104 protein-coding genes (2 of these 104 cut by a window edge) are annotated in these 115,343 nt (G+C 40.6%); 50 read left to right on the top strand and 54 right to left on the bottom strand.

The window, feature by feature from the left end:
* The 4 genes from ACOB80_RS02280 to ACOB80_RS02265 all read left to right on the top strand — a co-directional run.
* Positions 1–1,668 carry the 3' portion of a TonB-dependent receptor gene (locus ACOB80_RS02280; protein ID WP_473164180.1) on the top strand. The gene continues 942 nt to the left of window position 1, outside the view, so 1,668 of the gene's 2,610 nt are visible here — the last part of the coding sequence; its start codon lies beyond the left edge, outside the window; it ends in the stop codon at positions 1,666–1,668.
* Positions 1,669–1,915: 247 nt separating this feature from the next.
* Complete coding sequence (locus ACOB80_RS02275) at positions 1,916–4,108, top strand: carbohydrate-binding protein (protein WP_473164179.1); 2,193 nt, start codon at positions 1,916–1,918, stop codon at positions 4,106–4,108.
* 229 nt (positions 4,109–4,337) lie between these two features.
* Positions 4,338–5,534, top strand: coding sequence for an EAL domain-containing response regulator (locus ACOB80_RS02270; protein ID WP_473164178.1), 1,197 nt, complete (start codon positions 4,338–4,340; stop codon positions 5,532–5,534).
* 66 nt (positions 5,535–5,600) lie between these two features.
* A complete protein-coding gene (locus ACOB80_RS02265) occupies positions 5,601–6,347 on the top strand; it encodes a substrate-binding periplasmic protein (protein ID WP_473164177.1) in 747 nt (248 codons plus the stop codon).
* Between the two features lie 25 nt (positions 6,348–6,372).
* On the opposite strand, the gene ACOB80_RS02260 is transcribed toward ACOB80_RS02265, so the two are convergent.
* The 5 genes from ACOB80_RS02260 to ACOB80_RS02240 form a co-directional block, all read right to left on the bottom strand.
* On the bottom strand, positions 6,373–6,798 hold the full coding sequence (locus ACOB80_RS02260; RefSeq protein WP_473164176.1) for a DUF3010 family protein: 426 nt from the start codon (positions 6,796–6,798) through the stop codon (positions 6,373–6,375).
* Positions 6,799–6,913: 115 nt separating this feature from the next.
* Positions 6,914–8,017 carry an OmpA family protein gene (locus tag ACOB80_RS02255; RefSeq protein ID WP_473164175.1) on the bottom strand — a complete coding sequence of 368 codons (1,104 nt, stop codon included), beginning with the start codon at positions 8,015–8,017 and terminating at the stop codon, positions 6,914–6,916.
* Positions 8,018–8,138: 121 nt separating this feature from the next.
* Positions 8,139–8,375: a hypothetical protein gene (locus ACOB80_RS02250; protein ID WP_473164174.1), complete on the bottom strand. Its 237-nt coding sequence runs from the start codon at positions 8,373–8,375 to the stop codon at positions 8,139–8,141.
* A 101-nt stretch (positions 8,376–8,476) separates the two neighbouring features.
* On the bottom strand, positions 8,477–9,151 hold the full coding sequence (locus ACOB80_RS02245; RefSeq protein WP_473164173.1) for a response regulator: 675 nt from the start codon (positions 9,149–9,151) through the stop codon (positions 8,477–8,479).
* A 10-nt stretch (positions 9,152–9,161) separates the two neighbouring features.
* The gene (locus ACOB80_RS02240; protein WP_473164172.1) at positions 9,162–10,646 is read right to left on the bottom strand and encodes an ATP-binding protein; all 1,485 of its coding nucleotides are present in this window, start codon (positions 10,644–10,646) and stop codon (positions 9,162–9,164) included.
* 230 nt (positions 10,647–10,876) lie between these two features.
* Between ACOB80_RS02240 and ACOB80_RS02235 the strand changes: the two genes are divergently transcribed.
* On the top strand, positions 10,877–12,514 hold the full coding sequence (locus ACOB80_RS02235) for a cytochrome-c peroxidase (protein WP_473164171.1): 1,638 nt from the start codon (positions 10,877–10,879) through the stop codon (positions 12,512–12,514).
* A gap of 77 nt (positions 12,515–12,591) precedes the next feature.
* On the opposite strand, the gene ACOB80_RS02230 is transcribed toward ACOB80_RS02235, so the two are convergent.
* Positions 12,592–13,077: a GNAT family N-acetyltransferase gene (locus ACOB80_RS02230; protein WP_473164779.1), complete on the bottom strand. Its 486-nt coding sequence runs from the start codon at positions 13,075–13,077 to the stop codon at positions 12,592–12,594.
* A gap of 169 nt (positions 13,078–13,246) precedes the next feature.
* On the opposite strand from ACOB80_RS02230, the gene ACOB80_RS02225 reads away from it, so the two are divergent.
* A complete protein-coding gene (locus tag ACOB80_RS02225; protein ID WP_473164778.1) occupies positions 13,247–14,743 on the top strand; it encodes a dipeptidase in 1,497 nt (498 codons plus the stop codon).
* 67 nt (positions 14,744–14,810) lie between these two features.
* Here ACOB80_RS02225 and ACOB80_RS02220 read toward each other — a convergent pair whose 3' ends face one another.
* A complete protein-coding gene (locus ACOB80_RS02220) occupies positions 14,811–16,832 on the bottom strand; it encodes a beta-propeller domain-containing protein (protein WP_473164170.1) in 2,022 nt (673 codons plus the stop codon).
* 204 nt (positions 16,833–17,036) lie between these two features.
* Here ACOB80_RS02220 and ACOB80_RS02215 point away from each other — a divergent pair, with 204 nt between their 5' ends.
* The 4 genes from ACOB80_RS02215 to ACOB80_RS02200 are packed head-to-tail and all read left to right on the top strand — an operon-like array spanning position 17,037 to position 20,240.
* Complete coding sequence (locus ACOB80_RS02215; protein ID WP_473164169.1) at positions 17,037–17,864, top strand: MipA/OmpV family protein; 828 nt, start codon at positions 17,037–17,039, stop codon at positions 17,862–17,864.
* Entirely contained in the window at positions 17,854–18,270 is a 417-nt protein-coding gene (locus ACOB80_RS02210; RefSeq protein WP_473164168.1) for a DUF3019 domain-containing protein, read from the top strand. The genes ACOB80_RS02215 and ACOB80_RS02210 overlap by 11 nt, the downstream gene beginning before the upstream one ends.
* Entirely contained in the window at positions 18,271–18,987 is a 717-nt protein-coding gene (locus ACOB80_RS02205; RefSeq protein ID WP_473164167.1) for a response regulator, read from the top strand. It abuts the gene before it with no gap.
* The gene (locus ACOB80_RS02200; protein WP_473164166.1) at positions 18,987–20,240 is read left to right on the top strand and encodes an ATP-binding protein; all 1,254 of its coding nucleotides are present in this window, start codon (positions 18,987–18,989) and stop codon (positions 20,238–20,240) included. Before ACOB80_RS02205 ends, ACOB80_RS02200 begins: the two co-directional genes overlap by 1 nt.
* 2 nt (positions 20,241–20,242) lie before the next feature.
* On the opposite strand, the gene ACOB80_RS02195 is transcribed toward ACOB80_RS02200, so the two are convergent.
* Positions 20,243–20,548: a hypothetical protein gene (locus tag ACOB80_RS02195; RefSeq protein ID WP_473164165.1), complete on the bottom strand. Its 306-nt coding sequence runs from the start codon at positions 20,546–20,548 to the stop codon at positions 20,243–20,245.
* A 286-nt stretch (positions 20,549–20,834) separates the two neighbouring features.
* On the opposite strand from ACOB80_RS02195, the gene ACOB80_RS02190 reads away from it, so the two are divergent.
* The 3 genes from ACOB80_RS02190 to ACOB80_RS02180 are packed head-to-tail and all read left to right on the top strand — an operon-like array spanning position 20,835 to position 23,014.
* The gene (locus ACOB80_RS02190; RefSeq protein ID WP_473164164.1) at positions 20,835–21,602 is read left to right on the top strand and encodes an SDR family NAD(P)-dependent oxidoreductase; all 768 of its coding nucleotides are present in this window, start codon (positions 20,835–20,837) and stop codon (positions 21,600–21,602) included.
* 19 nt (positions 21,603–21,621) lie between these two features.
* Complete coding sequence (locus ACOB80_RS02185) at positions 21,622–22,494, top strand: amidohydrolase family protein (protein ID WP_473164163.1); 873 nt, start codon at positions 21,622–21,624, stop codon at positions 22,492–22,494.
* Positions 22,495–22,552: 58 nt separating this feature from the next.
* Entirely contained in the window at positions 22,553–23,014 is a 462-nt protein-coding gene (locus ACOB80_RS02180) for an Lrp/AsnC family transcriptional regulator (protein ID WP_473164162.1), read from the top strand.
* Between the two features lie 328 nt (positions 23,015–23,342).
* Here the strand turns inward: ACOB80_RS02180 and ACOB80_RS02175 are convergent, their stop codons facing one another.
* The 3 genes from ACOB80_RS02175 to ACOB80_RS02165 form a co-directional block, all read right to left on the bottom strand.
* Positions 23,343–24,527, bottom strand: a complete 1,185-nt coding sequence (locus ACOB80_RS02175) for a mandelate racemase/muconate lactonizing enzyme family protein (protein WP_473164161.1) — start codon at positions 24,525–24,527, stop codon at positions 23,343–23,345.
* Positions 24,528–24,546: 19 nt separating this feature from the next.
* The gene (locus tag ACOB80_RS02170) at positions 24,547–25,317 is read right to left on the bottom strand and encodes a class II aldolase/adducin family protein (RefSeq protein WP_473164160.1); all 771 of its coding nucleotides are present in this window, start codon (positions 25,315–25,317) and stop codon (positions 24,547–24,549) included.
* Between the two features lie 100 nt (positions 25,318–25,417).
* Positions 25,418–25,594: a hypothetical protein gene (locus tag ACOB80_RS02165; RefSeq protein WP_473164159.1), complete on the bottom strand. Its 177-nt coding sequence runs from the start codon at positions 25,592–25,594 to the stop codon at positions 25,418–25,420.
* 82 nt (positions 25,595–25,676) lie between these two features.
* On the opposite strand from ACOB80_RS02165, the gene ACOB80_RS02160 reads away from it, so the two are divergent.
* The 3 genes from ACOB80_RS02160 to ACOB80_RS02150 all read left to right on the top strand — a co-directional run bounded on the left by ACOB80_RS02160 (position 25,677) and on the right by ACOB80_RS02150 (position 28,207).
* Entirely contained in the window at positions 25,677–26,906 is a 1,230-nt protein-coding gene (locus ACOB80_RS02160; protein WP_473164158.1) for a threonine/serine exporter family protein, read from the top strand.
* A 9-nt stretch (positions 26,907–26,915) separates the two neighbouring features.
* Positions 26,916–27,509 carry a TetR/AcrR family transcriptional regulator gene (locus ACOB80_RS02155; RefSeq protein WP_473164157.1) on the top strand — a complete coding sequence of 198 codons (594 nt, stop codon included), beginning with the start codon at positions 26,916–26,918 and terminating at the stop codon, positions 27,507–27,509.
* An 80-nt stretch (positions 27,510–27,589) separates the two neighbouring features.
* Positions 27,590–28,207 (top strand): PilZ domain-containing protein, encoded by a 618-nt coding sequence (locus tag ACOB80_RS02150; protein WP_473164156.1) that lies wholly within the window; start codon positions 27,590–27,592, stop codon positions 28,205–28,207.
* Between the two features lie 13 nt (positions 28,208–28,220).
* On the opposite strand, the gene ACOB80_RS02145 is transcribed toward ACOB80_RS02150, so the two are convergent.
* Entirely contained in the window at positions 28,221–29,387 is a 1,167-nt protein-coding gene (locus ACOB80_RS02145) for a methyl-accepting chemotaxis protein (RefSeq protein WP_473164155.1), read from the bottom strand.
* Between the two features lie 227 nt (positions 29,388–29,614).
* Between ACOB80_RS02145 and ACOB80_RS02140 the strand changes: the two genes are divergently transcribed.
* Complete coding sequence (locus tag ACOB80_RS02140; RefSeq protein ID WP_473164154.1) at positions 29,615–29,773, top strand: DUF2897 family protein; 159 nt, start codon at positions 29,615–29,617, stop codon at positions 29,771–29,773.
* A 64-nt stretch (positions 29,774–29,837) separates the two neighbouring features.
* Here the strand turns inward: ACOB80_RS02140 and ACOB80_RS02135 are convergent, their stop codons facing one another.
* Together ACOB80_RS02135 and ppiC are read right to left on the bottom strand one after the other, a co-directional pair.
* Positions 29,838–30,128 carry an Rdx family protein gene (locus ACOB80_RS02135; protein WP_473164153.1) on the bottom strand — a complete coding sequence of 97 codons (291 nt, stop codon included), beginning with the start codon at positions 30,126–30,128 and terminating at the stop codon, positions 29,838–29,840.
* Positions 30,129–30,180: 52 nt separating this feature from the next.
* Complete coding sequence (gene ppiC, locus ACOB80_RS02130; RefSeq protein WP_473164152.1) at positions 30,181–30,459, bottom strand: peptidylprolyl isomerase PpiC; 279 nt, start codon at positions 30,457–30,459, stop codon at positions 30,181–30,183.
* 139 nt (positions 30,460–30,598) lie between these two features.
* Here ppiC and can point away from each other — a divergent pair, with 139 nt between their 5' ends.
* Positions 30,599–31,204: a carbonate dehydratase gene (can, locus tag ACOB80_RS02125; RefSeq protein ID WP_473164151.1), complete on the top strand. Its 606-nt coding sequence runs from the start codon at positions 30,599–30,601 to the stop codon at positions 31,202–31,204.
* Between the two features lie 89 nt (positions 31,205–31,293).
* On the opposite strand, the gene hppD is transcribed toward can, so the two are convergent.
* The 18 genes from hppD to ACOB80_RS02035 form a co-directional block, all read right to left on the bottom strand.
* On the bottom strand, positions 31,294–32,337 hold the full coding sequence (gene hppD / locus ACOB80_RS02120; RefSeq protein WP_473164150.1) for a 4-hydroxyphenylpyruvate dioxygenase: 1,044 nt from the start codon (positions 32,335–32,337) through the stop codon (positions 31,294–31,296).
* A 327-nt stretch (positions 32,338–32,664) separates the two neighbouring features.
* Entirely contained in the window at positions 32,665–34,422 is a 1,758-nt protein-coding gene (locus tag ACOB80_RS02115) for a DEAD/DEAH box helicase (protein ID WP_473164149.1), read from the bottom strand.
* A 329-nt stretch (positions 34,423–34,751) separates the two neighbouring features.
* Positions 34,752–35,534: a DUF4097 family beta strand repeat-containing protein gene (locus ACOB80_RS02110; protein WP_473164148.1), complete on the bottom strand. Its 783-nt coding sequence runs from the start codon at positions 35,532–35,534 to the stop codon at positions 34,752–34,754.
* A 286-nt stretch (positions 35,535–35,820) separates the two neighbouring features.
* Positions 35,821–37,263: an NADH-quinone oxidoreductase subunit N gene (locus ACOB80_RS02105; protein WP_473164147.1), complete on the bottom strand. Its 1,443-nt coding sequence runs from the start codon at positions 37,261–37,263 to the stop codon at positions 35,821–35,823.
* Entirely contained in the window at positions 37,256–38,728 is a 1,473-nt protein-coding gene (locus tag ACOB80_RS02100; protein ID WP_473164146.1) for a complex I subunit 4 family protein, read from the bottom strand. The genes ACOB80_RS02105 and ACOB80_RS02100 overlap by 8 nt, the downstream gene beginning before the upstream one ends.
* Positions 38,725–40,587, bottom strand: a complete 1,863-nt coding sequence (gene nuoL, locus ACOB80_RS02095) for an NADH-quinone oxidoreductase subunit L (protein WP_473164145.1) — start codon at positions 40,585–40,587, stop codon at positions 38,725–38,727. Before nuoL ends, ACOB80_RS02100 begins: the two co-directional genes overlap by 4 nt.
* Positions 40,588–40,590: 3 nt before the next feature.
* Positions 40,591–40,899 carry an NADH-quinone oxidoreductase subunit NuoK gene (gene nuoK / locus ACOB80_RS02090; protein ID WP_473164144.1) on the bottom strand — a complete coding sequence of 103 codons (309 nt, stop codon included), beginning with the start codon at positions 40,897–40,899 and terminating at the stop codon, positions 40,591–40,593.
* Position 40,900: 1 nt separating this feature from the next.
* On the bottom strand, positions 40,901–41,425 hold the full coding sequence (gene nuoJ / locus ACOB80_RS02085; protein WP_473164143.1) for an NADH-quinone oxidoreductase subunit J: 525 nt from the start codon (positions 41,423–41,425) through the stop codon (positions 40,901–40,903).
* Complete coding sequence (gene nuoI / locus ACOB80_RS02080) at positions 41,422–41,937, bottom strand: NADH-quinone oxidoreductase subunit NuoI (RefSeq protein WP_473164142.1); 516 nt, start codon at positions 41,935–41,937, stop codon at positions 41,422–41,424. Before nuoI ends, nuoJ begins: the two co-directional genes overlap by 4 nt.
* A complete protein-coding gene (gene nuoH / locus ACOB80_RS02075) occupies positions 41,937–42,908 on the bottom strand; it encodes an NADH-quinone oxidoreductase subunit NuoH (protein ID WP_473164141.1) in 972 nt (323 codons plus the stop codon). Before nuoH ends, nuoI begins: the two co-directional genes overlap by 1 nt.
* The gene (nuoG, locus tag ACOB80_RS02070; protein WP_473164140.1) at positions 42,901–45,849 is read right to left on the bottom strand and encodes an NADH-quinone oxidoreductase subunit NuoG; all 2,949 of its coding nucleotides are present in this window, start codon (positions 45,847–45,849) and stop codon (positions 42,901–42,903) included. Before nuoG ends, nuoH begins: the two co-directional genes overlap by 8 nt.
* Positions 45,794–47,095, bottom strand: a complete 1,302-nt coding sequence (gene nuoF / locus ACOB80_RS02065) for an NADH-quinone oxidoreductase subunit NuoF (protein WP_473164139.1) — start codon at positions 47,093–47,095, stop codon at positions 45,794–45,796. Before nuoF ends, nuoG begins: the two co-directional genes overlap by 56 nt.
* The gene (gene nuoE, locus ACOB80_RS02060; protein ID WP_473164138.1) at positions 47,092–47,652 is read right to left on the bottom strand and encodes an NADH-quinone oxidoreductase subunit NuoE; all 561 of its coding nucleotides are present in this window, start codon (positions 47,650–47,652) and stop codon (positions 47,092–47,094) included. Before nuoE ends, nuoF begins: the two co-directional genes overlap by 4 nt.
* Positions 47,653–47,656: 4 nt before the next feature.
* Positions 47,657–49,456, bottom strand: coding sequence for an NADH-quinone oxidoreductase subunit C/D (gene nuoC / locus ACOB80_RS02055; RefSeq protein ID WP_473164137.1), 1,800 nt, complete (start codon positions 49,454–49,456; stop codon positions 47,657–47,659).
* Positions 49,453–50,091 (bottom strand): NuoB/complex I 20 kDa subunit family protein, encoded by a 639-nt coding sequence (locus tag ACOB80_RS02050; protein WP_473164136.1) that lies wholly within the window; start codon positions 50,089–50,091, stop codon positions 49,453–49,455. The genes nuoC and ACOB80_RS02050 overlap by 4 nt, the downstream gene beginning before the upstream one ends.
* Entirely contained in the window at positions 50,091–50,519 is a 429-nt protein-coding gene (gene ndhC / locus ACOB80_RS02045) for an NADH-quinone oxidoreductase subunit A (RefSeq protein WP_473164135.1), read from the bottom strand. The genes ACOB80_RS02050 and ndhC overlap by 1 nt, the downstream gene beginning before the upstream one ends.
* A 565-nt stretch (positions 50,520–51,084) precedes the next feature.
* The gene (locus ACOB80_RS02040; RefSeq protein WP_473164134.1) at positions 51,085–53,478 is read right to left on the bottom strand and encodes an AAA family ATPase; all 2,394 of its coding nucleotides are present in this window, start codon (positions 53,476–53,478) and stop codon (positions 51,085–51,087) included.
* 135 nt (positions 53,479–53,613) lie between these two features.
* Positions 53,614–54,093, bottom strand: coding sequence for a zinc ribbon-containing protein (locus ACOB80_RS02035; protein ID WP_473164133.1), 480 nt, complete (start codon positions 54,091–54,093; stop codon positions 53,614–53,616).
* A gap of 201 nt (positions 54,094–54,294) precedes the next feature.
* Here ACOB80_RS02035 and leuS point away from each other — a divergent pair, with 201 nt between their 5' ends.
* The 10 genes from leuS to ACOB80_RS01985 all read left to right on the top strand — a co-directional run bounded on the left by leuS (position 54,295) and on the right by ACOB80_RS01985 (position 65,264).
* Entirely contained in the window at positions 54,295–56,874 is a 2,580-nt protein-coding gene (leuS, locus tag ACOB80_RS02030) for a leucine--tRNA ligase (protein ID WP_473164132.1), read from the top strand.
* An 18-nt stretch (positions 56,875–56,892) separates the two neighbouring features.
* Positions 56,893–57,384: an LPS-assembly lipoprotein LptE gene (locus ACOB80_RS02025; protein ID WP_473164131.1), complete on the top strand. Its 492-nt coding sequence runs from the start codon at positions 56,893–56,895 to the stop codon at positions 57,382–57,384.
* 31 nt (positions 57,385–57,415) lie between these two features.
* On the top strand, positions 57,416–58,462 hold the full coding sequence (gene holA, locus ACOB80_RS02020) for a DNA polymerase III subunit delta (RefSeq protein ID WP_473164130.1): 1,047 nt from the start codon (positions 57,416–57,418) through the stop codon (positions 58,460–58,462).
* A complete protein-coding gene (gene nadD / locus ACOB80_RS02015; protein WP_473164129.1) occupies positions 58,449–59,132 on the top strand; it encodes a nicotinate-nucleotide adenylyltransferase in 684 nt (227 codons plus the stop codon). The genes holA and nadD overlap by 14 nt, the downstream gene beginning before the upstream one ends.
* 94 nt (positions 59,133–59,226) lie before the next feature.
* Positions 59,227–59,547, top strand: a complete 321-nt coding sequence (gene rsfS, locus ACOB80_RS02010; protein WP_473164128.1) for a ribosome silencing factor — start codon at positions 59,227–59,229, stop codon at positions 59,545–59,547.
* A 6-nt stretch (positions 59,548–59,553) separates the two neighbouring features.
* Positions 59,554–60,024 carry a 23S rRNA (pseudouridine(1915)-N(3))-methyltransferase RlmH gene (gene rlmH / locus ACOB80_RS02005; protein WP_473164127.1) on the top strand — a complete coding sequence of 157 codons (471 nt, stop codon included), beginning with the start codon at positions 59,554–59,556 and terminating at the stop codon, positions 60,022–60,024.
* An 11-nt stretch (positions 60,025–60,035) separates the two neighbouring features.
* A complete protein-coding gene (gene mrdA, locus ACOB80_RS02000; protein ID WP_473164126.1) occupies positions 60,036–62,021 on the top strand; it encodes a penicillin-binding protein 2 in 1,986 nt (661 codons plus the stop codon).
* A gap of 2 nt (positions 62,022–62,023) precedes the next feature.
* On the top strand, positions 62,024–63,139 hold the full coding sequence (gene rodA, locus ACOB80_RS01995) for a rod shape-determining protein RodA (RefSeq protein WP_473164125.1): 1,116 nt from the start codon (positions 62,024–62,026) through the stop codon (positions 63,137–63,139).
* Between the two features lies 1 nt (position 63,140).
* Entirely contained in the window at positions 63,141–63,914 is a 774-nt protein-coding gene (locus ACOB80_RS01990) for a septal ring lytic transglycosylase RlpA family protein (RefSeq protein ID WP_473164124.1), read from the top strand.
* A 153-nt stretch (positions 63,915–64,067) separates the two neighbouring features.
* On the top strand, positions 64,068–65,264 hold the full coding sequence (locus ACOB80_RS01985; RefSeq protein ID WP_473164123.1) for a serine hydrolase: 1,197 nt from the start codon (positions 64,068–64,070) through the stop codon (positions 65,262–65,264).
* A 20-nt stretch (positions 65,265–65,284) separates the two neighbouring features.
* Here the strand turns inward: ACOB80_RS01985 and ACOB80_RS01980 are convergent, their stop codons facing one another.
* Complete coding sequence (locus ACOB80_RS01980; protein WP_473164122.1) at positions 65,285–65,944, bottom strand: hypothetical protein; 660 nt, start codon at positions 65,942–65,944, stop codon at positions 65,285–65,287.
* A gap of 376 nt (positions 65,945–66,320) precedes the next feature.
* Here ACOB80_RS01980 and ybeD point away from each other — a divergent pair, with 376 nt between their 5' ends.
* The 4 genes from ybeD to ACOB80_RS01960 all read left to right on the top strand — a co-directional run bounded on the left by ybeD (position 66,321) and on the right by ACOB80_RS01960 (position 69,011).
* Positions 66,321–66,584, top strand: coding sequence for a DUF493 family protein YbeD (gene ybeD / locus ACOB80_RS01975; RefSeq protein ID WP_473164121.1), 264 nt, complete (start codon positions 66,321–66,323; stop codon positions 66,582–66,584).
* A 25-nt stretch (positions 66,585–66,609) separates the two neighbouring features.
* Complete coding sequence (gene lipB / locus ACOB80_RS01970; protein ID WP_473164120.1) at positions 66,610–67,275, top strand: lipoyl(octanoyl) transferase LipB; 666 nt, start codon at positions 66,610–66,612, stop codon at positions 67,273–67,275.
* Positions 67,265–68,233, top strand: a complete 969-nt coding sequence (gene lipA, locus ACOB80_RS01965) for a lipoyl synthase (protein WP_473164119.1) — start codon at positions 67,265–67,267, stop codon at positions 68,231–68,233. Before lipB ends, lipA begins: the two co-directional genes overlap by 11 nt.
* A gap of 238 nt (positions 68,234–68,471) precedes the next feature.
* A complete protein-coding gene (locus ACOB80_RS01960) occupies positions 68,472–69,011 on the top strand; it encodes a type II secretion system protein (protein WP_473164118.1) in 540 nt (179 codons plus the stop codon).
* Positions 69,012–69,031: 20 nt separating this feature from the next.
* Here the strand turns inward: ACOB80_RS01960 and ACOB80_RS01955 are convergent, their stop codons facing one another.
* The 4 genes from ACOB80_RS01955 to prmB all read right to left on the bottom strand — a co-directional run bounded on the left by ACOB80_RS01955 (position 69,032) and on the right by prmB (position 73,163).
* The gene (locus ACOB80_RS01955; RefSeq protein ID WP_473164117.1) at positions 69,032–69,775 is read right to left on the bottom strand and encodes a transporter substrate-binding domain-containing protein; all 744 of its coding nucleotides are present in this window, start codon (positions 69,773–69,775) and stop codon (positions 69,032–69,034) included.
* Between the two features lie 131 nt (positions 69,776–69,906).
* On the bottom strand, positions 69,907–71,070 hold the full coding sequence (locus ACOB80_RS01950; RefSeq protein ID WP_473164116.1) for an MFS transporter: 1,164 nt from the start codon (positions 71,068–71,070) through the stop codon (positions 69,907–69,909).
* A gap of 36 nt (positions 71,071–71,106) precedes the next feature.
* The gene (aroC, locus tag ACOB80_RS01945) at positions 71,107–72,198 is read right to left on the bottom strand and encodes a chorismate synthase (protein ID WP_473164115.1); all 1,092 of its coding nucleotides are present in this window, start codon (positions 72,196–72,198) and stop codon (positions 71,107–71,109) included.
* Positions 72,199–72,200: 2 nt separating this feature from the next.
* On the bottom strand, positions 72,201–73,163 hold the full coding sequence (prmB, locus tag ACOB80_RS01940) for a 50S ribosomal protein L3 N(5)-glutamine methyltransferase (RefSeq protein WP_473164114.1): 963 nt from the start codon (positions 73,161–73,163) through the stop codon (positions 72,201–72,203).
* Between the two features lie 110 nt (positions 73,164–73,273).
* Here prmB and smrB point away from each other — a divergent pair, with 110 nt between their 5' ends.
* On the top strand, positions 73,274–73,801 hold the full coding sequence (gene smrB / locus ACOB80_RS01935; protein WP_473164113.1) for an endonuclease SmrB: 528 nt from the start codon (positions 73,274–73,276) through the stop codon (positions 73,799–73,801).
* A 23-nt stretch (positions 73,802–73,824) separates the two neighbouring features.
* On the opposite strand, the gene sixA is transcribed toward smrB, so the two are convergent.
* The gene (gene sixA, locus ACOB80_RS01930) at positions 73,825–74,301 is read right to left on the bottom strand and encodes a phosphohistidine phosphatase SixA (RefSeq protein WP_473164112.1); all 477 of its coding nucleotides are present in this window, start codon (positions 74,299–74,301) and stop codon (positions 73,825–73,827) included.
* Between the two features lie 187 nt (positions 74,302–74,488).
* Between sixA and ACOB80_RS01925 the strand changes: the two genes are divergently transcribed.
* From ACOB80_RS01925 to ACOB80_RS01915, 3 genes are all read left to right on the top strand, one after another.
* Complete coding sequence (locus tag ACOB80_RS01925; RefSeq protein ID WP_473164111.1) at positions 74,489–77,236, top strand: insulinase family protein; 2,748 nt, start codon at positions 74,489–74,491, stop codon at positions 77,234–77,236.
* A 155-nt stretch (positions 77,237–77,391) separates the two neighbouring features.
* A complete protein-coding gene (locus ACOB80_RS01920) occupies positions 77,392–81,981 on the top strand; it encodes an EAL domain-containing protein (RefSeq protein WP_473164110.1) in 4,590 nt (1,529 codons plus the stop codon).
* Between the two features lie 167 nt (positions 81,982–82,148).
* Positions 82,149–82,484 carry a hypothetical protein gene (locus ACOB80_RS01915; protein WP_473164109.1) on the top strand — a complete coding sequence of 112 codons (336 nt, stop codon included), beginning with the start codon at positions 82,149–82,151 and terminating at the stop codon, positions 82,482–82,484.
* A 242-nt stretch (positions 82,485–82,726) separates the two neighbouring features.
* On the opposite strand, the gene ACOB80_RS01910 is transcribed toward ACOB80_RS01915, so the two are convergent.
* The 3 genes from ACOB80_RS01910 to fadI all read right to left on the bottom strand — a co-directional run bounded on the left by ACOB80_RS01910 (position 82,727) and on the right by fadI (position 86,607).
* A complete protein-coding gene (locus ACOB80_RS01910; protein ID WP_473164108.1) occupies positions 82,727–82,927 on the bottom strand; it encodes a hypothetical protein in 201 nt (66 codons plus the stop codon).
* Positions 82,928–83,158: 231 nt separating this feature from the next.
* A complete protein-coding gene (gene fadJ / locus ACOB80_RS01905) occupies positions 83,159–85,303 on the bottom strand; it encodes a fatty acid oxidation complex subunit alpha FadJ (RefSeq protein WP_473164107.1) in 2,145 nt (714 codons plus the stop codon).
* A complete protein-coding gene (gene fadI / locus ACOB80_RS01900; protein WP_473164106.1) occupies positions 85,303–86,607 on the bottom strand; it encodes an acetyl-CoA C-acyltransferase FadI in 1,305 nt (434 codons plus the stop codon). Before fadI ends, fadJ begins: the two co-directional genes overlap by 1 nt.
* 262 nt (positions 86,608–86,869) lie before the next feature.
* Here fadI and ACOB80_RS01895 point away from each other — a divergent pair, with 262 nt between their 5' ends.
* The 8 genes from ACOB80_RS01895 (at position 86,870) to ACOB80_RS01860 (ending at position 95,155) form a co-directional block, all read left to right on the top strand.
* A complete protein-coding gene (locus ACOB80_RS01895) occupies positions 86,870–87,826 on the top strand; it encodes an AAA family ATPase (protein ID WP_473164105.1) in 957 nt (318 codons plus the stop codon).
* Between the two features lie 10 nt (positions 87,827–87,836).
* A complete protein-coding gene (locus tag ACOB80_RS01890; RefSeq protein WP_473164104.1) occupies positions 87,837–88,844 on the top strand; it encodes a DUF58 domain-containing protein in 1,008 nt (335 codons plus the stop codon).
* A complete protein-coding gene (locus ACOB80_RS01885; protein WP_473164103.1) occupies positions 88,832–89,323 on the top strand; it encodes a DUF4381 domain-containing protein in 492 nt (163 codons plus the stop codon). Before ACOB80_RS01890 ends, ACOB80_RS01885 begins: the two co-directional genes overlap by 13 nt.
* Positions 89,320–90,333 (top strand): vWA domain-containing protein, encoded by a 1,014-nt coding sequence (locus tag ACOB80_RS01880; RefSeq protein WP_473164102.1) that lies wholly within the window; start codon positions 89,320–89,322, stop codon positions 90,331–90,333. Before ACOB80_RS01885 ends, ACOB80_RS01880 begins: the two co-directional genes overlap by 4 nt.
* A gap of 1 nt (position 90,334) precedes the next feature.
* Positions 90,335–92,164 (top strand): vWA domain-containing protein, encoded by a 1,830-nt coding sequence (locus ACOB80_RS01875; protein ID WP_473164101.1) that lies wholly within the window; start codon positions 90,335–90,337, stop codon positions 92,162–92,164.
* Complete coding sequence (locus ACOB80_RS01870; RefSeq protein WP_473164100.1) at positions 92,158–93,816, top strand: BatD family protein; 1,659 nt, start codon at positions 92,158–92,160, stop codon at positions 93,814–93,816. The genes ACOB80_RS01875 and ACOB80_RS01870 overlap by 7 nt, the downstream gene beginning before the upstream one ends.
* 117 nt (positions 93,817–93,933) lie before the next feature.
* The gene (locus ACOB80_RS01865) at positions 93,934–94,449 is read left to right on the top strand and encodes a sigma-70 family RNA polymerase sigma factor (protein WP_473164099.1); all 516 of its coding nucleotides are present in this window, start codon (positions 93,934–93,936) and stop codon (positions 94,447–94,449) included.
* Positions 94,442–95,155: a DUF3379 family protein gene (locus tag ACOB80_RS01860; RefSeq protein WP_473164098.1), complete on the top strand. Its 714-nt coding sequence runs from the start codon at positions 94,442–94,444 to the stop codon at positions 95,153–95,155. The genes ACOB80_RS01865 and ACOB80_RS01860 overlap by 8 nt, the downstream gene beginning before the upstream one ends.
* Positions 95,156–95,224: 69 nt before the next feature.
* Here ACOB80_RS01860 and putP read toward each other — a convergent pair whose 3' ends face one another.
* Entirely contained in the window at positions 95,225–96,703 is a 1,479-nt protein-coding gene (gene putP / locus ACOB80_RS01855; protein ID WP_473164097.1) for a sodium/proline symporter PutP, read from the bottom strand.
* 343 nt (positions 96,704–97,046) lie between these two features.
* Between putP and ACOB80_RS01850 the strand changes: the two genes are divergently transcribed.
* Positions 97,047–98,264: an EAL and HDOD domain-containing protein gene (locus tag ACOB80_RS01850; protein WP_473164096.1), complete on the top strand. Its 1,218-nt coding sequence runs from the start codon at positions 97,047–97,049 to the stop codon at positions 98,262–98,264.
* A gap of 88 nt (positions 98,265–98,352) precedes the next feature.
* Here the strand turns inward: ACOB80_RS01850 and galE are convergent, their stop codons facing one another.
* The 7 genes from galE to galU all read right to left on the bottom strand — a co-directional run bounded on the left by galE (position 98,353) and on the right by galU (position 106,213).
* A complete protein-coding gene (gene galE, locus ACOB80_RS01845) occupies positions 98,353–99,363 on the bottom strand; it encodes a UDP-glucose 4-epimerase GalE (protein ID WP_473164095.1) in 1,011 nt (336 codons plus the stop codon).
* 21 nt (positions 99,364–99,384) lie between these two features.
* Positions 99,385–100,341 carry a DHHA1 domain-containing protein gene (locus ACOB80_RS01840; protein WP_473164094.1) on the bottom strand — a complete coding sequence of 319 codons (957 nt, stop codon included), beginning with the start codon at positions 100,339–100,341 and terminating at the stop codon, positions 99,385–99,387.
* Positions 100,342–100,352: 11 nt separating this feature from the next.
* A complete protein-coding gene (gene cysC / locus ACOB80_RS01835; RefSeq protein ID WP_473164093.1) occupies positions 100,353–100,952 on the bottom strand; it encodes an adenylyl-sulfate kinase in 600 nt (199 codons plus the stop codon).
* A 23-nt stretch (positions 100,953–100,975) separates the two neighbouring features.
* Positions 100,976–102,703 carry an SLC13 family permease gene (locus ACOB80_RS01830; protein ID WP_473164092.1) on the bottom strand — a complete coding sequence of 576 codons (1,728 nt, stop codon included), beginning with the start codon at positions 102,701–102,703 and terminating at the stop codon, positions 100,976–100,978.
* 95 nt (positions 102,704–102,798) lie between these two features.
* Entirely contained in the window at positions 102,799–104,211 is a 1,413-nt protein-coding gene (cysN, locus tag ACOB80_RS01825) for a sulfate adenylyltransferase subunit CysN (protein ID WP_473164091.1), read from the bottom strand.
* A gap of 45 nt (positions 104,212–104,256) precedes the next feature.
* Entirely contained in the window at positions 104,257–105,156 is a 900-nt protein-coding gene (gene cysD / locus ACOB80_RS01820; protein ID WP_473164777.1) for a sulfate adenylyltransferase subunit CysD, read from the bottom strand.
* Between the two features lie 154 nt (positions 105,157–105,310).
* On the bottom strand, positions 105,311–106,213 hold the full coding sequence (gene galU / locus ACOB80_RS01815) for a UTP--glucose-1-phosphate uridylyltransferase GalU (RefSeq protein WP_473164090.1): 903 nt from the start codon (positions 106,211–106,213) through the stop codon (positions 105,311–105,313).
* A gap of 325 nt (positions 106,214–106,538) precedes the next feature.
* Here galU and ACOB80_RS01810 point away from each other — a divergent pair, with 325 nt between their 5' ends.
* The 4 genes from ACOB80_RS01810 to serA all read left to right on the top strand — a co-directional run bounded on the left by ACOB80_RS01810 (position 106,539) and on the right by serA (position 110,986).
* A complete protein-coding gene (locus tag ACOB80_RS01810; RefSeq protein ID WP_473164089.1) occupies positions 106,539–108,068 on the top strand; it encodes a peptide MFS transporter in 1,530 nt (509 codons plus the stop codon).
* Positions 108,022–108,696, top strand: coding sequence for a 5-formyltetrahydrofolate cyclo-ligase (locus ACOB80_RS01805; RefSeq protein WP_473164088.1), 675 nt, complete (start codon positions 108,022–108,024; stop codon positions 108,694–108,696). Before ACOB80_RS01810 ends, ACOB80_RS01805 begins: the two co-directional genes overlap by 47 nt.
* Positions 108,697–108,821: 125 nt before the next feature.
* Entirely contained in the window at positions 108,822–109,478 is a 657-nt protein-coding gene (rpiA, locus tag ACOB80_RS01800; protein ID WP_473164087.1) for a ribose-5-phosphate isomerase RpiA, read from the top strand.
* Positions 109,479–109,756: 278 nt separating this feature from the next.
* Positions 109,757–110,986, top strand: coding sequence for a phosphoglycerate dehydrogenase (gene serA / locus ACOB80_RS01795; RefSeq protein WP_473164086.1), 1,230 nt, complete (start codon positions 109,757–109,759; stop codon positions 110,984–110,986).
* Positions 110,987–111,058: 72 nt separating this feature from the next.
* On the opposite strand, the gene ACOB80_RS01790 is transcribed toward serA, so the two are convergent.
* From ACOB80_RS01790 to ribH, 4 genes are all read right to left on the bottom strand, one after another.
* A complete protein-coding gene (locus tag ACOB80_RS01790; RefSeq protein ID WP_473164085.1) occupies positions 111,059–111,514 on the bottom strand; it encodes a phosphatidylglycerophosphatase A family protein in 456 nt (151 codons plus the stop codon).
* A gap of 11 nt (positions 111,515–111,525) precedes the next feature.
* On the bottom strand, positions 111,526–112,497 hold the full coding sequence (thiL, locus tag ACOB80_RS01785) for a thiamine-phosphate kinase (RefSeq protein WP_473164084.1): 972 nt from the start codon (positions 112,495–112,497) through the stop codon (positions 111,526–111,528).
* A 109-nt stretch (positions 112,498–112,606) separates the two neighbouring features.
* Positions 112,607–113,023, bottom strand: coding sequence for a transcription antitermination factor NusB (gene nusB, locus ACOB80_RS01780; protein WP_473164083.1), 417 nt, complete (start codon positions 113,021–113,023; stop codon positions 112,607–112,609).
* 13 nt (positions 113,024–113,036) lie between these two features.
* On the bottom strand, positions 113,037–113,501 hold the full coding sequence (gene ribH / locus ACOB80_RS01775) for a 6,7-dimethyl-8-ribityllumazine synthase (RefSeq protein ID WP_473164082.1): 465 nt from the start codon (positions 113,499–113,501) through the stop codon (positions 113,037–113,039).
* 163 nt (positions 113,502–113,664) lie between these two features.
* Between ribH and ACOB80_RS01770 the strand changes: the two genes are divergently transcribed.
* Positions 113,665–113,940, top strand: coding sequence for a DUF6170 family protein (locus ACOB80_RS01770; protein ID WP_473164081.1), 276 nt, complete (start codon positions 113,665–113,667; stop codon positions 113,938–113,940).
* 36 nt (positions 113,941–113,976) lie between these two features.
* Here ACOB80_RS01770 and ACOB80_RS01765 read toward each other — a convergent pair whose 3' ends face one another.
* On the bottom strand, positions 113,977–115,343 hold the 3' portion of the coding sequence (locus tag ACOB80_RS01765; protein ID WP_473164080.1) for an acyltransferase family protein. 565 nt of this gene lie beyond the right edge of the window; 1,367 of the gene's 1,932 nt are visible here — the last part of the coding sequence; its start codon lies off the right edge, out of view; its stop codon occupies positions 113,977–113,979.

The following is a 115,343-nucleotide window of genomic DNA, read 5'->3' as shown; positions in this document are numbered from 1 at the left end:
CACACCAATTCTGCGCTATTTTCAGTACCTTCAATGAATGGCGTATTGGACTCTCAAACCGTAAAAGTTAACAGCAAAGGTGCTGTCACATACGGTACCGTGGTACCGGTTAGCCAGGACAGTGACGTGGTCCCTGTATTTAACAACTCTGTTCTTAGAACGCCGAAAATGGAAACAGATGTGCTTAATTTAACCTTAGATTATCAAGGAGATAATTGGACAGGTCATTTCGTTGTCGGTAAATCGGACGCCAAGTCAAGAGCTCTGCAAACAAGTACCTGGTGGGGCAATTTAGACGACAAAAGCAAAACAGGGTTTACCTTTGATTTAACAGGTCCACACGAAATGATCATGACTCACCCGGATTACGTGTTAGATCATTCACAAATGCAGTTATATCGCGAGTTTACTTATGTAAACAACAAACGTGACCACGAAATAGATTATTACCAAGCCGATTTTTCTGTCGACCTAGATTACGGTGTAGTTAATTCCGTAGAGTTTGGCGTCAAATACCAAGATCAAAACTTCTCTGCGTCTGTTGACGATACCAGCTTAGATATTAATGCCGCAATGGCTGATGGCCTAACGTTAGCCGATTACAATGGTGGATTCGCAGAAGGCTTACACGATGCTGAAGGCCGAGCGGGTACGCTAAGAAGATTTGCCATCATCAACGAAGACATCTGGGAATATGGCCGAAACCATCAAGGGCCACTAACAGTAACAGGTGCCTTCTCTATTGAAGAAGAAATTACGTCTGCTTATGCAAAAGCAAACTTCTCTGGCGACGGTTTTCGCGGTAACTTCGGTATTCGTTTAGTTGATACTGAAGTACTTTCAAAAGGAACAGTAGACGGCAGCCCAGCTCAAGATACAAAAGAATACACCAAGTTCCTTCCAAGCATTAATATCGTTGCCGACTTAGCGCCTGATTTACTCATGCGTTTTGCCGCCGGATCTACTATTGCTCGCCCTGACTATGACCAAATGAAAATGGCCGTGTCAATTCAACAACAATTAGGCGCAGCCACCATTGGTAGTCCAGACATAGACCCTTATAAAGCGGATCAATACGATATCGGCATTGAATGGTATTTCGATCCTTCGTCTTTGATGAGTGCTACTTTTTTCCAGAAAAATATCAGTGACTACATTGAAACGACAACGGCCGTTGAATCATTAGCAGGCTGTTCTGAAACTTGTTTTGTTACTCGTTCACGCAATGTTGGTACTGCTGATGTAACAGGGCTTGAACTTCAGTATCAGCAAGATTTCGGTAACGGCTTTGGTTTACAACTTAACTATACCTATACCGACTCATCCGTCACAGACTCAACAGGTAATGAAGTGAGTGTCCAAGGGGTATCAGACAATTCATACAACCTTGCAGCATATTATGAAAATGAAACCATCAGTGCACGAATTGCCTATAACGGCCGCGACGAGTGGACAAGTGTCGGCAGTAATACCACGGTAGTAAATGAGCCCTACGATCAAGTTGATGCCTCTATTGTGTGGCACTTCTCAGAAAACATCGATTTTTCACTTGAAGGCGTAAATTTATTTAACGAAGCCATCGTTTCAACACTGCCGCAATGGGATGTTATTCACAGTGTAGATGAGTTTGGCGCTCGTTATTACGTTAGTGCGAGTGTTAAGTTCTAGACGACTTATCGTGGAGGTTTACACGTACACCCTCCACATAAGCATCGCTGCTAATGTTGCACCCGGTAGCGATGAAGAAAGGAATCTCACCTTTCATTGCGCCAGGTTGTTTCCCAGCCTGGCCTTTTTTAAACCTAATTGCTCGTTAAAACCATTTCATAGGGGAATGATTTGTAGTTTTCAAGCGTAACTCTTGTCAATTAAGAAGTTTGACACCTATTTAAACTTTTAGATACAAGGAATAAACATGAAAAAGCTCTCCCTCTTGGCCGTGTTAACAGCAACATTATGCCAACAATCAGCCTCAGCCAACGGTAGCATTCAAGACTTTTTAGACGCTGTTCGCAACTTTGAATCAGGTATCAACCCAGCACTAGCTGACTACTACTCACAAAACTTAGACACTCCGGTGTTAACCTACGCTAAAGTTACTCAGCCGGGGCGACTAGTGAGAGACTGCAATACCGGCTCTATGGTGTCTGAACCGACAACAGTGCGTGAGTTTTTTAATAAATTGGGACTTGGCAATATTTATAACCCAGCCACACCAAACGATGCAGCAATGTTTAAGCAAATGCAGTATAACTCCATGAATGCATGGGGATTTGTCGGCTACCAATTGGGTGAAGCAGTACTTATCGACGCTGGCTACTATAGCCCTACAGTGGTTAATGTTAACGGCACAGACTATGACAGTTTCTATATGTTTGTTGACGACAGCACGTGGATCGGTTGTAAAACAGAAGCGTTAGCGGAAATTCCAGGATCAGGTGGTAATCAGGTTTACGTTACCGATGTAAACAAGTGGGAAGGTAATTTTACAGGTAGAAATGGTGTTAACACATTTAACGATTTATTAAACCCTGACAAGCAAGAATTGGTAATGCGCGATGCAATGCGCTTTAACTACAATGTCATATCTGGCTTATTAGATAACGCCAATATGACATGGGCACAAGCCCTTGCTAAATCTTGGCCTGATACTGATGACAACGGTAACCCTGTTACTGTACAAGCCACTATGTCTGGAATTCTTGCCGCAGCTCATTTGCGCGGCGCTTGGGGTGTAGGCGACCTGTTAACAAAAGATCAAATTACTTGTGACGAACTTGGCACTTGTATCACAAAGTACGTATATAAATTTGGTGGTTACAATACAATATTCGATACACCAGCCAACGATACCATAGAAGGTTCAAGTTACAATGAAACGATTTCTGCTGGCTGGGGTAACGATACAGTAATCACAGGTGGTGGTTCAGATTCAATTGAGCTAAACGAATCGAGTGGCAGTCAAACCTTGGTCACTGACTTCACGGCTGGCGACGATAGAATTATCTTACGTGATTGGACTAATTCTGCTCCGTTATCCGGTTTAAGTGTAACCGATAGCCCTAGTGGTGCCGTTTTATCTTTTGCAGGTCAAACTGTTACGCTTCAAAACGTAACGGCAACCCAAGTGTTGGCTGATACCAATGCGGTCATCGCCAACTCAAAAGTATATTCGATTGCATGGCAGGGTACGCAAACTGTCAGTGGATTTGATCCCGCTATCGATCAAATTCGCGGCACTGCTGGTATTGGCTTTAAACATTTAAAAGCTTATGAATCTGACACAGGTGTAGTTATTGGCGTTCAAGCCGCAGACGGTGGAATCTACAGTTCAATAACGCTAACAGGCTTAGGGCTCGATGATTTACACGCCGATATGTTTACTAACGTAACCGGGACATTTGATCGCCTAGGCTACATAGTGCTACTTGGTTATCAAAACTGGGGGTGGAATAAAGAGATCACTATCAACAGTTTTTCTGTTGAAAAAACAGTGATAAGTATGGGCGCGTTCAACTACAGCTACAATGTGTTAGAGTTAACGCAAGAAGGCAACGACGCAGTATTAAGCTTACTAGATAGTGTATCAGGCGGCGACAATAAAAAGCTGACACTGAAGAACACCCAAGCAAACTCATTAACAGCAGATAACTTCGAGTTTGTTAACGGTAACTTCTCAGACTTGACCATAGACAACCCTGTATTTCACACCATTACAGCGACAGTATCTGGTACAGGAGGCAGTATTTCGCCAGTGCCTAATGCTAACAATCAATTATCTGCAAAAGGTGGCGCTGATTATACTGTCACTTTCGTTCCCGACTCAGGTTACCGTGTTGCTTCCATTACAGTTGATGGTCAAGCGGTTGCGACTGCCTCTAGCTACACATTTGCTAATGTAAGTGGTGCTCACTCTATTGTTGTAGCTTTCGAACAAGGTACTAGCTGCCCTGCTCCTTGGGATGCTGCGCAAGTTTATGTTGCCGATGACAAAGTCACGTATACCGACGCAAATGGCGTGACAAAAACTTTCCGTGCTAAATGGTGGTCACAAAATAACGTGCCGACTGCTGGCGATCCGTGGGAAGAAGTCGCTAGCTGTAACTAACAAGCTACTCTTTAGATAAAAATTGACAGAAATACACTAGCTACCTTAGAAAATAGGTAGCTAGTATTTTCAATTTTATCAACTTAATTCATTAGTATTCTTTGGAATAAATGAATTGCCTCTTATTAAAAATTCTTTGTAACATGCTTATTTTTAAATAATTTTATCGCTTTCAATATAAATTCAGCTATATTTATGCCAAAGGATAATATGACGTTAGCTGATAGAGATGCCTGAAAATTTTAGTTTGTTCATCTTGGACGATGATCCACAATATGCAGAATTACTCGCTGAAATAGCACAAGATCAAGGCTGGCAAGTTAGTTACTCTACTGACCCTTTAGAGTTTCTTGAACAAGAAATTACCGATAACACTATTTTAGTATTAGACCTTATCTTACCTAATATTGATGGTATTGAGGTTATTCGAGCCTTAGCAGAGAGAGAAATATACTGCCCTCTTATTCTGATCAGTGGCTTCGATGAGAAAGTGCTTCATTCAGCACAGCAATTAGCCGAAGCACACAAAATGCCAGTCATTGATACGCTAACTAAGCCGTTTGAAATCAAGCTATTTGTTTCTATTCTAGAAAACATGCAAATAAACTTGCATCGAGAAACCTCTCAGTACCAATACAATATTAATTTTAGTAAAGAAGAACTCATTCGAGGATTAGAATCGTCAGAGTTTATATTACATTATCAACCTCAGATCAGTTTAACTGACAACCAAGTATTTGGAATAGAGGCCTTAGTTAGATGGCAGCATCCACATATTGGGTTGGTTTACCCAGATAAGTTCATACACTTAATTGAAGAGTATGAGTTAATTAATCAACTCACCAGTAATGTATTGAACTTAGCCTGCAGTGACTTACGACAATTAAAACAAATACACCCGCAACTATTGTTATCAATAAACGTCACGGCAGATAATATTGTATCCCTTGTTTTTCCCGAGTTATTAAAAAACATTACCGATAAAAACAGCATTTTTCCTGACAGCATTACCCTTGAACTCACCGAAAGTGCGGTTATGGGACACTTAACTTCTTCGTTAGATGTACTAAATAGATTACGTATGAAAGGCTTTCATTTATCGATTGATGATTTTGGCACTGGCTACTCTTCGTTAAGGCAACTTTATCAGGCACCATTTAACGAACTTAAAATTGACCGAACATTTACATCCAAGATGCTAGAAGATCAGGAGGCTATGGCTATAGTTAAAATATGTATAATGCTTGGGAAAATGTTGAACATGAAAACGTTAGCAGAAGGTGTAGAAAACGCAGAGATTTTAGCGACATTAAAAACGTTAGAATGTGACTGTGCTCAAGGGTATTTTATTAGCAAACCTAAGTCATACCTAGAGCTATCTCAATGGTTAACAGACAACCAAGGCCGTTTTACGCCTAAACTATAATTACAAACATGAATGATTATCCCCTTTAATCGGAATGCGAAATAACTCAATGGGCTGCTGTTATATATGAAATTCTTTTTACTTTGTATTTTCCTTGTCTCCTTTCAATTAAAAGCAGCTTCAGAAATAACCGCGGTTACTGAACACTTGCCCCCTTACCAAGCTATTGACGACACAGGAAAAATATCCGGCTTTTCAGTGGAAGTTGTTAAAGCGTTAGGGAGAGCGGTTAACGACAATATCGATATTGAAGTACTGCCATGGGAGAGAGCCTACCGCAAAGCATTAAGCGATGAAAACGTGATGATTTTTTCTATTTACCGAATCCCTGCGAGAGAGCCTTTATTTAACTGGGTGGGCAAGGTTGACGAAAACATTCACTATTTTTACTCGCTGAGAGAATCTACTAGCAATCATGTTTCTTCTCTGTCCGATGCGCGAAAGCGTATTGTCGCAGTAACGCAAAATGCATTCGAAGACAAACAGCTAACAAAGCGTGGCTTTAACAATTTAATGAAAGTATCTAGCCCAAATCAAATGGTTAATATGCTGTTTACTAAACGCGTTGATTTACTCTTTGGTAGTGAAATTGCGATCACTAACTTAGCCAGACAAGCAAATAAATCACCTGATGAAATGATTCGACTGTTTACGATTGAAAATTGGGGACAAGGCTTATGGATAGCTTTTAGCAAGAAAACAAAGCCCGACGTTGTAGCAAAGTATCGCCGAGCTTTTAACCAATTACAACAAACGGGCGAGCTAGAAAAAATTAAAGAAAAGCATTTAAACCTAAACTTTATCCGCCCTTAACTCATAGACTAAAGCCAAGATCTAATTAGTCATTAATTAATACGGAGAAAGCAGTCTGAAATGCGCCTTCTTGGAATTTTTTCAAACCTGTATCACGAAAATCAATCGACATAGGCGCTTTCGCTAATGTTGATTTAATATGACTTGACCCCAAAATCTCGCAATTTACATTATCGATAAGCTGAATAGCAGCTTCTAACTTAAAGCCTACAGGACCACCAGCAAACTTACCTTTTAACGCACGACCTTTGATCGCGACACGATCTATTTGATAATCTTCTAGTAGCTTTTTAAAAGTAAATTGAAATTTCTGCATTTGCTCACTGTCGCCAGCATCTTTAATAGAAATTTTCGGCACTCGAATATGACTAATATCAATGAGCCCCATGCTCTTTGACATTACACATAAAATTGCGTCATTACCCTTTAGCTCTACACCACAAACTTTCATTATCTATCTCTAAAAATTTTTTTGTCATTATAAAGGATTTATACAACATTTAGGTAATAAAAAAGCCGAGCTTATGCTCGGCTTTATCTATTTCTTTAAACTCAATTAAATAGCACTACTTTTTAACAGCTTGTTTAACTTTAACCGACACTTTCGCTTCAATTCTTCTATTTGCTGCATGAGCTGCTTCAGAATTACCTGACTCTAGTAATTGATTCTCACCGTGACCGTATGCACTTAAACGGTTTGAAGAAATACCAAATTTGTTTGTTAGCATATCAACAACCGCTTGTGCTCTCTTTTCAGATAATTGCTGATTATAAGTAGCATCACCACGAGATGATGTATGACCATTTATCGTTACGTTTACATGGCTATACTTGTTCATAAACTCAGCAAGTTCAGCAACTTCACTTTCATACTTAGGCTTGATGATGTCTTTGTCGTTGTCGAAGTTGATCGAAAGAGATTTAGTTAACTCAACCGACTCAAATTGAGTACATCCTTGGCTATCTACGCGATCTGACACGGGTGTATTAGGACATTGGTCTTTGCTATCAAACACACCGTCGTTATCGCTATCTTTTTCTTGAACAGTTTTTACTGCAACCGCAGCAGGCGCTACCGCTTTAGGCTTTTCAGACTTACGTGATACAGGCTTATTGTTGTCACCAAAATAATAAACAAACCCCAATTTCGCCAAACCATGTTCGTAACTTTGGTCAAGCTCATATACAGCTTGCGCTTCAAAATAAACAGATGCACGATCACTTAGGTGATAGCGGTATCCTCCACCTAAACCCAAGGCATACTGAGAGCCTTCGATATCAAGAACATTCAAACCAGCTAATACATAAAAACTCTCTTGATACGGGAAATACAATAGGTCAAAAGCCGCATTGTCGCCGCTAGGAACGTTATAGCCTTCTTTCTCGGTATCTATATTTAAATGTGAAAAACTTAGACGAAGTTCCGACCAAGCTGTGGCACGATAACCTAATTCAAAACCTGCACCAGAGGCATAATCAAGTGTAGATTGATACTGGTCTGGCTTAAATCGACGATCATCGTCAATATTGATAAAAATCCCGTGACCACCAACATAAACGTTACCAACTTGTTTCTCACCAGTCGTTTGCGAATCTGCAACAGCACTCGTTGCAAACGCAACCGAAGATACTAATGCTAACGCGAGTTTTTCAAAAGACTTTAAGCGCATGAGAGCTTCCCTATCATTGTATTATTGTAAATTAATTTAACTTTCTGTTAATTAGAGAAGAATTTTATATTAAATCTGAGCAGATGCCAGTTTTATCGTATGAAAACCCAATAATTTGCGTTTATGCTTTTTCTTTTTTTAATTTGATAATTAAATCGATATGAGGAATAAGCTCTTCTATCTCACGAATATGGTCACGTAACGATTGCCATTGGTGGAGTTCAAGCTTACCCGAGTCTAAAATTGCTTGCTTTAATTCATGTACTAAAGAGTTTTCGTCTTCCTGTCCAATAAATTCATTAATTCGCAAGAGTTCATCAAGGTCTTGCTGGCTAATAATGTTAATTTCTTTACTCACGTTCGCCTTCCTAAAAGTAAAAATAGAAACAACTTCCACAAGTATAGAACAATTATAAAATTTATCTGTTATAGAGGTTTGCACACAATCATGCGCTATGTTTATTGCTCGAATCGATAACCAGCACCGTAAACTGAATGAATACATTCATGCTCTGGAGCAATTGTTTGCAGTTTTTTTCTTAGCTTTTTCACATGGCTATCTATCGTGCGATCACTAACTATGCGACTGTCTTGGTACATGCTATCCATTAATTGTTGTCGAGAAAAAATACGCCCTGGCTCCCTAGACAATACATCGATTAAATGAAACTCCACAGCTGTCAGTTGTAATACGCTTCCTTGGTATGCCACCTGCATTTTGTCACGATCAATTGTTATACCGTCAGTACTTTCTAGCTCTTGCGGTGTCGAAGACACTCTTCTAAGTACAGTTTTAACTCTCGCAACTACCTCCCTTGGACTAAAGGGCTTACAAATATAATCATCTGCGCCTAATTCTAATCCGAGTAATCTATCAACCTCTTCCACGCGTGCCGTCACCATTAAAATAGGTACTTCGCTGAAAGAGCGTATTTCTCGACAGAGTTGTAAACCATCTTTTATAGGCAACATCACATCTAGAATAATAGCGTCCACAGGTTTACTTTTTACCCAGTCGATGACGTTGCCACCGTCGTAGAGGCAATCAGCTTGATAATGTGCAGCTCGAAAATAGTCAGCCAGTAAATCGGCAATCTTTCGCTCATCTTCAACAATTAATATTTTCTCAGACATATACTTCTCTCTAACACGGTAGGGTAATAACAATAGCTAAGCCGCCTGCTAAGCTCTGCTTGGCCACTACACTACCATTGTGACCTTGTACAATATGGGAACAAATAGCTAAACCTAACCCAGAACCATCTAGCCGCCCTTGGCGGGCACCATCACCACGAAACAAGTGTTCAAATAACAAGGGCAGCTGAGATTCTTCTACACCGCAGCCATCATCTTCAACAACTAGCTCAAGCTGATTGTTATGTTTCACAAGGTCCGCTCTAATAGTTAACTTACTCCCGCCTTCAGCATACTTAACGCTGTTGCTCACAAGGTTTTCTAAAAGCTGGCAAATTCGCGTGCTATCAAAATTCAACACCACCGGCTCTTTCGGTAATTTTAACTCTAATTCCCACCCTTCATTAGCCAAATAGCATTGAATGCGTTGGCTTTCATGATGTAAAAACTCGATCAGATCGCCTGATTCTTTGCGAAAACTCATTCCACCAATATCAGCACTAGTCAGTGTATGTAAATCTTCTATCAAACGCTGTAAGTGACTTACCTCTTGGTGGCAAGAACTTACTTGTTGCTTTGATAAAGGGCGAATGCCATCTATCATCGCTTCTAACTCCCCTTTAATAATAGCGACAGGGGTTCTAAGTTCGTGAGAGATATTGGCAAGCCACCTTTTCCGCGCAGCTTCAGTTGAATCTAGTGTTGTTGCCAGTTGATTAAAATCACGCGATAACTGCGAGAATTCATCTTTACGCTTAAAGTTAAGTCGTTGCTGAAAGTCTCCCTTAGTCAGCTTTGACATGCCATTAGCTAGCGCTCGAATAGGGTTCAAAAAATGCGTTGCTAACGGCAAAGTAATGGATAACGTCACGACTAACACGCCAATGGCAAACCACCATAAATGCTGGCGTTGCTGCTCGATAAAATCCAACTCATATCCTGCAATTACATGCTTTCGTTTGGAGACTGCCAAGTAGCCCACCAATTCTTGGTTATGATTTAGCTCAACAAAATTAAATCTTTTATGCGCCGGATAGTCCCCTGCTATACGCTGTTTGTTTACATCTAAAAGGGCAAAACTAATCATGGGTCTTTTCTTTGGTAATTCACTTGGGCGCTCTCTTGGCGGTAAATTGCTCCCCACCCTATTAGGCGCAACAGATTGTCCTCGTTCATGTGGCCTTGGTGGCTTTCGTCTTTTATCTTTATGAGGCGGCCTAGGTGGCGGTGGGGAAATAACATCATTACCTTGCAATGACTGGCGAATTATTCGATCAAATCGCCTTGGATAATCAGCAAGCACCTTCCAACTGCCTACTTGAGTGAAGTGTTCTTGCAAAGAATCCTTCACAGGTGATAACGCTTCAACCTCTTTCTGATTAACATAATCCACCATGCCACTATTGATAGACCATTGCATAGCGAACACAAGCACTAACACTAGTCCAACAGTAAAAAAGGTAAAAATGCTAAAAAGTTTTTGCTGTATTTTCATCGTGAATAAAAAACTGTCATGGCGTTAATAACGCTCTGAAAAACAAATAGGCTAAGGTGCCTGAATGCAGCCATTTACTCTACGCTGGCTGTATTTAAACCTTACTATGTCGACGCCAATTTCCCTAGCAAATCGAACACTATTGTCAAAATTTGACTATTGTTTGCACATTTGCTGCACATTTGCCTTTTAAAGTGTAACTAAGACGTATCAACAAAAAGAGTATCAAGATGAGTAAGCCAGTATCTACTTTCGTTACCTTTGTTTTAGTATTACTGTCATTTAGCAGCACATTAGTGCCTGCACTTGCGCAAGAAGCACGACCTAACCCGCCACCTAGAACACAACCTAGACCTCAGCCGCCAGCGCCTGCGCCAATTATAGAAGAAGACCTTGACCAAGAGCTTGCAGAAATAATATTGCAACAAGGATTACAAGCAATTGACACCTCAAGCCTTTCGGTACTGCCAGTTACCGATCCTAAAGTTCAGCTAGGCAAAAAACTGTTTTTCAGTAAAAATTTGGGTGGCGAACAAAGTGTGGCTTGTGTGAGCTGCCACCACCCGTTGCTTGGTGGTGCAGATGACCTTTCTTTACCGGTTGGTGTTGCAGCTGTTGATATGAACAACAATAGCGCCCATAACTTGTTAGGTTTAGGCCGCTTCAATGGCTTAAACAATATTCCTGTTGTACCTCGAAACTCGCCAAGCATTTTCAACCTCACTTTGTACGATCGTGGTTTATTTTGGGATAGTCGTATCGAACGATTACGTAACGGTAGAATTGCAACTCCAGACTCGATTATTGATGATAACAATCGACGTCGTCCAGATGAAAACATCCCGCAAAATGCCAGCCTAGTTGATGCTCAAGCAAGATTCCCCGTAACATCTGTTGAAGAAATGCGCGGTACTTTCATGGTGGACTCTGAAAATAGTGAATTGCGTCAAGCACTAGTATCCCGTCTTAATGACGATATAGCATCAATTGCTTCTAGTTGGCCAGCAGAATTCAGCTCCGTTTATCAGCAAAGTACCATAGATCAAAATCAAGTTTTTGATGCGATAGCAGCCTACGAAAATTCACTGGTATTTGTTAACTCGCCATGGCAACGCTACTTGCAAGGTGAGCAAGATGCATTAACCGTGAATCAAAAAGCTGGAGCGGCTTTGTTTTTTACGCCTACTCAGCAAGGTGGTGCAGGCTGTATTGCTTGCCATAACGGTGATAACTTTTCCAATGAACGCCATCATTTAGTTGGGTTCCCTCAGTTTGGGACTGGTAAAGGAAACACAGGTGTAAATGGCAGCGACCAAGACTTTGGCCGTGCAAATATCACCAATAATGACGCCGACAAGTACCACTTTAGAACACCTGGATTACTTAACATCGAAATGTCGGCACCTTATGGACATACGGGTGCTTATCAAACATTAGAAGAAGTCGTTGCTCATTATGTTAATCCACGAGAGTCAGTATTAAGATTGTTTGGTGCTAATGACGTACAACCGCAAATTGCTGAAGACTCACCTTATTGTCGCCTACCGCAAATAACACGATTAACGCAGAAACATCAAACAAGTTGCGAGCAACTATTCCCTAATGCATTGGCAAACTCCCTTGAAGTTGTTGATTTTCTCGAAGCAGGTCGAAGAAATGATATTGAAACAAGAGCAGCTTTTCGTGCGAGAGTTAGACTATCACAAGAGCAAATAGTGCAAGTAGCTGACTTTTTAAGAGCCCTTACCGATCCTTGCGTGAAAAACAAAGAGTGCATGTCGCCTTGGCTTCTTAGTGTAGAAGATATCGCTAACTTTCCAGATGACCAAGCGTTAGAAGCAGTCAATGAACAAGGTGACTTGTTATAAATTATAACTTTTCAAAGTCACTGCTAAACTTGAGCGCAAATTTCTAGCTTTGCGCTCTTTTCACCTAATTTATTGCCTTAGCTTTTTGCAAAGTTGACCAGCGTATCACCCGACATGCGATAACCTATCCACTCACTTTGAGGCTCTGCGCCAAGTGCTTCGTAAAATTCTCTAGACGGTGTGTTCCAATCTAAACAACTCCATTCAAACCGACCACAGTTATTTTCTAGCGCTATATTTGCTAATTTCTTCAGTAAAGCTATGCCTGCACCTTGACCTCTATACTCTGGCGAGACATATAAATCCTCTAAATATAACCCTGGTTTAGCCAACCAAGTTGAGTAATTGTAGAAATACACGGCAAAGCCAATTGGTTGGTCATCAGCTAAACAAATCAGACCATGGACACCAGATTGTTCCCCGAACATCGACGCTTTAATCGAATCTACCGTTGCTAAGACTTCATGCTCAGCTTTTTCGTAAATAGCAAGCTCGCGTATAAAATGTAAAATTAGCTCTGCATCTGATTCAACTGCAGTACGGATTTTAATAATAGTCATAATTCACCCAATCACCAAAAAACAGAAACACAGTTAATTACTTACGTAACAACTGTGTAGGTTAGCGTAGCTATTAAGTGTATCTGTTTTATGGAACCATTAACCAGTATAGTGTTCATAAAACTCACTCTTAGTTTAAGTTTAAGGAGAACTTGTGAATTTTCGCTTCCCCATGACGGCAATATCTTCAATCGCATTAAGTTTAACCCTCAGTATGTCTGCGCATGCGGCACAATTGACTAAAACCGCAACCGACACTGCAACTTATGCTGTTAACCAATATTCAGACGCTATGGTGTCTAGTTTAGCTGAACTAGTTAAATACAATACCGTGGCGGTAGAGGGAATTCCTTCGCCGAAGAATCCTGAACATATCGCCTTTAAAAACGCGCTAAAAAAGCAAGCCAATGATCTCGGCTTAGATTATCAAGACAAAGGCTATCTCGTTATTATTGGATTAGGTGAAAGTAACGAGCGAGTAGGCATAATCACCCATGGCGATATTCAGCCCGCTAATCCAGCAAAATGGGCGAAATCCCCATTTGAATTAGATCGAGAAAGTGAGCCGGGAAAATTAATTGCTCGAGGAACCGAAGATGATAAAGGTCCTATTTCTACAGCGCTTTATGCAATGAAAGCAATAAAAGATAAAGGCATAGTGTTAAAAAAACGTCTTGAGTTATATGTTTATATGGCTGAAGAATCTGATTGGGCGCCTTTACAAGAATACGTGAAAAACAATGAGTTGCCGCAAACCAACATTACTATTGATGCAGAATACCCAGTAGTAACTGCAGAAAAAGGCTATGGCACATTAAAATTCGCTTTTGAAAAAGTCAAAACCATTTCCATTGACCCTTATGTTAGTCACTTTGAAGGCGGCTATTTTGGTTCACAAATTCCTGAAGATGCAAAAGTTATCATTGAAAACGCTTCCGTTAAATACCTGCAGCAGTTAATGGCAAAAGCGCAAACGATCAAAGAGATTAACTATGACTTTAATCTTGAAGGCACGCGTCTCACGATTTCTGCTTTAGGTAAGTCGGCTCATTCTTCAAAACCTCAAGAAGGTGTTAATGCCATTCCTTATTTAGCCCATTTACTCTCAGATAAAAGATGGCCAAATAATGGTGCGGGCACCTTAGTTAACTTTCTTAACGATAATATTGGCTTAGGGTTAGAAGGCAAGAAATTTGGCAACATTGCCTATCGCGATGACTTTATGGGACCAATGACAGTATCACCAACCGTTATAAAACAACATGACAATAATGTTGAATTAAACATTAACATTCGTCGGCCTAAAGGCAAATCTGGTGTCGTTTTACACCAAGAAGTCACCGATGCTGTCGCTAAATGGAAATTGAAGAACTTAGCGAAAGTAAAAGAGCTTAATCATTATATTGGCGACCCATTCGTGCAAAAAGAGTCTGCCCATATCGATACGTTACTGGCTGTTTTTTCTCACTACACAGGTATTAAAGATGCAAAACCAATTTCGATTGGTGGCGGCACAAATTCCCGACTCTTTCCAGGTGCTGTTGCCTTCGGTCCATCAATGCCAGGAAAGAAGTATACTGGGCATTCTGAGCACGAATTTATTACCGAAGAACAGTTTGTGCTTAACTTAAAAATGTACACAGCAGCTTTTGTCGAGCTTGCACAATAAGTTATCAACCATTAAAAAGGCGCTTGGTTAAACATAAGCGCCTTTTTTAATTAAACGCTCAAGTATGTTAATAAGGACCGCTACCACTATCAGATTGCCCCCAGGTGCCTTGCCATACTCTTCCTTGATGAATGTAATAAATAGAATCACTTACTATCAGGCTTCTATCATACCAACTGCCACCAGACCAATTATTCGGCTCATCTTTCTCCGCTAAAATCAAGCCTTTGTCTAGCAAATTAGGCGAAGTTCCATTTAGATTGACTTCAAACATTGCCAAAGAGTTCTCTGAGAACCAACGAGTATATTCTTCATTTTCGTCTTGCACACTTTCACTTAGCCAACGCTCAATAGGCATAGCAAATCGCGTTGCACCATCTGTGGTTTTTAACACCGATAACGCTCTATAGTCGTACTCGGCAGGCGTATACGCATCTGCAAATACTAGCGTGTTTAATTCACGAGGAAATTCGCTATCTGAAATATCAAACAACGACACCTTAGCGCCCTGAATAGTAGGGTTCGCATTACCTCCTACCTGACCAGCATTTACTTGTTGCCCTATTCCCAGCAGCAGATTTTCATTAATTGGGTGCAAATAAGCCGAATAACCCGGAACATCTAAAGCGCCCGTTATATTAGGAGTAAATGGATCTGATAGGTCTATTACATACAAAGGATCTATTCTTAAGAAGGTGACAATAAAAGCACGCTCACCAAAATAGCGAACTGCTTCAATATCTTCTTGCACCAAACCATTTTCATCAACTTTTCCGATTAAAGTAGGGAAAGTATCGTTAGGCAATTGACTGATCACTTTAAGCTCATCGCTATCTTGCCTAAGCGTATATAGCTTATGATTAAATCCTGGTCCTCTGTGACCAGACGTAGTGACTACGCGAAGATCATTGTTGTATTCACTAAACCTTAAATTTGACATGTGCCAATTAAATCGTCCATCAACCAACCCTGACGCCTGATAACTGGGTAAGCTGTCATTTAGGCTAAACTTGTGAATGATTGATTGCTCAGTTTCTTGTTCATCAGTAAATTCATATCGCGTGCTATATAGATACAGCGCATTTTTCGCACTATAAATACCTTGTATATCTGAGTTAATACAAATGCTATCTACTTGAGTAGGGTTCTCAATATCTAGCACGGTAATATTAACCATGCCGTCAAAACCATCGTTAATTTGCGTAGAAACAGGTAACAAACAATTATTATTATTTACCATAGCTTGCTCTTGGCCGGTGTCGTCGCGATATTTAGGCATGATGTCAACTAAATCCGTTTGCATGATCCGGTTATATTTATTGACTTGTTCTTGCTGTTTTTCTTCATAAGTAATGTCGTCTAATTGTGGAGTGTAACGACTTACTAAGTAAATTTTGTTGCCTATCCTACGACTATCAATTAGCTGGCCATCAAACTCCCAAGCAACCTTTTCAGTGCTATCCGAGCCATTATTCACATCAAACAAAGTCACAGAGAAATTTTGCTCTTGTGGCCAAAAGCAATCAGCCGCAAAACATTCTAAAATACCAATACTGGCTTCACTTGCCAGCACAGCTAGCGTATTGTTGTTCAAATAAAGTTCATTGATTTTCTGCTGCTCAAAAGGTACTTCTATGCGGCCTACTTCCTTCATATCGCCATTATTCGCCCTGTGCATTACACGAACATCAGAATAAGTGTGCACCAAGACATCAGCAGCAACCATAGAAGGCACTTCCTCATTGACGATAAATAAATGCTCACCATCAAACTTCACTCTGTCGCTTTCATCAACGCCGTTTTCTTGTACATTGGTTGTTGAGAACTCGGAACTAGAATCAACAGCTTCTGGCTGCCCTAAATAAATGTTTTGATATTCATTTTGACTCCGCAAATAAATCCCCTGCTTAACATGACGTTCGAATTGCCATTGAGTCGCAGTTTTTAATTTTTCAGTTTTCACTGATGAACTATTCAGTTCAGGTACTTGACTAACGGGTATAAAGGTTTCACTGCTCGTTGCGCTATCTGAGCCGCATCCAACTATACTAAGTGCTAACACAGCTAACCCCAAATGACTTGACTTCATTTTTCACTCTCCTTGAATCGTTGTAAATTTAATCACAATCTAGACTAGCGAAACGGGTCATTTTTACCGTTGCCAAATGCTATCAAATGTAATTTTGTGTAATCAGCTCTAGTAACAATTGTCATCAATGGTAGAGTATCCATCAGAACATAGAATGAAGTCGTTTTCCCTTTGAATAGATCTGTTTTAATTTTTGTAACTTTTTTGATCACAATACTTGCAAGCACTCCTAGCTATGGCCAATGCGCTGAAGCAAGTGAAGACTGCGCGGCTATAGGCGAATGGGAGATATCCGTTGGTTTAGGTGCTGGAACACTAACAAACCCACTAGTAGGTGGCAGTAACTTTCCTTTAGTTGTTCTGCCTTATATTCATTACTACCAAGAACGCTTTTATATTGAGAATAACCAAATTGGTTATTCTTTTTTTCAGCACCCTAATATCGTTGTGAGTGCAGTTACGCAACTGAATCGCGAAAGTGCTTTTTTTTCTGACTGGAGCCCTACTCACCTCTTACTACCCAGCGTATTCGAAACAGTAACGGATCAAGCTATTCCGCTATCGATCGACATTCAAGATGTAAGTAATAGAAAATGGGCACTTGACGCAGGGCTGCAGCTAAATTGGTTTATTGGCGAAAAATCAGAAGTAAAACTACAAATACTGCATGATGTAAACTCTGCCTACAATGGTTTTAATGGTCAACTCAGTTACTATTACAACTGGACACCCTCTTTCATTGCTCATAGCCAATTTCGCTTTGGTGCTGGTGTGCACTGGCAAAGCAAGGAATTAATTAATTACTATTACGGTATTGGCGCAAGTGACAATGTGGACCCTAGTTTCTATTATCAAACTGAAAGCGGATTAAACCCTTTTATATCAATTAACTTTGCGAATCATTTGTCGACTAACTGGAAACTTCACAGCTATATTCGCTATGAAAAGCTTTCTAGCGAGGTACGAAATAGCCCTCTGGTCAACGACTCAAATATCACCTCAGCATTTTTAGGTGCCGTCTATGTTTTCTAAAGTCAAGGGATTTTGGCTTATTCTACTTTCTAGCGCATTGCCTTTTAACGCTATAGCGTCAGCTGCTAATTCGAAGAGTACAAATGACGCAAGAGTGCAGTTAACCATTCAACCGCTCACCTGTGTGGTTAGAAATCAAGGCGACAATTGTCAAATGACGATCAACGCAAAATGGCAGAGCGAGCAAGCGATCGATGTTTGCTTCTTTCAAGATGATCAGCTGTTATTATGTTGGCAACGAAAGAACTATGCTGACCAACAATTTGATGTTAGCTTAAATTCAGACATGATTTTTTCGCTAAAATTAGCAAATGGCGAATTAGTTGCACAACAAAAAGTACAAGTGAATTCAAGTTCTTCAACGCAATATCGTCGCAGATTACGGGCGCAATGGAGTTTTTTTTAAATGAAGCATATTGTCTTAGTTGAAGATGACTTAAAGCTTGCAGCTTTAATCGAGAAGTTCTTGAGTCAAAATGGCTTTAAAGTGACAGTGCTCAACACTGGATATCAGGCACCAGAGAAAATATTAGCACTGTGTCCTGAACTCGTGATTTTAGATATTATGCTGCCTAAAATGGACGGATTTACTATATGTAAAAACCTTCGCCGTTATTATAACAACCCCATTATATTCTTAACGGCGAAAGACAGTGACTTTGATCATGTTTTAGGGCTGGAAATTGGGGCAGACGACTATATTATTAAGCCCGTTGTCCCTCATGTATTGTTAGCGCATATCAATGTTGTGTTAAGACGAATCAGTGCTGAAAAGCCCGTTGAAGCTGATTCAATTTCGTATGGTGAACTTACCGTTGAAAGAACAGCACGTAAAGTCTATTACCGCCAACAATTACTCGAGCTTACTACCCATGAATTTGACCTTCTTTGGCTGTTAGCAAATAACGCGGGAGAGCCATTAAGCAGAGACTACATTCACAAAAAAATGATTGGTCGTGAATATGATGGTTTAGATAGAAGTGTTGACGTTAGAGTATCAAGATTAAGAAAAAAACTAGACGACGACACCGCTAACCCATACAAAATTATTACTGTCTGGGGCAAAGGCTATCAATTTAGTACTACGGCTTGGGGCAACGAAAGTGAAATAGAACCTACCTGATGCTCAGACTATTCTTAAGCTTATACCTAGTCATTATTTTAGGGATTTTGTTAATAAACTGGACAGCAGAGCAAGTATGGCAAAGCATTCAGCAAGAGTCCAACAGTGAACTCGCGAACAGTAAGTTAATGATTCAACGCGTTATCATCCCGTTAATTAATCAGCAAGCACAGAGCATTGACGATAATTTAGGGACAATAACGATGAAGTCACCACAAGATTTTGTCTGGTTACCTGAACAACAAAAACAGTTAGACAACGGAGAAGTTGTCGTTAACTTTGATTCTAGTGGTAACGCCTTATTCTATTTTTACCATTCTCGTCTAGATAAACTCATCGAAATAGGTCCATTTGAACAATTAAGCCCTTCAGAAGGTAACGTGTGGTTACTTAAACTACTATCTTATGGATTATTAGCGATTGTAATTGCTCTGTGGACACGCCCTGTTTGGCGAGACTTAAATCAACTAACCACGATATCGCAACGCATTGATAATAATGATTTTAGCCCGCAACCGCTAGCTAAACATCATTCTCCTATTTACCCTATAGTACGAACAGTAAACAAAATGGCCAACAGGATCAGCCAGTTATTAAGCGAGCAAAAGTATTTGGTTAACGCTGTTTCTCATGAACTTAGAACACCGCTATCACGCCTTAGGTTCTCACTAGCATTATTAACAAATATCGAAAAAGAGCAGCTAGAAGACATTGAAAACGATGTCGAAGAAATTGAGCATTTAGTGCAAGAAATGCTTGATTACGCTCGATTGGAACATGTTGCTGCACAACAAGCATTTGCTGAAGTTAATATCGTCCAATTACTTGAGCAACAAGGTCTAAAACACGCTAGAAGCAGTAACGTTAAAATAGACATTGCAACTTCTCAACAAAGTATTTTTTGGGTGTGTAACGCACAGCTAGTAGAACGAGCCTGTCAAAATTTAATTACCAATGCTTTACGTTACGCTAAATCTATAGTCAAAGTGTCTGTGATAGAAGAGAACCATTATTTAACCATTGTCGTAGAAGACGATGGGTCTGGGATTGACCAAGATGAGTGGCCTCATGTTTTTGCCCCCTTCTCCCGCGTAGACAAAAGTAGAAACAAACAACAAGGCGGCTACGGTTTGGGGTTAGCAATAGTAAAAAAATCGAGTTTGTGGCACGACGGTGATTGTGAGGTAGGAAGTTCTAATTTAGGAGGTGCTAAATTTACGATTCGTTTGTCTGATAAAAAGGGAAACTTTTGACGTTAATAGTCGACCTTTTTAGAACTCAAAAACTCGCGAACAAATGGCACTTCACTTTTCGTTAAAAACCCTTCCAAAATAAACGCACCAACAATAAACATAATAGTCGCGAAAATTAAATTAAAATTAATAAATATGATAATGGCTGGTAGCAACGCTGCAGCAAGTACAAGTAGCTCACGCCCCAAAAAATCGACTTGTTTATCTTGTTTGAAAAGGCGAACAGCAGCGGAAATCGCATCAAACTTCTGTGACGGAGTCAGCGATTCAAGTTCTTTTGCATTCCATAAAAAGAGGTAATGAAGCATAAACTGTCCTTAGCTTATTGAAAATATTGATTAAATCTGATTAGTTCACCTACTAACGGAACAACACTAACAGTATTAAGTGTATGACGCAACTAAAATAAAACAAGAATTCGTACACTTTATTTTAAGAAAAAATTGTTTATTTTTAATCTGGTCAATCACTTTCAAAGCTTTTTGCTATTTGCTCAAAATCAAGTCAGCAATGTTCGAGTATTTATTAGCTGAACATTAAAGGAGCTAACATTACCTGAGCTAGTTGAACAGGCATGCGAATAGAATCATTTCAATGTATGATGACAAAAAAAACGACGAGTACTCAGAAATGACAAAAAAGGTGTGCATAATTACCGGTGCAAGTTCTGGCATTGGAGAAAGCATCGCATATAAACTCGAGCAAGATGGGTTTAACATTTTCAACCTAGACATAAATCCTGGCAAATACGGTTCATTTAAGCAGTGTGACGTGACTAATCACCAGCAAGTTACAGATACTGTTAATTCGATTGTACAAGAATATGGTGGTATTGACGCCTTAGTATGTAATGCTGGCATTCATTTTTCCGCAAATATTGAAAACACCTCGGAACAAGATCTATTAAACGTATTTAATATCAACGTTAAGGGTGCTTTTTCTGCGATACAGGCAAGTGTTCCTTACATGAAAGCTAAAAACAAAGGCTCTATCGTTATTGTTTCTTCTGATCAGGCCTTAATTGCTAAAGGAAACTCTTGTGCTTACAACATGAGCAAAGCCGCTTTGGCATCACTTGCTAAAACTACCGCCATCGATTATGCGCCGTATTCGATTCGAGCAAACGCGGTTTGCCCAGGGACAATTGAAACGCCCCTGTATCACAAAGCGATTAACAATTATTGCCAACGTTCGGGAGCAGACAAGCAGCAAGTGCACCAAGAGGAAGCAGCGCTTCAACCGCTAAACCGACTAGGTAAACCAGAAGAAGTCGCAGAACTAGTCGCCTTTCTAGCCTCAGATAAGTCGCAATTTATCACAGGTAGCTTACAGGTAATCGATGGTGGTTATACCGCACAATAATTGCTGAATGCACAAGACTATGACAACAATAAATATCATTGACCCGCACCTTCATTTGTTTGATTTAACACTTGGTGATTATGGTTGGCTTAAAAATAACAACCCACCCCATTGGCCTGACAAACCCTTAATCGCGAAAAATTTTGACCAAGGTCATCTAAAGTTACCTTTACCACTTAATTTAATGGGCTTTGTCCATATAGAGGCAGGATTTGATAATACCTGCGGAGAACGAGAACTTTCTTGGTTAAAAAATACGGTTAGCATGCCGCACAAAGCGATTGGTGCTATTGATTTGACTTTACCGCCAGCTGACTTTAAAAGCCGATTAAATAAGATGCGAAAGTTAAGTAACTTTGCTGGCGTTCGACATATTCTTGATGAAGACGCACTTTCTATCCTGAGTCATAAAAATTGCCACGCAAACTTCACTGAACTAGCAAAGTTTAATTCAATTTTCGAATGCCAATACCCTGTTGGCAACCTTGAAAATAGCCAACAAGTGTATGAATTAATTTCACAACACCCTGATGTTACCGTTGTTTTGAACCATGCCGGCTTTCCGCCTGAGCATTCGGGCTCTGACAACTGGAAGATATGGGCTCAGCAACTCAATAGATTGGCAACGTTAAAAAATATTGCCATCAAATGCTCTGGCTGGGAAATGACCAATAGACAATATCAACAAGACTGGCAACAGACGGTCTTATCGCATTGTTTACAAGCTTTTGGTGATCATAGAGTGATGATTGCAAGCAACTTTCCTTTGACCTTATTTTCCACCAGTTATCAAGCGTATTGGCACTCTATGGTTGAACTTATCGAAAAAATTGACACAAAGCTCGTAAAAACATTATGTTACGACAATGCGCGTCAGTGGTATAAGCTCTAGCAACTATTCCAATGACATCAAAGTAACGAGCTGCAACCTATTAAGAGCCAAGTAACACATGGATAAATTTGATAAAAAGATTCTATCGATACTACAGCAGGACGCAACGTTATCAGTGAGTGATATCGCCAGTAGAATTGGTTTATCGACTACACCTTGTTGGCGTCGAATTCAAGCCATGGAAAAAAGTGGTGTTATTCGTGGCAGAGTAGTACTGGCTGATGCAGAAAAGCTCAATGTGGGCTTAACCGTCTTTGTCATGGTGCGCACTAATCAACATAATCCACAATGGTTAGATGAATTTGCTAAAACTGCACAAGAATTTCCGGAAATCGTTGAATTTTATCGAATGAGCGGTGATGTTGATTATTTGCTACGTGTAGTAGTGTCAGATATGAAAGCGTATGACAGCTTCTACAAACGGTTAATTGATAAAGCAAGCTTCGCCGATATTAGTTCAAGCTTCGCCATGGAAGAAATCAAATATACGACTGCCCTTCCTGTTGATTACGTAAAATAAAGCAAAAAAAGGTGAAGCTTTCTACTTCGCCTTTTTCTCGAGAACTTTGTATTGCTAGGGCGTGTTGATCTATCATGGTTGAATTTTGTTCGAATTAAATGCATTTTTATCGCGGCACTTGTGATACGCATAGTTATTCTACGCACAGAGCAAGTAACAATGAGAAAAGTGCATTTAAACGAATCCAAAGGACAGCATTTATCATGCCTTTCTACTGCGTTATCGCTTATTTATGTGGAATAACCACATGGCATAAGCTCTGTCTTGTATAAAAACATGATAAATTGCTGCAAAAACAGCCTAGAAAGATCAACACCCCCTAGTTTAATTACTTAAGCGCTTTAACGGTTACATTAGGCGAACGCTTAACAACTTCATCATTTAATTCAATACCAATTCCCGGCGCTTCAGAGACTTGGAAAATACCATTTTTCGGCTGTGGGTCTTGAATACATAATTCACGATTCCACGCTTTAATAGCGTATGTATGGTGTTCATGAATAAGGAAATTAGGAATAGCTGTTTCTAAGTGCAAAGAAGCTGCCGTTGCAACTGGACCACCACATACATGGGCTTGAATACGAATATCGTAAGTATCGGCGTAGTCACAAACTTTCTTCGCTTCAGTAAAACCACCACATAAACCAACGTCCGGTTGTAAAACATCAATACTTTGGTCTTCAAAATACGGACGAACATCCCAACGATGGTATAAGCGCTCTCCACCGGCAATAGGGACATTAACGCGGTCAGACACCTTTTTATGCACTTTCGAATTCAAATAATTAACAGGCTCTTCATACATCATGCAGCCCACTTCTTCGATCACTTCACCCATTTGAATGGCAGAAGCAGCGCCCATAAGAGAATGCGACTCAAAGATAATATCAACATCTTCACCGACTGCATCACGAATCGCGCGCAACCTGTCGCCAAATAAGCGCATTTGCGGCTTAGTAAATAACTTAGTGCGATCAAAAGAAGAGCTTCCATCTTGGTTATATACGATAGGATCAACTTTAACCGCGTCATACCCTTCAGCCATCGCTTTTAATGCAGCTTCAGCATACTCTTGAGGGTCTATCAACTTTTTACATTCTTTATCCCAGTCAAACTGTAATTGACTCGCATAAGTACGTAGTTTGTCGTTAACTTTTCCACCCAACAATTGATAAACAGGTACGCCTAATGCTTTACCTTTAATATCCCAAAGCGCAGTATCTATTGCACTCATAGCAGAATAAAGCACTGGACCACCACCTAAGCCCCAAAAGCTCTCACGTAGCATACGCGACCAAAGTAACTCAGTTTGAAAGGGGTCGAAGCCAATCAATACCGCTTCAGCAATCTCTTTTATCATCGCAGCTGCTGCGCTATGCCCCCAATCGTAAGCTAAGCCTGCTTCACCGACACCTGAGATGCCTTCATCGGTGTGAATACGCACAAAAACAGGGTTCCACGGTGGGCGCTCAGGGCAATAGATATCAAATATTTCAATATGGGTAATTTTCATCGAATTCTCTCAAATAGCCTTAACTGGCAAAAGATGGATCTAATCGGTAAGCACGTCTTAGCATGGCAGGCCAAGATTTCTGCCCGCCAGTTAAACCAGTGTGAACAATGTTGGCTTGTGCTTTTATTCCGTCAACAATGGCTTGTTCGACCATGATAGGTTCCATGCCTGTTGACATAATTTGCATTTGAACTTGGCATGCGCGGGTTAAATCGTACATATGCATAAATGCATCACCTATGGTTTGCCCTAATGTCAGGCCACCATGATTTCGCAATAACATAAAGTTCGCATCACCTAAATCTTGCTGCAGTCTTAGCTTTTCATCCTCATTCACGGCAAGACCTTCATAGTCGTGGTAACTCATCGACGCTAAAGCAAACATAGCATATTGGCTTAAAGGCAATAGCCCTTCTTCTAAGCTGGCAATGGCAATAGTCTCGTTAGTGTGTAAATGCAATACGCACATAGCGTCGTGGCGCGCTTCATGAATAGCACTATGAATGGTGAACCCCGCAGGGTTTATTTCGAATGGACTATCTGGGTCGACAATATTTCCAGCTAGATCAATTTTAACTAAGTTAGACGCGGTGATTTCTTCGAATGCCAAGCCAAAAGCATTAATCAAAAAATGCTCTGTACCAGGAATCCGCGCGGAAATATGTGTGTAAATTAAATCGTCCCAACCATGATAAGCAACAAGCCGATAACACGCTGCTAAATCAACGCGAGTTTGCCACTCGATATCAGAGACTTTATTTTCTAACTGTAAAGCGGGAATGTCGAACATAAGAAAACCTTTTGTGCATAAAAGCTCAAAACTAGTGGGCTAGATTGTAGTGAAAGCTGTTAGATATTAACAGAGAATCTTGAGGCTAAGGGGTTCTATGTTATGCAAAAGCTAACTTTAGTGCGCCGACAATTAACAGCACAAATACCAGTATTGTGGCAATTCGTGACAGTTTTTGTTGTTGCTCAGGTTCCATTGGTTTACCGAATCGCTCACCAAATACCACCATGAGGGCGACCCCTGCAAACACTAGACCTAATATAATTAATAGTGTCATATCAAAAAATCTAAATTTGCGATATGGTAAAGTTATCATAAAATATCAAGGTGTTAACGCTTTTTTTGGTTTCGAGGTGCTAATGACCAATCTAGATGACTTTCATGAGAAAAGACGCTTTATAATCAGGCTAGGGAAAGCGCTGCATAAATTCGGTACGCCCGCGTATCGAATGGAGGCTCATCTGCAGAATGTTGCCAACTTTTTAGGCGTATATGCCAACTTTATTGTAACGCCGACATCACTAACGTTTATTCTTTCTGATAACGAAGAAAACCAAGAATATAACCATATTGTTCGTGTGGTTCCAGGAGAGCTAGATTTAGGGTCTTTAGCTAGAACAGATGAGTTAGTTGACGAGTTAAGCTCTGGACAAAGAACGCTCCAGGAAGCGCTAGAACGTTTAGATGAAATAGCCAACAAACCTAACCCTTACGGAAGATTTTTAACCTTTTTAGCTTTCGGTGCATCAAGTGGCGCATTTGCTTTATTGATGAAAAGTAACTGGCATGAGGTATTTTGGGCAACCATATTAGGTATGTGGGTAAGTATATTTGTCTTTTGGTCAGAACGCTCCAAGCGTGTCACTGAAATGCTTGAACCTGTTTCAGCACTAACCTGTGCCTTGTTTGCTTCGGCGCTAACACTCTATGATCCCAGCATCAATGCCCCATTACTGATCCTTTCTGCGGTGATTGCCTTTATTCCTGGTTTGGCTCTTACTCTTGGTTTATCTGAGCTAGCTGCCCGTAATCTAGTCGCAGGAACTGCGCGTATTATGGATGCGGTTATGGTGATTTTTAAACTGTATTTTGGCGCAGTGTTAGGATTAACCATAGGTGCAAGTATCTGGGGGATGGCAGAGTATCAACCTACGCCTACGGTACCTGGCTGGACTGCTTGGGTGGCTGTTACGGCCCTGTCTATTAGTCTAGTCGTCTTGTTTAGGTCGCGTATCAAAGACGCGCCATGGGGCATAATTTCTGGCTATGTTGCTTATGGTGCTAGTGTTTGGGGTGCGATGTATCTCGGGACGACATTAGGAGCATTTGTCGGCGCGTTTGCCTTGGGAATTTATAGCAACGTATTCTCGCGAGTCATGCAACTGCCAACAAGTATAGTAAAACTGCTAGGGCTAGTTGTTCTTGTTCCTGGGAGTAAAGTTTACATGGGGCTAAACAATGCAGTGTCAGGGAAAATGATAATGGCAAACACTACAGATATTGGCTCCCAAGCGTTTTTAATCTTTATGTGTTTAGTGGCAGGCTTTATTTTCGCTAATGTTGTGGTTCCACCACGTAAAACCTTATAAGATCAATTAATGCTAAAAAAGTCCAATTATCATCATGGCGATTTACGCCCTGTACTATTAGAAACCGCGACCACCATGCTAGAGCAAGGTGGTTTGGACGCCTTATCGTTAAGAAAAATAGCATTAGAAATTGGCGTATCTCGTACAGCTGCCTACCACCATTTTAAAGATAAGCACGAACTTTTGTGTGCGATTGCTGCGCTTGGCTTTGAGCGTTGGCAAGAGGAAGCCAAAGAAATATTTAGTTCACAAGTGACAAAGGAACAGCAGGTTCGTAACTTCGTTTTTGGCTACCTATCATTTGCTACCCAAAACGCGCACCTCTACGACTTGATGTTTGGCCGGACTCTTTGGAAAGACCAAGGAAGCAATCAGTCTCTAAAAGACGCTGCATACCCTACCTTCCAATTTCAAGTTGAAATGATGAAGCACTGGCAATCCCTAGGCTTACTTTCCGATGACCATTCAGCTTTAAGAACTTCTCAAGTCATTTGGGGCACATTACATGGTATAGCTAAACTAATGATTGATGGCGTATACACTGAACAATCAAGTATTGAAGACATGTGTGAATGCGCCATCGATTTGTTTTTACAACGTTAAAGGTAGCAATGACCCTATATTGTCTTATCTTAAAATATCCGACATAATTTAAGTTACCTTCCACTTTAGCCGCGAACCAAATGACGACACCAACTGATAACACTAAGCTAGCGCAGTATGATGAGTTTTTTTCTATTGAACACAGGTTTACAGTCAATATAACCCCGATAGCCTCAGCACAAGTTACTAGCTTCAGTCAGTTTATAGAGAACATTCCTGGCTCCTTTAAAATGGCCAGTGAAATGGCTTCTTTAGATCAAGCCATGTTAAAGCCATTACAGGCTTTGTCCGGAGTTGCAGGCCAATTGGTTGACTATCTCAATCATCAAGGACAGAAAATAGAGTTGATGATGAGTTATATACTCAATCAAGAAGATACCGAAAATAACCGTAGAACGGGATTAAGTTTTGGTGGTGGTGGTTTAGTGTTTAGCAGTACTAGCCCTTATGAAGTGGGGCAATTTTTAGAAGCTAAGCTTTTTATTCGTAGCGATAACTGCGCTGTGTATAGCTATGTTGAAGTAATTGAAGTAAGCGCTATTGAAGAGGCCGGTGACTCTGACTATAAAGTTAAAGCCTTGTTTCACTTTATTCGAGAAGAAGATCGTGACGCGTTAATTCGAGCAAGCCTACATAAACAATCTCGCGATTTACATAAACTTGCTCAAGAGCGCCAGCAACAACAAGATGATAGCTAGCGCTAGTTTTTAGTTAGACACATACTCTATTTAGCGTTGTATCAACTTCTTCGGAAGTCGCTTTTTGCAATTCTGCATGCTCAGCCACTTTGTTTAAGCCCTGGTTAATATCGTCACTTAACGAGACTACAGCAGCCATATTGTCATTCATTGAAGCAGTTGCCTGTTGCTGCTCTTGAGTACCACTCGCTATTTGTGTTGTTAGCGAGTTAACTTCTGTGAATACTTGCCCAATTTGCGTCAATGCATCAACAACTTTTTCTGACTGTTCAAGACTGTCTTGCGTTAGCGCTTGGCCTTTAGTAATCGCATTTACTGCATTGTCAGACTTGTCTTGTAAGCCCTCTACCATTGATTGGATTTCAACAGTAGACTCTTGGGTTCGATGTGCTAACGCTCTAACTTCGTCTGCAACAACGGCAAAACCACGCCCTTGTTCACCAGCACGAGCAGCTTCAATCGCGGCATTTAATGCCAATAAGTTGGTTTGATCTGCGATACCACGGATAACGTCAAGTACGGTGCCTATGCGCGCACATTCCTCTTGCAATAAAGCAAGATCGTTGGCCATACCAGTCACTTCTTGCGCGAAGTTTTCAATCGTCTTTTGTGAAGTATCTGAAGATTGGCGACCTTGAGAAAGTAAATCTAATACTTGATTAGCAGTTTCACTCACTTCGCTGGCACTTTGCGATAATGCACCTGACGTCGATGCTACTTCATCGATTGAAGCCGCCATTTGGCTAATTTGCTCACTCGATTGATCAACAGCCATTACAGAATCACTAATTTGGCTAGTCAAAGAACCAGCACCTTGACGCAACTGCTCTGATTCTTTTCGAATATCAGCAACCACCCCAGCCAAACTCTCAACAAAACCACTTAGTTTATTCGTTAAACCAGCCAGTTCATCTTGACTAGCGTCAGAAATAGGTGAGCTAGGAGCAGTATCAGGGCTAATGACCTGATCCATATAACGGTTTAATTGTTGAAGTCGTTGGCTGATTTGTTGATTAAAAAACAAGAAGCTTGCGATAAGCTGAACACTCAATGTAGCAACTAAGAAAGTCACTAAACCAGTGGCACTAAGGTGTTCAATAAAAATCATGGCGACAATAATCGCTAACACGCCTACCACAGCACATGGTAATAACAATTTGATATGAAGTTGATTTCCCATAAAGTTCCCGTTGTATTTGTTATTAATCGAACCAGCAACCTAATAGGTATGCTTGGTGAGAAACGTACTTAAACTTACCGTTAATTGACAAAATAAGCGACTACTTTTCAACTTTTAAGTAAAAATAAAGTCACTTTTAAGGAAAGATAAAGTTATAAATAACCATCAAACAGAGGTAAAATTAGCAGGAACAACCTTTCTGGAGTTTTATGCTTAGGAGTATAAACATGCTATATGTAGTATTGGTATTAGCACTAGCCCTAATTGTCGGAGGGATATTGTTATTAAAACAATCGGCAAAAAAATTTCATTTAACCGATGAGCAAAAGGCGCGAATAAAAGCGAGAGAAGCAAGCCAGCAGAAAAAGGATCAGACACTTAAATAACAGCTCTTCATTCTTGACAAAATAACAGGTCACAATGACCTAAATAGCGGTTATATTTCTATACTTATTTACTATTGGCCGACTTCTTACGATCGATACAGCCCAAGTCTTTTTCCGGCGCAATCGCATCGCGAACAACTTGCTTTAATTCAGTAATTTCTGGAAACCTGCCCTGCTCTTTTCTCGACCAAACGCGCTGATTATTGGCGTATATTTCAAAAATACCACCAGTTCCAGGCAACAAGCTTAATTCGTCAATATCGCCTTCAAACGTCGTCAATAACTCTTGCGCCATCCAAGTAGAGCGCATTAACCAACGGCATTTAGAGCAATATTTGATATCAATTTTATTCATGATTAATAGGGCTTCTCTTTCGTAAAACGTTTGTGTGCTTTGTCTAAAATAGTTAACTACGGTAAATAGTTTGAATAATATGAAAGCCAAAGCGTGTTTTTACTGGCCCATGAAATTTAAGCACCGGCTTTTTAAACACGACATAATCAAAGGCTTTGACCATTTGACCACGACGAAACTCACCCAAATCTCCCCCTTTCTTGCCTGACGGACAAGTCGAATGCTTTTTAGCGAGTTGACCAAAGTCAGCTCCCTTTTCTAATTTCTTCAATAACTGGACGGCTAATTCTCTATCTTTTACTAATATGTGGCGTGCTGAGGCAGTTGACATGACATTTTCTACGATTAATCGACAATACAGTTATTCTACCTTGTCTGGTCTGATCTATGCTAATTGTTAACATAAGAAATTTACATTTAGCACCATAATGACATAAAATGTCATCAATTAAATTGAGGTACTAGTAAATATGAGCAATATCGACCACCTATTTGAAAACAATCGCAACTGGGCAGAAAAGATCAAACAGGAAGATCCTGAATTTTTTGACAACCTAGCGAAACAACAAAACCCTGAGTATTTATGGATAGGTTGCTCAGACTCTCGTGTACCGGCGAACCAATTAATGGGCTTAATGCCAGGTGAAGTATTTGTACACCGCAATATTGCTAACCAAGTTATTCATACTGACTTAAACTGTTTGTCTGTTATTCAATACGCAGTCGAATACCTAAAAGTAAAACACATTATCGTGTGTGGCCACTATGGCTGTGGCGGTGTATTAGCATCTATGGATAACGATAACTATGGTTTAATCGACAACTGGTTAAGACACATCGAAGATGTGTACCGTTTCCATAAAGAAAAATTAGACAGTGTTGAAGAGCATCAAGATAGGTTTAATACACTATGTGAGCTAAATGTAATTGAGCAAGTTGCGAATGTAACCAACACCACAATTATTCGTGATGCATGGAAACGTGAGCAGCCATTAACCGTTCATGGTTTCGTTTACAACTTAAAAGACGGTATTTTGAAAGATTTAGAAGTCTCTACTGACGGCTCAAATGCTTAATTAGTGAATTTAATTTTTCCATAAAAAAACCTCGCATTTGCGAGGTTTTTTAATTCTTATCTACTTATCAAACTTACATTTTTAAGGTGTTAAAGTACACCACGTTCAATTTGGTTAAGCTCAATAGACTTAAATAGCGCAGTAAAGTTACCTTCACCAAAACCTTTATCATCTACACGCTGAATCATTTCGATAAAGATTGGACCAAAAATATTCTTAGTGAAAATTTGTAGTAAATACGAACCTTCATTTTGGCTATCAACAAGAATTTGATGATCTTTAATTCGCTCTTTATCTTCTTTTACCCAAGGAATACGGTCGAATACATCATCATAATACTCAGGAACAATGTTTAACGTATCAATAATCGATTTATCGATTTTGTCTAATGAACCAACTAAGTCATCAGTAATAAACGCAAGATGCTGTACACCCGGGCCATTGTACTCTTCTAAGTACTCATCGATTTGGTTGTTGTTAGTACCTTTACCTTCGTTAATTGGAATAGAGAAATTTCCACAAGGCGATTGTAAGGCATAAGATACAAGCGCAGAACGCTCACCTTTAATATCGAAGTAACGTACTTCAGTAAAACCAAATACATCTTTGTAAAAGTTAGCCCAATGCTCCATCGTGCCTTGGTAAACATTATTCGTTAAATGGTCTACTGCTTTAAAACCTTTATCTTCAACGATTACAGGGTTGTCTAGTAGCTCAAAATCATCTTCATAAATAGAGCCCTTATCACCAAACTTATCGATAAAATAAATAAGGCTATCACCAATGCCGTAAATCGCAGGGTAAGGAAGTTTATTTTCTTCGTGCTGTGCTGATTTTGCACCGCGAGCAATTGCTTGTTCAAATGCAAAAGCAGCGTCTTCTACACGCCAGCCCATTGAACAAATTGCCGGACCATGGCTCTTAGCGAACTCGCTAGAAAAACCTTTTTTCTCATTGTTCAGTAAGAAATGAATATCGTTTTGATTAAAGTAAACGATGTCACGGCTTTTGAACCGACGAGTTTTTGAAAAACCAAAGCCATAAAAAGCTTTTTCCATGAAATCAGAATCTGGTGTTGCGTACTCAGTAAATTCAATACCGCATAATTTTAGTGGGTTAGTCACGTCAGTCATTTGTTATCTCTCTCGACTTGAATTGACTTTATTATTACGAGGATATTTTTTTGGGAAAAGAGCTAGCCCTAAAGCAGTAATTGAGAATACGTAAATGAAAATGTACGTTTATTTTGAGGATAGTTTAGTCGGATTGAATCCAGCCCCTACAGTGCCTACGCGACAGTTGTAAAAATATTTTTACACCCTTTTATCTTGCAACAAGAATATACCATTTTAGCCTGATTTCTGGAGGGAGCCCTATAAGGAATTCTTGCTAGTTTTTTCCTCTATACACAAAAAAACCCAGCATAAAAGCTGGGTTTTTCTTTAAAAGTAGTCGTGTGATTAGTTTAATTTAACACCACGTCTACCCTTGTCATTGCGCTTTCTCGCGTTCTCAGTTACTACAGGCGCCTGAGAAACCGAAATCTCTAGTGCTTGGCGACGCACACGTACACGCTTTAACTGTTTAAATACGTTGTCTGGCATACCTTTTGGTAACTGAACAAAGCTAAAGCGATCTTGAAGCTTAATTTGACCGATATAACCACTATCAAGTGAAATCTCATTGGCAATAGCACCAACGATATCACCCGGCTTAGCGCCATGCTCTGTCCCCACTTCAATGCGGTATGTTTGCCAATCAACATCTTGACGAGCCACTTTGCTCTTTCTTGGCTTATCGCCACGATCGTTACGAGAAGCACGTCTGTCATCTCTGCCATCGCGACCACGACGCTGATCTCTATCGCGAGATTCACGACGCGGACGAGGATCTTCTTTTGGACGCAGTGGCTGTTTAACTTGTTTTAAGTGAAGTAAAGCAGCAGCTAAATCCGTCATCGACAATTCTGCTTGCTCTGCCATACTTTCTACAATCTCTTTCATATCAGAAAGATCAGTATCAGCAATTAAGCCAGCAAGTTGTTCTTGTGTTTTAGCAATACGTGCTTGACCGATTTCTTGAATACTTGGTAATTCAAATGGCGAAATCTTGCCGGAAGTTAAACGTTCATATTGGCGAAGCAAATACATTTCACGTGGACGAACAAATGAAATCGCTGTACCAGTACGACCCGCACGGCCTGTTCTACCAATTCGGTGAACATAAGATTCATTATCGCCAGGTAAGTCGTAGTTAATAACAAGTGAGATACGCGGGATATCTAAACCACGAGCCACAACATCTGTTGCAATTAGAATGTTTGCCTTACCTGTTTTGATTTGGTCTACCGCTCTTTCACGTTGCGCTTGGTTCATATCACCATTTAACGCAAGAGCTGGGTAACCAGAGCGCTCTAACTTTTCAGCAACTTCAACAGTATCATTTCTGGTACGTACGAAAATAATAACGGCATCGTATTCCTGTGTTTCAGCAATACGCTCTAGCGCAGTCATCTTATTAATACCGCTCACTTTCCAAGCAAGTTGCTCGATATTAGCTTGTTTCTTTTTCTCAGCAGCGATTTTTACGTGCACAGGATCTTTTAAGAAACGATTCGCTACTTTGCGAATTTGAGATGGCATTGTTGCTGAGAAAAGCGCCATTTGAGTCTCTTCAGGCAAGTGCTCTAAAATCCACTCAATATCTTCTAAGAACCCCATATTCAACATTTCATCGGCTTCATCAAGCACACAAACAGAAATGTCTTTAAGCTTTAAGCTTTTGCGACGAAGGTGATCCATTAAACGGCCTGGCGTACCAACAACAACTTGCGCTCCGCGCTCTAATTGTTGGAATTGTGGTCCATAAGATTGTCCACCATATAGTGTTGCTACACGTAAGCCGCGAATATTTTTCGCAAAGCTTTCGATAGCTTCAGCTACTTGAATAGCAAGTTCACGAGTTGGCGCAAGTACCAACATTTGTGGTTTTCTTAAATTGGCATCAATTTTAGTTAACGCAGGTAAGCTAAATGCCGCTGTTTTACCTGTACCCGTTTGTGCTTCACCAAGTACGTCAAAGCCTTCTAATAACGAAGGAATTGTTTTCGCTTGAATAGGTGTAGCTGATTCAAAACCAAGTTCAGTAACTGCAGATAAGATTTTTTCAGGCAAGCCTAGGCCATCAAAACCGACAGCGGAATTGTCAATATTAAGCATTCGAATTGTCTTCCCAATGCGGATCCAAATAACAACATAAGATCCGATAAATACAACGAGGAAATCGCCAGGAAGACTTTAGGCACAAAGAAGCAAAAACTAGGTAAAATGTTTTCGCTAAACAACAAGTCTAATGGGATAACCCCACCTCTAAAAGTTTTCGTTGGAGGCGTTACCCCGACAACGAGGCGCGCATTATACAGATATTGACCATTTATACAAGAAATTTGTCCAATTTAGGGACAAAAAAACACCAACAAGAACTTGTTGGTGTTAAAAGTCGCGAGCACTAACGATTAATTTGCTTGCGTCCAGAGAGAAACTAGCTATTAACTATCGATTTTAAAATCGCCTTTTACGTTTTCTACCGTCAAGCCACCAGAGCCCGACTCAATAATGTCTAAACTACCCACAGTATCGACATAAATACTGCCTGAGCCATCATCTAAAGTAACGTCACCAGATACGTGTTTTACGGTGATTTGGCCTGAACCGTCATCTATCTCTAAATTACCTTCAATGTGTTTTGCGCTGATACTGCCAGAGCCATCGTCTATTGAAATGTCGCCTTCTATATCTTTCAAAGCAATTGAGCCTGAGCCATCTTTAATATCGATGTTACCTGTAACATTATTGATATCAACAGAGCCAGAACCATCGTGTAGCTCGATGCTAGAAAGTAGGTTTTCGATATCTATAGAGCCTGAGCCGTCTTTTACTTTTAATGCTAACGATTGAGGTAACTTAACCGTTAGGTTAATTTTCGGTGAATTGCCGCCCCAGCTAGAGTAGTTATTTTCAATATGTGAAACGAGTACTGCTTTTTGACCCTTTTTATTCAAAGACAAGTCAATCTCAGTTTTATCTATATTCTTCGCATAAATTTCCGCTGTTACTTCGATAACATCACCATTAGCAACCCCCTCAATTGATAAGCTACCAGCGCCAGCTTCAATAGCTAACATACGAATATCATTAACATCTAAAGATAGATGACTCTTACGATGTTCATCAGCAAAAGCTTGACCGCCTAATAGTAATGACGATGCACAAACAGCAGTTAATAGGCGTGAACTTTTTTTGGTTGGTAATTTATTAAAAATCGTTGTCATTATTTTATCCTTTAGTGATTCAGGCTTAGCTTATCTTTGTTATACAGGCTTAAGCGTTTGTCTCATTGCTACCCTATATCAATAATTCAAACATTGAGCCAAATATTTTTTCCTTATATTTCAATCAACTAAAACAGCAGACCAAAAGTGTTAGCTAATTTACTCATTTATTAAGTCGCAAAAGTTCAACATTTGGTTTAATTGACCAATAATTTTTTTCTTGCGCCTACTTAAAAGGAGAAATTGTTGAACCAAAAAATGAAAGATAGACTAAGAAGAAACCGCGCTAACTCGTAATCATAAAAAATTGTGTGAGAGAATCTGGGTATACACCCGCCCAAAGTGAAATAACAAGAAATACGAAAAGCGATGACGCCAACAAAGGATTTAACCTGTAGTGCCTTTTTGATTGCTTTTCTTTGTCTTTGAATAAACTAAAGACAATAGGTAAATAGTAAGCCAAGCTAATACCACTCCCTAAGATCAACGCAGCCAATACCCCCCATAACGACGCACTCGTTGCTAGCGCCATTAAGTAAAACTTACCAACAAAGCCTAATGTTAAAGGTAGCCCTGCTAAGCCGAAGATACCTAACAACATTAAACTCGCTAATATAGGCTGGTGCCAAAATAGTCCCCGCAAATCTACAAGGGTAATGTCAGATTTATCTGAGCGATGTTGTGCATGCTCAACAATGACCAATACTGAAAAAACAGCGATATTCGCTAACAAGTATGCTAGCAGGTAAACCAATGCCACCATTTCACCTTGTTGTGAGCTATTGTTAGCAACGAGTAGTAAAATGAGGAGGTACCCCAAATGTGCGATAGATGAATAAGCAAGTAACCTTTTCATTATGCTTTGTTTTATCGCCATGATATTGCCAAAAACCATGGATAGCACAGCAAAGCAACTGAGCACAGTTAATAAGACATTTTGCTGTAATACTTGCCCATAGCCTATAGAGAAAAAGCATTTAATCAGTACCGTCAATATCGCGATTTTAGATAAAGTAGCAAGCACAAACGTTATCGGGGTTGGCGCCCCTTGATAAACATCCGGCGTCCACATATGAAATGGGAATATCGATAATTTAAACAACATACCTGAAAGCAGCAGCATACTTCCAAAGAGTAAAATTAAGCTGTCATTATTAACAACAGTGATAGCACTTGAGAACGACAAAGTCCCCAACTGACTATACAAAAACGCAATACCAAGCAGCATAAAACTAGAAGCGCTAGCGCTAAGAATAAGGTACTTCATCGCCACTTCGACTTGGTGAGCATGAGCGCGAAAATAACCTGTAAGTGCAACAAGCGACAAACTCAGTAGTTCAAAACCTAAAAATAGCGAGGCATAATGGTCACTCACTACTAATATTGCGCCTCCGAGAGTTGCAAGCAGTAGCAACAAATAATACTCATCATGTACTTCAATATCATGACTAAGCGATTTCATGCTCATCAATGTGCTAACTAGTGCACTAATTACGATCAAGATTAAAGCAAGTCTGGAGAAATCATCGACTTTAATAAGCGGTGTAACATGTTCGCTGACAGCTCCTATTGAAGACATAGTAGCGATAAGTACAAGCCCTAAAACAGCTAAAGTAAAAGCAGCAATTAAGCCCTGACTGCGCTTCCAAGCAACTAATAGCATAGCCAAGACTATACCTGCCGATAAGACAAAATGTGGTGTTAGCAAGCTCCATGAAATATTAGCCATGACTTGCCTCCATTGACAGAGAGCCATTTAGGACAAGTTGAGGAAACAAGCCTAGTAATAATAACGCGATAAATAGTGCTAAACAGATAAGTAATTCACGTTGCGTTAAATCGATAACCTTCACTTTTGCGGGACCGTGAAAACTGCGCTGAAATAAGCGCATTCCGTAAACAGCCGACGCGATAATTCCAAGAACAGCGACGGAAACGAGTACAGGAAAACGCTGAAAAGCACCCAGTAAACTGAGAAATTCGCCAATAAAGTTTGCTAAACCGGGCATGCCAACGGCAGCTGCACAAAACGCTAGAGCAAAGCCCGTCATGACGGGCGCGCTTGCCCCTATTCCGCCCATATCAGTTAATTGGCGCGAGTGAATGCGGCTATAAATCATGCCAGCCATTGAAAACAAGGCAGCACTACTGATGCCATGAGCCAACATAGTTATCACTGCACCGTGGTAAGCACTCTGGTTGAAAGAAAACAAAGCCAAGGTAACAAATCCCATGTGGCTGATACTGCTATATGCAACTAAGCGTTTAAAATCAGTTTGGGAAAACGCCATCTGCGCGCCATATAAAATACTAATAACGCCTAATAACGCAGCGTACTGAGCAAACGCTGAACTTGCTTCAGGATACAAGTGAATAACAAAACGAATTAATCCATAAGCCCCCGTTTTTAATAAGATGCCAGCAAGCAACACACTGCCTGCGGTCGGCGCTTGAGTATGAGCATCAGGTAGCCAAGAATGCACAGGAACACAAGGTAATTTCACTGCAAAGGCGATAAAAAAGCCCAACATTAAATACCATTGCATATCTATCGGTACAGACACAGAAAGCCAGTCTAAATAGTTAAAACTTAGTACGCCAAATTGTGTTTTATGCCAATAAGCCATCGCGATAATCGCTATCAACATACATAAACTACTGAGTTGAGTAAAAATAAAGAACTTTATGGCAGCAAAGTGGCGATTCTCATGACCCCAAATGGCGATAAGAGCAGTAATGGGTAATAGCATTACCTCCCAAAAAAAGAAGAACAAAAACATATCGAGAGCAGAAAATACCCCGACTATTCCTGCCGTCGCAAACATAATATTTGCGTAGTAAAAACCAACCTTCTGATCACTGTCACTAGAAACTTGATTACCACTCATTTCTCGCCAAGAAACCATCAAAGCAATACCTGCAAGAAACAAGGTCAACAAAATCATAATACTAGAGAGGTAGTCACTACCTAAAGTAAAGTAGATATTAAAGTCGCTGATCCAAGCTATGCTAACGACTTCTGTTAATTGCTGATGAGCAAGCTCGCCCCCTTCAAGTGCTGTATATACACCAAATAGTGCGGCAATTAAGAAAATAGCACAGACATATTTAGCACTGCCTGCCGATCTCCCTTCAACAAACCAAGCTAAGCAGCCACCAAAGATCAATCCAAAAATCAGGGCGGTAAGTATCATATCAACCAACTCCCTATGGCTACGATTAAGCCCAGCGAAAAGGCCGTTGCGTACCAACGTAGCGAACCATTTTGCCCACTGAGTAAAACGTCTCGCCACATATTGGTATACCAAACATTAATCATTAATAGTTGATCGATAAAATCTCGTCGATTAATCCTACTAACCCATACTACCGGCGCAACGAAAATGCGGTGGTATACATAATCAAAGCCAAATGCACGTTTAGCAGCACCTGCCCAACTTGATGTTGACGCGCTAATTTGTTGTTCTTGCCCTGCAGTTTGCTGTTGCCAGTAGCGTTTAAATAAAACTAACGCAACGGAAATACCAATAAAGGGAGTCGCTATCGCTAACCAATGCGCCCAATGTGGAGAGGGTTCGCTTGCAGTTTGTACGGCTAATATTGATGATAAATCAACAGTGAACAACCCACCGATAACCGACAGTACGAGCAGTAAAGAGAGGCTAACTTTCAAGAACGGATGTTTTTGACTGTGCACCTGAACACTGGTTCGCGTTGTTCCCAAACACACCAAACAAAACAATCGAGTACTGTATATCGCAGTAAGGAATGCACCAATTATTGCAGCCCACCAAAAAATTGGCCCAGTAGTGCTGGATTGCCACAGCTCGGCAATAATAGCTTCTTTCGAAAAAAATCCTGAGCTACCAGGTAAAGCGATTAAACAATAAAGGCCTACACCAAAACAAACGGATTCAAAAGGTAACTTTTTCGCTAGCCCTCCCATTTTAAAAATATCTTGCTGGTGATGCATCGCGGCAATGATTGAACCTGCCGTTAAAAACAGTAACGCCTTAAAAAAAGCATGAGTCATTAAATGAAAAACGCCTGCACTAAAGGCTCCTGCTCCCAAGGCAAGCATCATATAACCAATCTGGCTCATGGTGGAATAAGCTAAAACGCGCTTTATATCGGTTTGCGCTAATGCGGCAAAACCCGCGAGCAATAAGGTTAATGCACCGACACAGGCAACAACTGTCATCACCTCTGGCAACGCCAAATAGACACCATTTAAACGAACAATAAGATAAACACCAGCCGTTACCATGGTTGCCGCATGAATTAACGCACTTACAGGTGTAGGACCAGCCATTGCATCAGGTAACCAAGTATGAAGAGGTAATTGAGCTGACTTTCCAACAGCGCCCCCTAAAAGTAGCAAGCCAATAGTATACTTAACCTCAGTAGATTCCAGCCAGTTTGTGCTAACAGCAGAGTTAATGTCAGTTATCGACAACGTATTTACCGAGTAAAAAAGCAGAATAAGCCCTAGAGCCATAGAGGCATCGCCAATACGTGTAACAATAAAGGCTTTACGCGCCGCTTTTACATTTTCTTCATCATGAAACCAAAAACCAATGAGTAGAAAGCTGCACAGTCCTACGCCTTCCCACCCTAAATAAAGTAAAACTAAATTGTCTGCCAAGACTAAGATCAGCATCGCCACAATAAATAAATTCATATAAGACATGAAACGATGAAACGCTGCATCTTTTTCCATATATGCCGCAGCATATACGTGAATCAAACAGCCAACGCCAGCCACTACGCAAGCCATGACCGCCGTTAACTTATCAAAGTAAAAGCCGACATTAACCCAAGATTTAGAGCCGTCATCTAGCACGATAGCGAACCACTGCCATAGATTGACATCAAATGCTTCAAGTCCAGATTGGTGAAGCGCGTAAGTCAGGTAAACTGCTGAAATGGCAGAGAGAAAAACACTACCGATACTTAGTAACGAAGCAAGCTGCCACGATAATCGTTGTTTTAAACCGATCAACAAAAGAAAGCTAATCAAAGGGTAGAATGGCAACGCAGCAAGAATTGTCATTGATTAGCCCCTTAATTCGCTTAACTTATCAATATCCAAACTGCGAAAACGCTTTTGCATTTGAATGAGTAAAGCAAGCCCTAAAGCAACTTCTGCAGCAGCCAAAGTCAAAATTAAAATGAACATCACCTGCCCGTCTGCTTGTTGCCAGACATTTCCCGCACCTATAAAAGCCACGCCTGTAGCGTTTAACATCACTTCTAAGCTCATCAGCATAAACAAGGTATTCTTGCGAACTATCACACCAACAAAACCAATCACAAATAAGATACTGGCAAAGATAAGCACATGCTCTAACGGAATTGCAGCCACGTTAATGCCCCCCTTGTGTTTCTGTTTTAGCAAAGTGATAGCCGCCAATAAGGCCCGCTAGTAATAAAAACGAAGCAATTTCAACGGCAAGAAGATAGGGACCATAAAGTAAAATGCCGACTTGCTTTGAGCTAACAATGTTTTGACTAAGCATTTGGTTTACATCAGGTTGTATCATAGTAAAGACTAACTGAGCCAACAAAATAGTCGCTAAAAGCACGGGCCCTATCCAATAGCTAATTTTTTGCCGTTCAGGTGCATATTTTGTTTCGTCTTTACCTAAACCAAACAACATAATGGCAAAGACAAACAGCACTAAAATGGCGCCGGCGTAAACAATCACTTCTAGCCCTGCGGCAAATGGAGCGCCCATTAAATAAAAGCAAACAGCAACTGCTAATAAAGAAACCACTAAATATAAAAGTGCATGAATAGTGTTTTTTCGGGTGATAACTTTAAGCGAAGCAATAACGGCAACCGCAGCCGCTAAATAAAACATGAGCACTAAAATATCAGCAGCGTTCATGGCATTAACCCCTTAATATCGATCGGTGGTTTCTCTTGCTCTCCTTCCCCTTTTTCTTTATTCGCAATTGCAATACCTGATTGTTGATAGAAACTATAGTCAGGGTATTTGCCCACGCCATTAATAAGTAAGTGCTCTTTCTCATAGACGAGGTTTTGCCTGTCATATTCAGCAAGCTCTACGTCAGGGGTAAGCTGGATCGCGTAGGTCGGACAAGCTTCCTCACAAAAGCCACATAAAATACAACGAGAAAAGTTGATGCGGAAAAACTCGGCACGCTTTCGACCGTCTTCATCTACTGTTTGCTGCAGGGCAATACAATCAACAGGACAAGCCACCGCACACAAATTGCAGGCAACACAACGCTCTTGACCATCGGGCTCTCGCGTTAATACGATTCGACCACGATAACGTGGAGCTAAATACGGTTTTTTCTCGGGATACTCATTAGTATCAGCTTTAGTAAAAGTGTGCTTTAACACCAACCACATGGTGCGAAATTGGCTCCACATTAGATCACCTCCAATAATGAAAGTAAGCCGGTGATTAACAAGTTGAAAAGCGCGAGCGGTAGCATCACCTGCCAACCAAAGGCAAGTAACTGGTCAAATCTGGGTCTAGGTAAAGAGGTTCTTAATAAAATAAAAAACATCACCAAAATTGACACTTTAGCAATAAACCAGAACAGCGGAGGCAACCAAGAAGCAAGAGGCTCTGGCATCATCCAGCCACCTAAGAATAAAACAACAGCCATTGATGAAATGAGGGTAACGCCTAGATACTCGCCTAGAAAAAATAGCGCGAATTTTAGACCTGAATATTCAGTATGAAAGCCAGCTGTTAATTCTGTTTCTGCTTCTGGTAAATCAAAGGGCAACCGATGGCTTTCAGCAATACCAGCAATAAGGAAGATAAAAAAACCAAGAAACTGTGTTTGAATAAACCAGCCATTTTGCTGAGCTAAGACGATTTCACGTAAATTAAAAGTGCCAGCAAGTAAGACAACGCCCATCACAGAGAGCCCCATAAATACTTCGTAACTGATGGTTTGTGCTGCTGCACGAATACCACCCAATAACGCATATTTAGAATTTGACGCCCAGCCAGCTAATACCACCGAATACACGGCAAGAGAGGCCATTGCTAAGAAAAAAAGCAAGCCAATGTTTAAGTTCGACACACCTATAGTTGGCGAAAATGGCATGACAGCAAAGCTCATTAGCACACAGGTTGCCCCGATAATAGGCGCTAGAATAAATACCCGTTTGTCACTAAAGGGCGGAATCCAATCTTCCTTACCTAAAATTTTCAATAAATCTGCCACCGACTGCAAAATCCCGATAGGGCCAACACGATTAGGCCCCAATCTATCTTGCCAAATACCGATCATACGACGCTCTACCCACACCAGCATGGCGGCAATAGGGATCAGCAACGCTATAATGAGAAAAATCTCTAACAGCTTAAATGCCATATCAAGCATCGTCTAAACCTCCAGACACAAGCCGTATCGGGATCATTTGATCGCGCTCTTTTAATCGAGCAATGCGTGCTAGTTTTTCTTGCTCGGCTATCTGTTTTTTTTGCTTAAGACGTTTTAGCTCTGCCTGAATTTGTGACTCTGTGGCAGGCTCTATATGGCTAGGGGTACCAGAATGAAAGTGAGATTCAATAGGTAGCAACCCATAAAGTTGATCGGTTTGTTGTCTATCAATCATCACTTGTGCCAAACAACTAAAATGCTGTTCACCGTTAGCTGCTTGCCACTCAATTTTAAGCCAAGTACCCTGCTGCCAATCATTCTTTCTCGCATCATCAGGGTTGCAATAAATGACATTCGCCGTGGTTAACAACCTAAATTCCGGGATAGGTTGAGTTAGTTGCTGCCTTAAATACCAAGGCCTAATCACAGCAATAAAGCCAGAATCATTTTCGCTTTCGGTCAATGCTGATTCTGACAAAGATGAAGACAGTTTAGTCAAAGATGACCAATTAACAGACAGAGGCAGTTTTGAATGGACAAGCGCGCCGTTAACACGTTCTTGAAAATGATGAATCGACTGGTTTGAATTCCAACCCGGCGCCCAAGTATATGGCATTTCGGAACTGCTAGATAAGTTTTCCCCTTCCATTGAAAAGTTAAACTCGTCTTGGCTTTTCGTTGTTTGTACTTCATGAACAGATTGATTTGCCATTTTCGCCGTTCGACCACTGGCGCGATGAGGCTCTCTTGGAATATTCTCAGTACTTTCATTTAGATTACTATCGGTTATTTGTCGCCAAACAGCTTCTGTATCCGCTAATACTTTGTGCAGTGCTTTTAAAGTATCAAATTTATCTAGTTGTTTACTGTCAATTAATACGCCTTGCGCGATTAGCTGCAACCAACGCCAGCTTTCTTGAACGGGTCTAGAAGGTGCTAGTGCTTGGTAAAAGCCTTGAACTCGTCCCTGGTAATTAACAAAATGACCATCAGATTCTGCATAAGTCGTTGTCGGCAGTACAAATTGGCACTCTTGATGAAGATCTTCTGACAAATGGGCAATAGCACACAAAAACCTGTCTGGATGTTGAAATATTTCTACTGTACTCGTTGTAAGCTCAGTACTTTGATTTTCTAATAAAATAAGTCCAGTTATTTGACCTGTTGCTGATTTACTCTCAATGTCCTCTACAGTCAAAGTTTGCTCGTCAACTAAAGCAGCCAAACCTAAGGAGTTTGCCTCTGGCGGTACGATGACAGATCGCACGCCCGAGTTTGATTTAGCGACCAATTCAATCAGCTTAGTGGCTGACTCTAATAACTCAGGCTTTTCACTGTCCCACCCACACACAATAAGTGGTTGTTTTGCTTTTAAAAGCGCGGCAAGTATTTTTCCCGATAAGATTTGTTCATTAATCTCAGCTTGCGCATTTATCAGCGCAATAATGTCATCAATTAATGCGTTAGACTGTGACGGGGTTTGCCTAACAAAGTCACTGGCGCAATCATCTAAGTCAGTGCAATGCGCTGATAAAATAGTTATCGGTGATTTATCGTCACCAGCAATAGTGCGAACAGCACTGTCTTGCCATTTAGGTACACCGAGGCTAGCCGCTTGTTCTACCCCTTTATTTCGTGAAGCTTGCCTAACACTTAATGCAATTCTTGGCGCACTATGAGCAACGTCTTCTTGAATAATTAATACGTAATCACTTTGCTCTATTTCAGCATTCGAAACCGTCGGGTGGTCGGCAAGAAAATTGCGATGTAGTATCGCCATCTCTTGCTGCGCCTTAGTAAAACCACAACTAAAGTTTTCTTGGCCGACAATAATTTTCAGTAAACTATTGGCTTCCAAACTTGCGCTAGCAGAAGCTATTCCCGCTATCGTTTTTCCACGATACGGAAGAAATGCTTTCACTACATCAAATTCTGATAATGAAACAGGTGACTTTTGCTCAATACCTTTGCATGAGGTTAACCTTTTCTCACTATTAACAAACTCGATACCAAACCGCCCATGATCACAAATAAAATAGCGATTGATATCTGGGTTATAGCGATTCATCACACGGCGAACACTACCGTAACGCTCACCTATACTAACATTGCATCCTGTCGCACATTGGCCACATACAGATGGCGTAGATTGCAAATCCCATTTCCGGCTGTAATGAGCCGAAAAAACTTTATTCGTGAACACCCCAGTTGGACATACTTCAACTAAGTTGCCACTGAATTGGCTTTGCAGCTGTCCTTCTTGCTGCCGTCCAAAATACACTTGATTTTTTGAACCATATACACCGAAATCCGTTCCGCCTGCATAATCATTGTAGTAACGAACACAGCGGTAACAGGTAATACAGCGGTTCATATCGTGGCCAACAAACTGCCCTAAATTCTGATTAGTAAAAGTACGCTTTAATCCTGGGAAATGTCTCGCACTGTGACCCGTCATCACTGTCATGTCTTGTAAGTGGCACTCCCCTCCTTCTGCACACACAGGACAGTCATGTGGGTGATTTGTCATCATGGCAGCAATCACTTGCTCTCGAAACTCAGAGGAAGCTTGGTTATTTAACCCAATGCGCATGCCATCGCTAACAGGTGTGGTGCAGGCCATGACAATTCGGCCTTGTTCATCATTTTCATCTTGAAACTGGGTAACCGCACATTGTCGGCAAGCGCCTACAGAGCCCATTTCTGGGTGCCAACAGAAATAAGGCAGGTTTAGTTTTGCGGATAATACGCCAGCTAGCAGGTTATCAGCGGGATCTACCGTTATCGGCTGACCATCTATATAAATAGTAATGAACTGAGCGTTGGTATTATCGTCAGAGTTGTTCTTTACATTGTCATTTGACTGTTGTTCGCTAGACATACCATCATCCTCCCACTCGGTAGGAGCATGCTTTTTGCTCGATGTGTTCACTGAAATCATCGGCAAAGTACTTTAATGCCGACTTCAACGGTTCGACAGCACCAGGCGCGAGTGCGCAATGGGTTTTACCTATCCACATGAAATCACAAAGTTGCCACAGTTGTTCTATGTCTTGTTGATTGCCAACGCCTTGTTCAATACGTGTTAACAACTCAAGCGCCCACGGCGTACCGTCTCGGCATGGCGTACACCAACCACACGACTCTTGTGCGAAGAACTTCATTAAATTTTGCACCATAGCAACTGGGCAACTTTTATTATCTAGGACAATCAGACCGCCGGTACCTAGTCGACTACCTGCTTTTGCTATCGAGTCAAAATCCATAGGGGTATCTAAATGCTCAGGCAATAGAAAATCAGTAGAAGCACCACCGGGTAACAAACCTTTTAAAGAGAGGCCATCATGCATACCGCCAGCATAATCATTGAGCAACTCGCCAATACTTACGCCCATAGGCAGTTCCCATAACCCCGGCGTTTTTACTTTGCCACAAGCGCCATAAATTTTGGTGCCAGCATCACTGTCGGGAGACAAATCTTGATACCAATCTATTCCATGGCGAAAAATGTGCGGCAAATTACTCAGGGTTTCGACATTATTTACTATAGTGGGCTTACCAAATAAACCAGCCACTTGGGGGAATGGTGGTTTAGCACGAGGGTTAGCCCGTTTCCCTTCTAAAGCATTAATCAGCGCAGTTTCTTCACCACAAATATAGCGTCCGGCACTGGTGTGCAAATGAAGCGACAAACTAAAGGAAGTGCCTTGAATTTCATCGCCCAGCCAGTTGTGCTGATTAGCTTCATCGATGGCTTGCTGTAATCGTTTTGCTGCTAAAAAATACTCGCCACGCAGAAAAATGAAAGCTTTATTCGCTCCTATACAATAAGCAGCAATAATCATGGCTTCTATTAACTGATGTGGAACACCTTCCATCAACCAACGGTCTTTAAACGTACCTGGCTCCATCTCATCAGCATTACAAATAAGATATTTGTCTTGTCCCAAACGGCCATCGTTTTCATCATATTGCGGAACAAAACTCCACTTCATTCCCGTCGGAAACCCTGCACCACCTCGACCTTTTAAACCTGAGTTTTTGACAAACTCTAACGCTTGTTGCGTAGAGAACTCAGTGATAGCTTTGTTAGCACCACTATAGCCACCAGCAGCAATATAGCCGTTTAAATCTAGGGGTTCTGCTATGTCAATCAAATGAGTAAGTGGGTGAGTTAGCGCATTCATTGCTTTGCTCCACCATCAGGTATTTGTTCTAGGGGGTGTCGCTTATCTCGATTAGCTTTTAAGGTGTGAATAACATCAACTGCACTTTCTGGTGTTAAATAACAGTAGTGCTCTCCCGCTATCATCATCACAGGGGCTTTATCACAACCACCTAAACAGGCATTAGTTAGTAAAGTAAAATAGCCGTCTTCACTGGTTTGGCCAAATTCTATACCCAATGCTGTCTTTAAGGCATTAATGACGCTTTCATAACCTGTTAAGTGACAAGCAATACTGTCACAAACATGAATGACATAGTGGCCAACTGGCTGGCGATAAATCAAATTATAAAATGTCGCCACCCCTTCTAATTCAGCACTCGGCATGCGTAAATAACTCGCGATAGCAGACAAAGCTTCGTCAGAAATCCATCCTCGATTTCGTTGTACAAGTTTTAAGGCTTCAATACCTGCAGCTTGCGGACGACCAATTATCTTAATTTCATGATCTATTTCCGCTTTTTCTTCTTCGGTGAGAAAATCAAGGTCTGGTAATAGGCTATACATAGAATCAGTCATCTCATCACCTATCCACATCTGCCATGACGTAATCAATACTGCCAAGCGTTGCAATTAAGTCTGCCACCATTTGGCCACGAGCCATGACAGGTATCATTTGTAAGTGAGGAAAGCTTGGTGTGCGAATACGGGTACGATAGCTCATGGTCGAACCATCGCTCACTAAGTGATAAGCCATGATGCCTTTGGTTGCTTCAACAGCCACAGATACCTCGCCAGTAGGTATAGTTGGACCCCAAGAAACGTTGACAAAGTGCGGGATCAAAGTATCTATGTCTTTCATGGTGCGGGCTTTGTCAGGTGGTGTCGTTTGCGGATGCTCGGCTTTATATGGCCCTTCTGGCATGTTTTCCAAGCACTGTTTAATGATGCGAATGCTTTGGCGCATCTCTTCTACTCGAACACGGCAGCGATCGTAACAGTCACCGTTTTCTCCAAGCGGCACGTCAAAATCAAACTGATCATAGCCACTGTAGGGCCTTTGCTTTCTAACGTCCCAAGAAAAACCAGTTGCTCGCAATCCAGGTCCAGTAGCGCCCCACTCTATGGCTTGTTTACTGGTATAAGCACCAATACCTTGGGTTCGTTTCTTTAAAATGGAGTTTTGCATCACCATTTTTTCGTATTCGTCTAATCGGCTTGGTAAGTAATTGACGTATTCACGTACTAAACTATCCCAGCCTTTAGGAAGATCTGACGCGACACCACCAATACGAAACCAGCTAGGGTGCATTCGAGCGCCAGTAAAAGCCTCAACAATGCCAAATAGTTTTTCACGATCAACAAACATGTAAAAGATTGGAGACAACGCGCCCACGTCTTGGGCAAAAGTGCCATAGAAAAGTAAATGACTGAGAATACGAAACATCTCTGCCGTCATAATACGCATCACTTTGGCACGATCAGGAACTTGTATTCCCGCCAGTTTTTCAACCGCCATGACATAGGGAAAGTTGTTCATCACTCCCCCGAGGTAATCAATTCTATCTGTGTAAGGAATATAGCTGTGCCAAGATTGGCGCTCGCCCATTTTTTCTGCGCCCCTATGGTGATAACCAATATCAGGAACACAATCGACAATTTCCTCACCATCCATTTGCAGGACTATTCGAAATGCGCCATGAACACTCGGGTGATTTGGCCCAAGATTTAAAAACATAAAGTCTGTATCGTTATGTTGGCGCTTCATACCCCAAGCTTCTGGGTTAAACTTTAGTGCCTCTTGCTCGGCCTGTTGCTTAGCACTGTCTAGTGAAAATGGCGGCATTTCTGTCGCGCGTGCTGGATGTGTTTTTAGTAGCGGATGCCCTTTCCATGTTGGCGGCATAAGAATTCTTGCTAAATGAGGATGCTCCGTAAAACGAACACCAAACATGTCCCACACTTCTCGCTCATACCAGTTGGCATTTGGCCAGATTTGGCTAACACTCGGTAAACTTTTCTCTTCCTTGCTTAAGGCAACTTTAACGCGTACATCTTGATTTCTCTCATTGGAGAGTAAGTGATAACTTACGGTAAAGTCTCTTGCTAACTTAGGCTTATACTCTCTTCTAGTTTCATCTATTGCGGTAATATCAAAACACAAAGTAAATGGTTTTGTTAGGTCACGACCTAGTAGTTTCATCACTGCCAACACGTTGGATTTGTCTAACCAAAACGACGTCGTGCCATCACGAATTGCGTCATCATGTTGGCAAGCAGTTAACCTAACTTCAGGTAATGCCGCGCGAATTTCTTCGAGAAGTGCAGGATCATTTGATTCTTGCCAATCATGGCTTTGTGAGATATCAACCGCGGAACTCATACTGAATCTGGCTCCTGTAAATTGGTCACTTGAATTCGATTATCGTGTTTAATATCTCGTAAGGACGGCTTAGCGACTTCTCGGACCCCTTGCTCTTCAACCACCCAACTTAACGGCCTTGGTTGATGTGCAATCTGACGTTGTAGAAGTAATAACCCCTCAAGTAAGGCTTCAGGGCGCGGTGGACAACCGGGTACATAAACGTCTACAGGAATAAATTTATCCACCCCTTGCACCACACTATAGATGTCGTACATGCCGCCTGAATTGGCACATGAGCCCATAGAAATAATCCAGCGCGGCTCTAACAACTGCTCGTATAGGTGCTGAATAACGGGCGCCATTTTTCGAAAGCAGGTACCCGATATCACCATTAAGTCAGCTTGTCTCGGCGTTGCTCTGATCACTTCAGCGCCAAAGCGGGCTATATCATGTCTAGAGGTGAAACTGGTTGCCATTTCAACGTAGCAACAACTTAAACCGAAGTTGAATGGCCATACAGAATTTTGTCGACCCCAGTTAATGAGATCGTCTAATTTTGTCAGTAAAACATTGCGGCCGACCTCTTCCTCGATTTCGGTTTTACTTTGTTTTAGCTGCTCATCTAATTTAGCTTTGGTAAGAGACCACTCCATTAGCTGTCTCCTTCAGCTGATGACAAGTGGCTAGTTGCCTCGTTATCAAAAGATTGGTGTCGACGCTTGAGCTTAAAGGCACCTATGCGCCACAAATAGACAAGTGCAGCTAATAGAATAAAAATGAAAATACTGGCTTCAATAAAGCCCGGCCAACCTGACTCTTTAAAGGCAATTACCCAGGCAAATAGGAAAATAGTTTCTAAGTCAAAAATAACGAAAAATATAGCGTAGAGGAAAAAATGGTTGGTAAAGCGAGTTTTATTATCATTAACCGAAACAATGCCTGACTCATAAGGCAGATTCTTTGCCGGCTTTTTTGATTGTGGGCCAAGTACATAGGATAGAACCATCATGACTGCCAATAGCCCCACCAAAATGAGGAAATATGCAGCGATCGGCCAAAGCTCTGATAATTGCTCTGTCATTTCAGTGTTGCCCCCACACAAAAATAGCCAAGTAACTAGGCTCAATTCTTGTGACGACAGATGCCATGATTTAGTTAATAAGGATTAGTGGCTTCTTTGACACAGACCGCAATCGAACAATTTTTAATCATTTAATATTAAGCATACTCCAACAAAACAAATATGCAAATTTTCGTTATATATCAATAACTTTATAAATTAAAGGCACGTAATTATCTTGAGCGCCTCAGACTAGACACTCGAATAAGGAAGGTTAAGCGAACAACTAACTAACCATAGCTAGTACTGTTCTAAACTGCGATTGACGGCAGCATTGTCGATACATCTTTTAGTTTATTGTTATTATCTAAACATCAATCTCCTGTGCTGATTGGGTTAGCTATATTTGAGTAAAAACCGCTTTAAAGCCTATTTATAGTTTTAATAAGAGTTATCACTCATTTTGAGTATAGACAAAAAAAAGCTTTTGGTTGTTTTTTGTTCACCAAAAGCTTTCTTAGTTGTTATTTAGATTTTTTATTTAGGCAGCACGACTTAATAAAATACAGCGACTTACTCTTTCTTGTTATTCTTCTTCGCCATTCATTAAGTCAGATAAATTTTTAAGCTGTTCAAGAACCTGCGCATGTATCGATTTTCTTGGGTATCTACCTAAACTATTCGCTTGGCCCGCCGGAAGTCCCATCAATATTTCCATCGATTGATCAACATTATCCACCGCATAAATATGAAATTGATTATCAGCAACCGCTTGAATGACTTCTTGAGAAAGCATCAAATTAATAATATTGGTTTTCGGGATGATCACGCCTTGCTCTCCCGTCAAACCTTTGTCTTTACATAAACGATAAAAGCCTTCGATTTTTTCGTTTACGCCACCAATTGATTGCACTTCTCCGTGTTGGTTCATTGAACCGGTAATCGCTATGCCTTGGTCAATAGGCAATTGTGAAATACCTGAAATTAGCGCACAAAGCTCTGCCATTGAAGCACTATCACCATCAATATGGCCATAGCTTTGCTCTATGGCAATATTAGCCGAAATAGATATCGGAAACCCTTGACCATATTTATGGCCTAAATAGCCGGTTAGTAGTAAAACACCTTTAGAGTGAATTGATTTACCTAAGTCAACTTCACGCTCTATATCAGTAATACCATTGCTACCCGCGTAGACAGTCGCGCTAATGCGAGCTGGCGTACCAAAAACACTTTCACCAATTTCAAGCACAGTTAAGCCATTAACTTTACCTAACGCTTTTCCTTGTGTGCTAATAAGGACTTGCTGCTCTTTAATTTCATTTAACCAAGCTTCGCTGATACGCCCTGAACGACGTTTTTTCGCCTCCATCGCGCGTTCAACACAGCCTTTAGTTAACACTTGCTGATCTTCTTGAAGACGCCATAAATACACTGCTTCATCTAACAAATCGTTCACTTGCACGATATTGGTAGAAAGCTTGTGCTGATGCTCAGCTTTGCGCAAAGCAAAACGAATCATTTCAGCAACTGCTTCATTGTTAATTTCCGGGTAGTCATGTTTATACGCACGTTGCCTAATGAGTTGTGCGTATTCTTTCAAATTTTCCTCGTCATTCGTTAAATGACGATCAAAATCAGCCAATACCCTAAACAGTTCAGTAAATTCCTGATCATAATCTTGAAGCATGTAATAAATATCAGGGCTACCCAATAAGATAACTTTTACTTTCAACGGAATTTTCTCAGGTTGTAGGCTAAAAGCACCTGGCTGAGAAAATTCTGAGTATGGGTTTTCAATGGTAATTTGCTGCGTTTTCAAGGCTAGCTTTAAGCGCGACCACACCATAGGATTAGCCATTAATTTTTCCGCTTCTAGCAGCAAATAGCCGCCGTTAGCGCGATGCAAAGCACCAGGGCGAATCAAACGATAACTGGTATAACTTGCTCCCTGAAAAGTGCCGAAATCTACATGACCAAATAAGTTCTGAAATGTTGGGTTTTGTTCATAAACAACAGGAGCGCCTTCTTCAGGCTTTCTTTCCACCAATAGGTTAGGCAAAAAGCGCTCTTGCATGAGCTTTCGAGAGTCTTTGTCGTTAGGCTGCTTTTCACTGCTTTCATCAACCAGTATCTCTAACACAGCATCAACCACATGTGCTTTCACTTTCGACAAATATTTCAGCACGCCTAAGTTACTGGCAAACTCATGTTCAAGTTCTTTTAAAAACGGTCGAATACTTTGCTCAGCAGTATCGTATTTCAATTTACGTTTCTTGTCTGAAGAAATTCGTTTCCATTGAGGTAATTCAATCAACTGCTCAGAGAGAATGTTTTCCAACTTTTCCAACAAGTCGTAAAACGCATCTCGCTTCTCTTCGTCTAAGTTAGCAAACTCTTTATCATTTAACGGCTTACCATCAACGAGTGGCGCAAAACCAATTTCTCCCGCCTCTTCATAAAGGACAACTTCATTGGCCAATGCAATGCTTTCTACGTTCGCGATTGCTTCATCATATTTTTGATTAAACTCGCGATCGATCGCCGCCTTTTGACGCTGATAACCTGGGTTATCAAATATTTCTGGGAACAAGTCCATCAGTTCGTCAATAAAGGTATTAATACGCGCTAACAGTATTTTGCCATCACCAGGGCTGACATATAACTTGTAAGGAGCATGAACATCATCAAAGTTATTGATGTAACACCACTCTGCTGGTGTTTCTTCACTAGCTGCCATTTTGGCTAACATTTGCTTTATTAGCGTTTGACGACCAGTGCCATGATCACCCATTGCATAAACGTTGAATCCGCGTGTTTGCATCGACAAGCCAAACTCAAGCGCTTCTTTTGCTCGGTGATGTCCTAAAAAAACTTTCGATTGAGAAGGATCATGCTCTACGGTGTCAAATAACTGAGGGTCAAATTGTGCGGTAAGTTGTTCAGGCGCCAAGCGATATTGGCGGGTGTCTAGGGTCATATAAACTACCTAATAAATTCTGAAAGAAATGTAAGCCTTGGTAACACGCGAGATTAACTCGTCTGTTTAGCGCTAGTTTACTCTGATAATGCCTTGACAAGCAAAAGCTTATTAGCACTTTGATGTATATTAATATTATGGGGTTAAACTCAACCTTGAGAATTGTTCATGACCACAATGAACACATTCAGAGACTTGCGTTAAATGGGTAATGGTAAGCCTTTGATGGCAACTACGACAGCTTAACAACCCAAAACCTATCATATCACCTTTTTTGTAAATGCCGTCATGCTTAAAATCTTCACCTATTTCCGCCCACTCCACTTGCGAGCGATCTGTCAAATCTGCCAAATATTGCCACCAAGACTCTTCCAATAAACCCAGATAAACCGAATGTTTCGCTTGTTCTTGGTATTGCAGGTAAAACTCTTGTAAATCTAGCCTAAAATTATCGACAAACTGATTTACCTTGTCTTCAGGTAGTTGCTCTGCAGCGAGTAAGTATTGTTTACCCTGCTCGACAAATGTCACTAAATGGGTAATTTCGTGCTCGTTAACGCCTTTAATCCATTGTTCAATGTTCTGATAAAATTGAGAAAATATATCGTTTGCCATAAAAACATCTCATTTGGATCTGCCTTAATTTCATTATAGCAGTTCGTGCTTTTTTCGATGATTTATTACAATGAATAAATTAATAGCGGTGGAAGGTGGATTAAACTTGTCCAACTCCGGCTAAATCATGTATTCTATGGCGAAATTAAATCTAAGTATTCATGCGCAATTCGCGACACATCAAATTCGAGAAATCTATAAATGGAATCCATTTACAATCCTCAAGCTATTGAAGCTGACGTTCAGCAATACTGGACAGAAAACAAAACCTTTAAAGCTACTGAAAAGCCAGGCAAAGAAAAATTTTACTGTTTATCTATGTTCCCTTACCCAAGTGGTAAATTACACATGGGTCACGTAAGAAACTACAGCCTCGGTGATGTAATTTCTCGTTACCAACGTCTACAAGGTAAAAACGTGATGCAGCCAATGGGTTGGGACTCATTCGGTTTACCTGCTGAAAATGCGGCGATTAAAAATAATTCAGCGCCAGCAAAGTGGACTTACCAAAACATCGACTACATGAAAGGCCAGTTGAAATCTCTAGGTTTTGGTTATGACTGGGATCGTGAATTAGCCACTTGTACTAAAGAATACTACCGTTGGGAGCAATGGTTCTTTACTAAACTTTTCGAAAAAGGCTTAGTGTATAAGAAAATGGCGACAGTTAACTGGGATCCAGTTGACCAAACCGTACTTGCTAACGAGCAAGTAATCGATGGTCGTGGTTGGCGTTCTGGTGCCATTATTGAGAAAAAAGAAATTCCACAATGGTTCATCAAAATTACTGACTACGCAGAAGAATTACTTAATGATTTAGATCAATTAGACGGTTGGCCTGAACAAGTAAAAACCATGCAACGCAACTGGATCGGCCGCTCTGAAGGTGTAGAAATGACCTTTGACGTTGTTGGTTCTGACGACAGTTTCGATATTTACACTACACGTCCTGATACTGTAATGGGTGTTACCTATGTTGCGCTTGCAGCAACACACCCGTTAGCTTTAAAAGCGGCTGAAGGTAATGCTGAATTAGCAGCATTCATCGCAGAATGTAAAGCTGAAAATGCGACAGAAGCTGATATGGCTAACATCGAGAAGAAAGGTGTTGATACTGGCCTTAAAGCGATTCACCCATTAACCGGTGAACAAGTGCCTGTTTGGGCAGCAAACTTTGTCTTAATGGATTACGGTTCAGGTGCTGTTATGTCGGTACCAGGTCACGACCAAAGAGACTGGGAATTTGCTACTAAATACGGCATAGACATCAAGCAAGTTATTGCTGGCACTGATGAAGACGATATTAGCAAAGCTGCGATTACTGAAAAGAATACGTTAATAAACTCAGGTGAATTTGACGGTTTAGACTTTGACGCTGCCTTCAAAGCAATTTCTGATAAGTTAATCAGCCTAGAAAAGGGCAAGGTAACAGTTAACTATCGATTACGTGACTGGGGTGTTTCTCGTCAACGTTACTGGGGCGCACCAATTCCAATGATTAATTTGGAAAATGGTGACTCTGTGCCAGTTCCTGAAGACCAATTGCCTGTTGAATTACCTGAAGATGTGGTAATGAATGGTGTAACGTCACCAATTAAAGACGACCCAGAGTGGGCAAAAACTACCTACAATGGTGAAGCGGCTTTCCGTGAAACAGATACTTTCGATACTTTCATGGAGTCATCTTGGTATTACGCACGTTACTGTTCACCTTCAGACGATAGTCAAATGTTGGATCCAGAAAAGGCTAACTACTGGCTACCTGTAGACCAATACATTGGTGGTATCGAGCACGCGATCTTGCACTTGCTATACGCGCGCTTTTTCCACAAATTATTACGTGACGTAGGCTTAGTTGAATCAGATGAGCCATTTAAGAGCTTATTATGTCAAGGCATGGTATTAGCAGACACATACTACCGCGAAGCGGACAATGGCGCGCAAGAGTGGATTTCTCCAACTGACGTAGAAGTTGAACGCGACGAAAAAGGCCAAGTTACTGCAGCGAAAAGTAAGATTGACGGCGAGGCAGTTATCTCGGCAGGCATGAGCAAAATGTCTAAGTCGAAGAACAACGGTATCGATCCACAAGAAGTAATCGAACAATATGGTGCTGATACGGTTCGTTTATTCATCATGTTTACTTCACCACCAGAGCAAACGTTAGAATGGTCTGATTCAGGTGTTGAAGGTGCACACCGTTTCTTAAAGCGTGTTTGGAAGCTTGTTTACGACTATCAAGCAAGTGGCGATGCACCGGCATTAGCTGATGTAACATTAAATGCAGATCAGAAGAAATTAAGACGTGAACTGCACAAAACTATTGCTAAAGTAAGTGATGATATTGGCCGTCGTAACACTTTCAATACTGCTATTGCTGCCATCATGGAATTAATGAACCACTTAAGCAAAGCTTCATTAGAAACTGATGCAGACCGCGCTGTGATGAAAGAAGCGGTTCAAGCAGTTATTTTAATGTTGTCGCCAATTGTGCCACACTTAGGTCACAACCTATGGCAACAAGTTGGCGATGGCAGCACTATTGAAGATGCGTCATGGCCTGTTGTTGATGAGTCTGCTTTGGTCGAAGATGAAAAGCTAATCATCGTTCAAGTTAACGGTAAGCTAAGAGCAAAAATGACAGTTGCAGCTGATGCAAGTCAAGATTCGGTAGAAGCGAAAGGCTTAGCTGAAGAAAATGTTGCTAAGTTTATTGAAGGCAAAACGGTTCGCAAGGTCATTTACGTGCCGGGCAAACTATTAAACATTGTTGCTAACTAGTTTCAACTAAGAGTCAATATGCGATCTTATTTAACTCATCTATTCGTGTTGCTGTTAGCGTTCTCGCTAACAGCCTGTGGTTTTAAGCTTAGAGGCAATTACTTAATTGCCCCTGAATTACAAACCTTACATGTAAGCTCAGCAGATAAATTTGGTGAACTTACGCGAATTACCAAGCAACATTTAATTCGTAATCAGGTCAATATTGTATCTAGCTACAATAAAGAAACACCTGAACTTCGAATTTTAAAGGGTAAATTAGATCGCCGAACGCTTTCGGTATTTCCTAACGGGCAAGTAGCAGAATATGAGCTGATTTATACGGTTAAATACCAACTGGTGATGCCGAATAAAGAACCACAGGATTTTGAGTTTGAGCTTTATCGGGATTACCAAGACGATCCTGACATTGCTTTAGCGAAAAGTCGTGAGCTAGATCTTATGCTCAAAGAAATGCGTATTGAAGCCGCAGATCGAATTTTACGTAATTTAGCGTCAACACCTGTTTAACCGTTAACGCTTAGGACACGCTTATTCGCCTATGAAAAAAATCTATCACAGCCAACTTCAGCAAACACTTGCGCAATCAAGTTGGCCTGTGTGGTTAGTTTTTGGCGACGAGCCTTGGCAAAAGCAAAATAGTTTACAGGCAATAAAACAACAGTTGCAACAACAAGGCTTTAGTGAACTTATCCGCTTTACTGTTGACGATAAATTCGATTGGCAGCTAGTTCAACAAGAATACCAAGCATTAAGTTTATTCGCTTCACAGCGTATTATTGAATTAGAGCTAATGAGCTCTAAGCTTAATGATGCCGCGACGAAAGCTATCGAACATATTTGCCAACAGCTTCAACAAGACGTTGTGTTATTAATTCACGGCGACAAGTTAGATGCTGCGACACAAAAGCGTAAGTGGTTTAAGCAACTCGCAGAACACGCATGTTTTTTACCGCTATACGATATTGACGGTAAGCATTTAAATCAATGGATTCAAAAGCAAGCTAGGCACTACAAAGTCAATATGTTGCCTGATGTTGTATTTCTTCTTGCTGAACTGTTTGAAGGTAATTTAAACGCTTTAGACCAAGAGCTACAAAAGCTTTCACTGCTTTTTGGCCAACAGCTCATTACAACAGAGCAAGCACAAGAACTTCTGATCAAACAAGCTAAGTTCAACCCATTTCAATTGATAGATGCCATGTTAGAAGCAAATTTAACAAAATGCTTTGGTATGTTAGATCAACTGCAACACGATGGTACTGCCATTGGGCAACTTATTTGGTTTGTACATAAAGAAATTAAACAGCTTGCCACTATGCACGGCCGTATGAGCCAAGGCGAAGACTTCAATACCATTGCAAAAGAATTTCGTATCTGGGATAAACGTAAGCCACTTTATCAACAAGCCCTCGCCAACATTAGCCAATCAAATTTGAACATTGCGATTAGCCGCTTGGCCGATGTTGACCTCACCATAAAAACGGCTTCTGACTTTAACCCGTTTATTCAACTCGCCGACGTAATTACCAGTTTATATCAAGGTGATAAACTCAAACACTTAGCACTTAATTATGAGTACGCATAATCCCTCAACTTCAAACGACAAGTGCTTAACTCAGCCTAAAGATATTGCCATTTTAGGCGGTTCTTTTGACCCTATTCACCTTGGTCATATCAACATTGCTAAACAGACGGCAAAATGGTTAGCTGTAAAGACAATAACCTTATTACCAGCCTATTTATCACCACACAAAGCCAATAGCCACGCTTCTGCAGAACATCGTCAAGGCATGTTGACACGCTTAATTAGTGAAGACAATTCCTTCTCTTTAGACTCTAGAGAAGTCATTAAGCAATCGCCGTCATATACCGTAGACACTTTGCAGGCATATCGAAATGAACATCCAGAACATCGAATATTCTTCATTATTGGTATGGATTCCTTGCTTTCTTTTACTCGCTGGCATCGTTGGCAAGATATTTTAAAGGTCGCTAATCTCGTGGTTAATGTTCGCCCTGGATATTCTCAGCAAGAACTTTCCACTGAGTGCCAAGCAAAACTAGGTAATTATTTTAAGCAAGGCTCCCCACTAAACTTTACAGAGCAAACGGGAGGCATATACTTTCATCAACAACCTACTGTCGATATTTCTTCCAGTGACCTGAGAAATAAACTTGCTAGTGGTAATAAATGCACACAATGGCTAGCCCCTGAAATTATTGATTACATAAAAGAACACCAATTGTACCAATAATATTAACCGAATCCCTCACGTCTCCCTTAACCTATCAAATATTTGGTGTTATTATCAGGGATTAATATTTTGATAAAACTTAAGAGACATTAGATTGCAAATAGACGCCCTAGCTGCCTTTATCGCTGACAAAATTGACGATATGAAAGGCAGAGATATTACTACCATAGATATTTCAGAAAAATCCGATTTTGCAGATTTCATGATTATTGCTTCAGGCAACTCAAATAGACACGTGAAGTCTATTGCAGAAAATGTCACCTTGGAATGTCGCGCTGAAGGAATAGAACCTATCGGCGTTGAAGGTAATGATATTGGCGAATGGTCTCTTGTCGACTTTGGCGATGTTATTGTCCATGTAATGACAGACGAAACGCGCGACAAATACCAACTTGAGCAGCTTTGGGAATCTTAATCGGCCATGCGTATAACCCTGTATGCAGTCGGGACCAAAATGCCATCATGGGTCACGCAAGGTTTTCAAGAATACACTCGCCGATTTAGCCAAGACACGTCATTTCACTTAGTGGAAATTCCGGCAGGAAAGCGTGGTAAAAATGCCGATATTGCTCGAATTCTAGATAAAGAAGGCGAGCAAATGTTAGCGGCTATCCCTAAGGGAAATAGAATTGTTACGCTTGAAGTAACCGGTAAACCTTGGACAACTCCTCAATTGGCTCAACACCTAACCAATTGGCAACATGACGGTAGAGACGTCGCTTTACTTGTTGGCGGCCCTGAAGGGTTGGCACCGGCTTGTATTAAAGCATCAGAACAAAAATGGTCGTTGTCACCGCTTACTCTGCCTCACCCTATGGTGAGAATAATTGTTGCCGAAAGCCTTTACCGTGCTTGGAGCTTAAACCATAACCACCCTTATCATAGGGAGTAGTTTTTAACGTTATGGTACGACAACAACGAGTTGCCATTAGAAACCATTCCGCAGAAGCAAACCTATTTGCTAGACGCGCGTTTATTGCATTAATTTTCGTTGTAATAATGCTGTTGGTTTTGTTTAGTCAGGCATTTAATTTACAAATCAGTGCCTACGATAATTATCAAACCCGTTCTAACTCCAACCGTATAAAACTACTGCCAGTAGCGCCTAATAGAGGCTTAATTTACGATAGGAATGGTGTTTTATTAGCAGAAAACAAACCGATTTATTCTATTGAAGTTATACCTGAGCAAATCGAAGATTTACCAAAAACAATTGCCGAAGTAAGCCAGCTTCTCGGTATTTCAAAAGAAAAGCAAGATAAGCTATTTCGCTCTATGCGTTATAAACGTCGCTTTAAGCCAATTGAATTACAATCTCGCTTAAGCGACCAACAAGTGGCGTTGTTTTCTGTTAACCAGCATAAATTCCCAGGTGTTTTTATTGAAGCACGCCTTAAACGCTATTACCCCTTCGCCGACTTAACCACTCATACCTTAGGTTATGTAGCGCGTATCAATAGTAGAGATGCGATAAAACTAGAAGAGCAAGGAAAAGAAGAAAACTACGCTGCTACCCGTAATATTGGTCGCCTAGGATTAGAAAGGTACTACGAAGATACATTGCACGGCACCATAGGCCACCAAGAAGTGGAAGTGAATAACCAGGGCCGTATCATCCGAACTCTCAATTTCACGCCGCCTATTCCAGGTAAAGATCTAACGCTAGCGTTAGACATTGAACTGCAAATGGTCGCTAAGCGTGCGCTCTCAGGTAAACGTGGCGCTATTGTAGCGATTGATCCTAGAGACGGTGGTGTACTCGCCATGTATTCAAACCCTAGCTATAACGGAAATTTGTTCGTTCATGGCATTAGTAGCAAGAATTACAAAAAGCTGCTCAACTCAAAAAATCGCCCTTTGGTTAATCGAACGGTACAAGGCTACCCGCCGGCTTCAACTGTAAAACCTTTACTCGCCTTAACCGGCTTGGAAGAAGGGATAATTACGCCTGAAACTGAAGTGTGGGATCCAGGCTTTTATCAGCTACCAGGTATTGAGCAAAAACGCCGAGACTGGAAAAAGTGGGGCCATGGTAAGGTCGACTTAACGAAATCTCTAGAACAATCTTGCAACGTCTACTATTACGATCTTTCATACAAATTAGGGATATCACGTATTGCGCGTATGATGGAAAAATTTGGCTTTGGCGAATTTACGGGGCTTGATATCTACGAAGAGAATCGCGCCATTATGCCAAGTGTAGAATGGAAGCGAGCTCGCTATAACCAACCTTGGTATACGGGTGAAACCTTGTCTGTTGGTATAGGACAAAGTTATTGGACAGTGACACCATTGCAATTAGCACAATCTATGTCGATTTTGGTCAACAAAGGCCAAATCAAAGTTCCTCATTTAGTTAATGCGATGAGCTACAACCAAGTAGATCCAGAAAACGACAATGTCACTCATTACGTTACTGAGCAACTTGAGGTTGATGAAAAGCCGCCTATTGTGTTGAAAAATGATCGAAACTGGGAATACGTACTTGATGCGATGCACAACACAGTGCAGAAAGAAGGCGCGACAGGTTATAACGCGTTTAAAGGCAGTACGTATGATGCTGCTGGTAAAACCGGCTCAGCGCAAACCGCTAATTTAGGCCAAGACGAAAAATATGATGCAGAAACAACCCAAGAAAGTAAGCGAGACAATGCCATGTTTGTTGCTTTTGCTCCCTATGAAAAGCCAGAAATAGTGGTAGCGGTTGCGATAGAAAACGTGGCTAAAGGTGGTGGTGCGACAAACGCTGCACCTGTTGCACGCCAAATACTAGATCAATATTTTGGTAATCGAGTTATCGTTAGTAAGAATAAGCATATTATGCATGATGAAACTTACATGCAAGGCACTGATAACCTCTCTAGAACATCTGCACAAGGGCAGCATTAATCATGCGTTCGACAGGACAAGACCAACAAAAAAAACGCAGTATTTGGCAGATTATCCACATTGATCCGCCTCTTTTAGCTGGCTTATTATGTTTACTAATACTTGGTGTATGCGTCGTCTATAGCGCGAGCGGCGGCGATATGAATATGGTGATGGCGCATGTTAAGCGTATGACAGTTGCTTTTGTCGCGATGATAGTTGTTGCGCAAATCCCTCCTTTATTCTGGCGTAAATGGGCTGTTCCAGCGTTTATTGTAGGCATTGGTTTGCTTGTCGCCGTATTGCTATTTGGCCATGTTGGTAAAGGGGCTAAAAGGTGGCTTAATGTAGGTATAGCCACGTTTCAACCCTCTGAAATCATGAAACTAGCCGTTCCTATCATGATTGCGTGGTACATTAGCCAGTTCGATTTACCCACTAAATTTCGACATATTCTAGTCGCCTTTATATTAGTGTTAGTTCCTACGCTATTAATTGCTCGCCAACCTGATTTAGGAACATCGTTGTTAATCGCCAGCTCTGGTATTTTCGTGATTTTTCTTGCCGGAGCAAGTTGGAAGTTAATCGGTAGCTGCGCAGTACTTGCTTCTGCATTTACGCCTATTTTATGGATGTTTTTGATGAAGCCGTATCAAAAACAACGGGTACTGACTTTTCTCAACCCTGAGCAAGATCCCCTTGGTGCTGGCTACCACATCATCCAATCTAAAATTGCCATCGGCTCGGGAGGTATTGATGGCAAAGGTTGGATGCAAGGAACGCAATCACAATTGGAGTTTTTACCTGAAAGGCATACTGACTTTATCTTCGCTGTTTTTAGCGAAGAATTTGGCTTAATCGGTGTTGCTTTACTATTACTCGTATACTTAGCGGTTGTCATGCGCGGTTTATGGATTGCTGTAAATGCACAACACGCATTTACCAAGTTACTTGCTGGTAGTATTACCCTAACATTCTTCGTCTATGTATTTGTTAATATTGGTATGGTATCAGGCTTATTGCCTGTTGTTGGCGTTCCTTTACCTCTGGTCAGTTTTGGTGGTACATCTATGGTGACCTTAATGGCAGGCTTTGGTATCTTAATGGCTATTAGTACTCACAGGCGTTTTATTGTTTAATATGACCTTAAAATCTTTCACCTTAGTTTTAATTTCGCTTGTACTTACAGCTTGTTCTTCAAGTTCTGGTCGCTATAGCCAAAAATATGACAGCAAACCAACCCGCTTGCCAACACAGGTTGAGATGGAAGATCCTGTTCCTCGCGCAGAACAAAAAAGCAAAGGCGGCAACCGACATTACACAGTTCTGGGCAAGTCTTATAAGGTATTACCTCATGCGGAAGGATTTACGCAAACGGGCACGGCTTCTTGGTATGGTAAAAAATTTCACGGTCATTTAACTGCCAATGGTGAAATTTATAACATGTTCTCCATGAGTGCCGCCCACAAATCCTTACCGTTGCCCTCCTATGTAAAAGTAACTAACTTAGCCAATAACAAAACGGCAATCGTGCGCGTTAACGATCGGGGGCCATTCCACCAAAGTAGAATAATAGACTTATCTTATAGTGCTGCTTATAAACTCGATATGCTAAAAACGGGAACGGCAAATGTTAAAATAGAAGCGATTACCAACTTCGAGAAGTCGACCCCCATTGAGGTAGTCAAAAACAAAGGTCTATATATTCAAGTATTCGCTACTAAACGTAAGGATGTTGCCAATAATAAATCGGCAGCATTAACAAGCCTTTATAAAGCGCCAGCAAAAGCTCATTTTAATAATGGGATTTACCGCGTAAAGCTAGGCCCGTTAAGCTCTAAGCAACATCAATCAGACCTTTTATCCCAGTTAAAAAGTAACGGTTATCCAGAAGCATTTGCCCTTTCTTTATAGTCAACCGATTAAAACACGATTAGATACAATTTAGTGGCAAAAATGCCCGTAGCATTAAAAGGCAAAACTGGTATACTTTCGGCAATTATAATTTTGCGGCTCGTTTGAATATAGCGGGCCATTGACGATTTATTGTGCTTAACAAGGTAAATTATGCCGTTTACATTGCTTCAAAAAATTTCTAAAAAATGTAAAACGATTTCAGTCGTGGGATGCATTTCTTTTTCTCTTTTTTCCACCGCTCATGCGAATACAATTATCCCATCGCCTCCGCAAGTTAATGCGAAAGGCCACATATTAATTGATTACACAACCGGTAAAGTTATCGCTCAAGAAAATGCCGATGTTTTATTAGCACCAGCAAGCTTAACTAAAATGATGACAAGCTACATTATTGGTTTAGAGCTAGAAGCTGGAAACATTTCTAATAAAGACATGGTAATGATTAGTGAAAATGCTTGGGCGACGGGAAACCCCGTACTTGAAGGCTCTTCACTGATGTTTTTAGAAGTTGGTAAAGAAGTTTCAGTACATGACCTTAACCAAGGCATTATCGTGGCTTCAGGTAATGATGCCTGTATCGCCATGGCTGAGCACATTGCTGGTAGTGAAGACGCCTTTGCAGATTTAATGAATGCTCACGCAGAGCAACTAGGCATGAGCTCTAGTTACTTTGAAAACAGTCACGGCTTAGACAGCCAAGAGCACAAAACTACGGCACGTGATATGGCTACGTTGGCAGCCGCTTTAATCCGCGATGTGCCTAATGAATACGACCTTTATAAACAAAAGTCTTTCACTTTCAATAATATCAAGCAATACAACCGAAATGGTTTATTGTGGGATAAAAGCATGAACGTTGACGGCTTAAAAACAGGTCACACATCGCAAGCTGGCTATAGCTTAGTGACATCTGCTACTAAAGGCGAAATGCGTTTAATTAGTGTGGTAATGGGCACTGAGAGCGAGCGAGCAAGAAAAGTAGAGAGCAAAAAGCTACTTAATTACGGCTTCCGTTTTTTCGAAACTTATACACCTTATAAAGCTGGCGAAAAATTTGCTGAGCACCGTGTTTGGATGGGCGATTCAGAACAAATTGCTTTAGGGATCACGCAAGACACACCAATTACGATCCCTCGTGGTCAGCGTAAAAACTTAAAGGCTAATTTTGAATTGTCTAAGCAACTTATAGCGCCAATCAAAAAAGGTGAAGTTGTAGGTAAAGTATTTTTACAACTTGATGGTGAAGATATCGGTCAATATCCTTTAGTCACTCTCGCTGAAGTGAATGAAGGTGGTATGTTTGATCGCTTAGTTGACTATATCAAATTACAATTTGCTGAAAACTAATCAACCACTGCTTTGTCAGACTACTGCTTGAGTCTGATTATTGGCCCCAAGTTATTTGGGAAAAACAATGCCCTTAATTGGGCATTGTTTTTATCTAGAGAACCTGTATAGCCTATGAAAAAGTTACCCGTAAATTGTTTGGAAACAAAAAACTTCTCGTTAAAGCGTTGTAGAGCCTCTTGGTTGTTATACCCTAAGGTCAATCCACAAAAATCTTGATTACAATGTAAAACAGGTGTCGATACACCGTCTATTGTCGCGGCAATATTCATGGCCTTTACCTGATATTCAGACATTTTAAGGCTCATTTGTTTTGATTTAGTGGTACTTTTTAAATACCTTACTAACTCAGAGAAATTGGTACTCGATAACACAATCGAAACTTGTGAAGAGATCAACCCACCACTTGTTTTATCAAGAACGATATCAGCAATATCTGCTTGAACATTAATAGAACAAGGATAAAAATTAGCTTCTAGTGTGCAAAGCCGTGCTTTGGCATTGTTGCCAAAATCTAACATCTCATTAAAAGTTTGTTGGCTAGTAAATTCTTTAAATTGCTTTGTAGATGAAGGTAAAGTTGACGTTGAAGGCAGAATATTAGAGAAATGAACAAAGAAAGCAATAAGCGCGATCAGTATAGTCATTAAACTAATATTTTTAAAAATCCTTTGTTTCATCCTGCCTCCTTAGTTGCCTAAGTTCACTACCTAAATTAGTTGCCTAACTTGGCCGTCCAATGTGGTTATCTTTCATAACAAGAACGCGCTATTAACCTCACTTACGTTTAGGCAAACAGCACAATATCGATAAACACACCGACAAAAATAACACACAAAATACATTTTGATAACATTTTTGCAACAAAAGCATTGCATTTTAAACTAACTCACTGGAATGCCTTAATTTCTCCGAGAATCCCCTTTCCAGCCATCTGCAAAAATCACAGACTTGAAAAATAGCCTACTCGACACCATGTTGCTCGAGACAAAACAATGGTAAAATATCCACCAATTATGTTGTGACAACACATAGTCATCACTAAAGAGCAGATAAATGAAAACGAAATTTGACGAATTATTGGAATTTCCTACGGTACTCAACTTTAAGGTAATGGGTATTGCCTGTGACGAGCTTCCAGATCTAGTTGTATCCGAGTTACAAAAGCATACACCGGGAGATTACTCACCTACAGTAAAGCCTAGCTCCAAAGGCAACTACCACTCGGTAGCAGTTAAAGTTCGTGTAACAAGTAAAGAACACATCGAACAAATCTACCAAACACTTTCTGCCATTGAGCAAGTGCGCTACGTGCTTTAACTTAATCGTTAGATTTATAATTTTTATGAATAAGCAGTATCCACTCGTTATCAGACAGTTATCTTTGAAGGACTATGAAACTGTCTGGCAAGCAATGAAAAATTTTACCGACAATCGCGATGAAAACACTCATGATGAGTTATGGCTAGTTGAGCACCCTCGCGTTTATACACAAGGGCAAGCTGGTAAAGAAGAGCACCTATTAATGCCTGGTGACATTCCAGTGGTAAAAGCCGATCGCGGCGGTCAAATTACCTATCATGGCCCAGGACAACAAGTAATGTATTTTCTCATTAATTTGCGACGCAGAAAAATGGGCGTTAGAGAGCTGGTTACTTTGATAGAAAACGGTATAATCGCCTCGCTAGCAGAGGTAGGCATCAAAGCTTATGCTAAGCCAGACGCACCCGGCGTATATGTAGATGAGAAAAAAATTGCCTCACTAGGTCTTAGAGTGCGGAAAGGGTGCTCTTTTCATGGCTTGGCATTAAACGTAAATATGGATATGGAACCATTTTTACGTATTAACCCATGCGGTTATGCTGGGTTGGAAATGGTACAGAGTGCCGATATTTCCTCTTTAGATTCAGTCACCGAGGCAGGTGATATATTAGTTAAGAAAATGTCAGCACTGTTAAATACGTCAGAATTAACCTTTGCTGCAGGGTTGGAGTCAGTCAATGACCATTAAATCGTCTCGCATTGAGCCGGGTACAAAACTACGTGACGCCGATAAAATGGCGCATATCCCGATAAAAATTGTTCCTTCAGAAAGAGAAACTATGTTGCGCAAACCAGAATGGTTACGCATTAAGTTGCCTCGCAGCAGTGAACGCATTGACAACATAAAAAAAGCACTTAGAAAGCATGACTTACATTCAGTTTGTGAAGAAGCGTCTTGCCCTAACTTATCAGAGTGCTTTAACCATGGTACGGCCACCTTCATGATCTTAGGTGACATTTGTACGCGACGCTGTCCATTTTGTGACGTTGCTCACGGCCGCCCGTTAAAGCCAAATGCAGAAGAGCCAAAGAAACTTGCGTTAACTCTTAAAGATATGGCGCTTAAATACGTCGTAATTACCTCTGTAGATAGAGATGATTTACGCGACGGTGGCGCAAGCCAATTTGCTGAATGTGTAAAAGAAATTGCCGAACTTGCTCCACATACTAAAGTAGAAATTCTAGTTCCAGACTTTCGCGGTCGTATGGATAGAGCCTTAGAAATTTTAAACGCTCACCCTCCACACGTCTTCAACCACAACATGGAAACAGCACCTCGTCTTTATACAAAAGCACGCCCAGGCGCTAACTATCAGTGGTCGTTAGATTTACTGAAAAAATTCGGTGAAGCGAATCCTAACGTTCCAACTAAATCGGGCCTAATGGTTGGTTTAGGTGAAACTAACGAAGAAATTTTAGAAGTGATGCGCGACTTAAGAGCACATGGCGTAACCATGCTCACCATTGGCCAATACTTACAGCCAAGTAAAGATCACTTACCGGTAGAGCGTTATGTTCACCCAGATGAATTCCAAATGTTTCATGATGAAGCGATGAAAATGGGCTTTGAACACGCAGCCTGTGGTCCATTGGTTCGCTCCTCTTACCATGCTGATAAACAAGCAGCAGGTGAGGAAGTAAAATAACCAAGGTGATTTTACTCGCCAGCGAAATTACTTCTCAATTAGGAAGTAATTTCGCTAGTCAATTTCAAAACTTCCTACCTTCCTTATAAGATTTGTTTTTACTCACCTAGTAACAAGATGTTACAGCCTTTTTTATAAAATCCGGCATTATTAAACATTGCTTTTTTACTATACTTTTAAGCAATCATCTACAAATACAAAATTCATAGGGTGGAGCAGACTTTAAAGCTGTTCATGTATGGAAAATAAAGTACAACAACATGGGTTTACATTAATTGAAGTTATTGCAGTAGTACTCTTACTAGGCGTACTTGCTGGCTTTGCCTTACCAAAATTTGTTAGCCTCTCGGAAGATTCAAAAGCTTCAATGTTAGAATCTATTGGTGGCAGTATGGAGAGTGGTTTAAATTTACTTTACGCAAAAGCGCTAGCCGAGGGCCAACATCTAGGTTCAGGCTCTATCCTTGTTAACGGCACGACCATTCCTCTGTATTACGGGCAGCCTTCCGTACGTGGTAGAGATTCATTTGTACAAATAAATAATCAAGTAAAAGCTTGGTTAGAGATAGATGCTGTCGATCGAAACACAGCTAGAAGAAACAGGCAATCAGCAACATTTTTCACCGACAAATCAACTGCTAACAACCAAATTTATATTTTCTTTACCGATGACTATGACGTAAAAGGGGTAAATTATTTATGTCACATCCGCTATGAAAATCCAGAATCCAACACCCCGTCAGGTCCAACGATAACTGTGCACACCAGTGAGTGTTAACGAAAAACAAATTTACTTGTCTAACGTCTAGGTACTATCCCTTCATTTGGCAAACGAGTGTATTTTAAATAACTAGAAAAGATATTATCGGTATCTACGCGCTCGATTAATGCGTCTAACTCGGCTTTTAACGCTTTTCCTTGTGGCGATTTTTTCACAGCAACACTAGCCGGCACTAAACCAATTGAACGGTAATGCACATGAGATATCTGTTTTTCTTGTAATAAGGTCATGACTGAAGCGCGTTCAAACAATATTGCATCCAGTCGCCCAACAATAAACATATCAACGAGCTGATTGAGGCTAGAAACCTCAACAAATTTATCCTTAGAAATCCCTAACATTTCAGCGAAAAAGCCGGCATTACCCAAGGTTGTTCCTAGCTTACCTTTGGCTACCTTTTTACTTTCTAAATACTGAACGTCAAATGCAAAGATATCTGCTGTCGTATCTATTTGCCAATCGAGTTCCTCTGCATACTGATAAAACTCTGATGTTTCATTGCCTTTTGGTGTATGCCCAGCTACGGTTAAGCGATTATTCTTAAGTTCATGCTTAGCTCTTGCATACGTCATGACTTCGACTTCAAATTTAAATGAAGATATACGCTCTACTTCTTTTAGCAAATTAATGGTAAGTCCTTTGCCATATTGGTCGACAAACGGAGGAAAAGGCTCGAGGCCAATAGTAATAACTTGCGCATTGCTGAACTGACAATTGAAAAAAAATAATAGAACTAATAGAAATTGGCTTAATAGACGCATACATCTCCAGCGACAACTGTCATCGCGTTAACGGCAAATCCTATGCTGATTGTTAAAGGTTATATTAAGAATAGTTATAGTAACGGCTTAGTAAAACAGTACTAAGTATAGATTAGCTAGACAACGAGGTTTTAGCTAGGTATATCTTTTCTTTTATTGCTGGTAAGAAAAATAGCAACAAGTGCAGATAAAAATGCAGCTGCGGCGGCCAATTGATAACTTAATTCCGCCCCTGCACCTTGCTGCCAAATCAATCCAGAGACATAAGCACCAATAACCCCACCGATACCATATACACCGGCAATATAGATTGCTTGCGCTCGATTTTGCTGTGCCTTGGTAAAGTGCTCTGATAAAAACTGAATCGAGGCAGAATGATACAAACCAAAACTTGCGGCATGAAGGCACTGCAGAATAATGAGGAATATCGCATTATCCGCTATAAGGCCCGTCCCCCACCAACGAACACTGGTTAAAGCAAAAGCAATAATTAGCAGCCACTTACAGCCAAACCTAGCGATAAATTTACCTGCCACGAGAAAAATACCGATTTCGGCAACGGCACCCAGCGCGATATAGCTGCCGGTTTGCAAGCTAGAATATCCCAAGTCATCGAGATATAGCGCAAAGAAACTGTAATAAGGACCAAAGCTGGTTTGCAGTAATAAGCCAGCAATAAAAAACAAAACAAAATTTCTATGGGTAAGTGAAGAAACAATGCTAACACTGCTAGTTGTTGTTTTTTGAGCTCTTCTTGTTTGTCTAAGCAGTAAACTTGAAACAAATAAAGCCGCGAAAATTAACCAACCAATAATGACAAAAACTTGTGGTGAGAAGCGACCTATCAACTCGCCAACTGCAATGACGGTAATGATAAATCCAATACTACCCCAAAGCCTAATACGGGCGTAGACATGGGCATTATGATAAATATGGCTTAAAGTCATCACTTCAAGCTGAGGTTGAATGCCAGTCCAAAACAAACTAAACATGGCTAACACAAACACTATTGGCCAGTAATCCGTCACCCAAAACATCAAGGTGAAAGACGCAAAGCTTAAACCTGCTCCCAAACGGATGACAGGCAGCGGCGCCGCAGATTTATCGGCACGATTTGCCCATAGTGTTGGACCTAAAATTTTAGCCGCTGCGAATACAGCTAACAGTTCACCAATTTCTCGAGAAGAAAACCCTAAACTATCAAAATAAACAGAAAGATAAGGCACAGTGATCCCTACTACCGCAAAGTAGCAGAAATAACTAAAAGAAAATTGGTAAAACTTTGGAGAGCTCATTAAGCCAATGAGCTCTTTATAAGAAAGTAATGATTATTAGCGGCTAATATCAGGCGTTTCACAATGTACATCTGCATTTTGACCACGATGACGTAGAAAGTGATCCATTAAAGTTAGTGCTAACATCGCCTCTGCGATTGGCACAGCACGAATGCCTACACAAGGATCATGACGACCTTTAGTAATAATATCTGTCGCATTGCCACTAACATCAATGGTATTGCCACTTACACCAATGCTAGAGGTAGGTTTTAACGCTAAATGAGCGACGATATCTTGTCCCGAAGAAATGCCACCTAACACGCCACCAGCATGATTGCTAGCAAAGCCATCTGGCGTCAACTCATCACGGTGCTCTGAGCCTTTTTGATTAACAACTTCAAAGCCATCACCAATCTCAACACCTTTTACGGCATTGATACCCATTAGCGCATGAGCAATGTCAGCATCTAAGCGATCAAAAATTGGCTCACCTAAACCAACAGGCACATTTGATGCTGTTACCATGACTTTAGCGCCAATAGAGTCCTTTTGTTTAATAATGCCGCGAAGCAATTCATCTAGTGCTTCTAGTTTCGTCGCATCAGGGAAGAAAAACGGGTTTTCTTCGACAATGTCCCAATCATAGGTCTCAGCAGTTACATCACCAATTTGATTAACACAGCCTTTAATTTCAATACCAAACTTTGCTTTCAGGTACTTTTTAGCCACTGCGCCAGCAGCAACTCGCATCGCCGTTTCACGTGCAGAAGATCGGCCTCCACCACGATAGTCTCTTAAACCATACTTATGCCAGTAGGTGTAATCTGCGTGACCAGGGCGAAATGATTGTGCAATGTTACTGTAATCTTTTGAACGTTGATCAGTATTTTCGATTATTAAGCCAATAGGTGTTCCGGTAGTTTTACCTTCGAAAACCCCTGACATGATTTTAACTTGATCGGGTTCGCGACGAGCCGTGGTATAACGAGACGTGCCAGGGCGACGACGATCTAAATCTACTTGTAGATCTTCTTCAGTTAATTCGAGTCCTGGAGGACAGCCATCAATAATGGCTCCTAAGCCCAATCCGTGGCTTTCGCCAAATGTAGTTACGGTAAATAATTTGCCAAATGTATTGCCAGACATTGCTATGCGTTCTCTCGCTGATTAAATATTTCCTGATATTGGTCAAGTTGTGCTTTGGTTAAACAAAACACACCGTGTCCACCTCGCTCAAAGGAAAGCCAGAGAAAATCAACTTCAGGGTAAGTCGCTTCGACATGAATTTGAGAATTCCCCACTTCACACACCAAAACACCATTTTCAGTTAAGTGTTGAGACGCTTGTGCCAAAATTTTTCGCGTAATATCTAAACCGTCGCTGCCGCTTCCTAAACCTATTTCTGGCTCGTGATGAAATTCAGCAGGTAAAGAATCTACGTCTTCTTGGTCAACATAAGGTGGATTGCTGACAATTAAATCATATTTTTGCCCTGGGATCGAAGAAAATACGTCAGATTGAATTGGAATAACTTGTTCAATTACGCCGTGATTCTCTATATTTATTTGCGCAACGTTCAATGCATCAACGGATATATCTAAAGCATCAACTTCTGCTTCAGGGAAGTAATGCGCGCATGCAATTGCGATACAGCCGCTGCCGGTACACAGATCTAGAATTCTGTTAACTGGCTGTTCAGCTGAAATCAGAGGTTCAAATCGCTTTTCAATCCACTCAGCTAGCGGCGAGCGAGGCACTAAAGTGCGTTCGTCTACATAAAATGGCAACCCAGCAAAGTAAGCTTGGTTAGTAATATAGGCTGCCGGTATCTGCTCGTTAATACGGCGTTCGAAAAGAGAAAGTACTAAGGACTTTTCATCGCAAAGTAAACGGCACTGCATAATATGTTCTGTTAACTGGCTCGGCAACTCTAATGCAAATAGCACCAATGTGATGGCCTCATCCCAGGCATTGTCATTACCATGGCCAAACCACAAATCAGCGCGATTAAATGCACTAGCGCCAAAGCGAATAAAATCACCAACCGTATGAAGCTGTTCAGTTATCTCAGCGAGATTAAAGTTCTGTTGAGTGTCTTGTGAGTCATGCATGTGTTGTAAACACCTAAGTAAATAAAGTTGAGCAATTGGCCGAGTCAATCAGTGCTACTCTCGCCCTAAGTTTTTCTTGTCATTTAAGCGGGATGCTTTAGACTTCGCCTATGAAATTTAAAGACGCCCTTTCTTCTCAAGAAAAACAGCTATTCAAAGACGCTATAGGCAAGGTTAAGCCTTTGGTGCAGGACACCATACACGGCAAGAATTCATCCATCAAGCCAAAAGAGCGCCAACAAGCTAAAAAAGCCAACAGGCACGCCGCTAGCTTTCATTTTTCTGACGAGTTCGAACCAAATTTACCTGATTCAGGCCCAATGCAATATGTCAAAGACGGTGCAAACAGCTATGAAGCTAAAAATTTGCGTCGCGGCATCTACCACCCTGAACTTATTTTAGATCTTCATGGGCTCAACCAACAAACGGCAAAACAAGAAATTGCTGCTCTTATACAGGCGAGTATTAAAGAACATGCTCAATGCGTCTGTATTGTTCACGGTATTGGCGGCTATGTACTAAAAAAGAAAGTGCCCCATTGGTTAGTTCAACACCCAAGCGTTATCGCCTTTCATCAAGCGCCACTAGAATATGGCGGTGATGGCGCATTATTGGTGCTATTGGAAATCCCTGAATAGGTCACATTACCTACCTGGTTTAACTAACATAAATCATAAGGTGAAATAAGCTGAATAAGCTCACCTTTCATCTTCTTCACATCATACTCAATCTGAGCAATAGCAGCTGTTTGAAATATTGGCGATTGCTTATCATTGGTTAGCTGTTCCACCAAATAACTCACCAAAGGCATATGTGAAACAATCAGCACTGAGCTAAGCTTGTCCATGCTAACAACACCGTCAATATAATCATGAACCGCCATGGCCGAACCCGATGGGGTAATAAAGTCTAACGTTTTACTCGAACAGTTAAGTTGAGCATCTTTATATACGGTTTTGGCTGTTTGTTGCGCTCGTTTGAAAGGACTAACGAACACTTGGTCGATTGTTATCTCGGTTTCTCTTAACCACTTAGCCATCAAGCTAGCTTCTAAAAAGCCCTGCTCAGTTAACTCACGCTCGGCGTCAGCTGCCCCGTATTGATTCGCCTGTCCATGTCGCATAATAAAAAGCTGCATAAATTAACCAACTAGTAAAAAAATTCAATGAATATACAAAATTGCCGCTATAGTAAAGGAAGATAAGCAATTGTTATAACATCAGTTAAGAATAAAATGGACTGGAGTTATTCCATAGGGTAATTTAAGCAACATAACAACAATAACAATTTCAGGTTTTTAAAGGCGGACAATTATGGAGCCAAGCGTGAAAGTAAGCCCACATGATCATAAAAAGTATCGTCCGACCACTTTAAAAAATGGGCTTAGAACGCTATTAGTACATAATAATGAAAGTCAAAAAAGTGCCGCGGCTTTAGCCGTAAATGTCGGCCATTTCAGCGACCCTAAGACTAGGCAAGGATTAGCTCACTTTCTCGAACACATGCTATTTCTTGGTACAGAAAAGTACCCTGATGGCAGTGAGTATCAAAAATTCATCAGCCAATACGGCGGTAGTAACAATGCATGGACAGCAACCGAACATACCTGCTTTTTTTTCGATATTCACAATAGCCACTTTGCTGAAGCCATTGATCGCTTCAGCCGCTTTTTCTATTCACCGTTATTATCTGAGTCTTTTGTTAACAAAGAACGTAAAAACATAGATGCTGAATTTAAATTAAAACTTAAAGACGATATTCGCCGACTTTACGACGTTCATAAAGAAACTATTAACCCCGAACACCCTTTCGCCAAGTTTTCGGTGGGAAATACCGAAACCTTAGCCGATAGACCCAATAGCGACCTGACTACAGAAGTGAGTCAGTTTTTTAACGATTACTACGTAGCACAAGCTATGACGCTTGTATTAGAAGGACCACAATCACTTGACGAATTGGCGGAGTTTGCAGAGCAATTTTCATCAATAAAGTCTGCCAGCAGTATCCCTAAACTGCCCGACGTGCCCTTGTACCTGCCGAAGCATCAGCAGGTAGCGATTGAAGTAGCACCAGTAAAAAACGATCGTCAACTTATTATTAGCTTTGCCCTACCGGGAATAGATCAACATTATCGAAATAAGCCAGAAAGTCTTATTGCCTATCTAGTAGGCCACGAAGGTCCAAACAGCCTTTTATCTTTATTGAAACAACGCCATTGGGCTATTGGCTTAACTGCCGGCTCTGGTATTAATGGTTACAATTTTAAGGACTTTAATATTAGTATTCGCTTAACACCTGAAGGCGACGAAAATACCGATGAAATTATAGCGCTAGTGTTTTCATATCTGGCGCTATTAAAGTCACACCCCATTCCAAGTTGTTACTATCAAGAAAAAAGTGCCATTGCCAATATAGCTTTCACTTACCATGAAAAAACTAAGCCATTAGACTCGGTATGCCAACTTGTCATTAACATGCAGCATTACCCTGCCGAAGACTATATTTACGGCGACTATGTCATGGAAGGAATGGATGAAAAACAAATTAACGAAATACTAAGCTATTTTACTACCAGTAATATGCGTTACACCCATATCACACAAAATGCTAAAGCCAATAAAACAAGTCGGTGGTATCAAGTCCCTTATTCAGTTAAACCAATAAAGCAAACCATACTTGAACGTTGCATTAAGGCAACAATTGTTAATGAGTTCTCATTACCTGACCCCAATGACTTCGTGGTGGCGGACCCAATCGTCCACCCCGACCAAGACAATAAATCGAACATTCCAGAGCGTCTTGTTGAAGAAGATGGATTAACGCTTTGGTATAAACAAGATCAAACATTCAAAGTTCCCAAAGGATATATATATTTAAGTATTGATAGTCCTGCGACTCTGGACACAGTTGAAACTATTGTAATGACACGGCTATTTGTAGATTTATACATGCATTCGGTTATAGAACAGCACTACGATGCTGAGCTAGCGGGTATTCAGTATCACCTATATGCTCATCAAGGTGGCTTAACGTTGCAAATATCGGGGATTAGTAGCAAACAACATGTTTTATTGTCAGCGCTACTCGATGAACTACAGAGTTTTTCTTACTCTGAAGAGCTTTTTCTTCAAATGAAAGAGCAACTTAGAACACATTGGATAAACTCAGAAAACAATAAATCGATTTCTCAACTGTTTTCGGCATTAAGCACTGCCATGCAACCTAAGAATCCAAGCGCAAAGGACATGGCCGAAGCAATGACAGAAGTTACACAACAAAAATTCAATCTATTTTGCCCAACCATTTTTAATCAAATCAATATTGACGTGTTGGTACATGGAAACTGGTTAGTTCAAGATGCATTAGATATTCATCAGGTCGTCAAGAATGCTTTTAGCGGCCAATATCAGCACAAACATAAAAGCAATATTCCAATATTAGATATACAGGGGTGCGGTACGGTGTCATACCCACTGCACTTACCCGAACACGATTACGCTGCCGTAACCTATTACCCCTTACCTGATCGCGAGTTAAAAACAATTGCTTTGTGTATGATTACCAGTCAGCTGTTGTCACCGGTGTTTTTTCAAGAAATGAGAACTGAAAAGCAATTCGGCTACCTAGTAGGTGTTGGTTTCGTTCCCATTAATCGTTACCCTGGATTGGCCTTTTATATTCAATCGCCTAATGTCGAATCTAAACAGCTGCTTTCTGCGATGGATGAATTTATCGACGCTTGCTTAGACAACTTGCAAGAGTTAGATGATGACAGCTGGCAACACTTACTGGCGGGATTAGCCAGCCAACTTCAAGAAAAAGACACCAGCTTACGGATAAAGAGCCAACGATTCTGGAGTGCAATATGCAATGAAGAGTTCAACTTTAACCAAAAAGCTAAACTTGTCGAAACATTAAAAGTTTTATCTAAAGACGATCTACTGACATTCATTGAACAACATATTGCCTGTGTTCCTGATACATACGATCGCTTCTGCCTATTTACGGAAAAAGAGTCTTGTACAGATTTATCTGAAACCGAAAAAATTCTAAAAAATTGCTCAACCAAATAGTTTATTGGACGATAAACTATATAACGCGCTGAAAATTCGACATGAATTCAGACGTAAGTACAGTTTTTTAGGTCAAATTGTTGACTTACAAGAGGGCATCAATTGTAATGTTCGTTTACACAACTTTAACGATTAGCCAGTTAGGTTAAATTTTCGTGCTTAGTTTTACCCAAAAAATAATTAAAAATCGAATTTCTACGCTAAGCATTTTTTTAGTCACGCTTTTGGCAGGTTTCGTGGTTGGCGCTCAACCATTATTCAGCAGCTCGACTGAAAACCCAATTACCTTTCCTAAATTACTTTCTGCTGAACAACTCAGCTTAGAAAATGGTCTATCACAAAGCTATGTTTACAGTATCGTCGAAGATCAAAATGGTTTTGTATGGTTGGCGACTGGCGATGGTATCAACAAGTACGACGGTAAACAGTTTACCTATTATCGAAACAATTCTCAAAACCCAAATAGCCTAGCCAGCAACTTAGTCTACATCTTATATAAGGATAGCCATGATGTCTTATGGGCAGGTACTGAAAATGGTTTAAGTAGGTATGTGACAGAACAAGATCACTTCATTAATTACCATGCAAGTTCAACTAGTACTGGCTTAGCAGACAGCAATATATGGAGTATCTACGAAGACGCCACACAAAATTTATGGATAGCGACAGAAACGGCCATTCACAGATACAACAAAGAAGAAAATAGTTTTATTCGGATTAAGCTAAGAAACCTTGGAGACAACTCACAAATTGATACTGGACGCGTATCCAAAATGTTTCAAGATCTGCAAGGAAATTACTGGTTGATGAAAGAAACGGGTAGTTTTCATATCATCAACAACAATCTAGCACCCAATAGCGTTTTAAAACAAATAATTACCAGCCAAACAGAAAGTCCAACTCTTGAAGTACACGATATAAAACTTAGTATCAAAAGAGATGCATACTGGGTTGCGACAAACAATGGGATTTATTTATTTGATTTAAATTTTAAATTGAAAGAGCACTTTTCAACGACTAACAATGGAACAAAAATTACAAAAATTACAAAAATTACAGAGTTAAGTATTGCAAGTGACGCCGTTGTCTGGGCAACAAATAGTGATAATATTTTTTCAATAAATCCTTTAACTAACGAAATAAAAACCCATCAATTTGAAAAAAGTAATGATAATTCAGGCCTTGCTCCTGAAGTATATAGCCTTTACACAGACAAACACCAAAACCTTTGGATTGGAACAACAGATGGCGCAAAAGTCATTAAACACAGTAAAAATACAGTTTCACTCTCAAGTCAAAATCACACTCAACTAAACCGCAGCGTAAATACGCTTGCAAGTTACAATGGTGATTTATGGTTCTCTATGGAAAATAAATTATTCAGACAGACCATAGGTGAGGCACCAGAATTAATTCAAGAGTTTGACTCTATTATCTATCAACTTCTTCCATCAAAAAATAAGTTATTCATTTCTCTCGCAATTTCAGCTAAAAACAGCGAACTTTATAGTTGGTCTGCACAAAAAAATAGTATTGAATTTCACGATTCATGGAGTAATGCTAATTCAGCCATATTAGTTGAACCATATGCTTTCAATGACTCCATCTTCTATATATCAAATGATAGCGTCTTATCAGAGTACGGGCCCGACGGGCAGAACCGCCCAGTAAGTGAAACATTAACAGAATTAGCGAAGACTTTTTATGTAGAATCTATTGAGTCAATTTTTATCCTTACTAAATCAGGTAAGCTTTTAAACTTAAACCCGCAAACGGATAGACTTGAGCAAATCAACTTTTCCAATACTACGTCTTTTGAACTAGATAAATCAAACAGCATTACTGTTACCGATAACCTAATTTTATTGGGCTCTGAGGCTCAAGGTCTTTTAGTGTTTAACAGAGAAGCCAAACAAACGACACATTTAAATGAACACAGCTTATTGTCTAACAATTACATCTCAGATATCGTGATTGATGAAGCTCAACGAGCCTGGGTTAGCACAAATAAAGGGATAAACCTTATCGACACAACAGGTAAGATTGTGCGAAGCTTTCATCGAGAGTTTGGTCTTGCCTCTACTGAATTTATTAGTCAAAGTGGCTCTTTAGATCCACATAATAATGTTGTATTTGGCGCCATCAATGGTTATTACTCATTTGCCCCAGAAAAGTTAATCGCGGAAATACAATCAATAGCCCCCCCTGTGCTAACGAAGTTACTAATTTCAAATAAAAAAATCCCAACAAAGCCTCGAGAAAACATACAAGAATTCACTTTGCAACGCGATATCAACTCAACATCGTCTGTTACATTAAAATACTTTCAATCACCTTTTAGCTTTGAATTTATTTCACCAAACGCAAAATTTGCAGATCAAGTTGCTTATCGCTACCGTCTCAAAGCCGGTGGAGACAATTCTCCTTGGTTAGAAACAGATATCGACAACTTAAGGGCAACTTATACTAACATTAGCGCTGGCTCTTATATATTTGAATTAGAAGCTTATGACAAATTTGATCCAGAGATAAGAGCTAGCAAACAGATACAGGTTAATATTCTTTCACCTTGGTGGTCTTCTAATAGTGCGATACTAATCTATAGTCTAGTTGCACTATTGATACTCGCGTACTTACTCCAACAATTTCGCCATAAACGCCTCTATCACTTACAAATTAAAGCCAGTGAAGAACGTTTAAAGTTGTCTCTTTGGGGAAGTGGCGACGAAATGTGGGACTGGAATATTAAGAGTGGCAAAATATATCGCTCCAATATATGGGGAGTATTAGAGTTCCCTCAAGACGGTAAGCGAAATTTAGGCAACGAAGGAAACAACGAAACCAACGTTAACAAAGCCGATATTGCCCGAATCTCCGAAGCGCTTCAGCAACACTTTGAAGAAAAAACCGAGCACTTTGAATCCACCTATCGTGTTAAAGATAAAAATGGCCGTTGGATATGGGTACTAGATCGCGGAAAAGTAGTTGAACGCGACGATCAAAATCGCCCTGTTCGTATGACAGGAACTTTAAAAGACATCAGCCAAATTAAAAAAGCCGACGAAAGACTGAAGCTTTTTGCTAAATGTTTTGAGAATATTTCTGACGCTGTCGTAATTTACGATCGTCAATTTAATGTGGTAGACGTTAATAAAGCGTTCCAACGCATTACCGGTAAGTCAAAAAAGGTGATGGTTGGCACACAATTAACTTTCCGCCAATACCCAGAAAATTTCACGGCTAATGTAAAGACTCACTTATTGACAAAAGGTGGTTGGCACGGCGAAATCGAAAGCCGTCGAGAAAATGGCGAGTTTTATTTAACCGACTTAAACATCGATATTATCCGCGACGAAAATCGCGCTATTTCTCATTTTGTTGGTGTTTTTTCAGATATAACCAAACGCAAAGAAACTGAGGCAGAGTTAAGAAAGTTAGCGAATACAGATACGCTAACAGGGTTACCAAATCGCTCGTATTTTCAAACGCATCAACAGCGCTTGGTCGAACAAAAAGTCCCACATGCCCTATTGGTTTTTGATCTAGATAACTTTAAAAAAGTAAATGACTCGATGGGTCATGAAGTTGGCGATAACCTGTTATGCCAAGTCGCTAACCGCATTAAGACCATAGGTAGAAAATCAGACACTGTGTATCGTTTAGGCGGTGATGAATTTGCGTTAGTTGTAGACGACACCAATGACATCCATACCATCACGTCAATTGCGAAAGAAATACTGCGTACCATCGCTCAGCCGCTAAAACTGAAAAACCATGAAATTGTGCTGTATTCAAGTATCGGTATTGTTTTATACCCCGAAGATGGTTCCTCGTCACAAGAGTTACTGAAAAACGCCGATACGGCGATGTATCACGCTAAACATTCTGGTGGTAATAGATATAAATTCTTTAATGGTTCTATGAACGAACAAGCCGTAAAGCGATTGCAAATTGAGGGCTTGATTAGGCATGGTCTTAAAGAAGATTACTTTTCTGTGTTTTATCAACCGAAAATTGAGATTAGCACAGGTAAAGTTGCTGGAATGGAAGCGCTAGTGCGCTTTGAAACGCCATCTAAGGGTATTATCTCGCCAGTAGTCTTTATTCCAGTCTCAGAAGAAACAGGACAAATCATTGACATAGGCGAAATCGTACTGAGAAAAGCCTGTTATGCAACCAAAAAATGGATTGATGAAGGCATGTTCAATGGTCGCTGTGCGGTAAACCTTTCAGCAGTGCAGTTTACTCAACCTAATCTAGTTGAGATGATATCGGGTATATTGAAAGAAACAGGACTCTCAGCCGCAAATTTAGAGCTTGAAATTACTGAAGGTACGGTAATGGATTCACCGCAACAAGCGATTGACACCATGTTGCAAATCAGAAAAATGGGTATTCACTTATCCCTCGACGATTTTGGTACCGGTTACTCATCATTAGCCTACTTGAAAAAGTTTCCGCTAAACACGCTGAAGATTGACAAAGCATTTGTCGATGACATTGAGATATCAGAGCAAGGTCGTAACATGGTTGCAACTATAGTGACAATCGCTCATAACCTTGGCTTACAGGTGGTTGCCGAAGGCGTAGAATCAAACCAACAACTCAGTTTCTTATCGGGTTTACGCTGTGAACAGTTACAAGGCTATTTATACAGTAAGCCTCTGGCAGAAAAAGACTTTTCAAGTTATTTGCTATCTCATCAAATTACCGACAAATCTACGACGTTTAATCGCTATAATTAACAAACTGACTAGTCAAAAATCTGACTGGTCACCAAAGATAAAGTTAAACGTCGACATTTCTACTCTAGCTCCCTATTAAACAAGCTAGCGACTAACCAATTACAACTTGGCACACATATCGCTTAATCCTTGTCGAATTACATTCACAAACTACAAGGATAATAAAAATGTTAAGTTCAGTTCTTTTATCAGTTGCAATGAGTATGACGCCAGCAGAAAGCACAGAAACTGTTGACAACGCATTTGCCCCAGTAATTGTAGAAGAAAAAACCGGTCGTAAAATCATTCGTGGTGTTAAACGCCCTGGTCGTACAGATGTATCAAGCTCTTTCGGTACATTAGTTCCGACGTTTGAAGAAGAAAAAACAGGAAGAAAAATTATTCGTGGCGTTAAACGCCCTGGTCGCGCTGATATATCGAGCGCTTTCGGTACATTAGTTCCGACGTTTGAAGAAGAAAAAACAGGTAGAAAAATTATTCGTGGCGTTAAGCGTCCGGGTTAAACAGCTTGTTAAAAAGCTTTTCAAATGTATAAGGGGAAAGAAAATGATTAAGTTAATTAAATCAATATTCGCAGCACCAAAAGAAAATGCCATTGCCGCATCTATCGAAATTAAGGAAATGCCTGCAAAGTCTTTGTGGTCGTAAACACCAACACTTAGGCTACATAAGTCAAGAAACTAGAAGAATCATCGCTACACGGACGTTAGCGCCTTCTAATACCTACCTAAACTATTACTCTCAATTAAGCTTTAAACAACGAGTAATTAAAACCAAACAGTCGATTTACTTTCATACGTTTCTGCATACAAAACATTGGCCATACAAGCGGCCCAAATAGCAAACCAGCAAAAGTCCAACGTTTTACTCCCATACCGCTTTTAAGCGCCTGACAATGATAAAAAATAGCAAAAACCACAGTAAACAACGGGAGAAGAAACAACATACTACTAAATCTCGTAAAGTTTAAATTTTGAAAGCACGCGCATTATACGCAATTAGAGTAATTATTCAACAGTTTTAGAGTAAAAATTCTACCCTAATAGCAAGGGTAAATTGCTTCTTTAATAAACTTAACTGAATTGAACGATAACAAAAAAGAGGCAAACAATTGCCTCTTTTTTGTCAAACGGCAAACCTAAATAGGATACAGATTGCCTAAGGGAAACTTACATCTTTAACTGGTATAGAAAGTTTTACCTTCAGTAGCCATGGTAACTAACCTTTCGCACGGCTCAAATCGCTCTCCAAATTCAGCTTTAAATTGATTAAGTTGTTGAACAACTTTATCAATACCTAAACTATCCATATAGCGGAACGGGCCACCTAAAAATGGTGGAAAGCCTATACCAAATATAGCGCCAATATCACCATCTCGTGCGTTACGAACAATACCTTCATCTAAACATCTTGCAGCTTCATTTAGCATCATAAAGACACTGCGTTTAACTGCATTGTCTTTATCCATTGACTTAGATGAGTCAATGGCAAGCAGTTTGTAAACAGATTCATCAACTTCTTTCTTTTTCGTGTCGTAACGGTAAAAACCTTTTTTCACTTTCTTACCTAATCGCCCGTCGTCAATAAGTTGACTAAAGGCTGCTGGAGGAGCAAACCTTTCACCTAACTCTTTTTGTAAAATAGGGCCAATTTTTGAGCCAACATCAATACCAACTTCATCTAACAACTGCATTGGTCCAACTGGAAAACCGAACTTCACCAACGCGCGATCTAGCTCGTCAATTTTTCCGCCTGATAACAAAGTAATCGCCGCCTCGTTCATATAAGGCGCTAGAATGCGATTAACATAAAAGCCTGCTTTGTCTTTAACAACAATTGGCGTTTTCCCTTGTTTTTTAGCAAGCGCAACGGTAGTTGAAATTGTCTCATCTGACGTGCCTTCATGAGGAATAATCTCTGCTAATGGCATTTTGTCCACCGGCGAGAAATAGTGTAAGCCAATAACTTGCTCAGGGCGCTCTGCACCTTCTGCTATCTGACCAATAGGTAAACTAGACGTATTAGATGCGAAAATAGTAGACTGCTGACACTCTTTTTCGATGTCTTTCACCATATTCTGCTTAAGATTTAAGTCTTCAAATACCGCTTCAATAACCATGTCAGTATCTTTAAAACCTGCAAAATCAGTAGCGCCAGTTATCATTGCCATCTGCTTTTGCATTTCACTGCTGCGCATAAAGCGACGCTTAACTTTTTTATTGAGTAAATCATATGAGTATTTAAAGGCGTTTTGTAATCCTTGATGACCTATGTCTTTAATGCGTACTGCAAGCTTTGCTTTGGTCGCAGTAACAAAGGCAATGCCGCCGCCCATTAAACCACCGCCTAACACAGCAACCTTGTTGACTTTATTTGGCTCGACTCCTTCAACGCCCTGCTCTTTTTTCATTTCGGTAGTAGCAAAGAAAATCTGCCTTAACTGAAATGACTCTGGCGTCATGACTAATTGACCAAATTGATCAGCTTCTAACTGATAACCTTTTGCAGGAGCCTGTTCAACGCCCATTTTTACGCAATCAATAATTTTTTGCGGCGCAGGATAGTTTCCTTGTGTTTTCTTAGCGACGGTTTTACCAGCTTGATCAAAAAGTACTTTGCGGCCAAAGGGCGTTTTTTCTAACACTTTACCCACTAAATTCAGCTTTACTGGCTTATAGTGATTTTTTCCAGCCTTTATTTTGCCCGACAAAATAGCCTTTTCAGCAACGTTAAGTAGCACGCTACTAGGTACGACATCATCCACCAAACCGGCTTTCAACGCTTGTTTAGCTCGTAATTGCTTACCAGTTAGCATCATATCTAATGCTTTTTGAATACCTACTAACTTCGGCAAACGCTGAGTCCCACCGCTTCCTGGTAGTAATCCGAGCTGTACTTCTGGAAGACCTAAGGCAGTTTTGCCACTGTCAGTACAAATACGTGAATGACAAGCCATCGCTAACTCTAATCCACCGCCTAAGCAAGCGCCATCTATTGCAGCAACTACTGGAATTGGTAGTGCGGCGATTTGATCAAACACGCGTTGTCCTTGACGAGAAAGTGCCGTAGCTTCTTCGGCCGTTTGACAGCTCGCTAACATGTTAATGTCAGCTCCAGCGACAAAAGAACCTTCTTTACCTGAATGTAAAACTACACCAACAAGTTCTTGATTTGATTTAAGTTCAGCTAAAATTTCTGAAATTTCATCGGCAAATTCTGCTTTTAATGTATTCATGGACTCATTAGGAACGTCCATTTTTAAATAGGCAACCTTATTGTCTTTTACCGATAGTTGAAAGGTTTTACCTTGAACATCCGTCATTATTCTGTCTCCACAATCATGGCTGCACCTAAACCACCAGCAGCACAAGCTGTTGTCAGCCCTGTACCACCGCCTCGACGGTTTAATTCATTAAGAAGCTGTACGATAAGTCGAGTACCCGTAGCAGCAAAAGGGTGCCCATAAGCTAAAGAGCCCCCCATTACATTGAATTTATCCATATCTATGTCGCCAATAGCATGAGATTGGCCTAATTTTTCTTCAGCAAACTTTTTACTACCGAACATTTTCATGTTAGCTAACGCTTGGGCTGCAAATGCTTCATGCATCTCAATAAGATCTAAATCAGCTAACTGCATGCCAGCACGCTTAAGCGCTATTGGAGTTGCGTAGCTTGGTCCCATCAACATATCCTGCCAAACATCGATAGCAGCAAAACCATAACTTTTTATATAACCAATAGGTTGATAACCTAACTCTTTCGCACGCCCCTCTCGCATTAACAGCACTGCAGAAGCACCATCAGTTAACGCGGTACTGTTAGCAGCAGTCACTGTGCCATGCTTGCGATCAAACACCGGGCGAAGTTTCGCGTAAGCGGCAAGCTCAGAGTTTTCACGAATACAATTATCTTTATCAATAAAGTGCTTGTAAGGCTCAACGTGTGCAGTCATTACCTCATCAGCTAACTTACCTTGCTGCCAACTTTCTGTTGCCAAGGTGTGCGATCGATGTGCAAGGGCATCTTGATCTTCACGAGAAATGCCATGAGTTTTCGCCATTTGCTCGGCCGTTTGTCCCATAGAAAGACCCGTTGAGTATTCAGCAACGGCAGGAGGAACAGGTAATAAATCTTTAAACTTTAACGCAGAAAATAGCTTCAAGCGCTGACCAAGTGTTTTCGCTTTGCTTGCATCTAATAATGTTCTAGCTAACTTTTTCGACACGCCAATAGGTGCTACTGAAGAAGAGTCTGCACCACCAGCGATACCGATATCAACCGTACCAGCCATAATAGACTCGGCAACATTTACTGTACTTTGAAAACTTGTCGCACAGGCTCTAGATACACTATATGCATCGGTATGAACGTTCATACCCGTGCCCAAAACAATCTCGCGAGCAATGTTTGGTGCTTCAGGCATTTGTACCACTTGGCCAAACACCAACTGGTCAATAAGTTTTGGGTCTAAGTCAACTTTGTTAATCAACTCGTTAACAACAATTTTTCCTAAGTCTACGGCAGGGACGCCATGAAACGCAGTAGCTTGTTTAGCAAAAGGCGTTCGTAATCCCGTAACAACGGCTATACGCTCACCATTGGCTGTTTGTAATTTTAATGACATGCTTGTTCCTCAATTTCAAGAGGTCTGACCTCTTTGTTTGAATTCATTCTAACGTCATCTGTAGAGAATTCAACCGTAATCCTAAATTGCAGCTTCAAAGCCAGCATACTCAAGAATAGTTCTAATTAATAAAAAATGCCTTTGCTCAAAAATGTTTACAAATTTTTTGTGGCACTTGAATTCTATTTGAGGAACCATATATCCAATAAAACGTCGAATAACTTCGATATTAAAATTGATAAAAAAATAAGATAAAAACGTTATGTCTATCGAGCATTTTTCTACTCTAAGAGAACATCTTTGCCAACAAATTATTGGACAAGAAGCACTTGTTGAAAACCTACTTATCGCCCTGCTTGCCGACGGTCACCTGATCGTAGAAGGGCCACCGGGTCTTGCCAAAACAAGAGCCGTAAATGCTTTAGCGCAAGGACTTGAAGCAGACTTTCACCGCGTTCAATTTACCCCAGATTTATTACCGGCAGATTTAACGGGAACTGACATTTACCGCCCTGAAGATGGAAGTTTTGTTTTCCAATCGGGTCCTTTATTTAGAAATTTAGTATTAGCCGACGAAATTAACCGTGCTCCTGCTAAAGTTCAATCGGCTTTACTTGAAGCGATGGCAGAAGGCCAAATTACAGTAGGCCGCAATACCTATCCGCTGCCAAAGCTGTTTTTGGTTATGGCAACGCAAAACCCGATTGAGCAGGAAGGTACCTACCCACTTCCAGAAGCTCAACTTGATCGATTCCTAATGCACCTGGAAATTGACTACCCTGACGCAGAGAGCGAACTCAATATTTTAAAGCTTAATCGCGGTGAAGCCCTAGCAACAGAAAAGAAAAGTGTTAGCGAGATTTCTCAAGACGATATTTTTGCTGCCCGTGAGCAAGTGTTAACTATTCACATGGCGCCAGCTATAGAGAAATACATTGTTGATTTGATCATGGCATCACGAAAGCCCGAACAATATGACGAGAAATTGAAACAGTGGTTAGCGTTTGGCGCAAGTCCTCGAGCAACGATTGCTCTCGATCGTTGTGCAAGAGCAAGAGCATGGTTGCATGGTCGTGATTTTGTTGGACCTGAAGATGTGCAAGCTGTCTTTCACAATGTATTACGTCATCGTATTTTATTAACCTATCAAGCAGAAGCAGAAGGTATTACTACTAATAAGTTGTTAGATCGTTTACTGAGCTTAGTTGCGGTAGGTTAATATTGTCGCTATGTGGTTATCGTCCAATAAAAGTAAGCCAAGTAATGTAAGTGAAGGCTTACTTTCCGAGTTAAAATCAAACGGTGTTGAGCTTTCGATTGATGAACTTATTGTTTATCAAAATAAAGCGTCTTTGATCAGGCTAAATGGCAGCCGTCAACTTCATGGTCACATGAGTGGCAACTATTTAGCACGGTCAAAAGGTCGTGGCATGGAGTTTGATGAAGTTCGACATTATCAAACAGGCGATGACATTCGCACCATTGATTGGCGTGTTACCGCTAGAACAGGAAAAACACACACTAAATTATTTAGAGAAGAAATAGAGCGGCCTGTTATTATTGCCACAGATTTAACTCGCAGTATGCTATTTGGCTCTAGACTGCTTTTTAAATCGGTTCAAGCAAGTCATCTAGCGGCATTAATCTCTTGGCATACCAAACAGCGTGGTGATAGGCTCGGTGGCATTGTTTTTAATGATCACACCCATACAGAGTTAAAACCAAGAAGTCGAAAGCACGGTGTACTGCATTACCTCCATGCTTTAGCTACTTGTCATCAATCGAGTTTACAAACGTCGACAGAAGCTCCCCTCTCTAAAGAACAAAGTGATCAATCGTTCGCAGAAAACTGTTTGCGCTTAAGGCAAGTATCTCGCCCAGGTTCTATGGTATACCTGTTGACTGACGGTCATAGTATTTGCCAAGACGCGATACGCCATTTAGCTAATATTAATCGCCACTGCGAATTAGTCATTTGTTTAATATCTGACCCTATGGAACACAATTTACCAACAGTCGATAATAAGCAAAATGTAGCGATTACCGACGGTAGCACGAATCAAACTCTTACCTTAGGCGACAAAAGCACAGAAGCAAAGTACCGAGAACAAGCTCAAGCCTTTATTTCAGATAAAGAAGCAAAGCTGCTGAAAACGGGGGCAAGAGTTATTCATTTCGATGCTGGTCAAACGTTAGAAGAACAACTAAAAGACGGAGTTGCATCATGGATCCGTTAGCACAATTAAAAGACATTCACCCACCCGAGCAAATCAGTGACTTTCCTTTTGCTATCGGCTGGTGGGTTGTCGCACTTTTACTTATAGCGATGCTTATTGTCGCTGTTTACAAGTACATTAAGCACCGCCGTTTGTCTCAAGCAAAAAAACAAGGCCTTAGTTATATTCAGCAGCAAGCCAATAGTGTTGAACAAATCGTTTCAGGCGTTAAGTGGCTATGTATGCAGTACTTTCCTCGTCAGCAAATTGCTGCTCTACACGGCGAACAACTACATCAGTTTTTACTCAGTAAGTTACCAGACAAGAAGCAAAACAAGATTGATAGCGACTTAGCTAAACATTTATCTAGCCACTACTCAGCGCCAAAACGTGAAGGCGAAGGTCACGGTGAAGATTTAAACCAATTAAAGTCCACCATAAGTTATTGGATAAATAACGCTCTTCCGCCTAAAGGCCAGTCAAAGGAGAATGCACAATGATCTCATTTGCCTTTCCTTGGGCTTTTGCCTTTTTAATATTGCCTATCGTCACTTACTTCTTGCCAGCCAAAAAAGCAAAAGAAAGCGCCGCGCTTAAAATGCCGACATTAATGTCGCACACAGGTATCATTGAACAAGACGGTAAGCGTCGTAAAGTTCCACTAATTCTGGTTATTATTACTTGGTTACTACTGGTTGTTGCTGCGGCACAACCTCAATTTCTCGGCGAACCAGTGAACATACCAACGGAAGGTCGCGAAATGATGGTTGCCGTAGACCTTTCAGGCAGTATGCAAGTTGAAGATATGTCGTTAAACGGTTCAACGGTTAATCGCTTAGAAATGCTGAAAGTTTTACTCAGCGAATTTATTGAACGTCGAATAGGCGATCGAATCGGTTTAATATTGTTTGGTGACGATGCTTACATGCAAACGCCAATGACTTATGACCGAGAAACCGTTAAACAAATGCTTGATGAAACCGTGTTGGGCTTGGTTGGCAAACAAACGGCAATAGGTGATGCGATTGCACTCGCTGTAAAACGGTTTGATGCGAAGAAAGAATCAAATAGAGTTCTCATCTTGCTGACAGACGGACAAAACACAGCAGGAAAAATTACCCCTGAACAAGCGCTCGAGTTAGCAGTAGCCAAGGACATTACCATTTATTCTATAGGTATTGGCGCTGACGTGATGATCCAGCGTTCTATCTTTGGTAAACGCCAAATTAACCCTTCAAGCGAGTTAGATGAAGAGTCTCTGCAAAACCTTGCCGACCAAACGGGCGGAAAATATTTCCGAGCGAGAAGTAGCGAAGATATGAGCGAAATCTATCAGTTACTTGATGACTTAGAGCCTATTGAACAAGATCAACAACAAATGCGCCCGTTAACCACCTTGTTTTATTACCCGCTAGGCTTGGCGTTAACCCTCGTATTTACCTATTTAGTGTTACTTTATTTAAGCCAATTTAGTTTTGCTCCTCGCCGCAAAATAACTGAGGAGCAATAACATGGAACAATTTCACTTTATTCGCCCTTTTTGGCTTTTAGCGGTATTTGTTTTAGCGATAGCGATTTATCTATTAAAGCGCTATCGAATCAGTCAATCAGGTTGGACAAACTTATTGCCGCCACATTTAGCTAAAGTTCTTGTTACTGAAGGCCAAGCGGCAAAACCTATGTCACTGACATTACCTGCCATTATCGGTTTACTCGCCATAATCGCGATGGCTGGCCCTACGTGGAAAAAACTACCTCAACCAGTTTATCAAATTGCCAAAGGCTCAGTATTGGTGATGGATATGTCTTATTCCATGTACGCGACAGATCTTTCTCCTAACAGGTTAACTAGAGCTCGCTACAAGGCCATCGACCTTCTATCAGAAATAAAAGAAGGTGAGATGGGGCTCGTTGCTTATGCAGGAGATGCTTTTACCATAAGCCCACTTACCGAAGATATGGGTAATATCGAGCTATTGCTACCTTCATTAAGCCCAGACCTAATGCCAGAACTAGGCAGCAACCCCCTAGCAGCGTTAACGCAGGCGAGTGAAACGTTGAAAAATGCAGGCCATTTAGAAGGCGACATTTTTTGGTTTACCGATGGCATTGAGCAAGAAGAAATTCAAGACATAGTTGAGTGGTTGAGAGAATCCCCCTACTTCTTGCATATTCTTGGTGTAGGAACGGTTAACGGCGCACCAATAAAATTAAATAATGGGCAACTCCTAAAAGATAATAGTGGCCATATTATTGTCCCTAAATTAACGGAAAAAGCGCTCCAAGTTATAGCTGAGCAGGGACAATCTAGGTATGTTCGCTTAAGTTCAACCAATGACGATATCGCGACTTTACTAGAGCCTAGAATTGTGAGTGAAGATGAAAAACACAAAGGAGAAAGCCAACAAACTGGTGATCAATGGCAAGATTTTGGCCCTTACCTTCTACTATTAGTATTGCCTTTAGCGTTAGTTTACTTCAGACGAGGCATTCTATTGTCATTCACACCAATGCTAGCAATAGGCTTAGTCAGTTTAACTTCACCGCCTAGCCATGCCGACTTTTGGACCGATTTGTGGAAAACCAAAGATCAACAAGGTCAAGCACTGTACAACAAGCAGGAATATCAGCAAGCCGCTAACACTTTCAACAATCCGCTATGGCAAGGCAGCGCACATTATAAAGCGGGAGAATTTGAAAAAGCGTATCAAGCATTTCAGCAAGATAAAACGGCTAATGGCTTTTATAACCAAGGGAACGCTCTTGCTAAGTTGCAGCAAATAGACCTAGCCATTGCCGCATATGAGCAAGCTATATCACTTGACCCAAACCACGAAGATGCAAAGGCCAACAAAGAGTTATTGGAAAAGCTGAAAGATCAGCAGCAACAAAATCAGCAAGATGGCGATTCTTCTGACGAGCAGCAAAATCAAGATCAGCAACAAGAACAAGATGGTGATCAACAACAAAGTGATCAGCAAAACAGTGAACAGCAGCAATCTGAGCAAGAGCAGCAACAAAATAGCGAGAACCAAGAAAGTCAAAATCAAGAGCAGAAAGAACAACAAGATGCTCAAAATCAAGAAAACCAAGACCAGGAAAAGACTGACGAGCAAAAAGCACAGGAACAGCAAGAGCAGTTAGAGCAAGAACAAAAAGAGCAAGAGGAGCAGCAGGCAAAAATGCAAGAGGCACAAGAAAAAGAAGCCAATCAAAAGCATCAACAATTGCTCAATAAAGTAACGGATGACCCGTATTTGCTGTTAAGAAATAAAATGCAACTTGAATACCAAAAACGTCGTCAAGGCCGCGCATCAGTGGGAGAGAAGAAAAAGTGGTAAGAATAATTAGTGTATTGTTAGGGTTACTCTTTACAGTACAAGCAGCAGCTGTCACCAAAGTTACAGCGACAATCGACAGAAACCCTGTTGTTGTTAATGAATCTTTTTTATTAACAGTAGTTGCCGATGACGACGTAGCAAGCAACGCCTTAGACACTTCGGCCTTAATGGCCGACTTCATGGTAGGCCATACCTCGGTAAGCTCTCAAACGCGAATGATCAACTTTAAAACCACACGCTCTACTACGTGGACAACAGAGCTTGTTCCGAAAAAAGCGGGTAAGTTGACGATTCCTTCCTTAACTATTGAAGGGAAAAGCACCGCTCCTATCAGCGTGATAGCTGTTGAAGCAAATAGCCGAGAAGCGGCCAGCCAAAAAGATATATTTGTCAAAGCAAACGTGTCTGCTAACGAGGTCTATGTTCAACAGCAATTAACCTTAACCGTTAAACTATACTTCGCTGTTGAATTAAAAAGAGCGAGTTTATTAGAGCCTGAATTTGATGGTGCCACAATTAGCGCTTTTGGTGATGACAAAGACAGCGAAGATATTATTGACGGTCGCCCGTACAGAGTTATTGAACGCACTTACACCATTAGCCCGCAAAAAAGTGGTCAGTTTGTCTTAAAGCCTCCCACTTTCAAAGGCCATGTAATGAAGCCAACAACAAGGCGAAATAGCTTTTTAAGTTACGCGGAAACTAAGCCTGTTACTGTGTTAGCAGATCCTATCGATATTACAGTGAAACCCGTACCTGACAATTTTCAGGGTACTTGGCTTCCTAGCGAAGTATTAACCATTCACCAAAGCTGGCAGCCTGAGTCGCCAACTTTCACCGTAGGTGAACCCGTTACTCGCGAAATTACGGTAACAGCGGCTGGTTTATCTGAAGAGCAACTCCCGAAGATTGAAATGAGCTTACCTGAAGGTCTAAAGCTTTACCCTGACCAGGCTGAAATGCACACAGGCTTAAACAACAATCGCTTAGTCAGCCAGAAGTTACAGAAATTTGCAATCGTGGCAAGTCGACCAGGGACTTATGAATTACCGGAAGTATCAATTCCTTGGTGGAATACCAGAACAAATAGAAAAGAAATTACTACCTTACCTGCGCAAACCATTGTTGTTTCACCAAATGAAGAGTTTACTCAACAAACAGCTAGTCAGGTTGAACCAACCAGTACGCAAAACCCGATTACAGCGCCTGAAGTAAAAACAGTCGTTGTCCAGCAAGCAAGTTGGTTACAATGGCTATTCCTAGCCCTATGGTTGTTAACTAGCTTAGCTTGGTTTGTCAGTGCACGTTCAGGTAAAAAAACAAAGCATTCAATAGTGACACCTCAAACAACTATTACTGATCCTCAAAAGCAGCTTATCGCCGCATGTAAAAGTAATGATGCTAACAATGCAGTGTCTTTATTAACACCTTGGTATAACTCTTTAGGTGGAGAGAAAGTATCTTCTCTCAACCAGTTAATAGCTGATTGTCGTGATGAAGAACTTGTTACAGCAGTCAATGAATTACAACAAACGCAGTACAGTGCTAATCCTCAGCCTTGGCAAGGAAACAAATTACTAAAAGCCGTTAAAGCATTTAATAAACAGGCTAGTCAAAATGCATCAAACAGTAGTTTCGCACTTAATCCTTAACTGAAGCCTCCTCAGAACAAGCGCCAAGTTTGATTAACATTCTCAAACTTGGCGTATTAGTCTATAAATATTAAATCTACCTGAAATTATTTTTACCCTCGTTAGGTCTATTAAACCATGGCGACAAAACAAGTTAGATATGAAGCACTAGTAAAAGCATTGCATGGCGATTTGTATCGTTACGCATACTGGCTAACACATGATAGTCAGGTTGCAGAAGACTTAGTGCAAGAAACATTTTTACGCGCATGGCGTGCTTTAGATTCGTTAAAAGATGAGAAGGCTGCGAAGTCTTGGTTAATCACTATTTTACGAAGAGAAAACGCCCGACGCTTTGAACGAAAGCGCTTCGAAATGGGCGAGTATGAAGAAGCAAGTATTTCTGATACCCAGTCTACAAGTACCGAACAGGAAATTGAAAACCATTGGTTACGCGAAAAAATATCGCAATTACCTTTGGAATATCGCGAGCCACTGGTACTGCAGATAATTGGAGGATTTACTGGGGAGGAAATTGCTGATCTACTCTCACTAAACAAAAATACGGTGATGACCCGTTTGTTTAGAGCAAGAAACCAATTAAAAGAAGCATTAGATGAAGAACCAAAAGCACGAGGTTTTCAAAATGGATGATTTGCAATTTAGACGCAGTATTTATGCAGATCCCAAGTCCACTGATCCGGATATCTTGGCTGCAAAATCTGCCGATCCTTCAAAAGCTAAGTTCGCTCAAGAAATTGACGAGCTTGACAGTAAAATCGCTCAGGCGCTTTCTGTTCCTGTGCCAGAGGAATTAAGTGAAAAACTTATTCTTAGACAGTCGATGGCAAGCCATCAACAACAGAAGCGCAGAAGTAGAATTAAATTAGCAATTGCCGCGTCTGTGACATTAGCGATTGGTGTCGTTGTTAATCAATTGCAGTTTTCTCACGCTTATAATTCAGTGTCAGATTACGCAATTGCGCATGTAGAGCATGAAGCCCATTATTTTACTAATGAAGACGAAGCAACTGTCACATTAGCTAAACTAAACAAAAAGATGTCTTCGTTTAACGGTGAGTTTTCCGACACTATGGGCGATTTACTCATGGCAGATTTTTGTCGCTTTGATGGCATGAAGAGTTTGCACTTAGTGTATCGAGGCGAAAATAGCCCTGTTAATGTTTTCATTATTCCGGACGTTGAACATATAAAATTCAGCCCGATATTTGACAACCAGCAGTACAGAGGCGTGGTGAATAAGTTTAACAATAGTCGCGTGATTATCGTTGGTGATAAACAAGAGTCACTCGAAAAATGGCAAGATAAAATGAATCAGGGCATTAGCTGGTCAATATAAACAGTCGTTTATATCAAATAAAAAAACAGGAGCTATGCTCCTGTTTTTTTATTTGTACTTCAGTATTGCTTACCCAGTAGCTTTGTCAAAAGTATCGCTTATTTCCTCGCTAGGCTCAGCAGTGAGCTTACTCACTAAAATAACGGCAATTGACGCAAATATAAATCCTGGCACGATTTCATACATAACACTACTCAAAGACTGCCCGTTAATCGTGACTGGCAAGTAAATCCATAGCAATACAGTCGCTGCGCCCACAAGCATACCCGCTAAAGCGCCTTGCCAATTCATACGTTTCCAGTACAAACTCAAAATAATGACAGGACCAAAGGCAGCGCCAAAGCCGGCCCATGCATTACTCACTAAGGATAAGATAGAACTGTTTCTATCATGAGCAAGAAATATGGCTAATAAAGACACCACAAATACTGACATGCGCCCTACCGCCACCAATTGTTTTTCTGAAGCATCTTTATTTAGGAACGCTTGGTAGATATCACTCGTTAATGAACTAGACGTAACCAGCAATTGTGAAGAAATCGTACTCATAATTGCCGCTAGAATTGCTGCTAATAAAAAGCCTGTAATTAACGGATGAAACAGCAACTGTGACAACAATATAAAGATAGTTTCAGCGTCATTTAACTGAACCTGATGCTGTTCAATGTAAGCGATACCGACTAAGCCAGTCGCCATAGCCCCAATTAATGAAACGATCATCCAGCTCATCCCTATTCGACGAGCAGTTGGTAAATCATCTCGGCTTCTTATTGCCATAAACCTAACGATAATATGAGGCTGACCAAAATACCCCAGCCCCCAAGCCATTGCAGAAATAACTCCAATGACAGTGACACCACTAAACATACTTAGTAGCTCAGGATCGATAGAGTCGATAGTTTGAGTCATTCCAGAAAGGCCGCCAACTTCAGATAACGCTACAAATGGCACTAATACCAGCGCTAAAAACATAATGCAGCCTTGAACAAAATCAGTAAGACTTACCGCTAAAAAACCACCAAACAGTGTATAAATTACAACTACGCCCGCGGTAATAAATAGCCCCGCTTGATAAGGCAAGCCAAAAGAGCTTTCAAATAGTTTACCGCCAGCAACAACACCAGAAGAAGTATACAAGGTAAAAAACACAATAATCACGATAGAAGAAACAATACGTAACATACGGGTTTTATCGTGAAATCGATTCTCGAAGAAATCAGGCAAGGTAATCGAATCATTTGCCAATTCGGTGTAGCTTCTTAATCTTGGCGCGACAACTAAATAATTTAAAAATGCACCAATTACTAGCCCGATGGCAATCCAAATACTTTCCATGCCAGACAAATACATAGCACCAGGTAAGCCCATTAGCATCCAGCCGCTCATATCCGATGCACCAGCTGACAATGCTGTCACTGACGGACTTAAGCTACGCCCTCCCAACATGTAACCTGACACGTCACTTGTTGATTTTTTATAGGCATACCAGCCTATCGCAAGCATAACGATAAAATACAAGCCTAATGATATAAGTGTTCCAATTGCCAAATTGAACTCCTCTACATATTCTTATAATCAATGACACACATTTAGAAACAAATATGAAACAAAGATGAATTTAATAAAATGTTACTATACGCGTTTATCCATGCAGTATCATTTATTTCAGATAAATCCCCGAAAATATGCTATTAAATTCATCGCTATCTCCAAAAAAACGGGTGAAATCTATCGTTAAATTTTCTATATTCATAACTATAGTTACGTGTCGCTGTTTAGTTACTTTGCGATCGATTTAACGTTAAAATGAATACAACACACAACCCTAAAGCACGTTATTCTTCATAGCGAATAACCAATGCCACTAACTAAATAAAGCTAAAGGAAAACTATGTACTTTTACGCAGCGCGCCAACCTATTCTCGATAAGGATAAAAACCTTTTCGCTTATGAGCTGCTTTTTCGTGACAACATCGACAATGTCTTTCCCAACATAGATGGCGACGAAGCTACCAGCAAAATGATAGAGGCAAGCAAATTTAATTTAGGAATTAGTGAGTTTACGGGTAAAAAGCCAGCGTTTATTAACTTTACTCTGGAAACCTTGTCAAAAGGCTATCCAAAAATGCTGACCACAGATGAGCTTGTTGTTGAAATTTTAGAAACCGTTAAGCCGGGTAAAAAACTACTTAGCGCATGCCAAGAATTGTTTGAACTTGGATATACTATCGCGCTGGATGATTACGAACACCAAAGTGTTTGGGCTCACTTTTATCGATACGTAAGCATAATCAAAATCGATTGGCAAAATACCAGCATAGAGCAAATAAAGGAAATAAAGACCGCAATCAGCGATTACCCAAAAATAAAATTACTTGCTGAAAAAGTTGAAACTTATGAAGAGTATCAACAAGCATTAGAGCTTGGCTTTGAACTTTTCCAAGGCTTCTTCTTTGCCAAACCTGAAATGGTAAAAACCAAATCTTTATCGCCTTCACAAATGGCGATGGCAGAATTGTTATATGAAACGTCTAAGCCAGATTTAGACCTTGCTTCCATTACGCAAGTGTTTGAACGTGACGTGTCTTTATCATATAAATTGTTGAGATACGCTAACTCTGCAATCTTCCGTCGCAGAAACGAAATATCAACCATAAAGCAAGCGTTGGTAACACTGGGCTCTGGAGAATTAAAACGCTTTTTAGGTTTATTATTTGCAACAAACGTAAACCCAGATAAGCCGTCTGAACTAATAACCGCAGCAATGGCACGCGCTAAATTCTGTGAGCTAGTAGCAACTGAAATGAAGCCCCCAGTAGACACGTCTATTGCCTTCTTGACAGGTCTTTTGTCTCTTATTGATGCGATTCTCGACGAAAAACTAGAAAGCATTATGGAAAAACTGCCATTAGCGCCAGAAATTAAGAACGCCCTACTCACCCGTAAAGGCAGCTTAGCCGCATTGATTATTTTGGTCGAACAAATTGAGCACGCCAACTGGGATAAAACAGCGTTAGTGATAGATAAGCTCAAAGTGGACAAAGATACGTTAGCGAAGCACTATCAGGACGCTCTTACATGGGCTGATGAGCAATCTTCTCTTAGTTAAAAAAGAGTAATACCAATGACATTGGTATAATGACGACATAGTAAAAAAAATAGCGGCTAAATGCCGCTATTTTTTTATAAGCTCTCGCTTATTTATATCCATTTGGATTTTCAGATTGCCATCGCCATGTATCAACAATCATTTCATGCAAGCCTTTATCAGCTTGCCACGCTAAAAACTCATGCGCTAGGCTAGCATTGGCGTAGACTGTCGCTATATCTCCAGCTCTTCGAGGCACAATTTTAAAAGGAACCTCTCGCTCACTAACTTGCTTAAATTTTTCCACAATTTCCAGCACGGACGTACCATTCCCTGTCCCTAAATTAACTGCTTTGCACCCAGTCATACTATCAAGCTTTTCAATAGCTTTAACATGCCCTAACGCAAGGTCGACAACATGAATATAGTCACGAACGCCTGTACCATCAGCAGTGTCATAATCATCACCAAAAACACTTAATTCTGGTAAACGCCCCACCGCGACTTGCGCAACATATGGGAGCAAATTATTAGGTATACCATTAGGATCTTCACCCATAGTACCTGAAGCATGGGCGCCAATAGGGTTAAAGTAACGTAAATTGATAATTGACCACGCATCATCACTTTTCGCTAAATCAAATAGAATTTCTTCTATCATCAATTTTGTTCTGCCATAAGGGTTCGTTGCAGAAGTAGGCATAGTTTCTACTAAAGGCGAAGCATTACTTTCACCGTAAACCGTTGCTGAGGAGCTAAACACTAAGTTTTTAACGTCATACTCAGCCATTACGTCAAATAACGTCACAGATCCTGAAACATTATTATGGTAATAACTTAATGGGATCTGGTTTGATTCACCTACTGCTTTTAAGCCAGCAAAATGAACAACTGCATCGACTTTATTTTGAGAAAATATCGCCTGCATCGCAGATTTATCGCAAATATCAGCCTTGATAAACTGAGGGCGTTTTCCTGTGATAGCGGCAATTCTATTTAACACTTCTTCTGAAGAGTTACTCAGGTTATCAACAATAATAACTTCATGACCTAACTGCAGCAACTCAACTACAGTATGACTACCTATGTAACCTGTTCCACCTGTAATAAGTAGGTTCATTTTGTCCTCGATTCGATTAATTTAACTATAATATTGTGTTACGCGATCAATAAATTCTGATACCAGCTCTTGAGGTAATTGATTTACGCCTGCAGCAGCAGCTCTACCACCGCCCGTGTCAAAGCTTGCACAAATGTCGCCAGCACCTTGTTTGTTATTAAGTGGTGCACGTAAGCTCACAGTGTAAGTGCCATCAACATTAATCGTAAATACCGCGTGTGCTTTATCAGGAGACATATTAGCTAACGCATTTCCAAACACACCGCTTACTCTTCTTGCCCATGGTTCATCGGGCAAAACAACCACCTTACATTTAACGTTGTCCGCAAGAATTTCTGCTCTTTCGGCAAGCGCCATATCAGTATTATAAGCTGACTCTAGCTGCTGGTATAAACCATTTTCTTCCGCAATCAACGTTAATGGGTCAGCGTATTGTGTCAATTTCTTAAACAGCTCGTCAGGTGCAAAATGCAGATCTTCTACACTTCGCCCATAACCGTTATAATTAATGTACACACCTAAGTTGTTCAATAGCTGCTTTTGTTGCTGTGACAAACCATTTTCATCAGCGAGCACATCTGCCGATTTAACCATATTATCGCCATAAGCAGCGGCTATCGCCCAGTTTACATATTTATTGTTAAGCTTTTTATTTACTAACAAACTAGTACAAGTATTTGGATCAGTATCTATTAACACTTCTAAGTTGTTATTTGATGGGATATCACCTGGGCGATGATGATCACAATAAAAAACGTCAATATTCTTAGCTAACAACGGCATTAAAGCTTCGGCATTCTTCTCCATAGAGATATCTAACACTGTAACAGAAGTCGCCTTAGTTACATCGACCTGTTTTAGTAGATTAATGTCGCGTTTTACACCTGTAATTAACTTACTTTCTTTTGGCTCTGATAATCGCAGTTGCAATAGCGCTAAAATGCCATCTGCATCGCCATTAAAAACATCGTAATGCATAGCACAATCCCTTAAACGATATATTGTTGTTCAATAAGAAAATTAACAATTTGTTGAGCACATTCCTCAATGCTTTTCTCTGCGGTTTTCACATGAATCTCTGGTGACTCAGGAATATCGTAACCTGAGTCAATGCCGGTAAAATCTTTTATCTCGCCTGCTCTTGCTTTTTTATACAGGCCCTTAGGGTCCCTTTGCTCACAAACTTCAATGGGGGTATCAATAAAGACTTCTATAAAACTACCTGCTGCCAACTTTTCGCGGGCCATTTGGCGATCGCTAGCAAACGGAGAAATAAATGCAGTAGAAACAATTAATCCTGAATCAACAAACAGTTTGGCCACTTCGCTAATGCGGCGAATGTTTTCAATGCGATCCTCGTCACTAAAACTAAGATCGCCATTTAGGCCATGCCTTACGTTATCGCCATCAAGTAAATAGGTGTGATTATTACGAGCAAATAGCAAAGCGTCTACCGCATTAGCAATTGTCGACTTCCCAGAGCCACTTAAGCCAGTAAACCACAAAAGACATGGGCGTTGTTTTTTCTGTTGTGCGCGCTGTTGTTGCTGCACTTGTTGTTCATGCCAAACAGTATTTTCAGTTTTCATAACATATTTTTCTATAAGGTTTACTAAAAGGGAAAGAAAATTGGGATCAAAGTGATCACAACGATTGAGTAGGTGATTGATACCGGCACACCATACTTAATAACATCAATAAATCGATAATTGCCAGCGTTATAAACCATGACATTGGTTTGATAACCAAATGGGCTAATAAAGCTGCCACTAGCCGCAAAAGCGACTGCCATCACAAACGGCAACGGACTCACGCCTAACCCTAACGCAATATTATATGCGATAGGGAAAATAAGGGCTGCAGCCGCACTGTTAGTTACTAGCTCAGTAATCAGCAAGGTCACCACAAAAATAACAACCAAAGTAAAAAAAGCACTTTGCCCCTGTAAAACCGATTCTATATTGTCAGCTAGCAGCTGAGCTACACCACTGGTATCTAGTGCTTTTGCTAACGTTAGAGCCCCCAGCACTATCATCCAAATTTCTAACGGAAACCTTCGCTTAATTTCATTAACGGTCAGACTATCAGTAAAGACCAAGATCGCAACGTAAAATATTAATGCTTTAAGCAAAGAAACATCCGTCAATACAGATGTCATTACCGCAGCGATAAAGCCAAAAACAGTTAAAGAGTCGCGCCAACCGGATAGCATATTGTCGGGCTGGTGACCTGATAGAATATAAAAGTTTTTACTTAAGTTAGTACGCGTACTAAAGTCGTTACCCACAGCTAAAACGAGAAAGTCACCAGGTTGAATAACTAAAGACCCGAGCTTACCCGATAGAGCGGCACCTTCACGACGAACGGCGACAACCGCAGCGTCAAATCGCGCTCGAAATCCTGCTCGTTTCAGTGTTTTACCAACAACCGAAGAGTCTGGTTTAATAAGTACTTCTGTTAAGTTATCTCTCAGTAGGCCGTCTTGTTCTGCAAACAAGGTTAAACCGTCAAACTGTTGTAAAATTTTTACTTTGGAGACGTCGCCAGTAAAAATAAGTTTGTCACCTTTTAAGATAATTTCGTCTGGTGCGACAGGCGAAATTAGCCGGCTATCCCTAATTACTTCAACCAAAAATAAAGAGTCTAGACTTCTCAGACCATTTTCTTCTACGGTTAAACCTATCATTTTTGAATCACTACTCACTCGAGCTTCCAGCAAGTAATCTTGATTTTTCATTTGCTCCGGCTCCATATCAGGCAAGCTATATTGCCGAGCAAGGATAATGACCAGACAAATGACCAACGCTGTGAAACCTATAGGTGTAAAATCGAAAAACCCTAAACTCTCTAGTCCTTGCTCAATCAGCATGGTATTAACAATTAAGTTGGTCGACGTACCAACTAAGGTTAATGTTCCACCCAAGATCGCTGCAAATGAAAGTGGTAAAAGCAATTTCCCTGGATTGATAATACGATTTTTCTTAATTGTTGATATTAGGGCAGCGACAACAGCAGTATTGTTCATAAACGCTGAAGCGACTGCCGTGTAGACTAAGGTTTTTACCGTCGATAAAAAAGGCTTTCCGTTTATCATCACCGAGGACAGTCGCCTTAAAATACTGGTACGCTCAAATGAAAATGAGGCTAGAACCAATAAAATTAGGGTGACTAAACCAGGGTTAACGGCATTATTTAGAACGTCTTGTGTATCAACGAAAGAAAGAGAAAGGCAAGCTAACATTGCAACGGCAAATACTCGCTCTGGTACTCGTTGAAACTTTAACAGTCCCGCAAAGGTAAGAACAAAAACCGCTATTAATGCCCATTGAGAAGCTACCATTAATATTATAATCCTTGTGTAGCAGCTAGCCTAAATGTAGATGTATCAGTTGCTCTTCTTTTTTGCAAGAAGAGCAACTAGATTTTAGGTAGTATTTATTTTAGCAACTTACTAATGTCACGCGCACCCCAATGAGGGAAGTGCTTTCTCACTAGCGCATTAAACTCAGCCTCAAAAGCCGAGATTTTCTGTTCTTCACCGGCAACAATGGCGTTATTAATCATACCGGCACCAACAGTAATGTTGCTTAAGCGGTCGACAATAATGAAAGCACCAGTTGCTTGATTATCTTGATAAGCATCAAAATGAAGTGTTTCCGCAACAGTAAAGTTCACAGAACCGATTTCATTTAAGCCAAGCTGGCTTACCTCGGTTTTCTCCATGGTATTAACGTTTACTTTATGCTCAAAGCTAGTTACATGACCAGTAGTTAGCTTACTACCATGTTTGATGTAGTATTCACGACCGGTTTCTAACTCGTCTTCATGCATCCAGACCACTGACGCATTAAACTCTTTCGAAGAAGTAGGAAGTGCACCTTTCCTAACAATCATCTCACCGCGACTAATATCAATTTCATCCGTTAGTGTTAGGGTTACCGCTTGACCTTTATCCGCTCTTTCTAAATCACCATCAAAAGTTACAATCGATTTAACGGTACTTGTTTTTCCTGACGGAAGGGCAACGATTTCGTCACCAACTCGGATGTGACCAGAACCAACAGTTCCTGAGAAACCACGGAAGTTAAGGTTTGGACGATTAACGTACTGTACTTGAAATCTAAACTCTGTGCAGTTTTCGTCGCTTTCTACATTTACGGTATTAAGGAGTTTCATCAACGTAGCGCCAGGGTACCATGACATATTGGCACTTTCTTCAACTACGTTGTCACCCATTAATGCAGAGATAGGTACAAATCTGACGTCTGTAAATGCTAATTGGTCGGCAAATTCACGATATTCTTTTTTAATCTCTTGGTAACGCTCTTGACTGTAGTCAACAAGATCCATTTTGTTTACAGCGATCAGAACGTGCTTAATGCCGAGTAAAGAACAAATGAAAGAGTGGCGACGAGTTTGAACTTGTACGCCATGACGAGCGTCAATCAGAATAATGGCTAAATCACAGGTTGAAGCACCTGTTGCCATGTTTCTGGTGTATTGCTCGTGGCCCGGAGTATCAGCGATGATAAACTTGCGCTTGTCAGTAGAAAAGTAGCGATAAGCAACATCAATAGTAATACCCTGTTCGCGCTCAGACTGTAATCCATCTACAAGTAAAGCTAAATCTACTGCTTCACCCGTTGTACCTGATTTTTTACTGTCTTTTTCAATCGCCGCTAACTGATCTTCAAAAATCATCTTTGAGTCGTGTAGTAAACGACCAATTAGCGTACTTTTACCATCATCTACGCTACCACAAGTTAAAAAGCGTAGAAGTTCTTTGTTTTCATGTTGTTTCAGGTATGCCTGAATATCTTGTTCAATTAATTCTGATTGGTGACTCATGAGAAAATCCTTACTGATAAAACGTGTCTAAAAAACAAAAAGAAATTAGAAGTAACCTTCAATTTTCTTTTTCTCCATTGAGCCAGCAGAATCATGGTCAATCACACGACCCTGACGCTCAGACGTTTTCGTCAGCAACATTTCTTGAATAATATCAGGTAGTGTTGCCGCTTCAGATTCAACCGCTCCCGTTAATGGGTAACAGCCTAGCGTTCTAAAACGAACATTCTTCATTTGAACCTGTTCACCTTCCTCAAGAGGCATACGATCATCGTCAACCATAATTAACGTACCGTCACGCTCAACTACAGGTCGTTTAGCCGATAAGTAAAGTGGAACAATTTCGATATTTTCCAGATATATATATTGCCAAATATCCAATTCAGTCCAGTTTGACAATGGGAATACTCGGATACTCTCACCTTTATCTACTTTACTGTTGTAGACATTCCATAGCTCTGGACGTTGGTTTTTCGGATCCCAGCGATGGTTTTTATCTCTAAAAGAATAAACACGTTCTTTTGCTCGAGACTTTTCTTCGTCACGGCGAGCCCCACCGAACGCGGCATCAAACCCATACTTGTCTAATGCTTGCTTTAAGCCTTGTGTTTTCATGATATCGGTATGTTTAGCACTACCATGAACAAAAGGGTTAATGTCCATAGCCAACCCTTCTGGGTTTTTATGAACCAATAATTCAAAGCCGTACTCTTTTGCTACGCGATCACGAAAAGCAATCATTTCTTTGAACTTCCATGTAGTATCAACATGAAGTAGTGGAAATGGTATTTTTCCTGGAGCAAATGCTTTTCGCGCAAGGTGAAGTAGCACAGCTGAGTCTTTGCCAACTGAATACAACATCACAGGCTTGTCAAATTCAGCCGCAACTTCGCGGATAATATGAATTGATTCTGCTTCCAATTTTTTTAAATGAGTTTGGCTCATCATTACGCTGGACTTCCTTTATAAATTTGATGTTAAAATTTTGTCACAGAGCGCAAAAGTTTTCCATATAAGAAAAACCTTTGATAGAACGTTTTAATATAAAAAACAAATTTCTTATTTGTAAGCTTAAATGTTCTCCCTGATTACAATCTGATTAAAGCTTTTCTGCTAACTCTTTTAAATACGCGGTAAAGTCTTCACCAACTTCTTCGTGCCTTATACCGTATTCAACAAACGCTTTCATATACCCTCTTTTAGAGCCACAATCATGTGACTTACCGGTCATGTGAAACGCTTCAACTTTTTCCTTTTCCATTAACGAATCTATAGCGTCAGTTAACTGAATTTCATCGCCGGCCCCAGGGGCAGTTTTTTCAAGCAATGGCCAAATCGCTGATGAAAGTACATAGCGCCCAACAACCGCAAGGTTTGACGGCGCATCCTCTTGTGATGGTTTTTCCACAACCGCTGTCATTATTTGAGATTCACCAGCTTCTATGGGTTGCCCACCGCAATCTGCTACCCCATAACTGCTAACCTTTTCCATTGGCACAGGTTCAACCATAATTTGACTGTGATTAGAAGTATTGTATCGAGAAATCATCGCTGCTAAATTTTCGCGTTTTAAGTTAGCGCTAGCGTCGTCCAATATTACATCAGGCAAAACCACGACAAATGGTTCGTCTCCAACTAAAGGCTTCGCTTTTAAAACCGCATGCCCTAGTCCTTTAGCTTCGCCTTGCCTAACATGCATAATTGTCACACCTTGAGGGCAAATCGATTGAACTTCCTCAAGCAATTGACGCTTAACACGAGATTCTAATGTGGTTTCTAACTCAAAAGATTTATCAAAATGGTTTTCGATCGAGTTTTTAGAAGAATGAGTAACTAAAACAATTTCTGTGATACCAGCAGCAATGCACTCATTGACTATATATTGAATCAATGGCTTATCAGCTAAAGGTAACATTTCCTTAGGAATAGCTTTTGTTGCAGGAAGCATTCTAGTTCCTAAACCCGCAACCGGAATAACAGCTTTAAAGTTTCTATTTTCCATTTTTATTTTTACTCACTTTATCTACAAAGCATATTTTTGAAATTATAGAGATAGAGTCTCTTGTGAAGCAGCCATGATACACGTTTTTTAAACCAATGCACTCACACTTTACCCATGGAATACTTTATACATTTTAAGGCATCAATTGACGGTACTGCTAAAAAGATTACCTACGAGTTACATCAATAAGCTTGCCATCTATGCGCTTCACAGGTATAAAGTTCGCTGATTTAAGTTCATTCGCGCCAAAATCTAACCATTTATTCGATAACAAAATAAAAATAATAACGACGTATACATGGCGCATAGTTGGAAGGAAAATTATATGACAACGCAATCTGAAAAAACGTTCTTAGGACACCCTGCGGGTCTAAGTACGCTATTTTTCACGGAAATGTGGGAACGCATGAGTTATTACGGCATGCGTATGCTGCTGGTTTTATTTATGACTGCAACGCTACAGGAAGGCGGATTAGGTTTAACCGTAGCCTCTGCTACAGCAATTTACGGCCTGTACACAGGTAGTGTTTATTTTATGGGTTTACCTGGTGGTTGGATTGCTGACCGCCTGTTAGGTGGTCAGAAAGCCGTCTGGTACGGTGGCATTATTATTATGATTGGCCACATCGTACTTGCGATTCCAAGCGACAAAACGTTTTTCCTTGGCTTAATTCTTGTCATTTTAGGTACAGGTCTATTGAAGCCAAACATCGGCGCCATGGTGGGTCAGTTATATTCAGAAAAAGACAACCGAAGAGATGCTGGCTACGCTCTTTACTACATGGGTATAAACTTAGGTTCAGTTATTGGTAATATCGTTTGTGGTTATTTAATGGAATATCAAGGCTGGCACTATGCATTTGGTGCTGCTGCGATTGGTATGGGTATCGGTCTTATTCAGTATCGCTTAACCCTACCAAAACTAGATTCTGTTGGTAGTGCGCCAGAGGCACCGTTAACCCCTAAAGGGCAAAAAGTAAGTTGGTCTGTAATTGGTGGCTTTTTAATTGCTTTAGCGATGGTCACAGTAATGACCATGTCAGGTTCAATCGTTATTGACCCAGTAGCATTCGCCGAATACACAGCGATATTCTTTACGGTAGTATTTCTTCTATACTACGCCGCCATTTATCTGTTTGGTAACCTAACTCGAAATGAAATGAAGCGACTAGGTGCCCTATTTTTAGTGTGTATCGCTTCTGCGTGTTTTTGGTCAGGATTCGAGCAGGCAGGTTCATCACTGAACTTATTTGCACGCGATTATACCGATAGAATGATCGGTGGCTTTGAAATTCCAACAGGTTGGTTTCAAACATTAAACTCTTTATTCATTGTTGTATTGTCACCGTTTTTTGCTGCTATTTGGATCAACTTAGGTAAACGCCTAGTTACCCCTTCATTTGGTTTAAAAACAGCGGTCGGCTTAATCATCATGGGCAGCGGCTTCGTCGTCATGTTCATTGCTGCGCAATATGCCGCTTCTGGCCTTAAAGTGGCACCATATTGGTTAGTTGCAGTTTATTTCTTACATACAGTGGGCGAGCTATGTTTAAGCCCTGTAGCGTTGAGTGCTGTTAGTAAGCTTTCGCCTAAGCGCTTTAATGGCCAAATGATGGGTGTTTTCGTTCTAACCTATTCTATCGGTAACATCATCGCCGGTTTATTAGCGGGTAACTTTGATCCTAACAATGTTAGTGAAATGCCAAATCTTTACTATCAAATCAGCATGTTTACTATTGCAATTGGTATCGTTGTTTTCCTTATTGGTTTTAGAACCAGAATTTGGGAAGCGTTGCCAGAAGAAGATGGTGAAAAAGACGATAAACCGAAAAATACTGCTGCGACAACAGCATAAAGGAGTGATTAGCGGTGACACAGTTCACCGCTTTTTTTATCAAATGAGTAATGCAAGAACCGTTTTACGACAAAAAATAAGGCAGCTTAGAAACGCAATTCCTCAAGAACAACAGGTTGTTGATAGCGTTAAGCTCAGTAAGCAATTAACAAACGAAATAAACCCCAAATCCATTTCCAAAGTTGCGCTTTACCTGGCAAATGACGGCGAAGTTTCAACAATGCCTATCATTGAATGGTGTTGGCAAAATAACATCGACGTTTACCTGCCAGTCCTTCACCCATTTTCTAAAGGACACTTAATATTTTTACGATATTGCAAAACCAGCGAAATGGTAAACAACAAATATGGCATTGAAGAGCCGGCACTCAATGTGACTCAGGTGTGTCCTTTAGAACATCTAGATATTGTCTTTACTCCTCTCGTGGCGTTCGACAACCAAGGTAATAGACTGGGCATGGGTGGCGGCTACTACGACAGAACTTTTGCTGACCCACTAAAAAAACTAAATCACATAAGAAAAATTGGGTTAGCCCATGACTGCCAGTTAGTTGACCAAGTGCCAAGCGAAGCGTGGGATGTTCCCCTTTCTGAAATAGCGACGCCAAGCCAGCTATATCACTTTTAAACAAGTAAAAAAGTTAAATTTGGGTATTAGGTTATCCTGTCTTTCTTCTGCCTGTTATACTATTGCGCAAAGTATTTGTCGTAATTGATGCGAACTATTCAAGACCCCTAATTAGTGGAATAAAAATGACTCAAGATCAAATGAAACAAGCTGCAGCGATCAAAGCTGTAGATTACGTAGAAGATGATACTATCGTTGGTGTAGGTACAGGCTCGACCGTTAACTTTTTTATTGATGCACTTGCGAAGAAAAAGCACGATATTAAAGGCGCGGTTTCTAGCTCTGAAGAATCGACTAAACGCTTAAAAGCGCACGGTATTGAAGTATTTGACCTAAATAGCGTCGATGAGATTGGTGTCTATGTAGATGGAGCCGATGAAATCAACGAACACATGCACATGATCAAAGGCGGTGGCGCAGCGCTAACTCGAGAAAAGATTGTAGCAGCTGTTGCTAAACAATTTGTTTGTATCTGTGATGAATCAAAGCAAGTACCTGTTTTAGGTAAATTCCCTTTGCCTGTTGAAGTTATCCCAATGGCACGCAGTTATGTAGCAAGAGAACTAGTAAAGCTTGGTGGCGATCCTGTCTACCGCCAAGGTGTTGTCACTGACAATGGCAATGTCATTTTAGATGTCCATAACTTAGATATATTAGACCCAAAAGGATTAGAAACACGTATCAATGCTATCGTCGGTGTAGTGACAAACGGCTTGTTTGCTGAGCGTGGCGCAGATGTTCTTGTGTTAGGTACACCGGAAGGTGCAAAAGTCGTAAAATAACACTTTAGAGTTTTAGCACTATATGTTAACGTTTAGATGGTTTTGGGTATCTAGCCATCTAAAACTATCTAAAGCGTGTTTAACTAGTATTCTGATTTTGGCTGAATTAGTAGCAAGACATTGCTTTTTATATGCTATAGGGACGATGTTTTTGTGGTTTTTCACGATACGTGAGCAACCAAAATGTCGAGCAGTAAAAATGCAATAATGAATAGCCAAAATATGCAGCAAGACTTAACACGCTCTAAACTAACTTAAAATATATAGCGATAAAACACATGAGTAACACGTCACTTGCCAAAGAAAAAATCAAGATTTTGCTACTAGAAGGTGTGCACGAGAGCGCACTGGAAGAACTAAAATCAGCCGGTTATAGCAATATTGAATATTTAAAAACCTCTCTTGCTGAAGATGAACTGATCGCAAAAATAGCAGATGTTCATTTTATCGGTATCCGTTCTCGTACTATGTTAAACGACAAAGTACTTGAGGCTGCAAAAAAACTAGTCGCTATCGGCTGTTTCTGTATTGGAACTAACCAAGTCGACACAGCATCTGCTCAACGACGTGGTATCCCTGTATTTAACGCACCATTTTCCAACACGCGCTCAGTTGCTGAACTGGTTATTGGTGAACTCTTGCTATTACTTCGAGGCATTCCGGAAAAAAGTGCTCAAGCGCATCGTGGCGTGTGGAACAAGTCTGCTAGTGGCTCTGTTGAAGCCAGAGGAAAAACGCTTGGTATCATAGGTTATGGTCATATTGGTATGCAGCTAGGCATACTCGCAGAAACCTTAGGTATGAAAGTAAAATTTTACGATATTGAAACTAAACTTCCTTTAGGAAATGCCGAACAAGCAAGTAGTTTAAATAGCTTATTGGCAAGTGCAGATGTCGTTAGTTTACATGTTCCTGAAACAGCGCAAACACAAGATATGATGGCTGCTGCACAGTTTGCGGCAATGAAAGACGGCGTGATATTCATTAACGCCTCTAGAGGTACAGTTGTTGATATTGACGCCTTATGCGCTGCACTTTCTTCAAAGAAAGTTGCTGGAGCAGCGGTTGATGTATTTCCTGTTGAGCCAAAGAGTAATGATGAAGAATTTACCTCTCCTTTACGTGAATTCGATAACGTCATATTAACGCCTCACATTGGCGGTAGTACAAAAGAAGCTCAAGCTAACATCGGATTAGAAGTAGCGAGTAAGCTAGCGAAATACTCAGATAATGGTTCAACCCTATCTGCAGTAAATTTCCCTGAAGTATCTTTACCTGAACATTCCGGCACCAGCCGTTTGCTTCACATCCATAAGAACCAGCCTGGAATTTTAACGCAAATTAACCAAGCGTTCGCTGAGCACAATATCAATATCGCTGCACAATACTTACAAACTGATGATCAGATTGGTTATGTTGTTATCGATATCGAAACAGAAAACAGTGAAACAGCACTTAGAGCGTTAAGGCAGATACCAGGGACAATAAAAGCACGTATCTTGCACTAATCGTAGAAGAAAAGGCATCTGAACTAAAAAAGGCCTCAATAGAGGCCTTTTTAATATCAATTAGCGCTACAACTAAAAAATTAAGTGCATTACTACTAATGCCATTAATCCTGCCACGATATCGTCTAACATTATTCCTAAGCCACCATGACAGTGCTTGTCTAGCCAAGAGATAGGCCACGGCTTTAAAATATCAAAAAATCTAAAGAGTAAAAATCCAGTGACTAGTGTGGTTAGCGACATTGGGATCAAAATCATGGTAATGAGATAACCGACCACTTCATCCCATACTATTGCCGGGTGATCATGTACGCCAACTTTCTTGGCGGTGTAATCACAAATAAAGATGCCAGCTACGCTAAATAGAAAAGTCACGACTAAATAGTAAGGAAGAGTGACGTCGGCTAATAACCAGAGTATAGGTAATGCAGCGAGCGTCCCAAACGTACCAGGAGCTTTAGGAGCTAACCCTGTTCCAAAACCTAGTGCAAAAAATTGAATCGGATCTTTTAAAGAAAATTTAGTCACGCAGACGAGTCCTAAACAGAGCCATGACTAAAGTGTTCATAGCCTTTACTGCTAATCGCAATAGGCTTGCTATCTAGCGTTGTCGTAATATTATCATTACCATTAAGCTGACCAATACACGTCGCCTTTAAGCCTAAATTGCTCAATGCTGTTTCAATCGCCACTTTATTGTCTTCATTTACCGTAAACAGTAACTCGTAATCATCACCACCTGACAGCGCAAGTTCACAAGCTTGGGCCTCAGGTAAAGCACGGCGAAGTGTTTCTGACATTGGCAAATTATCTAAAACTAAATGTGCACCTACATTAGATGCCTCGCAAATATGCGTTAAATCTGCCAGTAAACCATCAGATAAATCAATCGCTGCCGAAGCAAAGTCTCGCAGAATTTGCCCAGCTAAAACTCGCGGCTGAGGGTAATTTAAACGACTATTGGCACTCTCTAAAGAGCCTTGTGATAAGGTCAATTTGCCATAGTAGTGTTTAAGGGCAAGAGCAGCGTCACCGATTTCACCCGTAACATAAATCCAATCACCGGCCTTCGCACCACTTCGAGTAATTTGCTTATCTACAGGTACTAACCCTTGTGCAGTCACTGTAATGCTTAAAGGGCCTTGTGTCGTATCACCACCAATTAACTGGACGTTGTAATACTCACACAGTTCAAACATCCCTTTACAAAACTCTTCAACCCAATTTTGATCTACATGAGGAAGGGTAATAGCAACTGAGATCCAGCTAGGCTCTGCACCTATTGCCGCTAAATCCGATAAATTTGCGGCGATAGCTTTATGGCCAATTGCTCTTGCAGGAGTATCTTCAGGAAAATGAACACCACTGACGAGTGTATCAGTTGTCACCGCAATATTTTGGCGCTCGGTAGGACTTAATAATGCACAATCGTCACCGATGCCGATGATGACATCTTTTCTGGTAACTGATTGCTCAGCGAAATATCGTTTTATTAATTCAAATTCATTCATAATGTTCAGGCTTCCAGCACTTATCTGACTACGCGCGTACTAAAAAGGTATTTAAGCGCGCTTTTTAACGTAGCGCGCCAGTGTTTTCCATAACAAAGAGACAAACGGCTTATTCGTTAGGTCGAATTTGCTTAACCGCTTTATCTAAAACACCGTTAATGAACTTATGACTATCATCAGCAGCAAAAAGTTTCGCTAATTCGATAGCTTCATTGATAACAACTCGATAAGGCACGTCACGACAATCACTTAACTCGTGAATTGCCACGCGCAGTATCGCTTTTTCGATATGATCGACTTCTTCGATATTTCGTTCAGAGTGAGGCTCAATCGCCTTGTCGATAGAGCCAACATGATTAGTAACACCGCGAAAAAGCAGTTGAAAGTAATCAATATCAAATCTACGCTTTGCATTTTCAGTTAAGAAATGCGCTTCCACATCAGCAATAGAGTTTTCACTCATTTGCCATGAATATACTGCTTGAACAGCTAATTCACGAGCTTTTCTTCTAGGAGAAGGTTTCACAGGGCAACCTCTATTAAAGTTGAGAAATAACGTTAACCATTTCTAGAGCACCAAGAGCAGCTTCGCCACCTTTGTTACCCGCTTTAGTGCCCGCTCTTTCGATTGCTTGCTCGATAGAGTCAGTAGTAATAACACCAAAAGAAACTGGAATTTCAGCGTCTAAAGCAACCTGAGCTAAGCCTTTGTTACACTCACCTGCAACAAAATCAAAGTGAGGCGTACCGCCACGAATTACTGCGCCAATAGCGATAATGGCGTCGAAGTCACCTTTGGCTGCAGCCTTTTTAGCGACTAATGGTAATTCATAAGCACCAGGAACTTTAATAACAGTGATATCTTGTTCAGCAACATCACCGTGACGCTTTAACGTATCAATAGCACCTTCTAATAGGCTATCAACGATAAAATGATTAAAACGAGAAACAACGATAGCAAACTTCTTACCGCTTGCAACAAAACCACCTTCAATTACGTTCATTTAGGCTTTCACTCTGTATTCAAAAAAATTGCCGCGATTTTAGCAAAAAAAGCGAAGCTTATATACTCCTTGTCGAGAAAAACTTTAGCCGAATGAAAAAGGTGTTTGTATAAAAGGAATGCTTCAATTTATCATATAGGAAAATTTGCCAACCATTTATTTTATGAAATTACTTTTTTCTTCACGAGATATCCCTGAATTAAGCAATATGGCGCCAGAGAAGCGCCATGAATTACTAATGAAAGCTGAAATGAAACTAACAGCTCCTGAGAAATTAGTATTGAATTTATTAAAGCTAATTATGTTAATCCCCCCTTTCCTGATGTTGGCAAGACAAGAATGGGGAATGTTTCTAGCCACGGTAATTTGTGCCGTAGGCATTAAGTTGCTGGCTTATCAAACAACCCGACTTCACTTTTTAAGAAAACACTTAAAATAACAAAAGCTAGCATGGGGTAGCTACTGCATACCTGCCCTATTGGCTAATGGTAATTTTCTCAGAGAGCTCTTTTCCTAAAAGTTTAGCGCCTACTAGGTTCAAGTGATTGTTATCTCGGTAAAGTGGCGTGCTGTTAAGCCAGCTTTGACAGGTGTTATTTTCACAAAACAGTTGGCTAACGTTAATAACCTTTCCATTTATCCAGTCCTCATTCACATTAGATAGAAAGTTGAGGTTAGTTGTTGTTTGGAACTTACATTGCTCAATTGGCGTAATCTGACTGTTTTTAAGGTGCTTAATATAACAGCTACTTTTATCTTTTGGCATTCTTGGTACGGTGGCAAATACGCGTACATCAATTCCTTGATTAGTTAACAAAGAAACCACTTTCTTAAGCTCATCTAACACCTTAACTTTTACGTCACCGGTAAAGCCAAAGTGCTTCGCCGCATATCCCTGCCAAGAACCACCAATAAACACTAAATCAGGTTTTGTAGCAACAATGTAAGCTAAGACGTCCTGATTTTTACGTATGCAAGCATTTCTTGCTCCTGGGAGATCAACATATAGCTCTGGGAACGGTGGACAATTCCCCATAGTAAAATCTCTAACCTGGGTGTTATTTGCTTTCGCTAAGCTATCGACAAAACCAGCAAAATGATTAGCATGAGAATCTCCCCATAACACCGCTGTTTTTTCACCCTCTTCTTTACCCAGTAGGCAAGTTTCAGCCAAACTTTCGTTAAAGGTACTTGAGTGACAATTACCACGCCAAGCATCGGGAAACGATTTCAACGCTACTTCAGCTTCAACAACCCTGTTGTCAAATCGCTCAGGGAAAAAGTCATTGGCTCGCGTGAAAAGTAACACAGCCAAGATAATCACGACAGGAGCAATATAAAAACCGAGTGCGATTTTCCCTCGATTTGTCGACTTAATATGACGTGCTTTTTGCTCAACAAACTTCCAACTCAATATCGATAGCAACATAGACAATATGACAACAAGCACTTGTACATCGACAGTAAATTTAATGCCCATTTGATTTACGAACGCAACAATAGGCCAATGCCATAAATACAAAGAATAAGAAATCAAGCCTATAAACACTAAGTACTTGTGACTTAATACTTTGTATGAAATAGTCTGCTGATTTTGACCCGCAAATATTAAACCAAGTGTTGCTAGACATGGTAAGGCAGCCAGCCAGCTAGGAAAAAGAGTTTTAGCATCAAAGCTAATACCCACATAAAACAATAGCACTAGGGAAATCAGGGCGATCACGTTGCCACTGAAAGTACTAGGTATTGCCGCATCTCCTTTTTTAAAAAAGTGATAAGCGAGTAGCGTACCTAATAAAAACTCAAAAGCGCGTGTGACCACAATATAGTAGGCAACAGATG

The sequence above is a fragment of the Thalassotalea coralli genome (genome assembly GCF_055786205.1).
The sequence above is the reverse complement of the archived record's forward strand: the minus strand, read 5'-3'. Positions and strand labels throughout refer to the sequence as shown.

What these genes read in the sequence shown, in the direction of transcription:
- ACOB80_RS02175 (WP_473164161.1), bottom strand. Translation starts at nt 24,527, where the DNA reads ATGAAAATTACCCATATTGAAATATTTGATATCTATTGCCCTGAGCGC.
- can (WP_473164151.1), top strand. Translation starts at nt 30,599, where the DNA reads ATGAGCAATATCGACCACCTATTTGAAAACAATCGCAACTGGGCAGAA.
- ACOB80_RS02165 (WP_473164159.1), bottom strand. Translation starts at nt 25,594, where the DNA reads ATGACACTATTAATTATATTAGGTCTAGTGTTTGCAGGGGTCGCCCTC.
- ACOB80_RS01960 (WP_473164118.1), top strand. Translation starts at nt 68,472, where the DNA reads ATGGAAAATAAAGTACAACAACATGGGTTTACATTAATTGAAGTTATT.
- ACOB80_RS02245 (WP_473164173.1), bottom strand. Translation starts at nt 9,151, where the DNA reads ATGTCTGAGAAAATATTAATTGTTGAAGATGAGCGAAAGATTGCCGAT.
- ACOB80_RS02235 (WP_473164171.1), top strand. Translation starts at nt 10,877, where the DNA reads ATGAGTAAGCCAGTATCTACTTTCGTTACCTTTGTTTTAGTATTACTG.
- hppD (WP_473164150.1), bottom strand. Translation starts at nt 32,337, where the DNA reads ATGACTGACGTGACTAACCCACTAAAATTATGCGGTATTGAATTTACT.
- serA (WP_473164086.1), top strand. Translation starts at nt 109,757, where the DNA reads ATGAGTAACACGTCACTTGCCAAAGAAAAAATCAAGATTTTGCTACTA.
- ACOB80_RS01955 (WP_473164117.1), bottom strand. Translation starts at nt 69,775, where the DNA reads ATGCGTCTATTAAGCCAATTTCTATTAGTTCTATTATTTTTTTTCAAT.
- nadD (WP_473164129.1), top strand. Translation starts at nt 58,449, where the DNA reads ATGAGTACGCATAATCCCTCAACTTCAAACGACAAGTGCTTAACTCAG.
- ndhC (WP_473164135.1), bottom strand. Translation starts at nt 50,519, where the DNA reads ATGACAGAGCAATTATCAGAGCTTTGGCCGATCGCTGCATATTTCCTC.
- ACOB80_RS01890 (WP_473164104.1), top strand. Translation starts at nt 87,837, where the DNA reads ATGTGGTTATCGTCCAATAAAAGTAAGCCAAGTAATGTAAGTGAAGGC.
- nuoE (WP_473164138.1), bottom strand. Translation starts at nt 47,652, where the DNA reads ATGACTGATTCTATGTATAGCCTATTACCAGACCTTGATTTTCTCACC.
- smrB (WP_473164113.1), top strand. Translation starts at nt 73,274, where the DNA reads ATGAAATTTAAAGACGCCCTTTCTTCTCAAGAAAAACAGCTATTCAAA.
- ACOB80_RS02200 (WP_473164166.1), top strand. Translation starts at nt 18,987, where the DNA reads ATGCTCAGACTATTCTTAAGCTTATACCTAGTCATTATTTTAGGGATT.
- leuS (WP_473164132.1), top strand. Translation starts at nt 54,295, where the DNA reads ATGGAATCCATTTACAATCCTCAAGCTATTGAAGCTGACGTTCAGCAA.
- ACOB80_RS02195 (WP_473164165.1), bottom strand. Translation starts at nt 20,548, where the DNA reads ATGCTTCATTACCTCTTTTTATGGAATGCAAAAGAACTTGAATCGCTG.
- ybeD (WP_473164121.1), top strand. Translation starts at nt 66,321, where the DNA reads ATGAAAACGAAATTTGACGAATTATTGGAATTTCCTACGGTACTCAAC.
- ACOB80_RS02275 (WP_473164179.1), top strand. Translation starts at nt 1,916, where the DNA reads ATGAAAAAGCTCTCCCTCTTGGCCGTGTTAACAGCAACATTATGCCAA.
- ACOB80_RS02100 (WP_473164146.1), bottom strand. Translation starts at nt 38,728, where the DNA reads ATGATACTTACCGCCCTGATTTTTGGATTGATCTTTGGTGGCTGCTTA.
- ACOB80_RS02240 (WP_473164172.1), bottom strand. Translation starts at nt 10,646, where the DNA reads ATGAAAATACAGCAAAAACTTTTTAGCATTTTTACCTTTTTTACTGTT.
- ACOB80_RS02050 (WP_473164136.1), bottom strand. Translation starts at nt 50,091, where the DNA reads ATGGAGTGGTCTCTTACCAAAGCTAAATTAGATGAGCAGCTAAAACAA.
- ACOB80_RS02110 (WP_473164148.1), bottom strand. Translation starts at nt 35,534, where the DNA reads ATGACAACGATTTTTAATAAATTACCAACCAAAAAAAGTTCACGCCTA.
- rlmH (WP_473164127.1), top strand. Translation starts at nt 59,554, where the DNA reads ATGCGTATAACCCTGTATGCAGTCGGGACCAAAATGCCATCATGGGTC.
- rpiA (WP_473164087.1), top strand. Translation starts at nt 108,822, where the DNA reads ATGACTCAAGATCAAATGAAACAAGCTGCAGCGATCAAAGCTGTAGAT.
- ACOB80_RS02135 (WP_473164153.1), bottom strand. Translation starts at nt 30,128, where the DNA reads ATGAATAAAATTGATATCAAATATTGCTCTAAATGCCGTTGGTTAATG.
- ACOB80_RS02265 (WP_473164177.1), top strand. Translation starts at nt 5,601, where the DNA reads ATGAAATTCTTTTTACTTTGTATTTTCCTTGTCTCCTTTCAATTAAAA.
- ACOB80_RS01840 (WP_473164094.1), bottom strand. Translation starts at nt 100,341, where the DNA reads ATGCATTACGATGTTTTTAATGGCGATGCAGATGGCATTTTAGCGCTA.
- ACOB80_RS02190 (WP_473164164.1), top strand. Translation starts at nt 20,835, where the DNA reads ATGTATGATGACAAAAAAAACGACGAGTACTCAGAAATGACAAAAAAG.
- ACOB80_RS02170 (WP_473164160.1), bottom strand. Translation starts at nt 25,317, where the DNA reads ATGTTCGACATTCCCGCTTTACAGTTAGAAAATAAAGTCTCTGATATC.
- nuoL (WP_473164145.1), bottom strand. Translation starts at nt 40,587, where the DNA reads ATGACAATTCTTGCTGCGTTGCCATTCTACCCTTTGATTAGCTTTCTT.
- ACOB80_RS01865 (WP_473164099.1), top strand. Translation starts at nt 93,934, where the DNA reads ATGGCGACAAAACAAGTTAGATATGAAGCACTAGTAAAAGCATTGCAT.
- ACOB80_RS01980 (WP_473164122.1), bottom strand. Translation starts at nt 65,944, where the DNA reads ATGAAACAAAGGATTTTTAAAAATATTAGTTTAATGACTATACTGATC.
- ACOB80_RS02260 (WP_473164176.1), bottom strand. Translation starts at nt 6,798, where the DNA reads ATGAAAGTTTGTGGTGTAGAGCTAAAGGGTAATGACGCAATTTTATGT.
- ACOB80_RS01910 (WP_473164108.1), bottom strand. Translation starts at nt 82,927, where the DNA reads ATGTTGTTTCTTCTCCCGTTGTTTACTGTGGTTTTTGCTATTTTTTAT.
- sixA (WP_473164112.1), bottom strand. Translation starts at nt 74,301, where the DNA reads ATGCAGCTTTTTATTATGCGACATGGACAGGCGAATCAATACGGGGCA.
- ACOB80_RS02270 (WP_473164178.1), top strand. Translation starts at nt 4,338, where the DNA reads ATGCCTGAAAATTTTAGTTTGTTCATCTTGGACGATGATCCACAATAT.
- ppiC (WP_473164152.1), bottom strand. Translation starts at nt 30,459, where the DNA reads ATGTCAACTGCCTCAGCACGCCACATATTAGTAAAAGATAGAGAATTA.
- ACOB80_RS02040 (WP_473164134.1), bottom strand. Translation starts at nt 53,478, where the DNA reads ATGACCCTAGACACCCGCCAATATCGCTTGGCGCCTGAACAACTTACC.
- lipB (WP_473164120.1), top strand. Translation starts at nt 66,610, where the DNA reads ATGAATAAGCAGTATCCACTCGTTATCAGACAGTTATCTTTGAAGGAC.
- ACOB80_RS02035 (WP_473164133.1), bottom strand. Translation starts at nt 54,093, where the DNA reads ATGGCAAACGATATATTTTCTCAATTTTATCAGAACATTGAACAATGG.
- cysN (WP_473164091.1), bottom strand. Translation starts at nt 104,211, where the DNA reads ATGAGTCACCAATCAGAATTAATTGAACAAGATATTCAGGCATACCTG.
- ACOB80_RS01860 (WP_473164098.1), top strand. Translation starts at nt 94,442, where the DNA reads ATGGATGATTTGCAATTTAGACGCAGTATTTATGCAGATCCCAAGTCC.
- holA (WP_473164130.1), top strand. Translation starts at nt 57,416, where the DNA reads ATGAAAAAAATCTATCACAGCCAACTTCAGCAAACACTTGCGCAATCA.
- nuoI (WP_473164142.1), bottom strand. Translation starts at nt 41,937, where the DNA reads ATGTGGAGCCAATTTCGCACCATGTGGTTGGTGTTAAAGCACACTTTT.
- cysD (WP_473164777.1), bottom strand. Translation starts at nt 105,156, where the DNA reads ATGAGCCAAACTCATTTAAAAAAATTGGAAGCAGAATCAATTCATATT.
- ACOB80_RS02145 (WP_473164155.1), bottom strand. Translation starts at nt 29,387, where the DNA reads ATGGGAAATCAACTTCATATCAAATTGTTATTACCATGTGCTGTGGTA.
- ACOB80_RS01810 (WP_473164089.1), top strand. Translation starts at nt 106,539, where the DNA reads ATGACAACGCAATCTGAAAAAACGTTCTTAGGACACCCTGCGGGTCTA.
- ACOB80_RS01770 (WP_473164081.1), top strand. Translation starts at nt 113,665, where the DNA reads ATGAAATTACTTTTTTCTTCACGAGATATCCCTGAATTAAGCAATATG.
- fadJ (WP_473164107.1), bottom strand. Translation starts at nt 85,303, where the DNA reads ATGACGGATGTTCAAGGTAAAACCTTTCAACTATCGGTAAAAGACAAT.
- nuoH (WP_473164141.1), bottom strand. Translation starts at nt 42,908, where the DNA reads ATGCTTGATATGGCATTTAAGCTGTTAGAGATTTTTCTCATTATAGCG.
- ACOB80_RS01880 (WP_473164102.1), top strand. Translation starts at nt 89,320, where the DNA reads ATGATCTCATTTGCCTTTCCTTGGGCTTTTGCCTTTTTAATATTGCCT.
- ACOB80_RS02155 (WP_473164157.1), top strand. Translation starts at nt 26,916, where the DNA reads ATGCTAAAAAAGTCCAATTATCATCATGGCGATTTACGCCCTGTACTA.
- ribH (WP_473164082.1), bottom strand. Translation starts at nt 113,501, where the DNA reads ATGAACGTAATTGAAGGTGGTTTTGTTGCAAGCGGTAAGAAGTTTGCT.
- ACOB80_RS01850 (WP_473164096.1), top strand. Translation starts at nt 97,047, where the DNA reads ATGTACTTTTACGCAGCGCGCCAACCTATTCTCGATAAGGATAAAAAC.
- ACOB80_RS01885 (WP_473164103.1), top strand. Translation starts at nt 88,832, where the DNA reads ATGGATCCGTTAGCACAATTAAAAGACATTCACCCACCCGAGCAAATC.
- ACOB80_RS02210 (WP_473164168.1), top strand. Translation starts at nt 17,854, where the DNA reads ATGTTTTCTAAAGTCAAGGGATTTTGGCTTATTCTACTTTCTAGCGCA.
- mrdA (WP_473164126.1), top strand. Translation starts at nt 60,036, where the DNA reads ATGGTACGACAACAACGAGTTGCCATTAGAAACCATTCCGCAGAAGCA.
- ACOB80_RS02185 (WP_473164163.1), top strand. Translation starts at nt 21,622, where the DNA reads ATGACAACAATAAATATCATTGACCCGCACCTTCATTTGTTTGATTTA.
- aroC (WP_473164115.1), bottom strand. Translation starts at nt 72,198, where the DNA reads ATGTCTGGCAATACATTTGGCAAATTATTTACCGTAACTACATTTGGC.
- ACOB80_RS02205 (WP_473164167.1), top strand. Translation starts at nt 18,271, where the DNA reads ATGAAGCATATTGTCTTAGTTGAAGATGACTTAAAGCTTGCAGCTTTA.
- ACOB80_RS01875 (WP_473164101.1), top strand. Translation starts at nt 90,335, where the DNA reads ATGGAACAATTTCACTTTATTCGCCCTTTTTGGCTTTTAGCGGTATTT.
- nuoF (WP_473164139.1), bottom strand. Translation starts at nt 47,095, where the DNA reads ATGAATGCGCTAACTCACCCACTTACTCATTTGATTGACATAGCAGAA.
- lipA (WP_473164119.1), top strand. Translation starts at nt 67,265, where the DNA reads ATGACCATTAAATCGTCTCGCATTGAGCCGGGTACAAAACTACGTGAC.
- galE (WP_473164095.1), bottom strand. Translation starts at nt 99,363, where the DNA reads ATGAACCTACTTATTACAGGTGGAACAGGTTACATAGGTAGTCATACT.
- ACOB80_RS02160 (WP_473164158.1), top strand. Translation starts at nt 25,677, where the DNA reads ATGACCAATCTAGATGACTTTCATGAGAAAAGACGCTTTATAATCAGG.
- ACOB80_RS02220 (WP_473164170.1), bottom strand. Translation starts at nt 16,832, where the DNA reads ATGAAGTCAAGTCATTTGGGGTTAGCTGTGTTAGCACTTAGTATAGTT.
- ACOB80_RS01895 (WP_473164105.1), top strand. Translation starts at nt 86,870, where the DNA reads ATGTCTATCGAGCATTTTTCTACTCTAAGAGAACATCTTTGCCAACAA.
- prmB (WP_473164114.1), bottom strand. Translation starts at nt 73,163, where the DNA reads ATGCATGACTCACAAGACACTCAACAGAACTTTAATCTCGCTGAGATA.
- cysC (WP_473164093.1), bottom strand. Translation starts at nt 100,952, where the DNA reads ATGAAAACTGAAAATACTGTTTGGCATGAACAACAAGTGCAGCAACAA.
- ACOB80_RS01950 (WP_473164116.1), bottom strand. Translation starts at nt 71,070, where the DNA reads ATGAGCTCTCCAAAGTTTTACCAATTTTCTTTTAGTTATTTCTGCTAC.
- nuoG (WP_473164140.1), bottom strand. Translation starts at nt 45,849, where the DNA reads ATGATTTCAGTGAACACATCGAGCAAAAAGCATGCTCCTACCGAGTGG.
- ACOB80_RS01915 (WP_473164109.1), top strand. Translation starts at nt 82,149, where the DNA reads ATGTTAAGTTCAGTTCTTTTATCAGTTGCAATGAGTATGACGCCAGCA.
- ACOB80_RS02105 (WP_473164147.1), bottom strand. Translation starts at nt 37,263, where the DNA reads ATGGCTAATATTTCATGGAGCTTGCTAACACCACATTTTGTCTTATCG.
- nuoC (WP_473164137.1), bottom strand. Translation starts at nt 49,456, where the DNA reads ATGAGTTCCGCGGTTGATATCTCACAAAGCCATGATTGGCAAGAATCA.
- ACOB80_RS02225 (WP_473164778.1), top strand. Translation starts at nt 13,247, where the DNA reads ATGACGGCAATATCTTCAATCGCATTAAGTTTAACCCTCAGTATGTCT.
- rodA (WP_473164125.1), top strand. Translation starts at nt 62,024, where the DNA reads ATGCGTTCGACAGGACAAGACCAACAAAAAAAACGCAGTATTTGGCAG.
- ACOB80_RS02255 (WP_473164175.1), bottom strand. Translation starts at nt 8,017, where the DNA reads ATGCGCTTAAAGTCTTTTGAAAAACTCGCGTTAGCATTAGTATCTTCG.
- ACOB80_RS02150 (WP_473164156.1), top strand. Translation starts at nt 27,590, where the DNA reads ATGACGACACCAACTGATAACACTAAGCTAGCGCAGTATGATGAGTTT.
- ACOB80_RS01830 (WP_473164092.1), bottom strand. Translation starts at nt 102,703, where the DNA reads ATGGTAGCTTCTCAATGGGCATTAATAGCGGTTTTTGTTCTTACCTTT.
- ACOB80_RS01985 (WP_473164123.1), top strand. Translation starts at nt 64,068, where the DNA reads ATGCCGTTTACATTGCTTCAAAAAATTTCTAAAAAATGTAAAACGATT.
- ACOB80_RS02115 (WP_473164149.1), bottom strand. Translation starts at nt 34,422, where the DNA reads ATGCTTAATATTGACAATTCCGCTGTCGGTTTTGATGGCCTAGGCTTG.
- ACOB80_RS02140 (WP_473164154.1), top strand. Translation starts at nt 29,615, where the DNA reads ATGCTATATGTAGTATTGGTATTAGCACTAGCCCTAATTGTCGGAGGG.
- ACOB80_RS02025 (WP_473164131.1), top strand. Translation starts at nt 56,893, where the DNA reads ATGCGATCTTATTTAACTCATCTATTCGTGTTGCTGTTAGCGTTCTCG.
- ACOB80_RS01990 (WP_473164124.1), top strand. Translation starts at nt 63,141, where the DNA reads ATGACCTTAAAATCTTTCACCTTAGTTTTAATTTCGCTTGTACTTACA.
- fadI (WP_473164106.1), bottom strand. Translation starts at nt 86,607, where the DNA reads ATGTCATTAAAATTACAAACAGCCAATGGTGAGCGTATAGCCGTTGTT.
- ACOB80_RS02180 (WP_473164162.1), top strand. Translation starts at nt 22,553, where the DNA reads ATGGATAAATTTGATAAAAAGATTCTATCGATACTACAGCAGGACGCA.
- nuoJ (WP_473164143.1), bottom strand. Translation starts at nt 41,425, where the DNA reads ATGAACGCTGCTGATATTTTAGTGCTCATGTTTTATTTAGCGGCTGCG.
- thiL (WP_473164084.1), bottom strand. Translation starts at nt 112,497, where the DNA reads ATGAATGAATTTGAATTAATAAAACGATATTTCGCTGAGCAATCAGTT.
- galU (WP_473164090.1), bottom strand. Translation starts at nt 106,213, where the DNA reads ATGGAAAATAGAAACTTTAAAGCTGTTATTCCGGTTGCGGGTTTAGGA.